General features: G+C 60.7%; 109 protein-coding genes and 4 tRNA genes (2 of these 113 only partly in view). 46 read left to right on the top strand and 67 right to left on the bottom strand.

From position 1 onward, the window contains the following. Positions 1-372, top strand: partial view of a dephospho-CoA kinase gene (gene coaE, locus AC07VV_RS24225; RefSeq protein WP_102621090.1) — the 3' portion only. Its footprint begins 252 nt before the window's first position; 372 of the gene's 624 nt are visible here — the last part of the coding sequence; its start codon lies beyond the left edge, outside the window; it ends in the stop codon at positions 370-372. Next, positions 369-569: a DNA gyrase inhibitor YacG gene (yacG, locus tag AC07VV_RS24220; protein ID WP_096820889.1), complete on the top strand. Its 201-nt coding sequence runs from the start codon at positions 369-371 to the stop codon at positions 567-569. The genes coaE and yacG overlap by 4 nt, the downstream gene beginning before the upstream one ends. 8 nt (positions 570-577) lie before the next feature. Here yacG and AC07VV_RS24215 read toward each other — a convergent pair whose 3' ends face one another. Further along, positions 578-793, bottom strand: coding sequence for a hypothetical protein (locus AC07VV_RS24215; protein ID WP_096820888.1), 216 nt, complete (start codon positions 791-793; stop codon positions 578-580). 65 nt (positions 794-858) lie between these two features. Next, on the bottom strand, positions 859-1,548 hold the full coding sequence (locus AC07VV_RS24210; RefSeq protein ID WP_102621091.1) for an energy-coupling factor ABC transporter permease: 690 nt from the start codon (positions 1,546-1,548) through the stop codon (positions 859-861). A 133-nt stretch (positions 1,549-1,681) separates the two neighbouring features. On the opposite strand from AC07VV_RS24210, the gene AC07VV_RS24205 reads away from it, so the two are divergent. The 5 genes from AC07VV_RS24205 to AC07VV_RS24185 all read left to right on the top strand — a co-directional run bounded on the left by AC07VV_RS24205 (position 1,682) and on the right by AC07VV_RS24185 (position 5,040). After that, positions 1,682-2,308: a DUF1780 domain-containing protein gene (locus tag AC07VV_RS24205; RefSeq protein WP_003228301.1), complete on the top strand. Its 627-nt coding sequence runs from the start codon at positions 1,682-1,684 to the stop codon at positions 2,306-2,308. Beyond that, positions 2,305-2,832, top strand: coding sequence for an MOSC domain-containing protein (locus tag AC07VV_RS24200; RefSeq protein WP_495037671.1), 528 nt, complete (start codon positions 2,305-2,307; stop codon positions 2,830-2,832). Before AC07VV_RS24205 ends, AC07VV_RS24200 begins: the two co-directional genes overlap by 4 nt. 51 nt (positions 2,833-2,883) lie before the next feature. Continuing rightward, complete coding sequence (locus AC07VV_RS24195) at positions 2,884-3,057, top strand: DUF3094 domain-containing protein (RefSeq protein WP_096820886.1); 174 nt, start codon at positions 2,884-2,886, stop codon at positions 3,055-3,057. A gap of 63 nt (positions 3,058-3,120) precedes the next feature. Then, a complete protein-coding gene (locus AC07VV_RS24190; RefSeq protein WP_096820885.1) occupies positions 3,121-4,419 on the top strand; it encodes an NAD(P)/FAD-dependent oxidoreductase in 1,299 nt (432 codons plus the stop codon). Between the two features lie 213 nt (positions 4,420-4,632). Next, on the top strand, positions 4,633-5,040 hold the full coding sequence (locus tag AC07VV_RS24185) for an HvfA family oxazolone/thioamide-modified RiPP metallophore (protein WP_096820884.1): 408 nt from the start codon (positions 4,633-4,635) through the stop codon (positions 5,038-5,040). A 74-nt stretch (positions 5,041-5,114) separates the two neighbouring features. Here the strand turns inward: AC07VV_RS24185 and AC07VV_RS24180 are convergent, their stop codons facing one another. The 8 genes from AC07VV_RS24180 to rluD all read right to left on the bottom strand — a co-directional run bounded on the left by AC07VV_RS24180 (position 5,115) and on the right by rluD (position 11,991). Then, positions 5,115-6,740, bottom strand: coding sequence for a methyl-accepting chemotaxis protein (locus AC07VV_RS24180; protein ID WP_495037670.1), 1,626 nt, complete (start codon positions 6,738-6,740; stop codon positions 5,115-5,117). A 159-nt stretch (positions 6,741-6,899) separates the two neighbouring features. Then, positions 6,900-6,976 (bottom strand) — tRNA-Pro (locus AC07VV_RS24175). Between the two features lie 97 nt (positions 6,977-7,073). Further along, positions 7,074-7,149 (bottom strand) — tRNA-Lys (locus tag AC07VV_RS24170). A gap of 5 nt (positions 7,150-7,154) precedes the next feature. Then, positions 7,155-7,231 (bottom strand) — tRNA-Pro (locus AC07VV_RS24165). 9 nt (positions 7,232-7,240) lie between these two features. After that, positions 7,241-7,316, bottom strand: a tRNA-Asn gene (locus AC07VV_RS24160). A gap of 298 nt (positions 7,317-7,614) precedes the next feature. Then, positions 7,615-10,179, bottom strand: a complete 2,565-nt coding sequence (clpB, locus tag AC07VV_RS24155; RefSeq protein WP_096820882.1) for an ATP-dependent chaperone ClpB — start codon at positions 10,177-10,179, stop codon at positions 7,615-7,617. A gap of 130 nt (positions 10,180-10,309) precedes the next feature. Beyond that, on the bottom strand, positions 10,310-11,032 hold the full coding sequence (pgeF, locus tag AC07VV_RS24150) for a peptidoglycan editing factor PgeF (RefSeq protein WP_495037669.1): 723 nt from the start codon (positions 11,030-11,032) through the stop codon (positions 10,310-10,312). Then, positions 11,029-11,991, bottom strand: a complete 963-nt coding sequence (gene rluD, locus AC07VV_RS24145; protein ID WP_096820880.1) for a 23S rRNA pseudouridine(1911/1915/1917) synthase RluD — start codon at positions 11,989-11,991, stop codon at positions 11,029-11,031. Before rluD ends, pgeF begins: the two co-directional genes overlap by 4 nt. A 152-nt stretch (positions 11,992-12,143) precedes the next feature. On the opposite strand from rluD, the gene AC07VV_RS24140 reads away from it, so the two are divergent. The 4 genes from AC07VV_RS24140 (at position 12,144) to AC07VV_RS24125 (ending at position 16,442) form a co-directional block, all read left to right on the top strand. Then, positions 12,144-13,160 (top strand): outer membrane protein assembly factor BamD, encoded by a 1,017-nt coding sequence (locus AC07VV_RS24140; RefSeq protein WP_495037668.1) that lies wholly within the window; start codon positions 12,144-12,146, stop codon positions 13,158-13,160. A 126-nt stretch (positions 13,161-13,286) separates the two neighbouring features. Continuing rightward, a complete protein-coding gene (locus AC07VV_RS24135) occupies positions 13,287-13,520 on the top strand; it encodes a PP0621 family protein (protein ID WP_096820878.1) in 234 nt (77 codons plus the stop codon). Further along, complete coding sequence (locus AC07VV_RS24130) at positions 13,510-15,099, top strand: sensor histidine kinase (protein WP_495037667.1); 1,590 nt, start codon at positions 13,510-13,512, stop codon at positions 15,097-15,099. Before AC07VV_RS24135 ends, AC07VV_RS24130 begins: the two co-directional genes overlap by 11 nt. After that, positions 15,096-16,442, top strand: coding sequence for a sigma-54-dependent transcriptional regulator (locus AC07VV_RS24125; RefSeq protein WP_273539497.1), 1,347 nt, complete (start codon positions 15,096-15,098; stop codon positions 16,440-16,442). Before AC07VV_RS24130 ends, AC07VV_RS24125 begins: the two co-directional genes overlap by 4 nt. A 47-nt stretch (positions 16,443-16,489) precedes the next feature. Here the strand turns inward: AC07VV_RS24125 and thiO are convergent, their stop codons facing one another. The 7 genes from thiO to AC07VV_RS24090 are packed head-to-tail and all read right to left on the bottom strand — an operon-like array spanning position 16,490 to position 23,262. Beyond that, positions 16,490-17,590 (bottom strand): glycine oxidase ThiO, encoded by a 1,101-nt coding sequence (gene thiO / locus AC07VV_RS24120; RefSeq protein WP_495037666.1) that lies wholly within the window; start codon positions 17,588-17,590, stop codon positions 16,490-16,492. A 57-nt stretch (positions 17,591-17,647) separates the two neighbouring features. After that, positions 17,648-18,049, bottom strand: coding sequence for a type IV pilin protein (locus AC07VV_RS24115; protein ID WP_096820874.1), 402 nt, complete (start codon positions 18,047-18,049; stop codon positions 17,648-17,650). Between the two features lie 14 nt (positions 18,050-18,063). Further along, positions 18,064-21,156 (bottom strand): pilus assembly protein, encoded by a 3,093-nt coding sequence (locus AC07VV_RS24110; protein WP_495037665.1) that lies wholly within the window; start codon positions 21,154-21,156, stop codon positions 18,064-18,066. Next, complete coding sequence (locus AC07VV_RS24105) at positions 21,143-21,622, bottom strand: pilus assembly PilX family protein (protein WP_495037664.1); 480 nt, start codon at positions 21,620-21,622, stop codon at positions 21,143-21,145. Before AC07VV_RS24105 ends, AC07VV_RS24110 begins: the two co-directional genes overlap by 14 nt. A 10-nt stretch (positions 21,623-21,632) precedes the next feature. Beyond that, positions 21,633-22,346 carry a PilW family protein gene (locus AC07VV_RS24100; protein ID WP_096820871.1) on the bottom strand — a complete coding sequence of 238 codons (714 nt, stop codon included), beginning with the start codon at positions 22,344-22,346 and terminating at the stop codon, positions 21,633-21,635. Further along, positions 22,343-22,792 (bottom strand): type IV pilus modification protein PilV, encoded by a 450-nt coding sequence (gene pilV / locus AC07VV_RS24095; RefSeq protein ID WP_192559030.1) that lies wholly within the window; start codon positions 22,790-22,792, stop codon positions 22,343-22,345. Before pilV ends, AC07VV_RS24100 begins: the two co-directional genes overlap by 4 nt. After that, positions 22,789-23,262, bottom strand: a complete 474-nt coding sequence (locus tag AC07VV_RS24090) for a GspH/FimT family pseudopilin (RefSeq protein WP_096820869.1) — start codon at positions 23,260-23,262, stop codon at positions 22,789-22,791. The genes pilV and AC07VV_RS24090 overlap by 4 nt, the downstream gene beginning before the upstream one ends. A 130-nt stretch (positions 23,263-23,392) precedes the next feature. Between AC07VV_RS24090 and AC07VV_RS24085 the strand changes: the two genes are divergently transcribed. Continuing rightward, a complete protein-coding gene (locus AC07VV_RS24085) occupies positions 23,393-23,947 on the top strand; it encodes a GspH/FimT family pseudopilin (protein ID WP_495037663.1) in 555 nt (184 codons plus the stop codon). Here the strand turns inward: AC07VV_RS24085 and ispH are convergent. The 6 genes from ispH to murJ all read right to left on the bottom strand — a co-directional run bounded on the left by ispH (position 23,919) and on the right by murJ (position 31,337). Further along, positions 23,919-24,863 (bottom strand): 4-hydroxy-3-methylbut-2-enyl diphosphate reductase, encoded by a 945-nt coding sequence (gene ispH, locus AC07VV_RS24080; protein WP_096820867.1) that lies wholly within the window; start codon positions 24,861-24,863, stop codon positions 23,919-23,921. The genes AC07VV_RS24085 and ispH overlap by 29 nt on opposite strands. Positions 24,864-24,935: 72 nt before the next feature. Next, entirely contained in the window at positions 24,936-25,373 is a 438-nt protein-coding gene (gene fkpB / locus AC07VV_RS24075; protein ID WP_173861359.1) for an FKBP-type peptidyl-prolyl cis-trans isomerase, read from the bottom strand. A 7-nt stretch (positions 25,374-25,380) separates the two neighbouring features. Next, positions 25,381-25,893: a signal peptidase II gene (gene lspA, locus AC07VV_RS24070; RefSeq protein ID WP_223449009.1), complete on the bottom strand. Its 513-nt coding sequence runs from the start codon at positions 25,891-25,893 to the stop codon at positions 25,381-25,383. Next, positions 25,886-28,717, bottom strand: a complete 2,832-nt coding sequence (gene ileS / locus AC07VV_RS24065; protein WP_495037662.1) for an isoleucine--tRNA ligase — start codon at positions 28,715-28,717, stop codon at positions 25,886-25,888. The genes lspA and ileS overlap by 8 nt, the downstream gene beginning before the upstream one ends. A 13-nt stretch (positions 28,718-28,730) precedes the next feature. Further along, complete coding sequence (gene ribF / locus AC07VV_RS24060) at positions 28,731-29,669, bottom strand: bifunctional riboflavin kinase/FAD synthetase (protein WP_007959537.1); 939 nt, start codon at positions 29,667-29,669, stop codon at positions 28,731-28,733. A 129-nt stretch (positions 29,670-29,798) separates the two neighbouring features. After that, positions 29,799-31,337: a murein biosynthesis integral membrane protein MurJ gene (murJ, locus tag AC07VV_RS24055; protein ID WP_192559034.1), complete on the bottom strand. Its 1,539-nt coding sequence runs from the start codon at positions 31,335-31,337 to the stop codon at positions 29,799-29,801. 252 nt (positions 31,338-31,589) lie between these two features. Between murJ and rpsT the strand changes: the two genes are divergently transcribed. After that, on the top strand, positions 31,590-31,862 hold the full coding sequence (gene rpsT, locus AC07VV_RS24050) for a 30S ribosomal protein S20 (RefSeq protein WP_003228351.1): 273 nt from the start codon (positions 31,590-31,592) through the stop codon (positions 31,860-31,862). Positions 31,863-31,976: 114 nt separating this feature from the next. On the opposite strand, the gene AC07VV_RS24045 is transcribed toward rpsT, so the two are convergent. From AC07VV_RS24045 to rplU, 5 genes are all read right to left on the bottom strand, one after another. Next, positions 31,977-32,441 (bottom strand): CreA family protein, encoded by a 465-nt coding sequence (locus tag AC07VV_RS24045; protein ID WP_102621102.1) that lies wholly within the window; start codon positions 32,439-32,441, stop codon positions 31,977-31,979. 11 nt (positions 32,442-32,452) lie between these two features. After that, positions 32,453-33,571 carry a glutamate 5-kinase gene (gene proB, locus AC07VV_RS24040; RefSeq protein WP_102621103.1) on the bottom strand — a complete coding sequence of 373 codons (1,119 nt, stop codon included), beginning with the start codon at positions 33,569-33,571 and terminating at the stop codon, positions 32,453-32,455. A gap of 137 nt (positions 33,572-33,708) precedes the next feature. Further along, positions 33,709-34,932, bottom strand: coding sequence for an Obg family GTPase CgtA (gene cgtA / locus AC07VV_RS24035; protein WP_495037661.1), 1,224 nt, complete (start codon positions 34,930-34,932; stop codon positions 33,709-33,711). 193 nt (positions 34,933-35,125) lie between these two features. Further along, positions 35,126-35,383: a 50S ribosomal protein L27 gene (rpmA, locus tag AC07VV_RS24030; RefSeq protein ID WP_016773121.1), complete on the bottom strand. Its 258-nt coding sequence runs from the start codon at positions 35,381-35,383 to the stop codon at positions 35,126-35,128. A 34-nt stretch (positions 35,384-35,417) separates the two neighbouring features. Next, complete coding sequence (gene rplU, locus AC07VV_RS24025; protein WP_007950961.1) at positions 35,418-35,732, bottom strand: 50S ribosomal protein L21; 315 nt, start codon at positions 35,730-35,732, stop codon at positions 35,418-35,420. Positions 35,733-35,971: 239 nt separating this feature from the next. Between rplU and AC07VV_RS24020 the strand changes: the two genes are divergently transcribed. From AC07VV_RS24020 to AC07VV_RS24010, 3 genes are all read left to right on the top strand, one after another. After that, entirely contained in the window at positions 35,972-36,940 is a 969-nt protein-coding gene (locus AC07VV_RS24020; RefSeq protein ID WP_102621104.1) for a polyprenyl synthetase family protein, read from the top strand. A 125-nt stretch (positions 36,941-37,065) separates the two neighbouring features. Beyond that, a complete protein-coding gene (locus tag AC07VV_RS24015; protein ID WP_007950963.1) occupies positions 37,066-37,407 on the top strand; it encodes a zinc ribbon domain-containing protein YjdM in 342 nt (113 codons plus the stop codon). A gap of 208 nt (positions 37,408-37,615) precedes the next feature. After that, entirely contained in the window at positions 37,616-37,873 is a 258-nt protein-coding gene (locus AC07VV_RS24010; protein ID WP_039771721.1) for a PA4570 family protein, read from the top strand. A gap of 49 nt (positions 37,874-37,922) precedes the next feature. Here the strand turns inward: AC07VV_RS24010 and bamJ are convergent, their stop codons facing one another. The 3 genes from bamJ to AC07VV_RS23995 all read right to left on the bottom strand — a co-directional run bounded on the left by bamJ (position 37,923) and on the right by AC07VV_RS23995 (position 39,596). Then, positions 37,923-38,540: a BamJ family beta-barrel-assembly machinery protein gene (bamJ, locus tag AC07VV_RS24005; RefSeq protein ID WP_096820860.1), complete on the bottom strand. Its 618-nt coding sequence runs from the start codon at positions 38,538-38,540 to the stop codon at positions 37,923-37,925. A 126-nt stretch (positions 38,541-38,666) separates the two neighbouring features. Continuing rightward, entirely contained in the window at positions 38,667-38,972 is a 306-nt protein-coding gene (locus AC07VV_RS24000) for a DUF6482 family protein (protein ID WP_096820859.1), read from the bottom strand. 135 nt (positions 38,973-39,107) lie between these two features. Next, positions 39,108-39,596: a TIGR00645 family protein gene (locus tag AC07VV_RS23995; protein WP_096820858.1), complete on the bottom strand. Its 489-nt coding sequence runs from the start codon at positions 39,594-39,596 to the stop codon at positions 39,108-39,110. A gap of 162 nt (positions 39,597-39,758) precedes the next feature. Here AC07VV_RS23995 and AC07VV_RS23990 point away from each other — a divergent pair, with 162 nt between their 5' ends. After that, positions 39,759-41,588, top strand: coding sequence for a hypothetical protein (locus tag AC07VV_RS23990; RefSeq protein ID WP_495037660.1), 1,830 nt, complete (start codon positions 39,759-39,761; stop codon positions 41,586-41,588). Between the two features lie 6 nt (positions 41,589-41,594). On the opposite strand, the gene AC07VV_RS23985 is transcribed toward AC07VV_RS23990, so the two are convergent. Together AC07VV_RS23985 and AC07VV_RS23980 are read right to left on the bottom strand one after the other, a co-directional pair. Then, complete coding sequence (locus tag AC07VV_RS23985) at positions 41,595-41,924, bottom strand: PA4575 family protein (RefSeq protein WP_085732860.1); 330 nt, start codon at positions 41,922-41,924, stop codon at positions 41,595-41,597. 243 nt (positions 41,925-42,167) lie between these two features. After that, positions 42,168-44,606 (bottom strand): Lon protease family protein, encoded by a 2,439-nt coding sequence (locus AC07VV_RS23980; protein ID WP_096820856.1) that lies wholly within the window; start codon positions 44,604-44,606, stop codon positions 42,168-42,170. Between the two features lie 321 nt (positions 44,607-44,927). On the opposite strand from AC07VV_RS23980, the gene AC07VV_RS23975 reads away from it, so the two are divergent. The 4 genes from AC07VV_RS23975 to AC07VV_RS23960 all read left to right on the top strand — a co-directional run bounded on the left by AC07VV_RS23975 (position 44,928) and on the right by AC07VV_RS23960 (position 48,371). Then, on the top strand, positions 44,928-45,416 hold the full coding sequence (locus tag AC07VV_RS23975; protein WP_025108775.1) for a DUF3015 domain-containing protein: 489 nt from the start codon (positions 44,928-44,930) through the stop codon (positions 45,414-45,416). 95 nt (positions 45,417-45,511) lie between these two features. Further along, positions 45,512-47,365 (top strand): Lnb N-terminal periplasmic domain-containing protein, encoded by a 1,854-nt coding sequence (locus AC07VV_RS23970; RefSeq protein WP_495037659.1) that lies wholly within the window; start codon positions 45,512-45,514, stop codon positions 47,363-47,365. Positions 47,366-47,449: 84 nt separating this feature from the next. Beyond that, positions 47,450-47,806, top strand: coding sequence for a hypothetical protein (locus AC07VV_RS23965; protein WP_495037658.1), 357 nt, complete (start codon positions 47,450-47,452; stop codon positions 47,804-47,806). Positions 47,807-47,876: 70 nt separating this feature from the next. Further along, positions 47,877-48,371 (top strand): GreA/GreB family elongation factor, encoded by a 495-nt coding sequence (locus AC07VV_RS23960; protein ID WP_495037657.1) that lies wholly within the window; start codon positions 47,877-47,879, stop codon positions 48,369-48,371. Here the strand turns inward: AC07VV_RS23960 and gdhA are convergent. Together gdhA and ettA are read right to left on the bottom strand one after the other, a co-directional pair. Continuing rightward, entirely contained in the window at positions 48,368-49,705 is a 1,338-nt protein-coding gene (gene gdhA / locus AC07VV_RS23955) for an NADP-specific glutamate dehydrogenase (protein WP_495037656.1), read from the bottom strand. The genes AC07VV_RS23960 and gdhA overlap by 4 nt on opposite strands. A gap of 193 nt (positions 49,706-49,898) precedes the next feature. After that, positions 49,899-51,563 (bottom strand): energy-dependent translational throttle protein EttA, encoded by a 1,665-nt coding sequence (gene ettA / locus AC07VV_RS23950; protein WP_096820851.1) that lies wholly within the window; start codon positions 51,561-51,563, stop codon positions 49,899-49,901. A gap of 276 nt (positions 51,564-51,839) precedes the next feature. Here ettA and AC07VV_RS23945 point away from each other — a divergent pair, with 276 nt between their 5' ends. From AC07VV_RS23945 to AC07VV_RS23925, 5 genes are all read left to right on the top strand, one after another. After that, complete coding sequence (locus tag AC07VV_RS23945; RefSeq protein ID WP_495037655.1) at positions 51,840-55,688, top strand: bifunctional diguanylate cyclase/phosphodiesterase; 3,849 nt, start codon at positions 51,840-51,842, stop codon at positions 55,686-55,688. Between the two features lie 240 nt (positions 55,689-55,928). Further along, on the top strand, positions 55,929-57,182 hold the full coding sequence (glyA, locus tag AC07VV_RS23940) for a serine hydroxymethyltransferase (RefSeq protein WP_096820849.1): 1,254 nt from the start codon (positions 55,929-55,931) through the stop codon (positions 57,180-57,182). Positions 57,183-57,458: 276 nt separating this feature from the next. Continuing rightward, a complete protein-coding gene (locus AC07VV_RS23935; RefSeq protein ID WP_085712209.1) occupies positions 57,459-58,772 on the top strand; it encodes a C4-dicarboxylate transporter DctA in 1,314 nt (437 codons plus the stop codon). Between the two features lie 49 nt (positions 58,773-58,821). Then, positions 58,822-59,526, top strand: coding sequence for a FadR/GntR family transcriptional regulator (locus tag AC07VV_RS23930; protein ID WP_096820847.1), 705 nt, complete (start codon positions 58,822-58,824; stop codon positions 59,524-59,526). A gap of 24 nt (positions 59,527-59,550) precedes the next feature. Continuing rightward, entirely contained in the window at positions 59,551-60,246 is a 696-nt protein-coding gene (locus tag AC07VV_RS23925) for a GntR family transcriptional regulator (RefSeq protein ID WP_495037654.1), read from the top strand. 13 nt (positions 60,247-60,259) lie between these two features. Here AC07VV_RS23925 and yjiA read toward each other — a convergent pair whose 3' ends face one another. From yjiA to AC07VV_RS23910, 3 genes are all read right to left on the bottom strand, one after another. After that, positions 60,260-61,231, bottom strand: coding sequence for a GTPase (gene yjiA, locus AC07VV_RS23920; RefSeq protein ID WP_495037653.1), 972 nt, complete (start codon positions 61,229-61,231; stop codon positions 60,260-60,262). Positions 61,232-61,320: 89 nt separating this feature from the next. Continuing rightward, a complete protein-coding gene (locus AC07VV_RS23915) occupies positions 61,321-61,518 on the bottom strand; it encodes a YbdD/YjiX family protein (protein WP_003228401.1) in 198 nt (65 codons plus the stop codon). A gap of 15 nt (positions 61,519-61,533) precedes the next feature. Continuing rightward, positions 61,534-63,600, bottom strand: coding sequence for a carbon starvation CstA family protein (locus AC07VV_RS23910; protein ID WP_096820844.1), 2,067 nt, complete (start codon positions 63,598-63,600; stop codon positions 61,534-61,536). Between the two features lie 159 nt (positions 63,601-63,759). Here AC07VV_RS23910 and AC07VV_RS23905 point away from each other — a divergent pair, with 159 nt between their 5' ends. Further along, on the top strand, positions 63,760-64,128 hold the full coding sequence (locus tag AC07VV_RS23905) for a PilZ domain-containing protein (protein WP_085712214.1): 369 nt from the start codon (positions 63,760-63,762) through the stop codon (positions 64,126-64,128). On the opposite strand, the gene radA is transcribed toward AC07VV_RS23905, so the two are convergent. From radA to katB, 3 genes are read right to left on the bottom strand one after another with little or no spacing between them, the layout of a single operon-like run. Then, positions 64,129-65,496 (bottom strand): DNA repair protein RadA, encoded by a 1,368-nt coding sequence (gene radA / locus AC07VV_RS23900; RefSeq protein WP_495037652.1) that lies wholly within the window; start codon positions 65,494-65,496, stop codon positions 64,129-64,131. Between the two features lie 45 nt (positions 65,497-65,541). Further along, the gene (locus AC07VV_RS23895) at positions 65,542-66,093 is read right to left on the bottom strand and encodes an ankyrin repeat domain-containing protein (RefSeq protein WP_495037651.1); all 552 of its coding nucleotides are present in this window, start codon (positions 66,091-66,093) and stop codon (positions 65,542-65,544) included. Positions 66,094-66,144: 51 nt separating this feature from the next. Beyond that, positions 66,145-67,686, bottom strand: a complete 1,542-nt coding sequence (gene katB, locus AC07VV_RS23890; protein ID WP_495037650.1) for a catalase KatB — start codon at positions 67,684-67,686, stop codon at positions 66,145-66,147. A 284-nt stretch (positions 67,687-67,970) separates the two neighbouring features. Here katB and mscL point away from each other — a divergent pair, with 284 nt between their 5' ends. Continuing rightward, on the top strand, positions 67,971-68,384 hold the full coding sequence (gene mscL / locus AC07VV_RS23885; RefSeq protein ID WP_085712217.1) for a large-conductance mechanosensitive channel protein MscL: 414 nt from the start codon (positions 67,971-67,973) through the stop codon (positions 68,382-68,384). Positions 68,385-68,417: 33 nt separating this feature from the next. Here mscL and AC07VV_RS23880 read toward each other — a convergent pair whose 3' ends face one another. After that, the gene (locus AC07VV_RS23880) at positions 68,418-69,194 is read right to left on the bottom strand and encodes a ferredoxin--NADP reductase (protein ID WP_495037649.1); all 777 of its coding nucleotides are present in this window, start codon (positions 69,192-69,194) and stop codon (positions 68,418-68,420) included. Between the two features lie 346 nt (positions 69,195-69,540). Here AC07VV_RS23880 and AC07VV_RS23875 point away from each other — a divergent pair, with 346 nt between their 5' ends. Together AC07VV_RS23875 and AC07VV_RS23870 are read left to right on the top strand one after the other, a co-directional pair. Further along, complete coding sequence (locus tag AC07VV_RS23875; protein WP_495037648.1) at positions 69,541-70,254, top strand: autoinducer binding domain-containing protein; 714 nt, start codon at positions 69,541-69,543, stop codon at positions 70,252-70,254. Positions 70,255-70,419: 165 nt separating this feature from the next. After that, on the top strand, positions 70,420-71,544 hold the full coding sequence (locus AC07VV_RS23870) for a methyltransferase (protein WP_495037647.1): 1,125 nt from the start codon (positions 70,420-70,422) through the stop codon (positions 71,542-71,544). Between the two features lie 69 nt (positions 71,545-71,613). Here AC07VV_RS23870 and AC07VV_RS23865 read toward each other — a convergent pair whose 3' ends face one another. From AC07VV_RS23865 to AC07VV_RS23855, 3 genes are read right to left on the bottom strand one after another with little or no spacing between them, the layout of a single operon-like run. Then, positions 71,614-71,781 carry a DUF2474 domain-containing protein gene (locus AC07VV_RS23865; RefSeq protein WP_007950992.1) on the bottom strand — a complete coding sequence of 56 codons (168 nt, stop codon included), beginning with the start codon at positions 71,779-71,781 and terminating at the stop codon, positions 71,614-71,616. A gap of 57 nt (positions 71,782-71,838) precedes the next feature. Next, complete coding sequence (gene cydB, locus AC07VV_RS23860) at positions 71,839-72,846, bottom strand: cytochrome d ubiquinol oxidase subunit II (RefSeq protein WP_495037646.1); 1,008 nt, start codon at positions 72,844-72,846, stop codon at positions 71,839-71,841. A 3-nt stretch (positions 72,847-72,849) separates the two neighbouring features. Then, positions 72,850-74,286, bottom strand: a complete 1,437-nt coding sequence (locus AC07VV_RS23855; RefSeq protein ID WP_495037645.1) for a cytochrome ubiquinol oxidase subunit I — start codon at positions 74,284-74,286, stop codon at positions 72,850-72,852. A gap of 399 nt (positions 74,287-74,685) precedes the next feature. Here AC07VV_RS23855 and AC07VV_RS23850 point away from each other — a divergent pair, with 399 nt between their 5' ends. Continuing rightward, complete coding sequence (locus tag AC07VV_RS23850) at positions 74,686-75,924, top strand: MFS transporter (protein ID WP_495037644.1); 1,239 nt, start codon at positions 74,686-74,688, stop codon at positions 75,922-75,924. Between the two features lie 5 nt (positions 75,925-75,929). Here the strand turns inward: AC07VV_RS23850 and AC07VV_RS23845 are convergent, their stop codons facing one another. Further along, complete coding sequence (locus AC07VV_RS23845; protein WP_495037643.1) at positions 75,930-76,481, bottom strand: DJ-1 family glyoxalase III; 552 nt, start codon at positions 76,479-76,481, stop codon at positions 75,930-75,932. A 67-nt stretch (positions 76,482-76,548) separates the two neighbouring features. Next, positions 76,549-76,998: a DUF4879 domain-containing protein gene (locus AC07VV_RS23840; protein WP_495037642.1), complete on the bottom strand. Its 450-nt coding sequence runs from the start codon at positions 76,996-76,998 to the stop codon at positions 76,549-76,551. A 220-nt stretch (positions 76,999-77,218) separates the two neighbouring features. On the opposite strand from AC07VV_RS23840, the gene AC07VV_RS23835 reads away from it, so the two are divergent. Together AC07VV_RS23835 and trmA are read left to right on the top strand one after the other, a co-directional pair. After that, a complete protein-coding gene (locus AC07VV_RS23835; RefSeq protein WP_096820834.1) occupies positions 77,219-78,514 on the top strand; it encodes an NCS2 family permease in 1,296 nt (431 codons plus the stop codon). After that, on the top strand, positions 78,511-79,590 hold the full coding sequence (gene trmA, locus AC07VV_RS23830) for a tRNA (uridine(54)-C5)-methyltransferase TrmA (RefSeq protein WP_085703145.1): 1,080 nt from the start codon (positions 78,511-78,513) through the stop codon (positions 79,588-79,590). The genes AC07VV_RS23835 and trmA overlap by 4 nt, the downstream gene beginning before the upstream one ends. Positions 79,591-79,645: 55 nt before the next feature. Here trmA and AC07VV_RS23825 read toward each other — a convergent pair whose 3' ends face one another. Next, positions 79,646-80,092, bottom strand: coding sequence for a hypothetical protein (locus AC07VV_RS23825; RefSeq protein ID WP_495037641.1), 447 nt, complete (start codon positions 80,090-80,092; stop codon positions 79,646-79,648). Next, complete coding sequence (locus AC07VV_RS23820; RefSeq protein ID WP_273541113.1) at positions 80,089-80,517, bottom strand: DUF4160 domain-containing protein; 429 nt, start codon at positions 80,515-80,517, stop codon at positions 80,089-80,091. The genes AC07VV_RS23825 and AC07VV_RS23820 overlap by 4 nt, the downstream gene beginning before the upstream one ends. A gap of 204 nt (positions 80,518-80,721) precedes the next feature. On the opposite strand from AC07VV_RS23820, the gene AC07VV_RS23815 reads away from it, so the two are divergent. The 3 genes from AC07VV_RS23815 (at position 80,722) to AC07VV_RS23805 (ending at position 83,075) form a co-directional block, all read left to right on the top strand. Continuing rightward, complete coding sequence (locus AC07VV_RS23815; RefSeq protein ID WP_495037640.1) at positions 80,722-81,633, top strand: LysR family transcriptional regulator; 912 nt, start codon at positions 80,722-80,724, stop codon at positions 81,631-81,633. Positions 81,634-81,774: 141 nt separating this feature from the next. Beyond that, on the top strand, positions 81,775-82,215 hold the full coding sequence (aroQ, locus tag AC07VV_RS23810) for a type II 3-dehydroquinate dehydratase (protein WP_011336043.1): 441 nt from the start codon (positions 81,775-81,777) through the stop codon (positions 82,213-82,215). A gap of 5 nt (positions 82,216-82,220) precedes the next feature. Beyond that, entirely contained in the window at positions 82,221-83,075 is an 855-nt protein-coding gene (locus AC07VV_RS23805) for a shikimate dehydrogenase (protein WP_495037639.1), read from the top strand. Positions 83,076-83,108: 33 nt separating this feature from the next. Here the strand turns inward: AC07VV_RS23805 and AC07VV_RS23800 are convergent, their stop codons facing one another. Then, positions 83,109-83,786, bottom strand: coding sequence for a TetR/AcrR family transcriptional regulator (locus AC07VV_RS23800; protein ID WP_495037638.1), 678 nt, complete (start codon positions 83,784-83,786; stop codon positions 83,109-83,111). 102 nt (positions 83,787-83,888) lie between these two features. Next, positions 83,889-85,790, bottom strand: a complete 1,902-nt coding sequence (gene quiC, locus AC07VV_RS23795; protein WP_495037637.1) for a 3-dehydroshikimate dehydratase QuiC — start codon at positions 85,788-85,790, stop codon at positions 83,889-83,891. Positions 85,791-86,063: 273 nt separating this feature from the next. Here quiC and AC07VV_RS23790 point away from each other — a divergent pair, with 273 nt between their 5' ends. Then, entirely contained in the window at positions 86,064-87,401 is a 1,338-nt protein-coding gene (locus AC07VV_RS23790; RefSeq protein ID WP_495037636.1) for an MFS transporter, read from the top strand. 60 nt (positions 87,402-87,461) lie between these two features. Here AC07VV_RS23790 and AC07VV_RS23785 read toward each other — a convergent pair whose 3' ends face one another. Together AC07VV_RS23785 and AC07VV_RS23780 are read right to left on the bottom strand one after the other, a co-directional pair. After that, entirely contained in the window at positions 87,462-88,340 is an 879-nt protein-coding gene (locus AC07VV_RS23785) for a DMT family transporter (RefSeq protein ID WP_273538853.1), read from the bottom strand. A 145-nt stretch (positions 88,341-88,485) separates the two neighbouring features. Beyond that, entirely contained in the window at positions 88,486-89,262 is a 777-nt protein-coding gene (locus tag AC07VV_RS23780; RefSeq protein WP_495037635.1) for an IclR family transcriptional regulator, read from the bottom strand. Positions 89,263-89,439: 177 nt separating this feature from the next. Here AC07VV_RS23780 and AC07VV_RS23775 point away from each other — a divergent pair, with 177 nt between their 5' ends. From AC07VV_RS23775 to AC07VV_RS23765, 3 genes are all read left to right on the top strand, one after another. Continuing rightward, on the top strand, positions 89,440-90,273 hold the full coding sequence (locus AC07VV_RS23775; RefSeq protein WP_495037634.1) for an aldo/keto reductase: 834 nt from the start codon (positions 89,440-89,442) through the stop codon (positions 90,271-90,273). A 201-nt stretch (positions 90,274-90,474) separates the two neighbouring features. After that, the gene (gene ypfJ / locus AC07VV_RS23770; protein WP_495037633.1) at positions 90,475-91,371 is read left to right on the top strand and encodes a KPN_02809 family neutral zinc metallopeptidase; all 897 of its coding nucleotides are present in this window, start codon (positions 90,475-90,477) and stop codon (positions 91,369-91,371) included. Next, positions 91,372-92,325, top strand: coding sequence for a S49 family peptidase domain-containing protein (locus AC07VV_RS23765; protein ID WP_096820822.1), 954 nt, complete (start codon positions 91,372-91,374; stop codon positions 92,323-92,325). Between the two features lie 29 nt (positions 92,326-92,354). Here the strand turns inward: AC07VV_RS23765 and AC07VV_RS23760 are convergent, their stop codons facing one another. From AC07VV_RS23760 to AC07VV_RS23750, 3 genes are all read right to left on the bottom strand, one after another. Beyond that, positions 92,355-92,948, bottom strand: a complete 594-nt coding sequence (locus tag AC07VV_RS23760) for an HAD family hydrolase (protein ID WP_495037632.1) — start codon at positions 92,946-92,948, stop codon at positions 92,355-92,357. Further along, the gene (gene tesB / locus AC07VV_RS23755) at positions 92,945-93,814 is read right to left on the bottom strand and encodes an acyl-CoA thioesterase II (RefSeq protein ID WP_085608733.1); all 870 of its coding nucleotides are present in this window, start codon (positions 93,812-93,814) and stop codon (positions 92,945-92,947) included. The genes AC07VV_RS23760 and tesB overlap by 4 nt, the downstream gene beginning before the upstream one ends. 105 nt (positions 93,815-93,919) lie before the next feature. After that, entirely contained in the window at positions 93,920-94,489 is a 570-nt protein-coding gene (locus tag AC07VV_RS23750) for a GNAT family N-acetyltransferase (protein ID WP_495037631.1), read from the bottom strand. A gap of 83 nt (positions 94,490-94,572) precedes the next feature. Here AC07VV_RS23750 and AC07VV_RS23745 point away from each other — a divergent pair, with 83 nt between their 5' ends. Both AC07VV_RS23745 and AC07VV_RS23740 read left to right on the top strand, forming a co-directional pair. Beyond that, on the top strand, positions 94,573-95,493 hold the full coding sequence (locus AC07VV_RS23745; RefSeq protein WP_102621131.1) for a histone deacetylase family protein: 921 nt from the start codon (positions 94,573-94,575) through the stop codon (positions 95,491-95,493). A gap of 175 nt (positions 95,494-95,668) precedes the next feature. Further along, positions 95,669-96,910, top strand: a complete 1,242-nt coding sequence (locus AC07VV_RS23740; RefSeq protein ID WP_495037630.1) for a TIGR03862 family flavoprotein — start codon at positions 95,669-95,671, stop codon at positions 96,908-96,910. A 38-nt stretch (positions 96,911-96,948) separates the two neighbouring features. On the opposite strand, the gene rhlE1 is transcribed toward AC07VV_RS23740, so the two are convergent. Together rhlE1 and yedA are read right to left on the bottom strand one after the other, a co-directional pair. Beyond that, a complete protein-coding gene (rhlE1, locus tag AC07VV_RS23735; RefSeq protein WP_495037629.1) occupies positions 96,949-98,286 on the bottom strand; it encodes an RNA helicase RhlE1 in 1,338 nt (445 codons plus the stop codon). A gap of 53 nt (positions 98,287-98,339) precedes the next feature. Beyond that, positions 98,340-99,287, bottom strand: coding sequence for a drug/metabolite exporter YedA (gene yedA, locus AC07VV_RS23730; RefSeq protein WP_495037628.1), 948 nt, complete (start codon positions 99,285-99,287; stop codon positions 98,340-98,342). 163 nt (positions 99,288-99,450) lie between these two features. On the opposite strand from yedA, the gene AC07VV_RS23725 reads away from it, so the two are divergent. Then, a complete protein-coding gene (locus AC07VV_RS23725; protein ID WP_064599615.1) occupies positions 99,451-99,906 on the top strand; it encodes an Lrp/AsnC family transcriptional regulator in 456 nt (151 codons plus the stop codon). Positions 99,907-100,068: 162 nt separating this feature from the next. On the opposite strand, the gene AC07VV_RS23720 is transcribed toward AC07VV_RS23725, so the two are convergent. The 3 genes from AC07VV_RS23720 to AC07VV_RS23710 form a co-directional block, all read right to left on the bottom strand. Further along, positions 100,069-100,674 carry a 3'-5' exonuclease gene (locus AC07VV_RS23720; RefSeq protein ID WP_495037627.1) on the bottom strand — a complete coding sequence of 202 codons (606 nt, stop codon included), beginning with the start codon at positions 100,672-100,674 and terminating at the stop codon, positions 100,069-100,071. Between the two features lie 41 nt (positions 100,675-100,715). After that, a complete protein-coding gene (locus tag AC07VV_RS23715) occupies positions 100,716-101,195 on the bottom strand; it encodes a LabA-like NYN domain-containing protein (RefSeq protein ID WP_003228475.1) in 480 nt (159 codons plus the stop codon). A 137-nt stretch (positions 101,196-101,332) separates the two neighbouring features. Beyond that, positions 101,333-102,091 (bottom strand): DUF2076 domain-containing protein, encoded by a 759-nt coding sequence (locus AC07VV_RS23710; protein ID WP_495037626.1) that lies wholly within the window; start codon positions 102,089-102,091, stop codon positions 101,333-101,335. Positions 102,092-102,269: 178 nt separating this feature from the next. Between AC07VV_RS23710 and AC07VV_RS23705 the strand changes: the two genes are divergently transcribed. Then, entirely contained in the window at positions 102,270-102,944 is a 675-nt protein-coding gene (locus AC07VV_RS23705) for a YciC family protein (RefSeq protein ID WP_495037625.1), read from the top strand. 74 nt (positions 102,945-103,018) lie between these two features. Further along, entirely contained in the window at positions 103,019-104,095 is a 1,077-nt protein-coding gene (locus AC07VV_RS23700) for an endonuclease/exonuclease/phosphatase family protein (RefSeq protein ID WP_495037624.1), read from the top strand. A gap of 13 nt (positions 104,096-104,108) precedes the next feature. On the opposite strand, the gene AC07VV_RS23695 is transcribed toward AC07VV_RS23700, so the two are convergent. From AC07VV_RS23695 to AC07VV_RS23675, 5 genes are all read right to left on the bottom strand, one after another. Further along, on the bottom strand, positions 104,109-104,945 hold the full coding sequence (locus AC07VV_RS23695) for an ABC transporter ATP-binding protein (RefSeq protein WP_493088981.1): 837 nt from the start codon (positions 104,943-104,945) through the stop codon (positions 104,109-104,111). Then, positions 104,933-105,736, bottom strand: coding sequence for an ABC transporter permease (locus tag AC07VV_RS23690; RefSeq protein WP_119430100.1), 804 nt, complete (start codon positions 105,734-105,736; stop codon positions 104,933-104,935). Before AC07VV_RS23690 ends, AC07VV_RS23695 begins: the two co-directional genes overlap by 13 nt. 10 nt (positions 105,737-105,746) lie before the next feature. Beyond that, positions 105,747-106,724 carry an ABC transporter substrate-binding protein gene (locus AC07VV_RS23685; protein WP_096820810.1) on the bottom strand — a complete coding sequence of 326 codons (978 nt, stop codon included), beginning with the start codon at positions 106,722-106,724 and terminating at the stop codon, positions 105,747-105,749. A 406-nt stretch (positions 106,725-107,130) separates the two neighbouring features. Beyond that, positions 107,131-108,501 carry an aspartate aminotransferase family protein gene (locus AC07VV_RS23680; RefSeq protein ID WP_495037623.1) on the bottom strand — a complete coding sequence of 457 codons (1,371 nt, stop codon included), beginning with the start codon at positions 108,499-108,501 and terminating at the stop codon, positions 107,131-107,133. 32 nt (positions 108,502-108,533) lie between these two features. Then, complete coding sequence (locus AC07VV_RS23675; RefSeq protein ID WP_495037622.1) at positions 108,534-110,027, bottom strand: aldehyde dehydrogenase; 1,494 nt, start codon at positions 110,025-110,027, stop codon at positions 108,534-108,536. Positions 110,028-110,265: 238 nt separating this feature from the next. Between AC07VV_RS23675 and AC07VV_RS23670 the strand changes: the two genes are divergently transcribed. After that, positions 110,266-111,180 carry a LysR family transcriptional regulator gene (locus AC07VV_RS23670; protein ID WP_085732924.1) on the top strand — a complete coding sequence of 305 codons (915 nt, stop codon included), beginning with the start codon at positions 110,266-110,268 and terminating at the stop codon, positions 111,178-111,180. Between the two features lie 3 nt (positions 111,181-111,183). On the opposite strand, the gene hrpB is transcribed toward AC07VV_RS23670, so the two are convergent. Then, on the bottom strand, positions 111,184-111,986 hold the final stretch of the coding sequence (gene hrpB / locus AC07VV_RS23665; protein WP_495037621.1) for an ATP-dependent helicase HrpB. Its footprint extends 1,717 nt past the window's final position; the window shows 803 of its 2,520 coding nt (coding positions 1,718-2,520); its start codon lies off the right edge, out of view; its stop codon occupies positions 111,184-111,186.

Genomic DNA, 111,986 nt, shown 5'->3' with positions numbered 1-111,986 from the left:
GAGCAGCGTCGCTGGCTCGAAGCGCTGTTGCATCCGCTGATCGCCGAGGAAATCGCCCATCACCTGGCGCTGGCAAAATCGCCTTACGCGATTCTGGTTTCGCCGCTGTTGATCGAGTCCGGACAGTACGCGATGACCCAGCGGATCCTGGTGATCGATGCTCCGCAGCAACTGCAGATCGAACGCACCTTGCAGCGTGACCAGACCAGCGAACAGCAGGTCCAGGCCATCCTCAAGGCTCAATCCAGCCGCGAAGACCGCGTCAGCCGCGCCGACGATGTGGTGGTCAACGACCGCGACCTCGCGTGGCTGCACAGCGAGGTCGAGCGCCTGCATCACTTTTACCTGACTTTATCTGGAGGCCAGTCATGAGCCCGATCCCAACCGTTGAATGCCCGACCTGCGGCGCCCCGGTGGAATTCACCCCCGAGAACAAATTCCGGCCGTTCTGCTCGGACCGCTGCAAGCTGATCGACCTGGGCGCCTGGGCGTCGGAAGAACACAAGATCCCGGTCGCCCCGGATGCCGAGGACGAACTGTTTTCCGGCGACTTCGACCCGCGCCACTGATCCTCTGATCAGGGCCGCATGAAGCCGTAGTCCTGATTGTCGTCGAGGTTTTCCGCCAGAAAGCGCAACTCGTCGGCCAGGTCTTCGGCGTTGCGCACGGCCTTGCTCTGTTGCACTACTGCACTGAGCAAGGCGCGCAGGCTCAATCCAGGATCGAACCCCACTTCCTGCGCCATCTCCAGACTTTGCCGGGTTTCCTGCCTCGCCCACTCGTAAACGCTCATGCCGCTGCTCCTGAAGGAATTTGGCCGAGCATGAAATGCCGCGCGCGGGGTGGATTTGATGTGGATCAAGACTTGGGATCGTCGTCCTTCCAGGGCGCCGAAAGGTAACGGGTGCGGTTGAAGGTCTCGAGCCATTCCGGGCTGAACACCACCAGCGCGCTGATCACCATGCCGTTGATGAACGCTTCCGGAAAAATCAGCAGCCACAGGTAGCCGATGAAATCTTCCAGCCACTCAGGCATGGCGAAGAGGCCGTCGTACCAGAGCAAGGTCAGGCTCAGTACCAGACACGCCAACGCCGACAAGGCCGCCGCGAAGAAGCCGGAGCAGAAGATATACACAAACGGATTACGCGGTTGCGCCCGCTCGACCAGAATCGCCACACCTTCGGTGATCAGCACCGGCAACAGGATCAGCAACGCACCGTTGACCCCGACCGCTGCCAGATCCTGGCGTCCCAGCAGGACCAGCCCGATCTGTGCCACCAGCCCGCCCACAATCGCCAACGGCCAGTCGAGCAGCAACGTCACGGCGGTCATGCCGATGAAGTGATACGACACACCCGTGTCGAAATCCCTGCGCACCATCCACAACAGAAACAACGCGAACACGGTGCCGAACAGCAAGTGCTGACGACGGCTGTCACTGAACAATTCGACCCACGGCGCGCGGCAGATCGCCCAGAGCAGCACGGGCAGGTAAATCAGCCAGCCAAGGGTCAGACTTGTCGATGACAGCAGTTCTGCCCCGATCATGATCCCATCACCTTCATTCGCACCGCAGACTCCTTTGATTGGCGCTCCTGCGATGAAGTCTACACCGCCACCCGGGTGAATCTGCCGATGCAAAGCTTTCTGCTTGTCGCAATTGAACGCTAAGCTTGGGCCTATGGATGACTCAGATTATTTACGCCTGCTGACCATCGCGGCCGAGCAGGCCAACGCGTTCCTGTCCAATGCCCGCAAATGGGAGCGTGAGCGTTGGGTCTGCCAGCGCCTGCTGCAAGGCCTGAATATTCCGTATCGCGCCGACGAATTCGCCCCGGCCGGTGAGCCGCCGGACGTGTTGTTTCGCGATGCCAACTTCGAGGTGTTTTTCGTCCTCGACGAAGGCCGCCGACTCAATGATGAATGGCGCGATGAGCTGCAACGTCGACGCAGTGCATTTTCCCTGAGCCAACTGGTGCGCCGCGAGGCCAAGCCGCGACGGATTCCGGCCAACGAATTTCTGCTCAGGCTGGCGCCGACCTTGCGCAAGAAAGCGCACAACTACAAGGAACGCGGCATGGACCTGGGCGAGCTGGACATCATCGCCTTCGCCAGCCTCAAGCGCGAAGTGCTCGACCTCAACAGCCACTTTCCACCGCCCACCGAATACTTGCGTCAGGGCTGGCGCTCGCTGTCACTGGTCGGGCCGACGTTCGCCAGGGTTCTGTTCGCCCATCCCGACGCACCGGATTTCCTGCGCAGCAACCTGGGCCGCAGCATCGTGTTCGATGTCGGGATCAGCCTGTGACGCCACTTCAACAATTGATTGCCGATGTCCCACAGACCGGGCGTGTGCGCTGGATCGGCGTGCGCCCCGAGTCCCGGGGGGCGATGCTCCCGCTCGATGCGGTTGAGGCGCGGCTTGAAGCCGGGCTCACCGGCGATCACGCCCGGCCCGGGGTGCGCAATGCGCGGCAGGTGACGCTGATTCAGTGGGAACATCTGGCCGTCATCAGCGCACTGATGGGCCGGTCGGCCGAACAACCGGTCACGCCTGAAGATCTGCGGCGCAATCTCGTTATAAGCGGGATCAACCTGTTCAGCCTCAAGGGGCGGCGCTTTCGTATTGGTCAGGCGATTTTCGAAACCACGGGCTGGTGTCAGCCGTGCGCGCGCCTGCAGAACAACCTCGGCCCCGGAACGTTCCAGGCGGTGCGCGGGCATGGCGGAATCACCGCGCGAGTGTTACAAAGCGGGATCATTCGCCTCGAGGACGGTGTGTCTGTCGAACCGGTCCCGGACAGTGGCTATGCTGCATTCAATCCCGGTTGAAAACCGCTGTAGCTTGTTCACTTTCAGTAACGTCTACCTGACGAGGCCTTTATGACCAGCCGCCTGAACCCTGATGACCAGAAGCATGTCGAAGAGTACCTGCAGTTGTCCCAACACCGTGTCGAGCGCCGGCCATTCCGGCCGTGGATGCTCCTGGTGGTGGTGCTGGCAGTGACCATTGGTCTGGGCCTGTTGAGCCGATTTATCAGTTACCTGACGCTATGAGCTGCATCGCGCTCGCTCGGGTAACCGCACCGATTTCCTTTAAAAACCTTGCGAGCTATCCCTATGTCCCATCGTATTGTCATTGTCGGCGGCGGCGCCGGCGGTCTGGAGTTGGCTACCCGTCTGGGTAAGACTCTGGGCAAGCGCGGCACTGCCAGCATCATGCTGGTCGACGCGAACCTCACGCATATCTGGAAACCGCTGTTGCACGAAGTGGCCGCCGGATCGCTGAACTCCTCCGAAGACGAACTCAACTATGTCGCCCAGGCCAAATGGAACCACTTCGAGTTCCAGCTGGGGCGCATGAGCGGGCTCGACCGTGAGCAGAAGAAGATCCAGCTCGCCGCCACCTACGACGAAAACGGTGTGGAACTGGTGCCGGCGCGAGAAGTGCCGTATGACTCGCTGGTGATCTCGGTCGGCAGTACCACCAACGATTTCGGCACCCAGGGCGCCGCGCAGCACTGCCTGTTCCTCGACACCCGCAAACAGGCCGAGCGTTTCCACCAGCAACTGCTCAATCACTATCTGCGTGCTCACGCCGGGCAAACCGATGTGGTCCAGCAGATCAGCGTGGCGATCGTTGGCGCTGGCGCCACGGGCGTTGAACTGGCGGCCGAGCTGCACAACGCCGCTCATGAGCTGGCCGCCTACGGTCTGGACCGGATCAAACCGGAAAACATGCACATCACCCTGATCGAAGCCGGGCCACGGGTGCTGCCAGCCCTGCCGGAGCGTATCAGCGGGCCGGTACACAAGACCCTGGAGAAACTCGGAGTCAATGTGATGACCAACGCGTCGGTCAGCCAGGTCACCGCCGACAGTCTGATCACCGCCGATGGCAACGAGATCAAGGCCAGCCTGAAAGTCTGGGCTGCCGGGATCCGCGCGCCGGGTTTCCTCAAAGACATCGATGGCCTGGAAACCAACCGCATCAACCAGCTGCAAGTGCTGCCGACCTTGCAGACCACCCGCGACGAAAACATTTTCGCCTTCGGTGACTGCGCCGCCTGCCCGCAACCGGGTTCGGATCGCAACGTTCCACCACGGGCCCAGGCTGCGCACCAACAGGCGTCGTTGCTGGCCAAGTCGCTGAAACTGCGGATCGAAGGCAAGACCCTGCCGGAGTACAAGTACACCGACTACGGCTCGCTGATTTCGCTGTCGCGTTTTTCGGCTGTGGGTAACTTGATGGGCAACCTGACCGGCAGCGTGATGCTCGAAGGCTGGCTGGCGCGGATGTTTTACGTGTCGCTGTACCGCATGCACCAGATGGCGCTGTACGGCCCGTTCCGCACCGCCATGCTGATGCTGGGCAGCAAGATCGGACGCGGCACCGAGCCACGCCTGAAGCTGCACTGATGTAAAACGCTGTGGGGGCGGGCCTGCTCGCTCCCACAGCGTTTTGTCTTTTACTGTATCTGCCCCCGCTTTCCTCACCTTCGCTTACAAACGCCCCCGCTCCTCGACACAGACGCGATAGACCGCCACCGCTTAATGGCCACACCCGAGCACACCTGCTCCGGCTGATCGCCCTTAACGTGTGGTTGCGCAGTGCAACCGAAGGAGAATGAAATGACCCGCACTTCGAAAATTGGCAAAACCTCCCTTGGCCTGGTCGGTGCCGTACTGGCTGGCGGCCTGATGCTGTCCGGCTCGGTGTTCGCCGCACAACCGCTGGCCCAGGGCTACATGGTCGCCTCGGCTGAAACCTCGGTGAAAACCCCGGAAGGCAAATGCGGTGAAGGCAAATGCGGCGACGCGTCGATGGCCAAGACCGACACCGATGGCGACGGCAAAGTCTCGCGCGCCGAGTTCCTGAAGGTCGCGCCGAAGTCCGACTTCGACAAGATCGACACCAACCACGATGGCTTCATCGACGAGCAAGAGGCGTACAACAACGTCAAAGCCAACTTCGAAGCCAACGGCAAGAAAATGCCGAAAGGCCTGTTCGAACACCTGAAAGACCAGGACGGTGCCTGATTTTCATTCTGTCCCGACAAAACAAAGCCGCGCTTTCTCTCACGAGAAGCGCGGCTTTTTTACGTCTGCAGAAATTACAGCTGAAAGCGTCGCACCATGCCCTGCAATGCATTGGCGAGTTTCGACAACTCATGGCTGGAAGCGCTGGTCTGATCGGCGCCGGCCGCCGAACGCACCGACAAGTCACGGATGTTCACCAGGTTGCGATCCACTTCCCGCGCGACTTGCGCCTGCTCTTCGGCGGCGCTGGCGATCACCAGATTGCGTTCGTGGATCTCATGCACCGATGCGGTGATGGTTTGCAGCGCCTCACCGGCCCGCTCGGCCAGCACCAACGTGGTGGACGCACGTGAGGCGCTGGCCTGCATCGACTCCAGCGCCAGGCTTGAACCGTTGCGCATGCCTTGCACCATCTGCTCGATTTCCTGGGTCGATTGTTGCGTGCGATAGGCCAGCGCGCGGACCTCGTCAGCAACCACCGCGAACCCGCGTCCGCTCTCCCCGGCCCGCGCTGCTTCGATGGCGGCGTTGAGCGCCAGCAGGTTGGTCTGCTCGGCGATCGCCCGAATCACATCCAACACCTTGCCGATGTCTTGCGACTGATTGGCCAGTGATTGCACCAGCTCGCCGGTATGTTGCACCTCACTGGCCAGTGCATTGATGGCGCTGGCGGTTTCACTGACGCGCTCTTGCCCCAGATGCGCCGATTCACTGGACTGGCGCGTCGCATCAGAAGTCGACACCGCATTGCGTGCGACCTCTTCGACCGCGGTGGTCATCTCGTTGACGGCGGTGGCGGCCTGTTCAATTTCGTTGTTCTGTTGTTGCAGGCCTTGGGTGCTGTCGAGCGTAACGGCGTTGAGCTCGTCGGCGGCGGTCGCCAGTTGCGTGGCAGAACCGTTGATGCCTTGCAGGGTTTCGCGCAGGTTCTGTTGCATGGTCGCCAGCGCCTTGAGCAAGCGGCTGACCTCATCATTGCCATCGGTCTCGATCGGCCGCGTCAGATCGCCTCTGGCGACGTTTTCTGCAGCATCAACTGCCGCGCTCAAGGGGCGAACGATGCTGCGCGTCAGGAGCATCGCCAGGGCCACGGTCGCCAATGCTGCCAGCGCGATGAACAGGCTGACGATGGTGCGTGAGGTTTCGTAGTGCGCGGCGGAGTTGCGGCTTTCGGCGGCGACCTGTTTGGCGAACAGATCCGCCAGGTCATTGAGTTGTTTGCCGGAGCCATCGACCACGGTTTTCATGTCGACCAATAGCAGCTTGGTCAGCTCGTCACGCTTGCCTTGCTCGGCCAGTGCGAACGATTGAGCGATGCCGGCACGGTAGGCCGCGAAAGTTTTCTTGAACTGATCGTACAACTGCTGCCCTTCCGGGGTGGTGACCAGTCGGTCGTACGCGGCGATTTTCTCGCTCAGCTCCTTGTCGCGGGTGTCCATCTGGCTGCGGTAGGTGGCGACGTTGCTCGGATCCTGATCCAGCGCCATGCGCAGGGAGATGGTGCGGATGCGCAGCATGATCTCGCGGATCTCGTCACCACCGCGGATGCTCGGCAGCCACTGATTCTCCACCGCGACCTCGCTCTCGCGGATGCTCGACATCTGCCCAAGGGCAAACACGCCGAGCAACGCCACCAGTACAGCGATCAGGGCAAAGCCCAGGGCGGCACGGGGAGCAATATTCAACTGACGAAGCAACATGACGAACGCCCTTTTTCTTGTATTGGCCGGATTCAAGGGGCGATCGACGGCAGCCCCCTCTCGTTAGCGGGCTATCGGCTAGTTGTACGATGACTTGAATGAAACATTTCTGGAGGGCAAAAAAAATCCCCGTATCTTTCGATACGAGGATTTTTAATATGGTCGGGGTAAGGGGATTCGAACTCCTGACATCCTGCTCCCAAAGCAGGCGCGCTACCGGACTGCGCTATACCCCGGTAAAAAAAAGGCGACCTTTCAAAGATCGCCTTCTTCGATCAGCGCTTTTGGCCTCTGATCTTAAGATTCGATCCCAGCGTTAACTGGTTTCAAAAATGGTGGGTCGTGTGGGATTCGAACCTACGACCAATTGGTTAAAAGCCAACTGCTCTACCAACTGAGCTAACGACCCAAAAATGGTCGGGGTAAGGGGATTCGAACTCCTGACATCCTGCTCCCAAAGCAGGCGCGCTACCGGACTGCGCTATACCCCGGCTTGAAATTGGCTCCGTGACCAGGACTCGAACCTGGGACCCAATGATTAACAGTCATTTGCTCTACCGACTGAGCTATCACGGAACTACATATTTCAATTTACTACGGTGAAACTTGCAGCTTCTCGACACCGTTTTCGCATCGCTGCGTTCGCGTGTCTGAGGCGCGCTATTCTACAACCTAGAACACCTCTGTCAACCCCCTAAATTGCTTTCAAGTTAATGATTTGCAACTTATTTCAGATTTCTGCCCAGTGAGCTGAAACCGTGTTGGTGACTGACTGCGGGGCGCACTTTACAAGCCTTTTCCTTTGAGTTCAACAGCCTAACGAAAAAAAAGGCCTCGCAGTGCGAGGCCTTCCTTACTTCACCACCTTCAGGTGTCAGTTGAACGTGATCTCGTCGTTCTCTACGACACCGGTCGCGGTCTCTCCCGGCAGGAAGCGTCCCGACAGGATCAACTGCGCCAGCGGGTTCTCGATCCAGCGCTGGATCGCCCGTTTCAGCGGCCGCGCGCCATAGACCGGGTCGTAGCCGACGGCAATCAGCTTGTCCATCGCCTCCGGGCTCAGTTCCAGCTTCAGCTCGCGCTCGGCCAGACGACTGCGCAGACGACCCAGCTGGATCTCGGTAATGCCCGCGATCTGATCCCGCGCCAATGGCTCGAAGATCACCACTTCGTCGACCCGGTTGATGAACTCAGGACGGAAGTGGGTGGAAATCGCATCCATCACCGCTGCACGTTGCGCCTCACGGTCACCGACCAGTTCCTGAATCTGCATCGAACCCAGGTTGGAGGTCATGACGATCACGGTATTGCGGAAATCCACCGTACGGCCGTGGCTGTCGGTCAGACGACCATCCTCCAGCACTTGCAGCAGGATGTTGAACACATCCGGGTGCGCCTTCTCGACTTCGTCCAGCAAGATCACCGAGTAAGGCTTGCGCCGTACCGCTTCGGTCAGGTAACCGCCCTCTTCATAACCCACGTAGCCTGGTGGCGCACCGATCAGCCGCGCCACGGAATGTTTCTCCATGAACTCGGACATGTCGATCCGCACCATCGCCTCTTCAGTATCAAAGAGGAATTCGGCCAGCGCCTTGCACAGCTCGGTTTTACCGACACCGGTCGGGCCGAGGAACATGAACGAGCCGCTCGGACGATTCGGGTCGGACAACCCGGCACGGGAACGCCGCACCGCGTTGGCCACTGCGACCACGGCTTCGTCCTGGCCGATCACACGCTGGTGCAACAGGCTTTCCATCTTCATCAGCTTGTCGCGCTCGCCTTCGAGCATTTTCGACACAGGGATGCCGGTCCACTTCGAGACGACTTCGGCAATTTCCTCTTCAGTCACCTTGCTGCGCAGCAACTGGTTCTCGCTCTTGCCGTGCTGGTCGACCATTTGCAGGCTGCGCTCCAGATCCGGGATCACCCCGTACTGCAACTCGGCCATGCGATTCAGGTCACCTTTGCGGCGCGCGGCTTCCAGTTCCTGACGGGACTGTTCGATCTTCTGCTGAATCTGCGCAGAACCCTGGACCTCGGCTTTTTCCGAGTTCCAGATTTCTTCCAGATCCGAATACTCACGCTCGTGGCGAACGATTTCTTCCTGGAGTTTTTCCAGGCGCTTCATAGCTGCCTCGTCGCTTTCTTTCTTCAGCGCCTGGGATTCGACTTTCAGTTGAATCAGGCGACGCTCCAGACGATCCAGCACTTCCGGCTTGGAGTCGATCTCCATGCGGATGCGGCTGGCCGCTTCGTCGATCAGGTCGATCGCCTTGTCCGGCAACTGCCGGTCAGTGATGTAGCGATGGCTGAGCTTGGCCGCCGCGATGATCGCACCGTCGGTGATCGCCACCTTGTGGTGAACCTCGTAACGCTCCTTGAGGCCACGCAGGATCGCGATGGTGTCTTCTTCGCTCGGCTCGTCCACCAGCACTTTCTGGAAGCGCCGCTCGAGGGCTGCGTCCTTCTCTATATATTGGCGGTACTCGTTGAGCGTGGTCGCGCCGACACAGTGCAGCTCGCCACGGGCCAAAGCCGGTTTGAGCATGTTGCCGGCATCCATCGAGCCTTCGCCTTTACCGGCGCCGACCATGGTGTGCAGTTCGTCGATGAACAGAATGATCTGCCCTTCCTGCTTCGACAGCTCATTGAGCAGGGATTTCAGGCGCTCTTCAAACTCACCGCGATACTTGGCACCGGCAATCAGCGCGCCCATATCGAGGGACAGCAGACGCTTGCCCTTGAGGCCATCCGGCACTTCGCCGTTGATGATGCGCTGGGCCAGACCTTCGGCAATCGCGGTTTTACCCACGCCCGGCTCGCCGATCAGCACCGGGTTGTTCTTGGTGCGGCGTTGCAGAACCTGAATGGTGCGACGGATTTCGTCGTCACGGCCGATCACCGGATCGAGCTTGCCGTCTTCGGCGCGCTTGGTCAGGTCGACGGTGTATTTATCCAGTGCCTGACGCGATTCTTCGTGGTTGGCGTCATTGACGGCTTCGCCACCGCGCAGGTTGTTGATTGCGTTTTCCAGCGCCTTTTTGCTCACGCCCTGGCCGAGCAGCAACTTGCCGAGCTTGCTGTTCTCGTCCATCGCGGCAAGCAGTACCAGTTCGCTGGAAATGAACTGATCGCCTTTCTGCTGGGCCAGACGGTCAGCCTGGTTGAGCAGACGCGCCAGATCCTGCGACATGTTCACATCGCCGGTCGGGTTCTGGATTTTCGGTAATTGATCGAGCTCTTTGGTCAGCTCTTTGCGCAGGCTGTTGACGTCGAAGCCCACCTGCATCAACAGGGGTTTGATCGAACCACCCTGCTGTTCAAGCATGGCTTGCATCAAATGCGCCGGCTCGATGGCCGGATGATCGTGGCCGACAGCCAGGGATTGGGCATCGGACAACGCCAACTGTAATTTGCTGGTTAAACGGTCTATACGCATGGGTCACCTTCCTTTTGAGCAGGCCGGACCTAAAAAACCATCCTGAATAAAGAAACCTGCCAGATACCGCTATAGATGCGGTCGATTCTGGAAGATTCAAGCGTGGGACAGTTGATGCAGATCAGACAGTTTAGCGGGTGAGCCAAACCAAGGAGGCGAAGCGACCGGTGCGTGGCGCACGACGGTAGGAAAAGAAGCGCGGATCGGTCACGGTACAGAAACCGCCACCATAAACAGCAGTGACACCCCGAACCGCCAGACGCAGTCGCGCGAGCTTATAGATGTCAGCCATGAACTTGCCGGCATTGTGGCTCGGGACAAAGGCTGTCGCGGCTTCGGGCAATTGATTGATGAAGACTTCCCGGACTTCCGGGCCGACTTCAAAGGCCTGCGGGCCAATGGCCGGACCGAGCCAGACCAGAATGTCTTTCGGATCGACGGCCAGGCTGTCGAGGGTGGCTTCCAACACACCGGCCGCCAGTCCACGCCAACCGGCATGAGCCGCTGCCACACGAGTACCGGCACGGTCGCAAAACAACGCGGGCAGGCAATCGGCGGTCATCGCTGAACAAGCAATACCGGGTGTTGCAGTCCAGCTGGCATCCGCCGTGGCCACCACGGACGGATCAGCATGCGCCACGGCAATCCCGTGCACTTGCTGCAACCAGGCAGGCTTTATAGAGAAGTGATCTGTCAGTCGCCGACGGTTTTCGGCGACTGCCTCAGGGCGATCATCGACATGATCGCCCAGATTGAGGCTGTCGAACGGCGCCTCGCTGACGCCGCCCTCGCGGGTGGTGACACAGGCCTTGACGCTGGCCGGCGCGGGCCAGTCCGGCGTCAGCCAGTTCATCCGACGAATGCCTCGCGATCCTGCTTGAGCAGGGTCAGCAGCCAGACGAAGTCTTCCGGCAACGGCGATTCCCAGCTCATGCGCACACCGGTGGTCGGATGATCCAGCTCCAGGAACCGCGCATGCAGCGCCTGACGCGGGAAGTGCTTGAGCGATTCGACCATCGTCGGGTTCGCCGCTGGCGGAATGCGGAAACGACCGCCGTACGCCGGGTCGCCGACCAACGGGAAGTTGATGTGCGCCATGTGTACGCGGATCTGGTGGGTACGACCGGTTTCCAGCTTCACCCGTACGTGGGTGTGCGAACGGAAACGCTCCAGCACGCGGTAGTGGCTGACGGCAGGCTTGCCACCTTCCATCACCGCCATGCGCTGGCGCTGCTGGCCGTGACGACCGATCGGGGCGTTGATCTTGCCGCCGGCCGTCACCACGCCGATCACGATGCACTCGTAGATCCGGCTGACGCTACGGCTTTGCAGCTGCGCAACCAGTTTGGTCTGTGCCTGAATGGTCTTGGCCACCACCATCAGACCGGTGGTGTCCTTGTCCAGGCGATGCACGATACCGGCGCGCGGGACATTGATGATGTCCGGCACGTGGTGCAGCAAGGCGTTGAGCAAGGTGCCATCGGCGTGGCCGGCAGCCGGGTGCACCACCAGGCCCGCAGGCTTGTTGATCACCAGGATGTCGTCGTCTTCATAGACGATATCGAGCTCGATGTCCTGAGCGACCCATTCACCCTGGGCCTCCTGCTCGGCGGTCAGCTCAAGGATGGCACCGCCATGAACGATGTCGCGCGGGCGGATGACCGCCCCGTCCACAGTCAGGCGACCTTCTTTGATCCAGGCGGAAAGGCGCGAGCGTGAGTGCTCTGCGAAGAGTTGGGCGGCGACTTGATCGAGGCGTTGGCCGCCCAATTCGGACGGCACCTCTGCGCGAAGTTCAATTTTATCGGACATGCTCGGACTGGGCGTCGGCTACAGCCTTTGGTTTCGGCTGCGCGCTTGTGGTTAAATACGGCGTCTTTTGCCCCGGGGCTTTTCAACGGGGCGCTCATCATAACAGGACGGCCCCGCCCAAGACAGCGGCCGTCATAGGGACGCAAGCCGCCATGCAAGTGAAACACCTGCTGCTGATCGCCATCCTCGCATTGACCGCTGCTTGCTCATCGAAGGAAGTCGTAGACGAAAACCTGAGTGAAGCCGAGCTGTACCAGCAGGCTCAACAGGACCTGGACAACAACAGCTATACCAGTGCCACAGCCAAGCTGAAGGCTCTGGAATCGCGCTATCCGTTCGGTCGCTACGCCGATCAGGCGCAGCTGGAACTGATCTACGCCAACTACAAGAACTCGGAGCCGGAAGCTGCAAAGTCCGCCGCCGAGCGCTTTATTCGTCTGCACCCACAGCACCCGAACGTCGATTACGCCTACTACCTCAAGGGCCTGACCTCGTTCGACCAGGACGTCGGCCTGCTGGCGCGCTTCCTGCCGCTGGACATGACCAAGCGTGACCCGGGCGCTGCCCGCGACTCCTACAACGAGTTCGCCCAGCTGACCAGCCGCTACCCGAACAGCCGCTACGCGCCGGACGCCAAGCAGCGCATGATCTACCTGCGCAACCTGCTGGCGGCCTACGAAATCCACGTGGCCGACTACTACCTGACCCGTCAGGCCTACGTCGCTGCCGCCAACCGTGGCCGTTACGTAGTGGAAAACTTCCAGGAAACCCCATCGGTCGGTGACGGCCTCGCGGTGATGACCGAAGCCTACCAGCGTCTGCACCTGGACGAACTGGCAGCCTCGAGCCTGGAAACCCTGAAGCTCAACTACCCGAACCACCCGAGCCTGAAAGACGGTCAGTTCGTACCGTCGGTCGCTGAAGCCGACAACCGTTCGTTCCTGAGCAAGGCCACTCTGGGCCTGATCGAATCCCGTCCGCCGCTGCCGCCGGGAGAAACCCGCGCCAACCAGGACGTGCAGAAGCAGTTCCAGGACGCGAAAGACGCGATCCCGAACGAGCTCAAGCCTAAAGACGAAAACGGCGACGTGATCGAGCCACCACAAGCCGAGTCGAGCGACAGCGATCGCTCCATTTTCAGCTACATGACCTTCGGTCTGTTCGACTGATCACTTCGGTGATGCCAAAAAGGGATATCTTCGGATCTCCCTTTTTTATTGCCGCGTTTTATTGAGCTGTGCGCTTGCCGGGTCCTTGGCTAAACTGCCGGATCATCAGCCAAAAAGCCGCCCATCATGCTTCGTTTACTGTTCTGGATCGCCCTGATCGCCGCCGCCGTCTGGCTATGGCGCAAATTCAAGGCCCCTGCCGCGCCGACACAATCGCCTCGCGAACAGGATGCCGCGCCCATGGTGCGTTGCGCACATTGCGGCGTGCACCTGCCGCGCGACCGCGCGTTGAGCCTTCGTCAACAGTGGTATTGCAGCCAGGCTCACCTCGAGCAAGGCCCCGGTTCCAGTGATCGCTGAGGCCACCAACGCCACTCGCAAACAGGCCCAGCGACTGCTGCGCCTCTATCATCTCTACCGTTTAAGCGTCGGCATCACCCTGGTGTTGCTGATTTCCAGCAACATGGACAACCGCCTGCTGACGTCGGCCGACGACGATCTGCTGCGCAATGGCAGCTGGTTGTACCTGGTGCTGAATATCCTGCTGGTGGTGTTCCTGGAGAACATCCGCCGTCCGGCCCAGTTGTTCGGGCTGGCCCTGGTCGACATCCTGCTGCTGTGCGGCCTGTTTTACGCCGCCGGTGGCGTGGCCAGCCCGATCGGCAATCTGCTGATCGTCTCGGTAGCCATCAGCAACACCCTGCTGCGACGCCGTATCGGTGTGCTGATTGCGGCCATCGGCGCCCTCGGCATTGTAGGTCTCAGCTTCCTGCTGAGCTTCAGCCATCCCTTGAGCGCCAACGAATACCTGCAAGCCGGCACCCTCGGCGCCCTGTGTTTTGCCGGGGCGCTGCTGGTGCAAGGCTTGATCCGCCGGCTCGAAGTCAGCGAGACCCTGGCCGAACAACGGGCCAGCGAAGTGGTCAGCCTCGAAGCCCTCAACGCCTTGATCCTGCAACGCATGCGCACCGGCATTCTGGTTCTCGACGAACAACGCCGGGTGCAACTGGCCAACCACAGCGCACGGACCCTGCTGGCGCAGTCGCCCCTTGAAGGCCATTTGATCGATGACTATTCGACCGCGCTGGTCGAGCGTCTGCACCTGTGGCTGAACAACCCGACACTGCGCCCGCAGAGCCTGAAAATCGCCGCCAACGGCCTGGAACTGCAACCGAGCTTCATCGCCCTGGAACAGAGCCCGAACCGCCAGACCCTGGTGTTTCTCGAAGACCTCGCCCAGATCGCCCAGCAAGCTCAGCAACTGAAGCTCGCCGCACTCGGGCGCCTGACCGCCGGCATCGCCCACGAGATCCGCAACCCGCTGGGCGCCATCAGTCATGCTGCGCAGCTGTTGCAGGAATCCGAGGAACTCGACGGCGCGGATCGGCGTCTGACGCAGATCATCCAGGATCACTCCCAGCGCATGAACCGAGTCATTGAAAACGTCCTGCAAATGTCCCGTCGCCAACAGAGCGCCCCGCAGCGACTCGATCTCGAACCGTGGCTCGCGCAGTTCGTCGAGGAAAGTCGGGAACAGGCCAGCGAGCGCCAGCGGATTCATCTGAACATCGAATCCGGGGATTTCCGCACTCTGATGGACCCGGGCCAACTGACGCAAATTCTCGACAATCTGTTGCGCAACGGCTGGCGTCACAGCGCCCTGTTGCACGATCCGGCGCAGGTCTGGCTGCGGCTGTTCATCGACCCCGAAAGCCAGCTGGCCGTGCTCGAAGTGCAGGACAACGGCCCCGGCGTGGCGCTGGATCAGCAGGCCCACCTGTTCGAACCCTTCTTTACCACCAGCAGCCAGGGCACCGGCCTTGGGCTTTATCTGTCCCGTGAGCTGTGCGAAAGCAACCAGGCCCGCCTAGACTTCAAACCACGCCAAGGCGGCGGCTGCTTTCGCATCACCTTTGCTCACGGACGGAAACAAAGTTGAACACGAGCCCACGGCAAAAAATCCTCATCGTCGACGACGAACCGGATATCCGCGAACTCCTGGAAATCACCCTGGGACGGATGAAACTCGACACTTTCAGCGCACGCAATCTCGGCGAAGCCCAGGCATTGCTGCACCGCGACACCTTCGACCTGTGCCTGACCGACATGCGCCTGCCCGACGGCACCGGGCTGGAGCTGGTGCAGCACATTCAGCAACGCCACCCGCAATTGCCAGTGGCGATGATCACGGCCTATGGCAGCCTGGAAACGGCGATCAACGCGCTGAAGGCCGGGGCTTTCGACTTCCTGACCAAACCGGTGGACCTCACGCGGTTGCGTGAACTGGTCGCCACAGCATTGCGCATGCCCGCGACCGGCGGTGTCTGTACCTCGATTGACCGGCGCCTGCTCGGCGACTCGCAGCCGATGCGCGATCTGCGCAAACAGATCGACAAACTGGCCCGCAGTCAGGCGCCGGTCTACATCAGCGGCGAATCCGGCAGCGGCAAGGAACTGGTCGCCCGCCTGATTCACGAGCAAGGCCCGCGCGCCAGCCAGCCGTTCGTGCCGGTGAACTGCGGGGCCATTCCTTCAGAGTTGATGGAAAGCGAGTTCTTCGGCCATCGCAAAGGCAGTTTCACCGGTGCTGTGGAGGACAAACCGGGCCTGTTCCAGGCGGCCCATGGCGGCACGCTGTTTCTCGATGAAGTGGCGGACTTGCCGTTGTCGATGCAGGTCAAATTGCTGCGGGCGATCCAGGAAAAAGCCGTGCGCAGCGTCGGCGGTCAGCAGGAAACCGTGGTCGATGTGCGCATTCTCTGCGCCACCCACAAGGACCTGGATGCGGAAGTCGCCGCCGAGCGCTTTCGGCAGGATCTGTATTACCGACTGAACGTGATCGAACTGCGCGTACCGTCCCTGCGCGAACGCCGTGATGATATCGAAGCACTGGCCTCCCATATGCTCAAGCGTCTGGCCCATGGTACCGGCCAACCCTCGACCCGCCTGCATCCGCAAGCGCTTGAAGCCTTGAAGAACTACCGCTTCCCGGGAAATGTCCGGGAGCTTGAGAACGTCCTCGAACGCGCGCACACGTTGTGCGAAAACCGCATGATCGAAGCCGACGACCTGCGCCTGAGTGAAGGCAACTGCGCGGCCGAGGGCGGCATCGCCGATCTCACGCAGATCGACAACCTGGAAGACTATCTGGAGAACGTCGAGCGCAAACTGATTCTGCAGGCGCTGGAGGAAACCCGCTGGAACCGCACGGCGGCGGCGCAGCGACTGAATCTATCGTTTCGGTCGATGCGCTATCGGCTGAAGAAACTGGGCCTGGACTGAGTCATTCAAAGATCGCAGCCCATAAGCTGCGATCTTTTGACCCTGCTTCAGAGGCGGCCTTCCGGCGCATACGGCGCTGGATCGATGATCGGCGCCCGGCCCAGCATCACATCGGCAAACAGCTGACAGGATGCGGGCGCCAGCACCAGCCCGTTGCGGTAATGCCCGCAGTTGAGCCACAGGCCATCGAATCCCGGCACCCGGCCAATGTAGGGAATGCCCTCCGGCGAGCCAGGTCGTAGTCCCGCCCAGTGCCCCACCACTTCGGCATCAGCCAGCGCCGGCAGCAATTCCACCGCCGAGGCCTTGAGGCTTTCCAGCGCATTGTCGGTCGGCGTCTTGTCGAAGCCTTCGTGCTCCAGCGTGCTGCCGATCAGGATATGCCCGTCGCGGCGCGGGATTGCATAACGCCCCTTGGCCAGCACCATGCTCGGCAGGAAATCCGCCGCACACTTGTAGAGAATCATCTGGCCTTTGACCGGTTCCACCGGCAGCGAAAGATTCAGAGTCTTGAGCAGTTCACCGCTCCACGCACCGGCAGTCAGCACTACCTGATCGCCGGAGATCACACCGGTTGGGGTCTGTACGCCCACGACGCGCTCACCGTCACGGACAAACCCGCTGACCTCGCGCTGCTCGTGAATCGTCACGTTCGGCAGCGCCTGCAACGCCGCTTTCAATGACTTCACCAGCCGTGGGTTACGCACGTTGGCCACGTCGGCCATGTAGATCGCCCGGAAAAATCCACCGCCGAGTACCGGCACCGCATCATGGGCCGCCGAGATATCCACAGCCCGCAACGGACGGTTTTCCCGCTCGGCCCAGGCCAGCGCTTCGGCTTCGTCATCCAGGTCCAGCCAGTACAGGCCCGTGGTGTGTACTTCAGGATCAACACCGGTATCGGCAAACAGCCGCTCGCCCAGCTGTGGATAAAAATCCTGCGACCAGTGCGCCAGCGCCGTAACGGCCGGGCTATAGCGCCACGGATACAACGGAGAAACGATGCCGCCACCGGCCCAGGACGATTCCTGGCCAACGTTCGAGCGATCCAGCAGCACCACGCTGCCTACCTCGGACGCGAGGTTGTACGCAGTGAGCAGGCCAATCACCCCGCCACCGACAATCACCACTTGCTGTTGCCTGGTCATGTTTGATCCAACCGTAAAAAAGACAGTGGGCGCAAAAGTCACCCGAATAAAAGCGGCTCAGCGGCCCCAACAATCCTTGGAGGTCAGCCCGGTTGTCGCGTTGTTCATGCTGCGCACACCGGTGTTGGTGAGGGTGAAGTCCCCGCACTTGTCGCCGGCCATGGTCGTACCGGCCTTGCGGGTCGCGGTCAGCAGAAAGGTCTGGTCAGCGATGGTCGGGGTGATCGTGTAGAAATCATTGCCCGCGCTGAGACCGGTGATGCCTGTGTAAACGTTGTTTTTGGTGTAGAAGCGCTCGAGCGTCTGCGCCTGCTCCGACAGCAGCGATACCACCTCGGCGCGACGGCCCTTCTTCAAGTATTCGGTATAGCTCGGTGCGGCAATGGTGATGATGATCCCGATAATCGCAATCACGATCATGATTTCGATCAGGGTGAATCCTCGGATGGATCTGCGCATGCCTCAACTCTCGCTTACTGTATTTGTCGCCACATGATACGACGGCTGCCGCCGCCGGATTTTTCCACCAGGGTGGTGATACCGCCACTGGAATCGTTCACGATCTTGCGCGTTGCGCCATTGACGATGGCGTTCAGGGTCGGAATGCCGCCGCTGAACACCACGCCGCTGGAAATCGTGTCGTTGCTGTCGACCACGCCGTCGGCGTTGGTGTCGAGCACCGCATAGTTGAGCATCTTACCGCTGAACGCATCGAGTTCGACCAGTTTGCCGGTACCGAAACTGGAGCACGGGTCAGTGGTATCGACACTGGCCGTGGTGAATACGATGCGCCCGAGCACCAGGCTGGCCTGATTGATCACCCGTTCCCCCGTCAATACGTTGTTGTACACCAGCGGCAGGTACCAGCCCTTCTCCGCCGGATACGTCGTGTCGTTCTGGGTGGTGGTGACGAACTGCCCCGAACTGCCGGAAAACACACCGGTGATGGCCTGCGCCTGCAAACTGCTGACCGTGAGCTGGCCCGAACCGCCGTCGGCATCCCACACCGAGTAGAACGCCTGCAGATCCTTGTTGGTCTTGTCGGCGGTTTCGTTGAACTTGCCGGTGCCGACGAATATCTGTTTGCCGCCCAATGAATTATCCGCCAACAGCGGTTGCGCAGTGATCGGTTGAGTCGCCCCTCCCGCCGTCGTGAACAGCGGCTTGCCGGAGAACGCCACACCCCAGCCGTCGGTGGTGGTCGCGCTCAGGTCGAACTTCCACAGGCGTCCCTTCAAATCGCCGCCATACGCGGCCTGCACCACATTCTGCGAATTGACCTTGAGCTTTACCGAGGACAAGCCATTGGTGGTTTCCGTGCTGTCGATGACGATTTTCTTGATCAACGAACCATCGCGCACATCCAGCACATACAACGCCGCGACTCCCGAATTGCTGCCGTAACCGTTGGCGATGAAGGCCGCCCAGCGACCGTCGGCCAAGCGTGCCACTTCCGGCCGGGCGTAGGCATAACCCAGATCATTGAAAGTGTTGGCCGTGTTGGCAGTCGCCGGAGCGCTGACTTCCCACAGCGCATTGAGAATGTTCCCTGCCGAAGCGTCGAACAGTTGCAGCGCATAGAACGTCTTGCCGCCGGCCCCGGTGCCGCCGATGGCCAGGGTTTTCCAGGCGCTGCCGAACTGCACGTCGTAGACACCGACCTGCCCGTCCACCAGAAACTTGTGGCTGACGCCGTTGATGTAGTTCGGGTCGGCGATCAGGCGCAATGACGGCAACACGCTTGATGGCATGTAGGCATAGCGCCGGGTGCCGTTGGCCGAGTTGATGACGCTGACGAAACCGTCGTTGGCATTCACTACCAGGCTGGCGTTCATGTTCGCGGCTTTGGTGGTCAGGTAACTGGTGTAGGTGGTGTCACCCGACAGGTCGGAAGCAGTCTTGTCCGAGGGCGAGGCCAGCACCAGCGGCGAGTTGATGATATCGCCCAACAGCACGCTGCGTACCTTGAGCCCGGTCTTGTTGGTGCCTTTGCTCCACTCCACCAGATCGCTGCCGCTGATGCCGGAGGGCAGGCTCTGGCTGAGCGAGGTCTGCTGGGTTGCCGAGAAGTTACCGTAGGCCAGGGTGACCGCCGCGTTGTTCGTGGTATTCCACGATTGATAGGTCGGCGCCACAGCACCGGGAACGATGGCGGTGTCGGTTGTCCACAGCACCGTCGAGGTGTTCACCGTCCCGGCCGAAGTGAAACCGAACGACTTGATGGTGCCGCGCCAGTCCCTGGGGTCGTAACTGGTCTGGAAATAACTGCTGCCGCTCGCCAGCGTGGTGCCGCTGGTGACACCGCTACCACCGGAACCCGCCTTGGAGGTGATGTCGCTCAATGCCGCCGACAATGCAGTGTTGAGGCCGGCGCTGTCGGTGGCCTGGTAATACCTGCCCTGCCCGTACGCCGCCGCGTCCGACAGCATATCGTTATCGGCGGTGAAGCCAACGGTGTAGGTGTTCATGTTCTGCTTGGGAAAGTCTGCCGAACTCCAGCTCTTGCCGGCCGCATCGACGCCGGTCGAACGCATGTCGATGTCGAAGGCAAACTTGGCGATGTCGTCCAGGTACAGCGTGTCGCCCTCGTTGTCACCGTTGAGGTTGTTGCCGTCATTGTTGACCCCGTCCCAGTTCGGCAGGCGACTGCCCCCGAGGGGATCGTTGCTGGGGAATGTGCGGTCGTAGGTCGGCAGACCGTCGGTGATCACCACCCCGTAGTTTTTCTGGCAGCGGTACTGGATCGGGCTGGTGTAGGTGTTTGGCGTGTTGTTGTAGTACGGCGCCATGCCGCGCATGTAGCGGGTGATTTCGTAATAGGTTTCCGCCAGTGGCGTGTTGGCCACGGCGCTCAGCCCATTGATCGACGAAATCAGGGCGTTGTAGTTGCTGTCGGCCTGGCCCTGGGTCACGCTGCCGCTGACCGGCGACAGGTCACTGATGGAGCGGGCGATGTACCCACCATTGCCCGGGTTGTTGCTGGTGGCCGGGTTGAACGTCGACAGACCGATGCGCAGGTTGCGGTTGCTGGTCACCAGCGCCGTGGAAACGTTGCGTGCGACGTTGATCCGGTAGTCGTTGGGAATGACCCCGGTGGTGAAATCACGCGTACCGTTATTGATGGCGAGGCCGACCACGTAGGCGATGTAATCCCCGTAATAGCGGGTGTTCCCGCTGCCCACCGGGTCCGGCAGTTTCAGGCACAGCGGCGTCAGGCTGTTGTTGTAGAACGCATAGGCACCGCCGGAGCAGCCGGAGGTCGGCAGGCTCGACAGAAACACCGGATCACCGGTGATCGCCGTCGAAGACAGGCACAAACCAAGCACTGCGTTGCACTGGCGGGCCGGCGTACGAGTCACCGTCGGATCAAAACCGGCGGCATAAATGATGCTGTTCATGCTTCCCGAATCGTCGATCAACAGCATGACATTCGGCGGTACTGCCGCCGCGCTCAACAGTGGCGAGTCGGACGGGGTGAAGGCATACGCAGGCGCCGCCAGATACAGGCCCAATAACAGACCCATGAACCGGGACCACCCGCCAGAGCGTCGCTCAATACTTCGCATAAACGCTCTCCACCACACTGCGTGAGCTGCCGACGATGCCGACAGCCGTGACTCGGTACAACGTCGCCGAGGTATTGCTCGGCACGTTCACCGCCGTCAGGGTGGTGCCGATGTTCTGCACCCCATAGAAGCCGCTGCCCGCAGCGATCCAGGTAACCCCCGACGTGGAGTTGAGCCCCGCCGCGCTGACCACCGACGACTCCGCCGGCGGTGCGCATTGCGTGGTGTTGGCACACACCGCCAGTGCATAGCTGTCCAGTTGCACTGCGCTTTCACCAATGCGCAGCGCCGCCTCGGCGGTCTGGAACGATTGGTTGCGCAGGCTCACGCTACCGGCCATTTTTTCCTGCAGATTGGCGCTCTGCATCGAAGAAAGACCGATCACGGTCAGAAGCAACAGAAACACCAGACTGACCAACAACACCATGCCGCGCTGGTTTCGTCGCTGATGAAGAGAAATGTTCATCGACCGGCCCTCACTGCAAGCGGTTGCGCAGTGCGGCAACCACGTTGAAGGTTTGATTGGCGATCCGGTTGTTCGGATCGGTGAGGGTCAGGCTCAGGCGTACGCTGCGGATGCGTGCCGGATCACTGGGGTTGCTGCTGTAGGTCGAAGCAGCCACATCGGTCGCGGTACTGGCCAGGCCAAACAGGACGGTGAACGCACTGACATTGCTCACCAGCACTTGCTGGGTCGGCGTACCGCTGCCGGTGCCCATCAGGATCTGGTTGTTGCTGAAGCTGTAGACCAGACGCCGGATCGGAAACGCGATTTGCCCGGTCGCCGGTGCTCGCACACCCGTATAGGCCGTTGAACTGTTGCGGCAGTCGGACACCACCGTCCAGGTCGGCGTCCCGCCCGCGCCACCGACGTCGGCGGTAACCAGCGTCAGCTTGAGGTTGGTGTTGTCCCAACTGATCGGCGTGATCTGGGCGGCGTTGAAGTCGCCGCTGCTACTGGAATCGGTAATGGTCCCCAGGCAGCCGAACATCCCGACCATGCGCAACTCCTGAATCATCTTGCTCAACACGAACCGCGCATCTTCCTGCATGGCAGCCGAGGTGTTCTGGCTGACGTAGGTGTTCTTCGCTGCGAGAAAGGTTTGTACGACGCCCAGCACGATGATCAGCCCCAGCGCCAACGCGATGAGCATTTCGATCAGGCCGAAACCCTGGTTATGCCGCTTCATGGCGTGGCCACCGGGTCGACCGCGGCGCGGCTGGTCAGGACAAAACTTCGCGGGGCGCTCGCGGTGTTGGCGGCTCGCGCGTCACTCCAGTTGATGGTGATGGTGTACACGCGCTGATTGAGGGTGATGCTGCCGGTGGCGCTCGGCCCGCCGAAATTGACGATGTTGGTGGTGAAGTCGTAGAGATCCTGATCCCGGGTGACATTCAGGTTGCCCGAGGTCGGCGGCGTGACGGTGTAGTCGGCGCCGGCGTTGGCGCGGATGCGGTCCATCATGTCGTAGGCGATGAAGCTGGCCTGACTGGTCATGCGCGAGCTGTCGGTGTACTTCAGCGCATTGAGCTGAACCGCCGCCGCCCCCAGCAACCCGACCGTCAGAATCAGCAACGCGACCAGGATTTCGATCAGCGACATGCCTTCCTGTGCACCTTTGCTCCCTGCCCTCATCCGCAGCTTCCACCCGATTGAATTCGTCCGTTCAGACACACGTTCAGCGTCCTGCTTTGCGTTCCCAGCGTATAACTGAACACCACCGCCGTGGACGGTGCTGCCAGGCCACCCAGGTTGTTGAAGTCCAGTGCGGTCACTCCTGAGGTTAGCGTCAGAGTCGCGCCACTGCTCATCGCTGGAACAACCCGCAATACATTGGCCGAAGTGCCAGTACTGTCGTAGACCGACAACTCACCAGTCCAGACGCTGCCCCCGGCAGTCGGCCGCAAGCGAATGGTCGTCCCGCGATCGATGGCCTCCAGACGGGCATAGTTGAGCGCCCGTTGCAGGTCGCCGACTTCGGTGTCGGCCTTGCTGCCCTGTATCGAACGAGTAAACGCCGGCACGGCCATCGTGATCAGGATCACAAACAACGCGACCGCCACCAACAGCTCGATCAGCGTGAAACCTTTTGTACGATGATCCATCGATGCCCTCCGTTGCCGTCGGCTATACCTGCTCTACAAACCTAGAACATTCGACCGGGTTACGTCGGTTGATTTGCCCTGCCCGGCGCACGGATCGCGTCGGGCACCCTGCCCCACGGAGGGAATACACATGCCGCAACAGGGTTTCAGCCTGGTCGAACTGCTTATGGGACTGGCGATCGGCGCAATTGTTCTGTCACTGGTCAGCCCGGCGTTTGCAACGCTGACGGAGTCAAACCACCGACAGCAGGCCGCAGAATCGCTGATCAGTGGGATCCGCACTGCCCGGACCCAGGCGATCACGCGCAATCAGAGCGTGGTGATTCACGGCATCGACGGGGACTGGAGCCAGGGCTGGCGGATCATTCTGGATGTCAGTGGCAAGGGTGCGGAGGACAGCAGCAATCCGCTGTTGGTCGAGCACGCCAGTGATGGGCGAATACCCATTGTCGGCAACTGGTTCGTCAGTCGGTACATACGGTTCAGCAGTCTGGGACAACCGCTGATGCCCGGGCGGGCGTTTCAGGCAGGAAAACTACACATCTGTTCAACCCGCGAGTCGATCAGCCAGCTTCAACTGGTGCTGGCGGCAACCGGTCGCGTGCGCCTGGCCAGCGAAAAGGCTGAACAGGCGCTGTGTCGAAAGGATAAAGCGGTCAGATCGAACGTACGCGCAGCTCTTTAGGCATCGAGAACGTGATGTTCTCTTCACGCCCGGCCAGTTCGTCGGCACCGGTAGCGCCCCAGGCCTGCAATTGCTGGATCACGCCACGTACCAGCACTTCCGGTGCGGAGGCCCCGGCGGTGATACCTATGCGCTCGACGCCATCGAACCAGCTCTTTTGCAGGTCTTCGGCACCGTCGATCAGGTACGCCGGCGTGGCCATGCGTTCGGCCAGCTCGCGCAGACGGTTGGAGTTGGAGCTGTTCGGGCTGCCGACCACCAGCACCACGTCGCATTCGTCGGCCAGTTGTTTGACCGCGTCCTGACGGTTCTGCGTGGCGTAGCAGATGTCATCCTTGCGCGGGCCACCGATGGCAGGAAAACGGGAGCGCAACGCGTCGATGACTCGACTGGTGTCGTCCATCGACAAGGTGGTCTGGGTCACGAAGGCCAGTTTTTCCGGGTCATGTACCTGCAGTTCGGCAACATCCTTCTCGTCTTCGACGAGGTAGATCGCACCGCCGTTGCTGGCGTCGTACTGGCCCATGGTGCCTTCGACTTCCGGGTGACCGGCGTGGCCGATCAGGATGCATTCACGGCCGTCGCGGCTGTATTTGGCGACTTCAATGTGCACCTTGGTCACCAGCGGGCAGGTGGCGTCGAACACTTTCAGGCCACGGCCGGCGGCTTCGGTGCGCACGGCTTGCGAGACGCCATGGGCACTGAAGATCACGATGACATCGTCCGGCACCTGATCCAGCTCTTCGACGAAGATCGCGCCACGACTGCGCAGGTCCTCGACGACGAACTTGTTGTGCACCACTTCATGACGCACATAGATCGGCGGCCCGAAGACTTCCAGGGCGCGGTTGACGATTTCGATCGCCCGGTCCACGCCAGCGCAGAAGCCACGGGGGTTGGCGAGTTTGATTTGCATGCTGTGCCTCGTGTCTTGCGCGCGAAAATTCAGATCAATGCAGGAGCCGGTGCGGCCCCTGCAGAACAGCGTTTACAACGCTTTGACGGAGAAGATTTCCACGTCAAAGGTCAGCGTCTTGCCGGCCAGCGGGTGGTTGAAGTCGACGGTCACTTGCGCGTCGTCGAACTCTTTCACCACACCCGGCAGCTCAGTATTGGCCGCATCGTTGAAGATCACCAGCAGACCCGGCGACAGTTCCATGTCCGCAAACTGCGAACGTGGAATGACCTGCACGTTCTGCGGGTTCGGCTGGCCGAACGCGTTTTCCGGCTCGACGGTCAGGGTACGCTTGTCACCCGCCTTGAAGCCGAACAACGCCGCTTCGAAGCCTGGCAGCAGGTTGCCGTCGCCGACCTTGAAGGTCGCCGGGGCCTTGTCGAAAGTGCTGTCGACCGTGTCGCCGTTCTCCAGGCGCAATGCAAAGTGCAAGGTGACTTCCGTGTTCTGGCCGATGCGTTGCTCAGCCAATACCTGTTCAGTCATGAACGGTTTCTCCGGTTTTTTTACTTTTGAACATGTCCAGTGCCAGCATCACTGCGCCAACAGTGATGGCACTGTCGGCGAAGTTGAACGCCGGGAAGTACCAGCGGTTCTGCCAGTGCACCAGAATGAAATCGATCACATGGCCCAGGGCAATGCGGTCATACAGATTGCCCAACGCGCCACCCAGCACCAGCGCCAGTGCGACGGCCAGCCAGGTTTCGTTGCGGCCCAGGCGTTTGAGCCAGACCACCAGCACTGCACTGACCACGACCGCGATCAGGGCAAACAGCCAGCGCTGCCAGCCGGAGCTGTCAGCCAGGAAGCTGAATGCCGCGCCCGTGTTGTAGGCCAGGGTCCAGCTGAAGTAATCGGGAATGATCACGATCTGCTGGTACATCTCGAGCTTGCCTTCGAAGTAAAACTTGCTGGCCTGGTCAATGACCAGAACCAGCAAGCTCAACCAGAGCCAGCTCAGCCGTCCGAAACGGCCAACGGCATTAGGCATAGTGACGAACCTCCCCGGCGCCATCGATGTTGTCCACGCAACGGCCGCAGATTTCCGGATGCTCCGGGTTCACGCCGACGTCTTCACGGCAGTGCCAGCAGCGGGCGCATTTCGGGAAGGCCGATTTGACGATCTTCAGCTTCAGGCCGCTGACTTCAGTAGCCACGGCATCGGCAGGAGCCTGCACGAACGGCGCAACGCTGGCGGTCGAAGTAATCAGAACGAAGCGCAGTTCGTTGCTCAGCTTGGCCAGGTCGGCGGTAAGAGCATCTTCGGCGAACAGCGTCACTTCGGCTTGCAGGTTGCCACCGACGGCCTTGGCCGCGCGCTGGATTTCCATCTCTTTGTTGACCGCCACCTTCACTTCCATGATGCGATCCCAGTACTCGCGACCCAGTTCGAAGCCTTCCGGCAACTCGGTCAGGCCTTCGTACCAGGTGTTGAGCATCACCGATTCGTTGCGCTCGCCCGGCAGGTATTGCCACAGCTCGTCGGCGGTGAAGGCCAGGATCGGCGCGATCCAGCGCACCAGCGCTTCGGAGATGTGGAACAGCGCGGTCTGGCACGAACGACGGGCCTTGCTGTCGGCGCCGGTGGTGTACTGGCGATCCTTGATGATGTCGAGGTAGAAACCACCCAGCTCCTGAACGCAGAAGTTGTGGATCTTCGAGTAGACGTTCCAGAAACGGTATTCGCCGTAATGCTCTTGCAGCTCGCGTTGCAACAGCAGGGTGCGATCCACCGCCCAGCGATCCAGTGCCAGCATCTCTTCGGCTGGCAGCAGGTCGGTGGCCGGGTTGAAACCGGTCAGGTTGGAAAGCAGGAAGCGTGCGGTGTTACGGATACGACGATAGGCATCCGCACTGCGTTGCAGGATCTGCTCGGACACGGCCATTTCGCCGGAGTAGTCGGTCGAAGCGACCCACAGACGCATGATGTCGGCGCCCAGGGTGTCGTTGACTTTCTGCGGCGCGATCACGTTGCCCAGGGACTTGGACATCTTGCGGCCAGACTCGTCCACGGTGAAACCGTGGGTCAGCAGCTCGCGGTACGGCGCATGGTTGTCGATGGCGCAACCGGTCAGCAAGGACGAGTGGAACCAGCCACGGTGCTGGTCCGAACCTTCCAGGTACAGGTCGGCGCGCGGGCCGGTCTCGTGGCCCATCGGGTGCGAACCGCGCAGGACGTGCCAGTGCGTGGTGCCCGAGTCGAACCAGACGTCGAGGGTGTCGCTGATCTTGTCGTACTGCGGCGCTTCATCACCCAGCAGTTCGGCAGCGTCGAGTTTGAACCAGGCTTCGATGCCTTCGACTTCAACGCGCTTGGCGACTTCTTCCATCAGCTCGACGGTACGTGGGTGCAGCTCGCCGCTTTCCTTGTTCAGGAAAAACGGGATCGGCACGCCCCAGTTGCGCTGACGGGAGATGCACCAGTCCGGACGGTTGGCGATCATCGAGTGCAGGCGCGCCTGGCCCCAGGCCGGAACGAACTTGGTTTCTTCGATGGCTTTGAGCGAGCGCACACGCAGGGTGTCGCCGCTGACCGGCTCTTTGTCCATGCCGATGAACCACTGCGCGGTAGCGCGGTAGATCAGCGGGGTCTTGTGACGCCAGCAGTGCATGTAGCTGTGTTCGATGACGGTGGTGTGCAGCAGCGCACCGACTTCGGTCAGTTTGTCGACGATGGCCGGGTTGGCCTTCCAGATGAACTGGCCGCCGAAGAACTCCAGCGACGGCACGTAAACGCCGTTGCTCTGTACCGGGTTGAGAATGTCGTCGTTGACCATGCCGTACTTCTTGCAGGTCACGAAGTCATCCACGCCGTAGGCCGGGGCGGAGTGAACCACACCGGTGCCGGCGCCCAGTTCCACGTAGTCGGCCAGGTACACCGGCGACAGGCGGTCGTAGAACGGATGACGGAAATTGATCAGCTCCAGCGCCGAACCCGGAGCGGTCGCCAATACAGTGCCTTCGACGCCGTAACGGGTCAGGCAGGATTCGACCAGCTCTTCAGCCAGCACCAGCAGCTTGTCGCCGATATCGACCAGGGCGTAGGTGAATTCCGGGTGAACGTTCAGCGCCTGGTTGGCCGGAATGGTCCACGGAGTGGTGGTCCAGATCACGATCGAGGCAGGTTTGCTCAGCGACGGCAGGCCAAACGCGGCGGCCAGTTTGGCCTCATCAGCGATCGGGAACGCGACGTCGATGGTCGAGGACTTCTTGTTCTCGTACTCGACTTCAGCCTCGGCCAGGGCCGAACCGCAGTCGAAGCACCAGTTCACGGGCTTCAGGCCCTTGAACACGAAACCGCCCTTGACGATTTCGGCGAGGGCACGGATTTCACCAGCCTCGTTCTTGAAGTCCATGGTCTTGTACGGGTTGGCGAAGTCGCCCAGCACGCCGAGACGGATGAATTCGGTCTTCTGCCCTTCGATCTGCTCGGTGGCGTAGGCACGGCACAGTTCGCGGGTCTTGTCCGCGCCCAGGTTCTTGCCATGGGTCACTTCAACCTTGTGCTCGATCGGCAGGCCGTGGCAATCCCAGCCCGGGACATACGGCGCGTCGAAGCCCGACAGGGTCTTCGAACGGATGATCATGTCCTTGAGAATCTTGTTCAGAGCGTGACCGATGTGGATCGTGCCGTTGGCGTACGGAGGGCCGTCGTGCAGGACGAACTTCGGACGATCCTTGCCAATCTCGCGCAACTTTCCGTACAGGCCAATACTGTCCCAGCGCTGCAGGATCTGCGGTTCGCGCTGTGGCAGGCCGGCCTTCATTGGGAAGGCGGTGTCCGGAAGGTTTAGCGTGGCTTTATAGTCGGTCATTTAAGGCTCTTCATTAGCGATGGGCGCTAGGTGCGGCTAGTGCACGGGCGGCGGCGACATCCGCGCTGATCGCCGTTTTCAATGCCTCCAGGGAGGCGAAACGCTGCTCTTCACGCAGCTTCTGGTGGAAAACCACCGTCAAACGCCGGTCATACAGATCGCCGGCAAAATCTAAAAGATGGACTTCAAGGTGGGCCTTGCCATCACCTTGCACCGTGGGCCGCACGCCGATATTGGCGACGCCGGGCCAGGTCTTGCCGTCGATGTCGACGTCGACCAGGTAAACCCCGGTGAACGGCACGCGACGGCGCTTGAGTTGAATGTTGGCAGTGGGCGTACCCAGTTGCCGGGCCAGTTTCTGGCCATGCAGCACGCGACCGGCAATCCGGTACGGGCGGCCGAGCAGACGCTCAGCCAAAGCAAAATCGGCGGCGGCCAACGCATTGCGCACCTGAGTGCTGCTGACACGAATGCCGTCCAGCTCGACGGTTTGCGCGGCCTCCACGGTAAACCCGTGAACCTGCCCGGCCTGCAACAGAAAATCGAAATCGCCGAGACGGTCGCAGCCGAAACGGAAATCGTCACCGACTTCCAGATGCTGCACGCCGAGGCCATCAACGAGGATGGTGTCGACGAATTCACTGGCACTGAGCTTGCTCAGGCGCTGGTTGAAGGCCAGGCACAAGACCCGGTCAACACCTTCGGCGGCCAGCAGTTGCAGCTTGTCGCGCAACCGGGCCAGACGCGCCGGAGCGGTCTCCGGAGCAAAGAACTCCCGTGGCTGCGGCTCGAAAATCACCACGCAGCTGGGTACGCCCAACTCGAGCGCACGCTCACGCAGTCGGGCCAGGATGGCCTGGTGACCACGGTGAACACCGTCAAAGTTGCCAATAGTGGCGACGCAGCCCCGATGCTGGGGGCGCAAGTTGTGAAGGCCTCGAACCAGCTGCATAACGCGCTTCTTGCTCATAAAGTGGCCGATTATAACCACACCCGGCGGCAGACGACAGGCAACACCGTAACCCAAAGTGATCGAGCCGACAAAACTGCCGGCTCGCGCCCGTTTATCAAGGATAAAACCTCAGCTCAACGCCTTGCGATTGAAGTCGCGCAGGCGGAAACCGAGCAGCAGCAACATGCCGAAATACGCCACCACGCCGGCAACCACCAAGGCGCCCAGGCGCAGGAAGCGTTCCAGCATGTGGCCCTGATCCCACGCGGGCATGAAATGCATGCCGATCAACAGCACCACCGACATCACCGCCACGGCGACCACCAGCTTGAAACCGAACTTCAGCCAGCCCGGCTGCGGTTGATACATCTGCTGCTTGCGCAGTTGATAGAACAGCAGCCCGGCGTTCAGACAGGCACCGGCACTGATCGCCAACGCCAGCCCGGCGTGCGCCAGCGGGCCGATCAGCACCAGGTTGAACAACTGAGTGACCACCAGGGTGAAGATTGCGATTTTTACCGGCGTACGGATGTTCTGTTGCGCATAGAAGCCTGGCGCCAGCACTTTGATCACGATAATGCCGAGCAGACCGACAGAATAGGCAATCAACGCACGCTGGGTCATGGCTGCGTCAAACCCGCTGAACTGGCCGTACTGGAACAGCGAAACCGTCAACGGCTCGGCCAGAATCCCCAGCGCCAGCGCACATGGCAACACCAGTACGAAGCACAGGCGCAGGCCCCAGTCGAGAATCCGCGAGTACTCGTGACGATCCTTGCTGGCGTAGGTTTTGGCCAATGTCGGCAACAGAATCGTGCCCAGCGCCACGCCCAGCACACCGGACGGCAATTCCATCAGGCGGTCGGCGTAGTACATCCACGACACCGAGCCCGCCACCAGAAACGAGGCGAAGATGGTGTTGATGATCAGGGAAATCTGGCTGACCGAGACACCGATGATCGCCGGCAACATCTGCTTCATCACCCGCCAGACACCGGTATCGCGCAGATTCAGGCGTGGCAGCACCAGCATGCCGATCTTTTTCAGGTGCGGCAGTTGATAGAGCAACTGCGCCAGACCGCCAACCAGCACCGCCCACCCGAGGGCCATGACCGGTGGATCGAAGTACGGCGTCAGGAACAGCGAAAACACGATCATGCTGACGTTGAGCAGGGTCGGCACGAACGCCGGCACCGAGAAACGGTTCCAGGTATTGAGAATCGCACCCGCCAGAGATGACAGGGAGATCAGCAATATATAGGGGAAGGTCACTCGCAGCAGGTCAGAGGTCAGCTGGAACTTTTCCGGTGTGTTGGCAAAACCGGGGGCCGTGGCCCAGATCACCCAGGGCGCGGCAATCATGCCCAGCGCCGTCACCAGCGCCAGAACCAGCGTCAGAAGTCCCGTCACATAGGCAATGAAGGTACGGGTCGCCTCCTCACCCTTCTGACTTTTGTATTCGGCAAGAATCGGCACAAACGCCTGGGAAAATGCACCCTCGGCGAAGATTCGCCGTAGCAGATTGGGCAGTTTGAAGGCGATGAAGAAGGCGTCTGTCGCCATTCCGGCGCCGAATGTACGCGCAATGAGCGTGTCGCGGACAAACCCGAGAATCCGGGAAAGCATCGTGATAGAGCTGACGGCGGCCAACGATTTGAGCAGATTCATTGAAGGAATTTGTGCCTGTCGATAAACAGCAGGCGAACAATGCGCCTACTTGTGCGATACTCCGCGCCGCAACAGCACAGAGCCAAAGCTCGCGAGTTTACAGGTCAAGCGCCGGAAATAAATATCCCGCCTCTTTATACCTACCACTTAGCGGAACGTTTCAAGCGCCCTTGACAAGACTTCAACTCATCGGCATGATTCGCGGCCTATTTTGTTTGCTATTTCCTAAAAAGTCTTTCGAGGAGCTCGACGGTGGCCAACTCACCTTCCGCCAAAAAACGTGCAAAACAGGCTGAGAAGCGTCGCAGCCACAACGCCAGCCTGCGTTCCATGGTTCGTACCTACATCAAGAATGTAGTTAAAGCCATCGACGCAAAAGACGCTGAAAAAGCTCAAGCTGCATACGTTCTGGCTGTGCCAGTTATCGACCGTATGGCCGATAAAGGCATCATCCACAAGAACAAGGCTGCTCGTCATAAGAGCCGTCTGAATGGCCACGTCAAGGCACTGAAAGAAGCTGCCTAAGCGACGTAGTCATTAAAAAACCGACCTCAGGGTCGGTTTTTTATTGCCTGCGATTTGCTGAAACAACACAAAAAAAGAGGAGCCAACCGGCTCCTCTTTTTATTGACGCCCAAATTAATGGACTGGCGCCCACGGCAGAATCGGGATCGCTGTCACCGCATTCTGCGGACTACCCTCGATCAGGCGATCGCTATAGACCAGATACACCAGCGTATTGCGCTTCTTGTCGAGGAAACGCACCACCTGCATGGTCTTGAACACCAGCGAAGTGCGCTCCTTGAACACCTCTTCGCCATCCTTCAGCTCACCCTTGAAGTTGATAGAACCCACCTGACGACAAGCAATGGACGCCTCGGCACGATCCTCGGCCAACCCCAAACCACCCTTCACGCCACCAGTCTTGGCGCGCGACAGATAACAGGTCACACCCTCGACTTTCGGATCATCGAACGCCTCGACCACAATCCGGTCGTTCGGCCCGACAAACTTGAACACCGTCGATACCTGGCCGATTTCCTCGGCCGAGGCCAGCAATGGCAACGCCATCAGCAAGCCCAACAATCCTTTTGCCATGCGCATTGCGCGTTTCCTCAAACAAGAATCAGGTTGTCACGGTGAACCAGTTCCGGCTCAGCCATGTAACCCAGCAAACCGACAATCGCATCTGACGACTGACCGATGATTTTTTGTGCTTCCAGCGCGCTGTAGTTGGCCAGGCCTCGGGCGATTTCACGACCGTCCGGCGCCACGCAAACCACCATTTCGCCGCGACGGAAACTGCCTTGCACCAACTTGACGCCGACCGGCAGCAAGCTTTTGTTGCCCTGGGACAACGCGGACACCGCACCATCATCCAGCACCAGCGTGCCACGGGTTTGAAGATGCCCGGCCAGCCACTGTTTGCGTGCCGCCAGCATCCCGCGCTCAGGCGACAGCAACGTACCGATTCGCTCGCCCGCTTTCAGACGATCGAGCACTCGCTCCAGACGCCCACCGACAATGATGGTATGCGCCCCGGAACGCGCCGCCAGACGCGCCGCGCGCAGCTTGGTCTGCATGCCACCACGACCCAACGCACCACCAGTGCCACCCGCCACCGCATCCAGGCTCGGATCATCGGCGCGCGCTTCGTAAATCAATTGCGCGTCGGGATTGTTGCGCGGATCGGCATCGAACATGCCGTCGCGATCCGTCAGGATCACCAGCAGATCAGCCTCGACCAGGTTGGCCACCAGCGCGGCAAGCGTGTCGTTGTCGCCGAAACGGATTTCGTCAGTGACCACAGTGTCGTTTTCGTTGATCACCGGGATGACTTTCAGCTCGACCAGCGCACGCAAGGTGCTGCGGGCGTTCAGGTAGCGCTTGCGATCGGACAGGTCGTCGTGGGTCAGGAGAATCTGCGCGGTGTGCCGGCCATGCTCGGCAAAACTCGATTCCCAGGCCTGCACCAAGCCCATCTGACCGATTGCAGCAGCGGCCTGGAGCTCGTGCATCGCACTGGGTCGCGTGGTCCAGCCCAAACGGCTCATGCCGGCCGCCACCGCCCCGGAGGACACCAGCACCAACTCGACGCCAGCCTCATGCAAGGCCACCATCTGCTCGACCCAGACACCCATTGCCGCACGATCGAGCCCTTTGCCATCCGCTGTCAGCAAAGCGCTGCCGATCTTCACGACCCAACGCTGCGCACCCGTCACCTTGCTCCGCATCATCTTCAACCTTAGCTTGAGGGCAGCGCGACCTGGCACTGCCCATGACATTATTCGTGGTTATTCGTGACCAACGATCGATTTCCAGATACTAAAACGCCGCTCGATTGAGCGGCGCTTAAGTTTACTTCAACGAATCAGTCACGCACGTAAATGATTTCCGGACCGCCTTCGTCATCCACATCCTCTTCGTCCCAGTCATCGTCGCCGATGTCATGGACCGACTTCACGCCGCTGCGACGCAGGGCACGCTTGTCATCCAGCGCCTGCAACTGAGCACGGGCTTCATCTTCGATGCGCTGATCGAGATCGGCCAGCTCTTCCTTGTAGGCCGGGTCATTGGCCAGGCGATCGGCACGATCTTCCATGTAACGCATGATGTCGTGGCAAAGACGCTCGGTACCCAGCTTGGAGATGGCCGAGATCACGTAGACCGGACCGGTCCACTCCAGACGATCGACGATTTCCTTGACGCGAGCATCGTGCTCTTCTTCAAGGATCTGGTCGCACTTGTTCAGCACCAGCCAGCGATCACGCTCAGCCAGCGACGGGCTGAACTTGATCAGCTCGTTGACGATCACTTCAGCGGCATCCGGTGCACTGGCGTCATCCAGCGGCGCCATGTCCACGAGGTGCAGCAGCAGACGGGTACGCGCCAAGTGCTTGAGGAAACGGATACCGAGACCGGCACCGTCGGAAGCACCTTCGATCAGACCCGGAATGTCGGCAATGACGAAGCTTTTCCAGCGATCGACGCTGACCACACCCAGGTTTGGCACCAGCGTGGTGAACGGGTAATCGGCGACTTTCGGCTTGGCAGCCGACACCGAACGTATAAAGGTACTTTTACCGGCGTTCGGCAGGCCCAGCAGACCGACGTCGGCCAGAACCTTCATTTCCAGTTTCAGGTCACGCTGCTCGCCCGGCTTGCCCGGCGTGGTCTGACGCGGCGCTCGGTTGGTACTGGATTTGAAACGGGTGTTGCCCAGACCGTGCCAGCCGCCCTGAACCACCATCAGTTTCTGACCGGCCTTGGTCAGGTCGCCGATGACTTCCTGAGTGGCGGAGTCGATCACCGTGGTGCCGACCGGCACGCGCAGGATCAGGTCTTCACCCTTCTTGCCAGTGCAGTCGGTGCTGCCGCCGTTGGAACCACGCTCAGCGTCGAAATGCCGGGTGTAGCGGTAGTCCACCAGGGTGTTCAGGTTTTCGTCGGCCATCATGAAGATGGAACCGCCGTCACCGCCGTCACCGCCGTTCGGGCCACCGTTTTCAATGAATTTTTCCCGACGGAAACTCATGGCGCCATTGCCACCGTCGCCAGCTTTTACGCGAATCGATACTTCATCAACAAACTTCATAACCAACGCCTCTCGCCGTACGGACGAGCCGAAAAACAATCAAGACATAAGACTCTTGCAAAAATGAGCGCAGCGACCCCAATCCACGACCTGCATCGCACGCCGGCAGCCCATACAAACAGCTTTGCAAGAGACTCACCCCACAAACGAAAAAGCCCCGTCGCAAGACAGGGCTTCTCCAGCACTCTCGCAGTTAGGCTGCGATTACGCTCACGTAACGACGACCGAAGGCGCCTTTTACTTCAAACTTGATCACGCCTTCGATTTTCGCGAAGAGGGTGTGATCTTTACCCATGCCAACGCCGTAGCCAGCGTGGAATTGGGTGCCGCGCTGACGCACGATGATGTTGCCGGCCTTGATGACCTGGCCGCCATACATCTTCACGCCAAGGCGTTTGGCTTCTGAGTCGCGACCGTTACGGGTACTACCACCAGCTTTTTTGTGTGCCATGAGTCAATTCTCCTAGTGAGGAATTAGGCTGAAATTAAGCCTGAATACCGGTGATTTTGATCTCGGTGTACCACTGGCGGTGGCCCATACGCTTCATGTGGTGCTTACGACGACGGAACTTGATGATGCGAACTTTATCGTGACGACCTTGGGAGATCACTTCAGCCACAACGGTAGCGCCAGCAACAACTGGAGCGCCGATATTCACGTCGTCGCCATTGGCAACCAACAGAACGCGATCAAAAGTTACGGATTCGCCAGTAGCGACTTCCAGTTTTTCGATCTTCAGGTATTCACCTGGTGCAACTTTGTACTGCTTGCCACCAGTAACGATTACTGCATAAGACATGGTATTTCTCCGATAATCCTGCTCACCCAGCTCTTTATAAGAAGAGGTATTGGCTGGCATGGCTGCATTGGGCTGGAGGCCCGATTGCAATTGCGTAAGGCAGGTGCTGCCCAGGAAGTTCAGGGTGCGCGATTGTACGCAAGCTACAAGAGTCATGCAAGTGGCCGTCCATCGCGCCTTGACAGGCCCGGACGTGGGTCCTAGCATGCCGCGCAACCCTTCTGGAGCACCTGTCGCTGATGCAACCCCAAGCTTTCTACCGCGCGGTGGCGGACGATTTTAGCGCCGTCGACGGCATCATCAAGAAGCAGCTGACTTCCCGAGTGCCGCTGGTATCGAAAATCGGCGATTACATCACGTCGGCCGGCGGAAAACGCCTGCGTCCTTTATTGGTGCTGCTGTGTGGCAAGGCCCTGGGTCGCGAAGGCGACGACATGCGCCTGCTGGCCGCCACCATCGAATTCCTGCACACCGCCACCCTGCTGCATGACGACGTGGTCGACATGTCCGGCATGCGCCGTGGCCGTTCGACCGCCAACGCCATGTGGGGCAACGCCCCGAGCGTGCTGGTCGGCGATTTCCTGTACTCGCGCTCGTTCGAAATGATGGTCGAACTGGGTTCGATGCCGGTGATGAAGATCCTGTCCCAGGCCACGCGCATCATCGCCGAAGGCGAAGTGCTGCAGCTGTCCAAGGTTCGCGACGCCAGCACCACCGAAGAAACCTATATGGAAGTCATCCGCGGCAAGACCGCGATGCTTTTCGAGGCCTCGACCCACAGCGCCGCGGCACTGGCCGGTGCGACCGCCGAGCAGAGCGAAGCCCTGCGCACCTTCGGTGATCACCTGGGCGTGGCGTTCCAACTGGTCGACGACCTGCTCGACTACAAGGGCGACGCCGAAACCCTGGGCAAGAACGTCGGTGACGATCTGGCCGAAGGCAAGCCGACCCTGCCGCTGATCTACACCATGCGCGAAGGCACGCCGGAGCAAGCCGCACTGGTACGCCAGGCGATCCAGAAAGGCGGGATCGAAGACCTGGAAAGCATCCGCATCGCCGTGGAAGCATCCGGTTCGCTGGAATACACCGCGCAACTGGCCCGTGACTATGTGGCCCGTGCGATCAAGTGCCTCGAAACGCTGCCGGCCAGCGAATACCGCGATGCACTGGTTGAGCTGAGCGAGTTCGCGGTCGCCCGCACGCACTGATCAACGCCGCATCATCAAAAAACCGCAGCCTCCGTCGGAGCCTGCGGTTTTTTGTTGCCTGCCATCTGCAGCTAAAACCTTATATAATGTGCGACTTTTAACGACCCCCTCTCCAAGGAGCCTTAGTGAGCACGTTGCCACCCTGCCCGAAATGCAATTCCGAATACACCTACGAAGACGGCACCCAACTGGTGTGCCCGGAGTGCGCCCACGAGTGGTCTGCCGGCGGCGAAGCCGAAGTGGCGTCCGATGATGCCGTGAAGAAAGACTCGGTCGGCAACGTCCTGCAGGACGGCGACACCATCACCGTGATCAAGGACCTGAAGGTCAAGGGCACCTCGCTGGTGGTCAAGGTCGGCACCAAGGTCAAGAACATCCGCCTGTGTGACGGCGACCACGACATCGACTGCAAGATCGACGGTATCGGCCCGATGAAACTCAAATCCGAGTTCGTCAGAAAAGTCTGAATATGCTGTCTTCCATCCCGCGCCCGTCGCGGGATGGAGCTTCGCCCTCCCCTCCGCCTCGCCAGCAAATCCACGCAGTAGCCAAACGCCAGTCGTTTTGACCTTACGCAATCTTTACCCGCAAAAAATCACAAACCGCCAATAGACGCTTGCTATTTGACGAATAAGAATTATTCTCATTGAAACCCTTTCAATGGAGATGAGAACCATGACTTATTTGATCGATGCCTGGCTGGATCGCCCACACCCTTACCTCAGGATCCTGCATCGGGAAACCGGTGAAGTCTGCGCGGTACTGGAAGAAGAAGCCCTGCACGAGTTGCAGGATCAAGGGGATCTGGACGTCAGCGGCCTGAGTTCCAGTGAACCGCTGGTGCTCAAGGAGCTGGTGCGCAATCTGTTCCTGTTCTGCTATGCCCGGGCGTTGCGCCCGACCAGTGAGCTGCATCACAAGATCGAAGTATGAGAACGGCGGAGAAACCCTGCACAAGCCACGCTTGTGCAGGGTAACGGAATTACAGAACGTCGAGCAGCTCGACGTCGAACACCAGAACGCTGTGCGGCGGGATGCTGCCAACGCCTTGAGCGCCGTAAGCCAGTTCGCTCGGCACGTACAGACGCCATTTGCTACCGGCATTCATCAGTTGCAGGGCTTCGGTCCAGCCAGCGATCACGCCGCCAACCGGGAATTCTGCAGGCTGGCCACGCTCGTAGGAGCTGTCGAACACAGTGCCGTCGATCAGCGTGCCGTGGTAGTGAGTACGCACGGTGTCTTCACGGGATGGCTTGGCGCCTTCGCCCTGAGTCAGCACTTCGAATTGCAGACCGGAAGCCAGGGTGGTGATGCCGTCTTTCTTGGCGTTTTCAGCCAGGAACGCACGACCTTCGCCGGCAGCGGCTTCAGCCTTGGCAGCGGCTTCAGCTTGCATGATTTCGCGGATCACTTTGAAGCTGGCGGACAATTCGTCCTGACCCACACGGCTTGGCTTGCCGGCGAATGCGTCGGTCAGACCGGCCAGGATGGCGTCCAGGCTGACACCCGGTGGCGGGTTGTCGCGCAGCTGGTCACCCAGCTGACGGCCGATACCGTAGCTGACGCGGGTTTCGTCGGTGGACAGATTTACTTCGGACATGACACTGCTCCGCTGTGCGGACGGCCTCAGGACATGCCGTGCGTGCACAGCGCGTCCCGGCGCGCCCGGAACCAAAAGGGCGAGCAGACTAGCACAGTTGTTCCGGCATTGATCAGACCCTCGGGCCTACAGTGCCGAGCGCCAGGCCAGCGGGACTTTCAGGCTTTCTTCACCGCTGGCACCCAGACCGCACATTTCATCGTGCACCGAGGTGTGCACAAGGTTGAACGGCAGCACCGGAAAGCTGTGCAGCACATCCCGCGCATGCTCCACCGAGCGCAACATCAGCATCTTGCCCTGTGGATCACTCAGCGGGTACGCCGCGCCATGCATGCGCGCCTCCAGCAGATAAATGCCGCCCTCCATGGAGATCAGGTTCAACTCATCGACCTTCTTGGCGATGGCAAACGCATTCAATTCTTGCAGGTTCATGAACGCACCTCACGCAGTGGCGAGCCGGGACGCCTACAGGGATATGCTTCGGCGCTACAAAGCACAAGCCATAAACGACACCGCCCGTCTGTTTCGCAACAGACGGGCGGTTTTGTTACAGCGAACGACAACTCATCAGTGCTTGGTGAGCTTGTCCAGATAACCCATGGCAAACGCCGAGATCACGAAGGTCATGTGGATGATCACGTACCACATCAGATGCTCGGGATCGACGTTCTTGGCATCCATGAAGATCCGCAGCAGATGGATCGAGGAAATCGCCACGATCGACGCCGCCACTTTCATTTTCAGCGACGAGGAGTCCATGGTGCCCAGCCAGCTGAGCTTCTCTTTGCCTTCGTCGATGTTCAGCTCGGACACGAAATTCTCGTAGCCGGAAATCATCACCATCACCAGCAAACCGCCCACCAGTGCCATGTCGATCAGCGACAGCAGCACCAGAATCAGCTCGGACTCGGCCATGGAGAACACGTTGGGAATGACATGAAACACTTCCTGGAAGAATTTCAATGCCAGCGCCAGCAGCCCGAGGGACAGCCCGATATAGATCGGCGCCAGCAGCCAGCGCGAGGCGTACATTGCATTTTCGATAAAGCGTTCCATTGACTCTCACACAAGGGGGGTTGTAATCGGCGGCGAGTATACCAGTCCCCCATGACAGCCAGAAACCGCCCGGAAATCCGCTACCTGCGTGTGTGTGACAAAGTTTTTCTGCTAGTGTCCAAACCATTGACAGCCCAGCGACAGTGGACAGGACGACTGGAAATGGATGTGCGATTGCCGTTAACGACTGCCGGAATTTGCTTCGCCCTGATGATCGGCGGCTGCTCGCCCGGTGAGGAAAAACACCCGCTCAGCCTTGAAGAAAAGACTGCACAGTTCGAACAGTCGCTGGACGCCATTACCGACCCGAAACTCAAGGATGCCGTGACCGAACTTGGCGGCTCGTTACTGCTGCTGGAGCGCGCGCAGCAACGACTCGACAACAAACCGCCCAGAACCGAATACGGCGAAGACGCCCTCGGTGTACTCAAGCATTACCCGACACCTCAGGCGCTGGTCGACACCTTCATCAACGGTCTGTTCGTGCTGCACAAGGACGCCAGCTCCGACTACCTCACCGACCTGCAACCGGTATTCCCCTTCAACCTCAACATTCCCGGCGGGTTCCTGTTCCCCCATGGCGTTGAATGGCAATCGGTGACCTTGAGTAACAAACGGGTGATTGCCTACCAACCAGAGTGGTCGGAAACCGATCCGGGCATTCAGTTGAGCCCGTCCAGTTCCAACGTCACCAATCCGGACGATCTGACCGTGACCTACCCGTTCATCGAAGGCCTGGATGTCGACAAGAAAACCCGGCCGCGCCCCGCGAGCCTGCAAGGCCAGGTGGAAGTCATCGCGCCGAAACGCCTGCACAGCTTCGACCTGGGCAAAAAGGATATCGGCCAGACCCGAACCGACGCCAACCTCAGCGTGACCCTGCTGAAGCTGGAAAAGAACTACGCCGAAGTCGAGTTCAGCAACAGCCTGCCGCTCGCCCCGGAAGTCGCCAACACCCCGCTCAATCCGCTGATCGTCCAGGCCCGCGACACGACCGGCCAGTACCTGGTGCGCGCCGGCGCCATCAACGAGAGCTCCGAGCAAGTCGGTTTTTACCAGAAGCAACTGGCGCACCTGCAACAGCAAAAGGCCTGGAGCGAGGAGCTGGAAAAACAGCTGAACGACGATCAGCATGCCTTCGAACAACAGCATCCGCGCCGCTACAACAAGGTGTACTTCAACGGCCCGATCGATACCCTCGAAGTCAGCGTGCTGGATTTTTCCGAAGCGACTGTCACCCGCAGGCCACTGGACCTGCCGGTCCGCGAGTTCGACTCGCACACCACGGCGAAAACCGTACAACCGCTGGATCTGGCGATCACCGTCTACGACGACCAGGCGCCCAACTGGCTGAAAGGTGCGGCGCTGACCGAGGACGAGCTGAAAAAAAGCATTCATATCCGCCAGTCAGTGGAAGAGCCCAGCGCCGCGCGCATCGAGTTCGATCACCGCAAGACCTTCAATGACGAATTGATCGGCGACGACCTGGCTCCCGGCGAAAGCCCGGTGACGTTCTTCACCGAAAAAACCAGCGGCAAACTCAACGAACCGATCGAACTGCCGGCCGAGGCCTATCAGGTGGACCCGCTGCAGGCGACCATCACCTATGACTTGAACCTGTTCCCGGAAACCCCGGCGATTGCCGTCGGCTCGATGCCGCTGTTTCTAGCCACGGTGGCGAAGCAAGCCTTCGAAGCCAAGGCGTTGCCCAAAGGCCTGGAAATCAGGAACAACGCACTGGTGGTGGATCTGAAACTGTTCCCGGCCAACGAATGGCGATTCTTCGTCAAGGACGACAGTGGCAACTACCTGAAACAGATTCTTTCAGTCAGCCACGACACGAGCGCAGAAGGCCCGGCGCTGTTCGGCGTGCATTATTTCTACGGCCGCCCGACGCACGTGGAAACCTATCAACGAACCGACCTCGCCACCGTGCAATACGGCTTTGAGGTCAAACTCGACAAGGCCCACACACAAGGTGCTGCGCCATGATCGGCGCTAGTGGTCAAAAACGCCGATGCTGCGCCCTCGTCCACCGTTGATCTGCCGTAGCTGGGCTTGCAGGTGCAAAGACCAGATCTGTGGATCATTGGCCAGCTCGTAGCCGTGCATCGTCAGACTTTCAACGATGGTATCGAGGATCGATTCGGCGGCGATCGGCCCATGAAACGGGCCCTGGGCCTTGATGGCGGAAGGTTGTTCACCGGCCATGCCGGCGGCGAAGAGCAATGTCCACATGCCGTTATCGCCGGCCAACGGCTTGATGGCGCATTCGATACGGGTCACAAGACCCAGGCACTGGCGGGTGAGGCAAAGGTTGCGCGACATGGCGGCGACCCTCGGTAAAGCCGGTGTTCAACCCTTGCTGAAGGGCTGTTTCGATCCCGTGATACTGTCGATGTCCTTGAGCAGAGAATAGAAGAAAAGTCCGCCGCGCAAGCCACACAGAACCAGAAGGCGCCGAATGGTCATTGTGTGAATATTGACGTCAGAGTGATGGCACTTTTGCCGACGTTCGCGACAAAACAAAATGGGAGCACAAGGCTCCCATTTTTTTGACTGCAGCCTGGCTTACGCCGGTTTGGCTTCTGCCAGCGCCTCCTGCGCCAGTTCCTTCTCGGCTTCTTTCAGGTCTTCTTCGCTGATCATCTCGGCAATCACCCGCAGACGCTCCACCACCCGGGCGTTGACGCTGCCTTCCGGGAATTCGCCCTCCTCGTTCGGCTCACCGGCCGGCTCGCCCACCAACAGGCTCAACGCTTCGTCGGCCTGACGCACCGCGTAAACGTGGAACTGTCCGGCACGCACCGCCGCCAACACCTTTTCATCAAGCATCAGCGTGGCCACGTTGGCTTGCGGAATGATCGCGCCCTGCTCGCCCGTCAGCCCGCGTGCTTCGCAGAGTCGGAAGAAGCCTTCGATCTTCTCGTTGACCCCGCCCACCGCCTGCACTTCGCCGAACTGGTTGATCGAACCGGTGATCGCGAAGCACTGCTTGAGCGGGGTTTTCGACAAGGCCGAAATCAGCGTGCATGCCTCGCCCAGCGACGCACTGTCGCCATCGACGTAGCCGTAGGATTGCTCCAGCGCGATGCTCGCGGAAATCGCCAGCGGGAATTCCTGGGCGTAACGGCTGCCCAGATACCCGGTGAGGATCATCACGCCCTTGGAGTGGATCGGCTGACCGAGGTTGACCTCACGCTCGATGTCGACGATACCGCTGCCGCCCGGGTACACCGTGGCGGAAATCCGCGCTGGCACACCGAACGCCGAGTCGCCGACTTCGAGCACGGTCAGGCCGTTGCACTTGCCGACCGCCGCACCGTCGGTGTCGATCAGGATGATCCCCGCCAGCATGTCGTCGAGAATTCGCGCCGACACACGTCCGGTGCGAGTGGCCTTGGCCTTCAGGGCGCGCTCGATGTGGCCGGCGTCGGTCATTTCATCGTTGGCCAGATGCCGAATGAAATCCGCCTCACTGACCAACTGGAACAGATCGCCGATCCGCGCCGACAAACGCCCCTGATGCTCAGCCAGACGCGCACTGTAGGTCGCCAGACGCGCCACCGCGTCGGCAGTCAGCGGCGCCATGCCTTCTTCCGAAGTACGGGTTTTCAGCAACTGGGCGAACTGCTCCAGGCTTTCGTCGACCATCGGGATGTCTTCGTCGAAGTCCACCAGGACACGGAACATCTCCTGGAAGTCCGGATCGAGGTCCTGCAGCGTGTAATACAGCGACCGCGCACCGATGATGATGACTTTGACATTCAACGGAATGAACTGCGGATTGAGCGTCACGGTGGCGAAACGGCCCATCTCGCCCAGTGGCGATTCCATTTTCAGTTTGCGCGATTGCAGGGCGCGCTTGAGCGCATCCCACACGAACGGCTCGCCGAGCATTTTTTCCGCTTCAAGGATCAGGAAACCACCGTTGGCGCGGTGCAGCGCACCAGGACGCAACTGGCGATACGTGGTGTAGAGCGCGCCCTGATCGGTGGTGTATTCGATACGACCGAACAGGTTTTCATACGTCGGATGCGGCTCGAACACCACCGGCGCACCGCCGCTGCTCGGATGCCCGACCACCAGGCTCGGCGCGTATTGTTCTTCCAGCAGCTTGCGTGCGACCGCATCGGTCTTGCTGTCGTCCACCAGTTGCTCGACCACGGTTTTCAGCAGATAAACCTGCACGGCTTGCAGGTAACCGCAGACCGCCGCGTTTTCCGCGTACTTTTCCGACAACGGCGAAAGCAATGGTTGCAGGGCCAACGTGATGGTTTCTTCGTTGAGCTGACGCAACTGATTGCTCGACTCTCGCTTCCATTGCGGCAGGCTGGCGAGTTCTTCGTTCAACCGTTCTTCGAGGCCGGAAATGTCCTCGTGGAAACGCTCGCGCTCGGCTTCCGGCAACTGGGCGAATTCGGCCTCGTCCAGCGCCTTGCCTTCGAGCATCGGCGTGAACGCGATATTGCTGCTGTCGCGGTACAGGGCGACGTCTTTTTCCAGGGCCAGACGCTCGATGATGTCCAGCGCCTTGTCGTAGCGCTGGTTGAAGGCGCGGTCGATGGCACTTTTCTTCTGCTGGTAGGACGGGTGTTCGAACACGGCGGGAAAAGTCGACAGCAAGTTGTCGATCAAGCCGTTGATGTCACCGATGAACGCAGCGGCAGTGCCCGACGGCAACTCCAGGGCGCGAGGTTCGCGCGGTTCATCGAAATTGTTGACGTAGACCCAGTCCGCCGGGGTCTGCAGGCGCTTGCCTTCGGCCTTCAGGTAGCGTTTGACGAACGAGAAACGGCCGGTGCCGGGCTCGCCCATGACGAATACGTTGTAACCGGGGCGTGGCATGGCCACACCGAACTGCAAGGCTTCGACCGCACGTTCCTGGCCAAGCACACCGCGAAAGGGCTCCAGATCATTGGTGGTAGTGAAGCTGAACTGTTCAGCGGAAAACGGACGGGTCAGCGCTTCGGGCGCTAGACGCAAGCTGGCAGCAACAGGATCAGGCATCGGGCTTCCTTAACAATCAGGCGGGGCAGATAGCGGCATTCTGGCGCTGCCCGTGCCCCACTGGCAAGGCGCGCCACAAGGCAAAGCATAGACAACCGGCCTGTCCACTGTCCGGCCCCGTAAAACCGGGGTTTATTCCAAATGTTGTGCAAAAAATCACGGAACCACGGGAACGTGCCTAAACTCCAAACTGCGCGGCTGGAACTAATACCGGCCCACTGGCGCCACAAGGTCTGTACAAAAACTCGCCAAGCGGCGTTTTTAGGTAGAGAGCGGGGCCAGAACCCTGTCCATTGGTATGCACACAAAGAGAACAAAGCTATGAAACGGATTCTTCTCGGTACTCTCTTCACCGTTGTATCACTCAACGCCATGGCTCAGGCGCCAGGCGGTCCGGATTGCGGTTGGGGCAACATGCTGTTCGAAGGTCAGCGTGGCACCCCGGCTCACTTCCTGGCATCCACCACCAACGGCACTTCCGGCAACGCGACGTTCGGCATGACGTCCGGTACCAACGGTTGCTCCACCAACGCGTCGCTGACCTATGGCGGCAAATCCTGGTTTGCCATGAATGGCATGATGAACGAGCTGTCCGAAGACATGGCAAAAGGCAACGGCGAAGCGCTGACGACCTATGCCGTGGTACTGGGCGTGGCGCCGGAAGACCGTGCGCACTTCGCCGCCGTCACTCACGAGCACTTCCAGCAGATCTTCAGCAAGGCTGACGTGACCGCCGAAGACGTGCATACCAACACCCTGGCCGTTCTGAAAGCAGACCCTCGTCTGGCCAAGTACGCGACTCAGGCTTAAGCTCGACCCACCCGCTTCTTTCGGGAAGCGGGTTTTGTTTTTTTCGGCCCGCCCCTCTTTGGGTCTTTTGTTTCTTTCGACTTAAGTTGCCACCTATGCTCAAACGCCTTGCCTGGCTGGCGCTGTGTGCCTGCGCCCCGCTGTCCGCCGCGCCCCACATCGACCCTCAACGTTTGCAGCAACTGGCCAACGATCGTTTCTGGATTTCCCTCGGCCATTACGAAACCGCCAAACTGGGCGGCTGGCGCAGTTACGTCAGCGACAAGAAGTTCTTCCTCGCCGCCGACGGCAACGAGCACCCCGACCACGAACTGGCCGCCACCGTCCAGGCGCTATACGCCCCGGCCAGCGCCGGTGAGCAGCACGCTCAGTGCGTCTACCCGGCGCGCACGCGCTGGCTGAAAGATCAACTCAACCTGAGCGACCTGCCAGCGCCGGACTGCGCCGACTTCAAAAAATGGTTCAAGGACGTCTCGCCTCACAGCGCGGTGATGATTTTCCCGGCGGCCTACCTCAACAGCCCGTCGTCAATGTTCGGCCACACCCTGCTGCGTATCGACCAGGCTGACGTGCAAAGCGACAAGACCTCGCTGCTCAGTTACGCGATCAACTTCGGCGCCTACATCGAAGGTTCGGACAACAGCATCCTGTATGCCTGGAAAGGCCTGATGGGCGGTTATCCGGGACTGTTCGCGCTGGTGCCGTATCAGGAAAAACTCTCGGAATACCGCAGCCTGGAAAACCGCGACCTTTGGGAATACCGGCTCAACCTGACGCAAGCAGAAACTGCACGGATGGTCGAGCATGTGTGGGAGCTGAAGCAGATCCAGTTCGACTACTTCTTCTTCGATGAAAACTGCTCCTATCGCCTGCTCGAACTGTTACAGGTCGCGCGCCCGAGCCTGCGCCTGACCGAGCAATTCCCGCTGACAGCGATCCCCACCGACACGGTCAAAGCGGTGAAGGAGTCCGGGCTGGTGGAGAGCATCGAATACCGCCCATCCCGCGAGCGTGAATTGCTCAGCCGTGCCGAGCCACTGACCGGCGAAGAACAGGACTGGGTACTGAAAGTCAGCGCCGACCAGCAGCAATTGCAGGACCCGGCCTTCAAAGCCCTGCCCCACGACCGGCAAGCGCTGATCATCGACGCCGCGTATCGGCTGGAACGCTACCGCGCCAACGGCCAGGAACGTGATCCACAGCGAGCGCAACGCAGTTTCGAATTGTTGCGGGCGATCAACAAGAACCCGGCGCCGGAGCTGCAAATCCCGCAGCCGGGTCTGCCCGAAGACGGCCACGAATCCCGCACCTGGCAGGCCGGTGTCGGCACCCGCGGTGACCGCGCGTTCGGCGAGTACGGCTTGCGTATGGCCTATCACGACCTCAACGACAACGCCGAGAGTTTCCCCCTCGGCGCGCAGATCGAAATCCTGCAAATGAAGCTGCGCCAGTACGAAGGCAATCACTGGCAATTCCAACAGCTGGATCTGGCGACCATCCGTTCACTGACCCCACGCAATGCGCTGTTGCAGCCACTGTCATGGCAAGTCACCGGTGGTCTGGAGCGGGTGCCCGGCAAACATGACGACGAAACCCTGGTCAGCCACGTCAATGGCGGCGGTGGCGGAACCTGGGCGCTGGGTGATGATGTACTGGGGTTTGCGCTCGGCACCGTGCGTGTTGAACACAACAATGATTTCGCCGGGTTCGTTTCCCCCGCAGGCGGTTTCAATACCGGTGTGCTGTGGAAAAACCCGTTGGGCAATCTGAGTGTGGAAGCCAAAGGCGATTACTTCTTCAATGGCGAAGTGCGCCGCAGCCTGAGCCTGAACCAGCAATGGGAGTTATCCCGCAACCTCGGCCTGCGCCTCAGCGCCCAGCGTGAGTTCAGCCATCTGGCAACGCCGGAGACCGAAGTGATGCTTGAGGTGAAGTGGTATCACTACTGAGGTTTTGATCTTTCTTTCACGCCTCATCGACGAATCCGCTTCTAGACTTTCCCTATCAGCCGGATAACGGCGCGGGAGAGTGTGATGTGGCGGTTTGCGGTTTTTGCGGGCGTGTTGCTGTTGCTGGGTGGCTGTCAAAGCACCCACGAAGATCTGATTGCCAAGGGTTACCCACCGGCGTTCGCCGACGGTTTCGATGACGGTTGCATCAGCGGTCGTCAGGCGGCTGGTTCGATCAGCGGTGAGTTTCGCAAGAACGTGCCGCGCTATCTCAAGGACAAGCAATATGCCGAGGGCTGGAGCGACGGTTTCCGCCAATGTCAGGCGATGCTGGAAAACCGTGACCGCGAAGACTATCGCAACGAACATTGGGACGAGCGCGAACGGGCCTGGCAGCAACAGAAGGATCAGGGCGCCGCGCGGGCTTATCGCTCGCAGTAGGTCGTTTCCAGACATCCAGTGAAACTCATTGCCTGCGACCATGGCCCAACGGTTGTCACAGGAGGTCACCATGAGCCGTGCTTTCGTCAACGAAGACAATGCCGCCGCGCAGGCTGATCAGCCGGTCGAACGGCAGGTCAGCAACCAGCCCAATTACGTCACGCCACTAGGACTCGCCCAGTTGCAGGCGAAAGTCGCCGAGCTGCAAACCCTGCATGCTGAACAGGCGGCCATGGGCGAGCAGGCCGACAAACAGCGCCTGGCCGATCTCGAAAGGGATTTGCGTTATTTCAATCAGCGGGTCGGCAGCGCCCAGGTCGCACTCGCCCCGACCTCGACCGACAAGGTGCAGATCGGCAGCTGGGTGACATACGCCGATGAACACGCCACCGAGCGCCGTGTGCAACTGGTCGGTGAAGATCAGGCCGATGCGGCCAACGGCCTGATCAACTGGGCCTCACCACTGGGCCGCGCGCTGCTTGGCGCCCGGCTCAACGACGAAGTGCTGTGGCAGCGCCCGGCCGGCAATCAGCTGATCGAAGTGATCCGCATCGATCTGCCTTAAACCACGCCTTGCGCCAGCATCGCGTCGGCGACTTTGACGAAACCTGCGATGTTCGCGCCTTTGACGTAGTTGATCCGCCCGTTTTCCTCACCGTAATGCACGCAAGCGTGGTGGATCGACTGCATGATCGCGTGCAGCTTGCTGTCCACCTCGCCCGCCGTCCACAGCAGGCGCATGGCGTTCTGCGACATCTCCAGACCGCTGACCGCCACGCCGCCGGCATTCGAGGCCTTGCCCGGCGCGAACAGGATGCCGGCCTCGATAAAGATATCCACAGCCTCAAGGGTGGTCGGCATGTTCGCGCCCTCGGCCACGCACACGCAGCCATTGCGCAGCAGGGTGCGGGCGGCTTCGGCGTCGAGTTCGTTCTGGGTCGCGCATGGCAGTGCGATATCGCACGGCAACGACCATGGCAGCTGACCGGCGCGGAACTCCAGGCCGAATGCCGCCGCCAATTCGCTGATCCGCCCGCGCTTGACGTTCTTCAGTTCCAGCAGCGCCAGCCACTGTTCTTCGCTCAGGCCTGCCTCGCAGTACAACGTGCCTTCGGAGTCGGACAGGGAAATCACCTTGCCGCCCAGATCCATCACTTTGCGGGCCGCATATTGCGCGACGTTACCGGAACCGGAGATCGCCACGCGCTTGCCTTCGACGGTCTGCTCGCGGCGCTTGAGCATTTCTTCGGCGAAATACACGCAACCGAAACCGGTGGCTTCCGGGCGAATCAGGCTGCCACCGTAGGTCATGCCCTTACCGGTCAGCACGCTGGTGAACTGGTTGCTCAGGCGTTTGTACTGGCCGAACAGGAAACCGATCTCCCGTGCGCCGACACCGATATCACCGGCCGGCACGTCCACGTCGGCACCGATGTGGCGGTACAGCTCACTCATGAATGCCTGGCAGAAACGCATGACTTCGGCGTCACTCTTGCCCTTCGGATCGAAGTCCGAACCGCCCTTGCCACCGCCCATGGGCAACGAGGTCAGGGAGTTCTTGAAGGTCTGTTCGAAGGCGAGGAATTTCAGCACGCCCATATTCACCGAAGGATGGAAGCGCAAACCGCCCTTGTACGGGCCGATGGCGCTGTTCATCTGGATGCGGAAGCCGCGATTGACCTGCACCTTGCCCTGATCGTCGACCCACGACACCCGGAACACCACCGCCCGCTCCGGCTCGCAGATGCGCTCCAGAATTCCCGTGGTCAGATAGTGCGGATTGGCTTCTAGAAACGGCCACAGGCTGCGCAGGACTTCTTCGACGGCCTGGTGGAATTCGGGTTGATCCGGATCGCGTTTTTTCAGACGGGCGAGGAAGGATTCGACGGATTCGATCATGGGAAAAGTCTCGGCAAATTTGTTGTCGTTGGAAGAGATTGAGCCGGACTGTAACAAACGACATGTACACAGCAACAGACAAAAATGTCGCATTTATGAAAACAAATAGTACACACGCTATAAAACAGTCTGCATTGCAGGCAAAAAAAAGCGGAACCCGAAGGCTCCGCTTTTTCATGCAACCAACCTGTGATCAGGCCAGTTTCTTGTGGCGTACCCGGTGTGGCTGGGCCGCTGCTTCGCCGAGACGCTTTTTGCGATCGGCTTCGTACTCGGTGTAGTTGCCTTCGAAGAACACCGCTTGCGAGTCGTCTTCGTACGCCAGGATGTGCGTCGCGACGCGGTCAAGGAACCACCGATCGTGAGAGATCACAATGGCAGCGCCCGGGAAGTCCAGCAGGGCTTCTTCCAGGGAACGCAGGGTTTCAACGTCGAGGTCGTTGGACGGTTCGTCGAGCAGCAGGACGTTGCCGCCCTCCTTCAGGGTCAGCGCCAGGTGCAGACGACCGCGCTCACCACCGGACAGGTCCTTGACGAACTTCTGCTGATCGCCGCCCTTGAAGTTGAAGCGACCGACGTAGGTACGCGACGGGATCTCGTAGTTGCCGATGCGGATCTGGTCGGAACCGTCGGAGATCTGCTGGAACACGGTCTTGCTGCCGTCGAGGTCTTCGCGGCTCTGGTCCACACAGGCCAGTTGCACGGTTTCGCCGACTTCGATGGTGCCGGAATCCGGGGTTTCCTTGCCCATCAGCATGCGGAACAGGGTCGATTTACCGGCACCGTTACCGCCGATCACGCCGACGATGGCGCCTTTCGGCATGGAGAACGACAGGTTGTCGATCAACACGCGATCGCCGTAGCCCTTGGTGACGTTCTTGAACTCGATGACCTTGTCGCCCAGGCGCGGACCGGCCGGGATGTAGATCTCGTTGGTTTCCGAACGCTTCTGGAATTCCTGCGACTGCATTTCTTCGAAGCGTTGCAGACGAGCCTTGGATTTCGACTGGCGGGCCTTGGCGCCTTTGCGCACCCACTCCAGTTCTTCCTTCATGGCTTTTTCGTGAGCCGATTGCTGCTTGGATTCGGCCGCCAGACGATCGGACTTGGCTTCCAGCCAACCCGAGTAGTTGCCTTCGTACGGAATGCCCGCGCCGCGGTCGAGTTCCAGAATCCAGCCGGCAACGTTGTCCAGGAAGTAACGGTCGTGCGTGATCGCTACCACAGTGCCCGGGAAGTCGTGCAGGAAGTGTTCGAGCCACGCAACGGAGTCGGCGTCCAGGTGGTTGGTCGGTTCGTCGAGCAGCAGCATGTCGGGGGCGGAAAGCAGCAGACGGCACAGGGCCACACGACGTTTTTCACCACCGGACAAGTGTTCCACTTTCGCGTCCCAGGCCGGCAGACGCAGCGCATCGGCGGCAACTTCCAGCTGGCGCTCCAGGTTGTGACCATCGCTGGCCTGCAGGATCGCTTCGAGCTTGGCCTGTTCGGCGGCCAGCTTGTCGAAGTCGGCGTCCGGATCAGCGTAGGCCGCGTAGACCTCGTCCAGGCGGGCCTGGGCGTCCTTGATCACGCTGACCGCTTCCTCGACCACTTCACGCACGGTCTTGGTCGGATCCAGTTGCGGCTCTTGCGGCAGGTAACCGATGTTCAGTTCCGGCATCGGGCGCGCTTCGCCTTCGAATTCGGTGTCGACGCCGGCCATGATTTTCAGCAGCGTGGACTTGCCCGAACCGTTGAGGCCGAGTACGCCGATCTTGGCGCCCGGGAAGAAGGACAGAGAAATGTTTTTCAGGATTTCCCGCTTCGGCGGAACAACTTTGCCCAGCCGATGCATGGTGAAGACGTATTGAGCCATGGAGAACCTTGGGTCAGTGACTGATGAATGATTGGGACACAGGCAATGCCCGGCCAGACCGTGCGCGTCGTTCACTGGAGGATATCAATGCGTGCGCGCGGAAAGTCTAGGAGCTGGAACGCTCCCGCGTAACCGGCAAAGCTACCTGAATGACCGGTGGCAGTCCAGCCGAGCGGGGCTGGCACTTCGCCACAACTCAAGGCATGCTAGCCGCCCTTTGGGCGTCCGGCTTATAGTGCACGTCGCGCCAGTCCAGCCAAACCGCAGGATTACAGCTTGTCCAATGTCACTCCGCCTACTTCTGTGAGCAGCACCCCACCGGCGCCCGGCTCGTCCCTGCGTGGGACATTGAAAGGCGCGCTGGCGACTTTGGTGCTGTTGCTGCTGGCGTTGCTGTTCTGGCAACTGCTCGATCAACTGCGTGAAACCCAGAAAAACCAGCGCCAGTACACCATCGACTACACCGCCGATCTCGCCTCGCAAGTCAGCATCAACATGTCGCTGAACGCGCAGATCGCGCTCAATCTGCTACCGATCGTCGAACAGCCGCAGTCCACCGACGAACAGCAGGCGCTGCTGCGCAAGCTGCAGCAATCGCTGCCGGATCTGCGCAGCCTGGCCTTGCTCAGCCCCTCCGGAAAAATCCTCAGCGACAGCGCCACCGACAGCCAGGACGCCGACTACCTCAGCGATCTGGTCCGCCGCAGCCACGCCCAGGCCCATTATTTCAGCAACGCCGACGACGGCTCGGTAGTGCATCTGCTGCTGCATCAGGCCAGCGGCAGCACCCGTGGCTATTGGGCACTGCGCCTCACCCCGACTTTCTTTGCCTCGTTGACCAAACAGGGTGACAGCGGCATCCGCCCTTTGTGGCTGGTGGAAAACCGCATCAACCATCAGATCATCAGCCGCGACGAAGCCCTGCCAACCACCAAGACCAGCACCCTGACGCCCGACGATCTGGCCAACAGCGTGCTGACCGTTCCACTGAGCAGCAGCGACTGGCAATTGCGCGGACTGTTCGACCGGCAACATGTGCTGGAAGAGTTGCTGCCGGCGTTCATCGGCAAATGCCTGCTGGGTCTGGCGTTCTCGCTGTTGCCATTTATCGCGTTGCTCAACATGCGCCGCCGCCAGCGTCAGGTGCATGAGGGACGTCGTCGTTATCAGGATATTTTCGAAGGCACTGGCGTGGCGCTGTGCGTGCTGGATCTTTCGGGGCTCAAGCAGGTTTTCGAGAAAGCCCAGATCCAGACCAGCGACCAGCTCAAAGCCTGGCTCGACCAACCGCAACAGCGCCAGCAATTGCTTCAGGAACTGCGGGTCACCGAGGTCAATCAGGTGGCGCTGCAACTGCTTAACGTCAATTCCTGCGACCACGCCTGGCAACTGCTGATCGACGGTCATCCGCACAGCCAGTGCGCGATCGGCAATCAAGTGCTCGATGCCGTGCTCCAGCAGCAAAAGCAGCTGGAACTGGAAATCAAACTGCCGGACATCAACGGCCGCGATCAGCACCTGTGGCTGGTGCTGCGCCTGCCGCAGGAACAACACGACTACAAGGCCGTGATCCTGAGCATCAACGACATCACCAGCCGCAAGCTGATCGAGCTGTCGCTGCTGGAGCGCGAAGGCTTCTGGTCGGACGTGGTGCGTACCGTGCCGGATCACCTGTACGTGCAGGATGTGATCAGCCAGCGGATGATTTTCAGCAACCACCACCTCGGCCAGACCCTCGGTTACAACCGCACCGAACTGCATCAGATGGGCGAGTACTTCTGGGAAATCCTCCTGCACCCGGAAGACGCCGACTACTACCACCGCTCGCGGCAGATGCAGCGTCACGCCGGTTACAGCCAGTTGCTGCAATGCCAGTTGCGCTTCCGTCACCGCGACGGCAAGTGGCGGCGCTTCGATATCCGCGAACAGGCGCTGGCTCGGGACAAGCACGATCAGGTCACGCGGATCATCGGCGTGGCCAAGGACATCACCGAGCAGATCGAGGCCAGCGAATCCCTGCGCGACAGCGAGCAGCGCTACCGGATGCTCGCCGAAAGCATCAGCGACGTGATCTTCTCCACCGACAGCAAGCTGTCGCTCAACTACGTCAGCCCGTCGGTGCAAGCGGTGCTCGGCTACGACGCCGAGTGGATTTTCCAGAACGGCTGGCAGTCGACCATCGCCAACCCGCAGCAACTGAGCGGCATCTATCACTTGATGGACCGGGTCAGCAAAGCCCTGGACAAGCCCGAGCAACTGGCCATCCTGCGCAGTCAGGTGCAAACGCAACTGTTCCTGTTCGACTGCCTGCGTGCCGATGGCCGCAAGATCCCGATCGAACTGCGCCTGGTGCTGGTGTGGGACGAGCACGGCGCCTTCGAAGGCGTGCTCGGGGTCGGTCGCGACATCAGCCAGCAGCGCCGTGCCGAAAAAGACCTGCGCATGGCGGCCACGGTATTCGAGCATTCGACGTCGGCAATCCTGATCACCGACCCGGCCGGTTACATCGTCCAGGCCAACGAGGCTTTCAGCCGGGTCAGCGGCTACGCGGTGAGCGAAGTGCTCGACCAGTTGCCGAACATGCTCACCGTCGACGAACAACAGGACGCGCACCTGCGTTACGTGCTCAAACAATTGCATCAGCACAGCACCTGGGAAGGTGAAGTCTGGCTCAAGCGCCGCAACGGCGAGCACTACCCGGCGTGGGTCGGCATCACTGCGGTGCTCGACGATGAAGGCGACCTCGCCAGCTATGTGTGCTTCTTCAGCGACATCAGCGAGCGCAAGGCCAGCGAACAACGGATTCACCGCCTCGCCTACTACGACGCCCTGACCCACTTGCCGAACCGCACGCTGTTCCAGGATCGCCTGCACACCGCGCTGCAATCGGCCGACCGGCAGAAGTCGTGGGTGGTGCTGATGTTCCTCGACCTCGACCGTTTCAAACCGATCAACGACTCCCTCGGCCACGCCGCCGGCGACCGCATGCTCAAGGACATGGCCACCCGGCTGCTGGCCTGCGTCGACGATGACGACACCGTGGCGCGGATGGGCGGCGACGAATTCACTTTGCTGCTGCAACACCGCTCCAGCCGCGAAATGGCACTGAACCGTGCGATCCATGTGGCCGAGCAGATTCTTGGCAGCCTGGTGCGACCGTTCGTGCTGGAGGGTCGCGAGTTCTTCGTCACGGCCAGTATCGGCATCGCCCTGAGCCCGCAGGACGGCAACGAACTCAGTCAGCTGATGAAGAACGCCGACACCGCGATGTACCACGCCAAGGAGCGCGGCAAGAACAACTTCCAGTTCTATCAGGCCGACATGAACGCCAGTGCGCTGGAACGTCTGGAACTGGAAAGCGACCTGCGCCACGCCCTCGAACAGAACGAATTCGTGCTGTATTACCAGCCGCAGTTCAGCGGCGACGGCAAACGCCTGACCGGCGCCGAAGCCCTGCTGCGCTGGCGTCATCCGCGTCGCGGGCTGGTGCCGCCGGGGGATTTCATTCCGGTGCTCGAAGAACTCGGTCTGATGGTGGACGTCGGCGACTGGGTGATCAGCGAGGCCTGCCGTCAGCTCAAGACCTGGCATCAGAGCCGCGTGCGCGTGCCGAAGGTCTCGGTGAACATTTCCGCCCGGCAGTTCTCCGACGGCCAGCTCGGCACGCGGATCGCCACCATTCTCAAGGAAACCGGTCTGCCGCCGGCGTGCCTTGAGCTGGAACTGACCGAAAGTATCCTGATGCGCGAAGTCAGCGAGGCGATGCAGATCCTTGCCGGCCTGAAGAACCTCGGTCTGAGCATCGCGGTCGACGACTTCGGCACCGGTTACTCATCGCTGAACTACCTCAAGCAATTCCCGATCGATGTGCTGAAGATCGACCGCACCTTCGTCGACGGCCTGCCGTCCGGCGAGCAGGATGCGCAGATCGCCCGGGCGATCATCGCCATGGCCCACAGCCTCAATCTGGCGGTGATCGCCGAGGGTGTGGAAACCCACGAACAACTGGACTTCCTGCGCGAGCATGGTTGCGACGAGGTTCAGGGTTATCTGTTCGGGCGGCCGATGCCGGCCACCCGGTTCGAGGCGCAGTTCAGCAATGATGCGCTGTTCATGTTCGACTGAAGAACTACGGCGCGGCCTTCGCGAGCGGACTCGCTTCCACAGGGATTGATGTCGATCACAGAATCGCGGGCTGGCCTCGGTTATTGTGCGAACCGGCTGGTCAGCGAAAAGGCCGGCACGGACGCCACATATCTGGTCATGAACGCCACTTGTCTGCGACATGATGTCGTTTCATATGCCATCCAAAACCCGATGGGTTAGAATGCCCCCCTTTTCTGCCCCCGATCCTTGAGGACCGCCATGTTCAGCCGTGATTTGACTATTGCCAAGTACGACGCCGATCTTTTTGCCGCCATGGAGCAAGAAGCCCAGCGCCAGGAAGAACACATCGAGCTGATCGCTTCGGAGAACTACACCAGCCCAGCGGTGATGGAAGCTCAAGGCTCGGTTCTGACCAACAAGTACGCCGAAGGCTACCCGGGCAAGCGCTACTACGGTGGTTGCGAGTACGTCGACGTTGTTGAGCAGCTGGCCATCGACCGCGCCAAGGAACTGTTCGGCGCCGACTACGCCAACGTTCAGCCACACGCTGGCTCGCAAGCCAACGCCGCTGTCTACCTGGCCCTGCTGTCGGCCGGTGACACCATCCTGGGCATGAGCCTGGCTCACGGCGGTCACCTGACCCACGGCGCCAGCGTTTCCTCCTCCGGCAAGCTGTACAACGCCATCCAGTACGGCATCGACGCCAACGGCCTGATCGACTACGACGAAGTCGAGCGTCTGGCTGTTGAGCACAAGCCGAAAATGATCGTGGCCGGTTTCTCTGCCTACTCGCAGATTCTGGACTTCCCGCGCTTCCGCGAAATCGCCGACAAGGTTGGCGCCTACCTGTTCGTCGACATGGCTCACGTGGCCGGTCTGGTCGCCGCTGGCGTCTACCCGAACCCGGTTCCGTTCGCTGACGTCGTGACCACCACCACCCACAAGACCCTGCGCGGTCCACGTGGTGGCCTGATCCTGGCTCGCGCCAACGCCGACATCGAGAAGAAGCTGAACTCCGCCGTATTCCCGGGCGCCCAGGGTGGCCCGCTGGAGCACGTGATCGCCGCCAAAGCGATCTGCTTCAAGGAAGCACTGCAGCCTGAGTTCAAGGCTTACCAGCAACAAGTGGTGAAAAACGCCCAGGCCATGGCCGGCGTGTTCATCGAGCGCGGTTTCGACGTGGTTTCCGGCGGTACTGAAAACCACCTGTTCCTGCTGTCGCTGATCAAGCAGGAAATCTCCGGTAAAGACGCCGACGCCGCTCTGGGCAAAGCGTTCATCACCGTGAACAAGAACTCCGTGCCAAACGACCCACGCTCCCCGTTCGTCACCTCCGGCCTGCGCTTCGGTACTCCGGCTGTGACCACTCGCGGCTTCAAGGAAGCAGAGTGCAAAGAACTGGCTGGCTGGATCTGCGACATCCTGGCTGACCTGAATAACGAAGCGGTGATCGACGCCGTTCGTGAGAAAGTCAAAGCCATCTGCAAGAAACTGCCGGTATACGGCGCTTAATTGCGACGTTAAAACCGCAGCATGAAAAACCGGCCAGTGATGGCCGGTTTTTTTTCGTCCGCAAAAAAGTTTCGAACGGCAAATGGCTCAAGGTCGGGGCATTGCGCCCAACTGGTCAGACCGGTCATGCCAATTCGTCATTTTTCACTTGCGATCGACAAAAAACAGCGCCTAGACTGCACCCGCACTGGACATACCGGTAAGACCACAATAATTAAGTCCTGAATCTGATACGCCCCGCGTACGGCAGCCAGGACACCGACCAGGATTCCTCCCATGCTCAGATGGTGCTCGCGTTCAATCTTCCTCCAAGTGGTTCTCGGACTGATGCTCGGCATCGTCTGCGGGCTGACCCTTCCTGAATACTCGGCCCAGCTCAAACCGCTCGGCGACGGTTTCATCAAACTGATCAAGATGCTCATCGGCCTGATCGTGTTCTGCGTGGTGGTCAGCGGCATCAGCGGCGCGGGCGACCTGAAGAAGGTCGGGCGCATCGGCCTCAAGTCGGTGATCTACTTCGAAGTGCTGACCACCATCGCGCTGGTGATCGGTCTGGTGTTTGCGTTCAGCACCGGGATCGGCAGCGGCGCCAACATCCATCTGGAGCAACTGTCCGCCGCCGACATGGGCGACATCGCCGAACGCGGTCAGCACATGCACACCACCACTCAGTTCCTGATGGACCTGATTCCGACTTCGGTACTCGGCGCCTTTGCCGACAACAACATCCTCCAGGTGCTGCTGTTCTCGGTGCTGTTCGGCAGCGCATTGAATCTGGTGGGCGAAGCCGCTTCCGGGATCTCGCGACTGATCAACGAATTGAGCCATGTGATCTTCCGCATCATGGGCATGATCGTACGTCTGGCACCGATCGGCGTGTTCGGCGCCATCGCCTTTACCACCAGCAAATATGGCCTCGATTCCCTGCAACACCTGGGCAGTCTGGTCGGCCTGTTTTATCTGACGTGCATCGCGTTCGTCAGCGTGATTCTCGGTCTGGTGATGCGTGCCTCCGGCCTGCGTATGTGGCCATTGCTCAAGTACCTGCGCGAAGAACTGCTGATCGTCATGGGCACCGCCTCCTCCGACGCCGTGCTGCCGCAGATCATGCGCAAGCTGGAACATCTGGGCATCGGCAGCTCGACCGTCGGGCTGGTGATTCCCACCGGTTACTCGTTCAACCTCGATGGTTTTTCGATCTACCTGACTCTGGCCATTGTGTTCATCGCCAACGCCACCGGCACACCGCTGGCCATGACCGATCTGCTGACGATTTTGCTGGTGTCGCTGATTACCTCCAAAGGTGCCCACGGCATTCCCGGTTCGGCGCTGGTGATTCTCGCGGCCACGCTGACGGCCATCCCGGCGATTCCGGTAGTCGGTCTGGTGCTGGTGCTGGCGGTGGACTGGTTCATGGGCATCGGCCGGGCGCTGACCAACCTGATCGGCAACTGCGTCGCCACCGTGGCCATCGCCCGCTGGGAAAAGGACATCGATGTGCAACGGGCGAACAAGGTGCTCAACGGCGAGCAGGGCTATAACTTTCAGCCGAGAAAAACGGCCGCTCAAGCGGCGGCCAAAGAATTCTGAATGACCGCCGTGCCTGCGCACATGCAGGCACGGCTCATGGAGCGAACACGTGATTACTACATCAACCGTCGTCAACTCAGTGGTAGAAAAACTCCGGGCCGCCCTCGCCCGTGGCCAGTGGCGCTCCGGCGAGATGCTGCCGGGCCAGCGCGAACTGGCCGAGCAACTGGGCATCAGCCGCCCGAGCCTGCGCGAAGCGGTGATCGTGCTGGAAACCCTCGGTCTGGTGCGCTCGATGCCGGGCAAAGGCGTGGTGGTGCTCGACGCCCAGGCCAGTGACAGCCAAAGCCACGACAGCGCTGTGGCCGGCGCCAGCCTCGAGGACGTGCTGCAACTGCGCTACACCCTCGAACCGTTCATCGTCGGTCTGGTGGCGCAGTCGATCAGCAGCAAGGAAGTCGGGCAGTTGCGCCTGACCCTGATGGACATGCGCGAAGCCCTCGAAGCAGGTGACAGCGAGGCCGGCGTCAGCGCTTACATCGCGTTTCACGAAGAGCTGTTCACCCTGACCTCGAACCCGATTTTCCAGAGCGTGGTGCAACAGACCAGCAACGCCCTCAAGCAGAGCGCCGAAGTGCTGCGCAATTCGCCGGAGCACCTGGCCGAACGCCTTGAGGAAAACGAGGCCGTGGTGCGCGCGATCCGCAGCAAGAACAGCGCTCAGGCCAGTGCCGAAATGCGCCGGCACATCCTGCGTGAAGGCCAGCGCATGGGTATCGAGCTGAATATTCCGGATGACAATCTGAGTAACTGAAACGCCTCACACTGGAGACCGGCCATGAACAGTCTTGCCACGCCGTCGCACCCTCGCCAGACCTCGGCGGCCCTGCCCTTCTCCCGCCTGCAGACGCCGGTGGACGAGCTGTATCCGCGACTGTTCGACGCGATCCTCGAACAACGCCTCGATGCCGCCAGCCGCTTCACCGAAGAGAGTCTCAAGCACATGTTCGGTGTCAGCCGCGCCGATGTGCGTCGGGTGCTGACCCAACTGTCCCACGAACAGATCATCGTGCTGCGGGCCAATCATCGACCGCGCGTTGCCGCGCCGGACGCCGAGCAGACGCGTCAGGCCCTGCACGCCCGACGCCTGGCCGAGAACACGCTGGTACGACTGGCTTGCCAGCACGCGCAGGCTGAAGACTTGAAACGCCTGCGCACCTTGATCGAACGCGAGCGCCAGGCTGTGGATAAAGACCGACGCGGCGCGGCGATTCGCCTGTCCGGGGAGTTTCATTTGCAGTTGGCGAAAATGGCCGGGAATGTACCGTTGGCGCACTTTCTCGGCACGCTGGTGCCGCTGACCTCACTGGCGATTGCGCGTTGCATTGAAAGCACGCACAGCTGTTGCGGGTGGCAGGACCACGCTCAGATCGTTGATGCGATCGAGCGTGATGACGCCAACATAGCCGTGTCACTGATGAATCGACATCTGGATCATCTGGAACAGACGATTCTCAGCGGCTCCACGCACTGAGACAGCGGCGGACTCAGTTCGCCGCCACCTTGGCAAACCCCGTCCGGATCTTCTCTTCCGGCAGATCATCGGCGATAAACACGATCACGCTCTCCCGCGCCTCGCCCTCGGCCCACTCGGTGTCCCAGTCGAAGCCGTAGAGTTTCAGCACGCCCTGAAACACCAGCCGACGATCTTCGCCCGCAATGTTCAGCACGCCCTTGTAGCGCAGCAATTGCTTGCCGTGTTCTTCCAGCAATTCGTTCATGAACTCGCTGAGCTGATCGATATCCAGCGGATGATCGGTACGCAGCACCAGACTGGAAATCCGGTCGATGGACGGCGCCTTGCTGACCGGGCGCAGACTCACCCCGCCGCCGAGATCGGCATTCAGGTTGAAACCGCGCACATCGAGCAATTCGGCCAGATCAATGTTGCCGTGTTCGACCACGCGAATCGGCGCACGGCGGTTGATGCGGGTCAGGCGTTCGCTGAGCGCGGTGAACGCGGCCTCGTCCACCAGATCGGTCTTGCTCACCAGCAAGCGGTCGGCAAAACCGATCTGTGCCTGGGCGATGGTCTGGGTCAGGTGCAGCTCGGCATGGGCCGCGTCGACGAGAGTGATGATGCCGTCGAGTAGATAGCGCTCACGCAGTTCTTCGTCGATGAAAAACGTCTGCGCCACCGGGGCCGGATCGGCCAGGCCGGTGCACTCGATCACCAGACGATCGAAAGCGATTTCGCCGCTGTCCAGGCGCTCGAGCAACAGGTACAGGGCTTTGGTCAGGTCGGTGTGAATGGTGCAGCAGACGCAGCCGTTGGCCAGGGTCATGACTTGCACCGGCTCGTCGCCCAGCAATTGGGTGTCGATGCCGGCGTCGCTGAATTCGTTTTCGATCACGGCGATTTTCAGGCCGTGCTCGGCTTTCAACAGATGGCGCAACAAGGTGGTCTTGCCGGCGCCGAGAAAACCGCTGAGCACCGTGACCGGGATGGGAGAAGACAAACTCGATCTCCTTCAATTGCACAAATAAAAATGGGAGCAGGCCGAAAGACCTGCTCCCACCTCACCTCTGATGAACCGCGATCAGCGGCTCAACAGCACTTCGGCCCACCCTTGCCACCGTAACGGGCTTCCTGACGTTCGCGAAAGAACATCTCGTAGCTCATCACCGGTTTGTCCGGGTGTTTGGTTTGCATATGCTCGACGTACGTGTCGTAGTCGGGCATGCCGACCATCAGGCGCGCGGCCTGACCGAGGTATTTACCGAGGCGACTCAGGTCATTGAACATGGTGCAATCCTCTGGTTACGCGTCCGGCAGGGCCTGGAACGGCGATTCTTTATCCGTACGCTCTTTTTTGCCCCAGGCGGCGATGCCGACCTTGAGCGCATAGAACAGGATGCTGAATACCACGAACAGGAACAGCGCGGTCAGCGTTGCGTTGGTATAAGCGTTGAAGATCACGTGCTGCATCTGCTCGACGCTCTTGGCCGGTGCGATCACTTGCCCTGCGGCCAGTGCATCGCTGTACTTCTTGGCCAGCGACAGGAAGCCGACGGCCGGGTTGGCGTCGAACAGCTTGATGAAGCCTGCGGTCGTGGTGCAGATCAGCAGCCAGGCGGCCGGCAGCAGGGTGACCCAGATGTAGCGCTGGCGCTTCATCTTGATCAGGACCACGGTGCCGAGCATCAGCGCGATACCGGCCAGCATCTGGTTGGAGATACCGAACAGCGGCCACAAGGTGTTGATGCCACCCAGCGGATCGATCACGCCCTGATACAGCAACCAGCCCCACATCGCCACACAACCGGCAGTGGCGATCAGGTTGGCGGTCCAGGATTCGGTACGCTTCAGCGCCGGCACGAAGGAGCCGAGCAGATCCTGCAGCATGAAGCGACCGGCACGGGTGCCGGCGTCCACAGCGGTCAGGATGAACAGCGCTTCGAACAGGATCGCGAAGTGGTACCAGAACGCCATGGTGTTTTCACCCGGCAGGACACTGTGCAGGATCTGCGCAATACCGACCGCCAGGGTCGGTGCACCACCGGCACGGGCCAGGATGGTGGTTTCGCCGATATCATGCGCCACCGCTTGCAGCGCTTCCGGGGTAATTGCAAAGCCCCAGTTGCTGACAGCGGTCGCAACAGCCACCACATCACCACCCACCACGGCGGCCGGGCTGTTCATGGCGAAGTACACGCCCGGCTCGATCACCGAAGCGGCAACCATGGCCATGATGGCCACGAACGATTCCATCAGCATGCCGCCGTAACCGATGTAGCGGGCGTTGGTTTCGTTATCCAGCAGTTTCGGCGTGGTGCCGGACGAGATCAGTGCGTGGAAACCCGATACCGCACCGCAAGCGATGGTGATGAACAGGAACGGGAACAGACCGCCCTTCCACACCGGGCCGGTGCCGTCGACGAACTGGGTCAGGGCCGGCATTTTCAGCTCGGGCATGGTGACCAGAATACCGATCGCCAGGGCGATGATGGTACCGATCTTGAGGAACGTGGACAGATAGTCACGTGGCGCGAGGATCAGCCAGACCGGCAACACAGCGGCAACGAAGCCGTAACCGATCAGCATCCAGGTGATTTGCACGCCAGTGAAGCTGAAGGCCTTGGCCCACACCGGGTCAGCGGCAATCTGCCCGCCCAGCCAGATCGAACCGAGCAGCAGCACGACACCGATCACCGAGATCTCGCCAATGCGGCCCGGACGGATGTAGCGCATGTAGATGCCCATGAACATCGCGATCGGGATGGTCGCCATCACAGTGAAGATGCCCCAAGGGCTCTCGGCCAGGGCTTTGACGACGATCAGCGCCAGCACCGCGAGGATGATGATCATGATCAGGAAGCAGCCGAACAGCGCGATGGTGCCGGGGATACGGCCCATTTCTTCACGCACCATGTCGCCCAGGGAGCGGCCGTTGCGACGGGTGGACATGAACAGGACCATGAAGTCCTGCACCGCGCCCGCCAGCACCACGCCGGCAATCAGCCACAGCGTGCCGGGCAGGTAGCCCATCTGCGCAGCCAATACCGGACCGACCAGAGGCCCCGCGCCAGCGATGGCCGCGAAGTGGTGTCCGAAGAGAATGTGTTTGTTGGTCGGAACGTAGTCCAGACCGTCATTGTTGAGCACGGCGGGGGTGGCCCGGCGTGGATCGAGTTGCATCACATTGTTAGCGATGAACAGACTGTAGTAACGGTACGCAACCAGATAAATGGCCACAGCGGCGACCACGATCCACAAGGCGTTGATCGCCTCGCCTCGGCGCAATGCCACTACGCCCAGGGCGCACGCTCCTACGATTGCCAGCACTAGCCAGGGTAAGTGGCGCAGCAGGCTATTATTATTTTTCATTTTATTATTCCAGCCAGGGTGGACAAGAAAGACAGCCACCCCGAGTTTAGCGCTACTGGCGGCAAAGGCCATACCCCGACATTGGTCGGACGCCCTGCCTGACTGGCAACACTCGACGTGGCGGGTCTATAGTCAGCGAACCGTCCAGAGGATTGCGCCATGAGCGAGCACCCGTCCGAGCGTCGCCGCTTCAAACGTATCGCGTTCGATGCCAGAACCGAATTGAGCCAGGGTGAATACATCTGGCCAGTGAAGCTGATCGACCTGTCGCTCAAAGGATTGTTGATCGAGCGGCCGGAGCCGTGGCTGGGGGATGAAACGCAGGACTTCAACGTCGACATTCACCTGAGCGACGACACCGACATCCAGATGGATGTGCAACTGGCACACGACGATCATGGGCAATTGGGTTTCCAGTGCCGGCACATCAGCCTGGAATCGATCCAGCGCCTGCGCCGCCTGATCGAGCTCAACCTCGGGGATGAGGCCGAGCTCGAACGGGAGCTTGGCGCGTTGATGGAGCTCTGATTACTCGAAGAGTGAATCCAGCGCCTGCTCCAGACGCGTCACCGCAATGATCTGCAAGCCCGGAGGCGCTTCCTTCGGCGCGTTGCCCCTGGGCACGATCGCGCGCTTGAAGCCGTGCTTGGCCGCTTCCTTCAAACGCTCCTGACCGCTCGGCACCGGGCGCACTTCACCAGACAAACCGACTTCACCGAACACCAGCAGATCATGAGGCAACGGCCGGTTGCGCAGGCTCGACATGACGGCGGCCATCAACGCCAGGTCAGACGCGGTTTCCAGCACCTTCACCCCGCCGACTACGTTGAGGAACACGTCCTGATCGTGGGTCGGAATGCCGCCATGACGGTGCAACACCGCCAACAGCATCGCCAGACGATTCTGATCCAGGCCAAGGGTGACACGACGCGGGTTCGCCAGATGACTGTCATCCACCAGCGCCTGGACTTCCACCAGCATCGGCCGGGTGCCTTCCCACGTTGCCATCACCACACTGCCCGGGACTTCTTCCTGAGCGCGTGTGAGAAAAATCGCCGAAGGGTTGGAGACTTCTTTCAGCCCCTTGTCGGTCATGCCGAACACACCCAACTCGTTGACGGCGCCGAAACGGTTTTTCACCGCCCGCAGCAGGCGCAACCGGCCATCGGACTCGCCTTCGAAATACAGCACGGTGTCGACCATGTGCTCCAGAACACGCGGGCCGGCCAATGCGCCTTCTTTGGTCACGTGGCCGACCAGAAAAATCGCCGTGCCGCTTTGCTTGGCGTAACGCACAAGCAACGCCGCACTTTCGCGCACCTGGGACACGCCGCCCGGTGCCGATTGCAGTTGTTCGGTGAAAATCGTCTGGATCGAGTCGATCACCATCACCTTGGGTTTTTCCTGGCGGGCGGTGGCGATGATGGTTTCGATGCAGGTTTCGGTCATGACCCGCAGTTGATCCTGCGGCAGCCCAAGGCGACGTGCGCGCATCGCCACTTGTTGCTGGGATTCCTCACCGGTGACGTACAGCGCCGGCATGGTCTTGGCGAGGTTGCACAGGGTCTGCAACAGAATCGTCGACTTGCCGATACCCGGATCACCGCCGATCAGCACCACCGAGCCGTCCACCAGACCGCCGCCGAGCACTCGGTCCAGCTCGCCGGAGGCTGTGGAAAAACGCGGAATCTCCTCAATGCTGACTTCGGCCAGGGTCTTGATCTGCGCCTGTTGCCCGGCCCAGCCGGTGCGCCCGCTCGGGGCGGCGGCACCACCGCTCTCGACCATGGTTTCGGTCAGGGTGTTCCACGCGCCGCATTCGCCGCACTGCCCGGCCCACTTGGGAAAGGTTGCGCCGCACTCGGTGCAGCCGTACATGCGCTTGGCCTTGGCCATCTGAACCCCCGGCAAAAACCGCGATGATAACGCAGCCGTCGCCGATCAGCGCGGCGCGGCGGTACGGATTTCCCCGCTGGCCAGACGCGCGGCGCTGTTGCCCAACGGATCTTGCGCGTTCAGATCGGCGCCCCGGGCCTTGAGGGCGTCGAGCAATGCCTCACGCTTGAACAGCCCTGCGTACATCGCAGCGGTCTGACCCGCCCCGTTGCGTTGGTCCGGGTTGCAGTCGGTAGCCATCAATCGGCGGGCGATCTGCAATTCCCCTTTGAATATGGCCCCCATCAGGGCCGTGTTTCCGCGCTGATCCTGAGCACAGGCATTCGCCCCGGCAGCCAGCAACTTGTCCACTGCGTCACCTTCGCCGTGGTAAGCCGCGAGCATCAGCGCGGTGTAACCCTTGGCATCCCGGGTATCCAGGGAATAGCCCGCCTCGATGAAGGTGTCGAGTACGGCGATATCGCCCTCACGGGCGGCATTGAAGTAGTAGTCCTGCAATTGCGCCTTGAGCGCATCAGGGTCCTGATTGGCCGGTGCTGCCATGGTCACGAACGACAGACAGCCCAGCAACAGCAACAGCAAAAGACAGACACGCATGAGTCGTCTCCTTGAAGGGAAACGGAGCCCTTTCGGGCCCCGCGATCGTTCTTAGTCGACCAGTTTGGCCGCCAGTGCCTTGACCCGATCCAGGTCACCCTTGGCCACCTTGGTCACGCCGGCGCCGTACTCCGGATCAGCCTTATAGAGGAAGGACAGGACGATGTGCTTGCTCTCGTCATCGGTGCTCGCCAGCGAACCGCCAAAGCTCTCGATCAGGTCCTGACGTTCCTTCTTGCTGAAGGATCGATACAGATCACCGGCTTGCTTGAAGTTCTGCTCGCGCTGGATTTTCGCCTGCTGAGTGCTGCCTTGCAGGGACGTCTGGCTGTACCGGGCGCCTTGCGGCTCCTCACGCGGGTGCAGGCGACTTGGCTGGTAGTTCACGCCTGTATTGCTGGCGCCGAAGTTCATCGCGCCATCCTGATTACCATTGTTCACCGCAACTTTTGGAGCGTTGATGGGTAGTTGCAGGGCATTGGCACCCAGGCGATACATTTGAGTATCGGCATAAGAGAACACTCGACCTTGTAACAAGCGATCTTCCGAAGGTTCGATACCGGGAACAATATTGGCCGGCGCCATGGCCACCTGTTCAGTTTCCTGGAAGACATTTGCCGGATTGCGGTTCAAAACCATTTGTCCAACTTTCCGCTCAGGAACATTGGGCCAGATCTTGGTTGCGTCCAATGGATCGAATTCAAACTTGGACAAATCTTGCGGATTCAGGACCTGAATGTACAAGTCCCACTTCGGAAAATTGCCCTTGTTGATATTAGTTACCAAATCATTGGTCATGTGACTGTAGTCACGACCCTGAACTTTTGCGACTTGTTCAGGATCAAGGTTCTTGATCCCCTGCAAACTTTTCCAGTGAAACTTCACGTAGTGCACTTCACCCTTGTCGTTGACCAACTTATAGGCGTGCACACCGTTGCCATCCATCTCCCGATAACTGGCGGGGGTCCCTGAGTTGGAATACAGCTCGGTCAATGTACGAGTGGCTTCCGGTACATGAGAGAAGAAGTCGAAACGGCGCGAGTCGTCGTCCAGGTTAGTGCGCGGATCAGGCTTGAAAGCATGCACCATGTCCGGGAACTTGATCGCGTCGCGGATGAAAAACGTCGGGAAGTTGTTACCGACCAGATCCCAGTTACCGTCAGCGGTGTAGAACTTGGTCGCGAAGCCCCGCGGGTCGCGCAACGTTTCCGGGGAATGATTGCCATGAACCACAGCGGAGAAACGCACGAACACCGGGGTGACCTGGCCGGCGGCGAATACCTTGGCCTTGCTCAGATCACTGAGATCGTTGGTGACGGTGAACGTGCCATGCGCCCCAGTGCCACGGGCATGCACGACGCGCTCGGGAATACGCTCGCGGTCGAAGCGCTGCAGTTTCTGGATCAGTTGCACGTCCTGCAACAGCACCGGACCGTTGGCGCCGGCGGTCTGCGAGTTCTGGTTATCACCTACCGCCGCACCGTTATCCCGGGTCAGGGGCGCGGCGTTCACGGAAAAGGTCAGCAGGCTGGCGGCCAATACGCCGACGGTACGGCGAAGGGGTAATACCCCTGAACCAAGTGTGGAATACATTTCAGGTTCCTCTGTTGTTTGAGGCGCATCCAGGTGCGCCAAACAGAGGCTAGAGAGTCACGACGGCGAACATAAATAGAAAATCCACACTCCGTCGATTGAGAAAAATAGCTTCTCGATCAGAGCCTTGCGGAGTAATTCGCGCGCGATTAGTGGCACTTTGCAAACTAATCGCGAATTGATGTGTCGATAAAAACGGGCATTGTAAGAAGGTGTTTCGCGCAGGACGCGTTTTGCTGATTTACACTGCGTACACCAAACTCATCTGTAACAAGGAAATAACTATGGGCGTGCTCAGCGAGTTCAAGGCCTTCGCGGTCAAAGGCAATGTGGTCGACATGGCCGTCGGTATCATCATCGGTGCGGCCTTCGGCAAAATCGTTTCGTCGTTTGTCGGGGACGTCATCATGCCGCCAATCGGCCTGCTGATCGGTGGGGTGGACTTCAGTGACCTGGCGATAACCCTGAAAGCCGCCGAGGGCAGCGCCCCTGCGGTCGTGATGGCCTACGGCAAGTTCATCCAGAGCATTCTGGACTTCATCATCGTCGCCTTCGCGATTTTCATGGGCGTCAAAGCCATCAACCGCCTGAAACGCGAAGAAGCCGTTGCTCCGACCCTGCCGCCGGTGCCAACCAAGGAAGAAGAACTGCTGGGTGAGATCCGCGATCTGCTCAAGGCCCAGAACAATCGGCCCTGAACCCCATGAACGGCGCCTGAAGGCGCCGTTTCTTCACCAGTAGTTTTCCACCGCCACCTGCCCTGGCCGCCGCGTCAGGCTGAGGCTCATGCCCCGCTGCTTGAGCAGGGCCCGGGTGTCGTCGATCATCTGCGGATTACCGCAGAGCATGACCCGCGAATGGGCCGGATCAAGTTCAACACCTGCCGTCTGCTCCAGCTCCCCGTTTTCGATGAGCGTGGTAATGCGCCCGTTGAGGGCCCCCAAACAGGGCTCACGCGTCACCACAGGAATGAACTGGAACTTGTGAGCGTACTCGGCCAGATAGTCACGCTGCGTCAACTCGGCAATCAGCTGTTGATAAGCCAGCTCCCGCGCCTCACGCACGCTGTAGACAAGGATGATTCGCTCGAATTTCTCCCACACTTCAAAGTCCTGCAGGATCGACAGAAACGGCGCCACCCCGGTACCTGTGGATAACAGCCAGAGATCCCGGCCATCGACAAAACGATCCAGCGTCAGATACCCGAAGGCCTGGCGATCCACCAGCAAGGTATCGCCTGCTTTCAGACGGCTCAGCTCACTGGTGAATTCGCCCCCGGGTACCACGATGGAAAAGAACTCAAGAAACTCATCGAACGGTGAAGACACCATAGAGTAGGCCCGCCACACCGTACTGCCATCGGCCTTGGTCACCCCGAGGCGAGCAAATTGCCCGGCACGAAAGCGAAAGCCTGCGTCACGGGTCGTACGCAATGTGAACAGGTTTGGCGTCAAAGGCTGTACGTCAAGCAGCGTCTGGCGGCTGAATTTTTCTGCGCTGGCGGTCATGCGGCGCTCCCTCGACAAAGAGCTTCAGTGTCACTCAATTAGAGGTTTTGAAACACCGACGGTTTGTAGTGGCATTTAGCGCCATCATCCTTAAAGAAAAACAGAAGCGTTAACAACTGTCAAACAGCCATCAACTCTTAACTTTGAATGATGCCTTAAATACAATTAAAGCCCACTCCAACACATGAACTTTAATTCCTCTTGAAATCCGATATTCCTATCCTGTGCAGCCACTAAGAACAAAAAAATCCAAACATCCATACAAGAAGCGTCCTACACTCGTTTCCGTGCCTGACTCTTGGATCCAAGATCGCACCCCAGCGAAACACTCTCGGAGAATCTTCAAATGGAACTTTGGAAGGAGCGGCAGATACAGCAGGTGACATTCGCAACAAGAATTGAAACCGCCTACCCGATTTTGCTGACATTTGCCAAAAACATAGGCTTCAAGTTTTGTGGGATTTCAGTCACATCGACTGAGCGAGAGATACTACCCAAAGCCTTGAATATCAATAACTACCCTGAAGCATGGAACAAACAATATGAAGAAGGATGCTACTGCAAAGATGATCCGGTAGTAGCACACTGCAATCAGTCAATGCTGCCAATCACATGGAACAAGGAGCTCTTCTCAAAAACTCCAGAGTTGTGGGAGGCGTTACAGGAACAGGGACTGCAATACGGATGGTCACAATCATTTCATCACGAAGAAAGCGGCCTGTGCAGCATTCTCAGTCTGGCCCGGCCTCACTGTCCGATCAGTGCAATCGAGTTATATGAGCACTTTGGCTACATGTTTTACGTCACCAGCCATCTGGCCGAGTTGTTCGCGCACGCGCTTCCCACACGACCGGCCAAGGCCCGACCACCTCGCCTGTCTGCTCGGGAGGTCGAGGTGCTGAAGCTATGTGCATCCGGTAAAACCGCCTATGAAACCGCCAGAATCCTGAGTCTCAGTGAACGCACCGTTAACTATCATGTGCAAAACGTGATTCTGAAATTGAATGTCTGCAACAAGATTTCCGCAGTCATCGCTGCCGCGAAGGCAGGGATCATCTAGTCGGCGCCCCAAAAAACAGGCAAGTAATACAGTCGAAAAAAAAGTAACATTTGCGACCTTCCTGAGTGATGCCGCGAAACTTCGCGCCGCTGTCCACTCGGACGGTTCCGCCGCACAACACCCTGGGCCGCGGGACACCCGTCGATTACCCAGAGTCCCCGCCCCATGCCTTTGCTCGATACGCCCTTCGCCCAGCTTGATCTGATCCGCCAGCCCGAACAGCAGAACGAACCGCTGCAAGCCTTCGATGCAGCCGACGAGTACCTGCTCAATCATCTGGCCGAACAGAATCTGCCGGCGGAGACCCGAGTGTTGGTGCTCAACGACAGTTTCGGCGCGCTGGCCATCAGCCTCTCGGGCAAGGTGCAGGTCAGCATCAGCGGTGATTCGTTCCTGGCGTTTCAGGGCCTGGAAAAGAACCTGCTGCGTAACGGTCAGGCATTCGATGCGCTGCGCGGTATCCCCGCCAGCGAGCCGTTGGTCGGGCCGTTCGACCGGGTGCTGATCCGTGTCCCGAAAACCCTGGCGCTGCTGGAAGAGCAACTGATTCGCCTGCAAGGCCAATTGGCACCCGGCGCTCAGGTGGTAGCAGCGGCGATGGTCAAGCATTTGCCCCGTGCTGCCAGTGATCTGCTGGAACGCTACATTGGTCCGGTTCAGGCTTCACTGGCCGTGAAGAAGGCGCGCTTGCTGATTGCCACGCCCGAGGCCAAGGCACCCGCCATTTCGCCCTATCCGACCCGCTATCGCCTCGACGAACCGGCCATCGAACTGCTCAACCACGCCAACGTGTTCTGCCGTGAAGGGCTGGACATCGGCACTCGCGCCTTCCTTCCGCACCTGCCGAAAAACCTCGGCTCTGCGCGGGTCGCGGATCTTGGCTGCGGCAACGGCGTACTGGCCATCGCCAGCGCCCTGCAAAACCCCGACGCGCATTACACGCTGGTGGACGAATCGTTCATGGCCGTGCAATCGGCGGCCGAAAACTGGCGCGCGGCACTGGGCGAACGTGAAGTGATCGTGCGCGCCGGCGACGGTCTGGCCGGCCAGGAAGCGCAGTCGCTGGACGTGGTGCTGTGCAACCCGCCGTTCCACCAGCAACAGGTGGTCGGCGACTTCCTCGCCTGGCGCATGTTCCAGCAGGCCCGCGAAGCGCTGGTGGTTGGCGGTGCGCTGTACATCGTCGGCAACCGTCATCTGGGTTATCACAGCAAACTGGCCCGGCTGTTCCGGGGTGTCGAGCAAGTCGCAGCGACGCCGAAGTTCGTCATCCTCAAGGCCCGTAAATAATCCGGGCAAAAAAAACCCTCCGGTCGGAGGGTCAAAAATCCGTGCCGCAAGGCGACGGGATGGGAAGTTTCAGTGTGTAGTCAGGCCTGCGGCGTTCATGAACATGCGCATCAGGCTGGCGACGATGAACAATGCACCGACGCTGCCGACCCAGATCATGGCCAACCAGCCGAGCCGCTGCCACAGCGGCTTTTTTTCGGCTTCTTCAATGTCGTGCAGGGAATGTTTGCCGGTCATGCCTTCATCCTCCGGTTGAGGGAGATGGCGCCGCTGTCGGCGCCATCGTGATCACCACTAGTGATAACCGTCTTCGTGGGTGACCTTGCCGCGGAACACGTAGTAGCTCCAGAAGGTGTAACCCAGGATGAACGGGATGATGAACAGCGTGCCGACCAGCATGAAGCCCTGGCTTTGCGGCGGTGCGGCGGCGTCCCAGATCGAGATCGACGGCGGCACGATGTTCGGCCACAGGCTGATGCCCAGACCGCTGTAGCCGAGGAAGATCAGCACCAGGGTCAGCAGGAACGGCATGTAGTTGGCATTGCGCGCCACCGCGCGGATCAGTGCATACAGCGTCACCAACACCAGAATCGGCACCGGCAGGAACCAGAACAGGTTCGGCAAGGTGAACCAGCGCTCGGCGATTTCCGGATGGGCCAGCGGCGTCCACAGACTGACGATGCCGATCACCGCCAGCAGCACGAAGGCCAGAGGGCGCGCCAGATCATGCATCTGCTCCTGAAGCTTGCCTTCGGTCTTCATGATCAGCCAGGTGCAACCGAGCAAGGCATAAGCCACCACCAGTGCAGCGCCGCAGAACAGCGTGAATGGCGTCAGCCAGTCCAGTGAACCGCCGGCATATTGCCGGTTGACCACGGGCAAGCCGTCGATGAACGCGCCAAGCGCCACGCCCTGGAAGAACGTCGCCGCCACCGAACCACCGATGAACGCCTTGTCCCACAGGTGACGCTTGTCGTCCTTGGCCTTGAAGCGGAACTCGAACGCCACGCCGCGAAAGATCAGCCCGATCAGCATGAAGATCAGCGGCAGGTACAGCGCCGACAGCACCACCGAATAGGCCAGCGGGAACGCGCCGAACAACGCCGCGCCCCCCAGTACCAGCCACGTTTCGTTGCCGTCCCATACCGGGGCGACAGTGTTCATCATCACGTCACGGTCGGTCTTGCCGGGGATGAACGGGAAGAGAATCCCGATCCCCAGGTCGAAACCATCCATGACCACGTACATCATGATGCCGAAGATGATGATCACGGCCCAGATCAGCGGAAGATCAATACCCATGATTCAAATCTCCTTGGTCAGGCTGCGGTCGTGTTCGACGCCATCGTCGTCGGCAGCGGACAGCGGACGGGCCGGTGTGCGTTTCTGGCCAGGACCACCGTCGTTGGTTTCCTTGCCTTCGTCGGTCTTCGGCCCTTTGCGCACCAGGCGCATCATGTAGCCCAGACCCGCACCGAACAGCGCGAAATACACCACCACGAACATGATCAGCGTGATGCTCATCTGCATGAAGCTGTGGTTGGAAGACGCATCCGCCGTGCGCATGAGCCCGTAGACCACCCACGGCTGGCGACCGATTTCAGTGGTGAACCAGCCCGCAAGGATCGCGATCAGACCAGATGGCCCCATCCACAACGCCAGGTACAGGAACGGCCGCGAGGTGTAGAGCGTGTCGCGTTTGCGCAGCCACAGGCTCCAGAGACCGGTGAAAATCATCAGGAAACCGAGGCCGACCATGATCCGGAACGACCAGAACACGATGGTCGAATTCGGCCGGTCTTCAGGCGGAAACTCCTTGAGCGCCGGAACTTGCTTGTCCAGCGAGTGCGTCAGGATCAGGCTGCCGAGATACGGGATCTCCACGGCGTACTTGGTTTTCTCTTCCTTCATGTCCGGCCAGCCGAACAGGATCAGCGGCGTCGCTTCGTCACCATGGTTTTCCCAGTGACCTTCGATCGCGGCAATTTTCGCCGGCTGATGCTTGAGAGTGTTGAGACCGTGGAAATCACCGATGACCGCCTGGATCGGTGCAACGATCAGCGCCATCCACATCGCCATCGACAGCATGGTGCGAATCGCCGGGTTGTCCTTGCCGCGCAACAGGTGCCACGCCGCCGACGAGCCGACGAAAAATGCAGTCGCCACGAACGCCGCCGTCGCCATGTGCATCAGGCGGTATGGGAACGACGGGTTGAAAATGATCGCAAACCAGTCAGTCGGAATCACCTGACCGTTGACGATCTCGAAGCCCTGCGGCGTCTGCATCCAGCTGTTGGAAGCCAGAATCCAGAACGTCGAAATCAACGTGCCGATGGCCACCATGACCGTGGCGAAGAAGTGCAGCTTGCGTCCGACCTTGTTCCAGCCGAACAGCATGACGCCCAGGAAACCGGCTTCGAGGAAGAAGGCCGTGAGCACTTCATACGTGAGCAAAGGCCCGGTGACGGAACCGGCGAAGTCCGAGAAGCGGCTCCAGTTGGTGCCGAACTGATAGGCCATGACCAGGCCCGAGACCACCCCCATGCCGAAGTTGACGGCAAAGATCTTCGACCAGAAATGGTAGAGATCACGGTAGGTGTCGTTGCCGGTTTTCAGCCACAGGCCTTCCAGCACCGCGAGATAACTCGCAAGACCGATGGTGATCGCCGGGAACAGGATATGGAACGAGATGGTGAACGCGAACTGAATTCGGGCGAGATCTAGTGCCTCTAAACCGAACATAAGCTTTCCTCTATCAGATAACGGTTCCAGGCTGGCGGCCTTGAACCACTGCCCCCACGGGTATGGAGTGCGGCGAACTCGGATTCGTTCTTCTTTTTACAGGCATCGCGACGCAGGGAGTCTGCCGACGGGTCCCGGATCAGTTCCGCGAAGGGTCTTGATCTGGATCAATCAACGTTGAAAGAGTAGTCCCATTTCCGACGGGGAACCGCGTGGTCTTTTGCCGCGTGACAAGTTGCCTCACAGTCCTGGCAACGCCCTGAAATACATCCTTGCCCGGGTTCGGTGTCCGGGTGCCGAAAAATCGATGTCTGGCTAACTAAATTTTTTGTCATAGCAACTTCCTGTTACAGACTGGTGATAATCTCGCGGTTCCCCTCGATCAAGACCGGCCCGCAGATGCCCAGCCAAGAGCCCTTGCTGTTACGTCACCACCGCCCCTTTCTTGCGTTCTGGTTTGCCCGGATCTTCACCGCCAGCGGTTTCCAGATGCTCACCGTGGCGATCGGCTGGAACCTCTATCAACTGACCGGCAACGTGCTCGATCTTGGCTTGGTCGGTTTGGTGGAATTCGCCCCTCGCGTGTTGTTCATGCTGCACACCGGCCACGTTGCCGATCGCTACGACCGGCGCAAGGTCGCGGCGATCTGCCAGTCGTTGCAGGCCTTGATCGCCCTGGCACTGGCGATCGGCAGCGCTACCGACCATGTCACCCGGGAAATGATCTTTATCCTCGCGTTCCTGCTCGGTGCCGCACGCTCCTTCGAGATGCCGACCACTCAGGCCCTGTTGCCGAGCATCGTGCCCAGCGCGCTGTTCCCGCGGGCCGTCGCTGCCGCGCAGTCGGCGCAGCAATCGGCCACCATCGTCGCCCCGGCGATGGGCGGTCTGCTCTACGCCTTCGGCAGCGTCTGGGTGTATGGCCCGACCGTCGTTCTGTACGTCATTGCCTGCACGTTGATGCTCAACCTGCCTGCACGGCAGACCCCGCTCAACAAGGGCAAGGCGACTCTGGATTCACTGTTGGCGGGGATTCGTTTCATTCGCAGCCGCCCGGACATCCTCGGGGCGATCTCGCTGGACCTGTTTGCCGTGTTGCTGGGTGGTGCCACAGCGTTGCTGCCGGTGTTCGCCAAGGACATCCTGCTGACCGGGCCGTGGGGGCTGGGGTTGCTGCGTTCGGCGCCGGCTGTAGGGGCGTTGATGATGTCGCTGTTCCTGGCGCGGTTTGCCGTCGAGCGCAACGTAGGCCGGGTGATGTTCACCGCTGTGGGCATATTTGGCGTGGCCACTATCGCCTTCGGTCTCTCGACGTCTTTCTGGTTCTCGCTGGCGGTGCTGGTGGTGCTGGGCGCGGCGGACATGATCAGCATGGTGATCCGCGCCTCGTTCGTGCAACTGGAAACACCCGACGAAATGCGCGGCCGGGTCAGCGCGGTAAACGGCCTGTTCATCGGCGCCTCGAACCAGTTGGGTGAATTCGAATCCGGCCTCACCGCCCACTGGTTCGGCACCGTACCGGCAGTGGTAATGGGCGGGATCGGTACGCTGGTGGTGACCGGGACGTGGATCAAACTGTTCCCGACCCTGGCCAATCGCGACCGGATGCATGTGCCGGTGGAAGAGGTGAAGGCCTGATGCTCTCAGGCCAGCAAATCCCCCGCTACCTTCGCTCTGGCGGCTTTGCCCGCCAGTTGCTCGACCAGTGTCAGGGCGAACTCCAGTGCCGCGCCGGAACCCTGGGCGGTGATGCAATTGCCGTCGACCACCACCGGTTGATCGACAAACGTGCAACCGGAGAGGTTGGGGCTGGTGGCGGGCAAACAGGTCATGCGTCTTTGGCGCAAAACGCCAAAGCTTTGCAGGGCGACCGACGGGGCTTCGGCGATGGCGGCGAACAGGCGTCCGGCGCTGGCCTGGTCCTTGAGCAGTTGTTGCAAGGGCTGATGCGCGGCCAGGTGTTGTGCTCCGATCGCTCCGCCGGGCAGGACGATCAGGTCGAAGGTCTGGGCCAGCACATCAATGAGCATGCCGTCGGCGGTCAGTCGCGTGCCTCGGGCGCAGGTCAGCATGCGCCGGCCTTCGATGCTGGCCGCCACCACTTCAATGCCGGCTCGGCGCAGCACGTCGATCAGGGTCACGCATTGCAGATCATCGATGCCCTCGGCGAGGGTAATCAGGGCTCTAAAGGTCATGGGCGCAATCCGCTGAGTGGTTCATTAAGCTTAGTCAGCTTTGTCCCGAACCGTTCAGCCTGCGCCGTTACTTGATGTAAAGCTGAGTCGACATCGTGTTGCGCGGGGAGTTGATCGATGTGTTGCTGAACGTGAAAGTGCCCTCCTGCCGACCTGCCAGATCGAAGGTATAGAGAGAACCAACGGTTTTACTGCCGGGCGTGCACTCGGTCAGATTGCCGTTATCAAAGGCACACACCGGGCTTCGCGTGCCGTTCACTTCAAAACCATCCAGTGCAGCCTGGGGCTGGCTCTGGCCATAGCCGATTTCCAGCACATAGACCTTGATGCCCGGCGCGCTGTGATCGCAACGGGTCTGCACCTGACCGTCGGTAATGTCTTCGAGCCCACAGGACGCCGACTGAACCTTGATGACTTTCACCTCGCTCAGCGGCGCCGCCGAGGCCGCGAGCGCTGCGGGTGTTCCGGCCAGCAACAGTACGATCAATCCGCAGGCCTTCATCCAATGCTTGTTCATTTGATCCATTCCCGAAAAATCAGCGCGCAGTATGGCCGGTTTGGCCGCGACACAAAACTTCGCCGACGATCGAAACCAACATCCGCCATATTCCTCACGCTGCTGGTATGATGCGCGGCTTTTTCCGGCCCACCACAATTTTCCAGGCGCTTGCGACGGTCTGTGCTTTGCTGTTGAGGTCGATACATTCACGGCGCCACGCGCGCCACGGGGAGCAGACATGCTGGAAAGGCTGTTTCAACTCAAGGCACACAACACCAACGTGCGGACCGAGATTCTGGCGGGCGTCACGACCTTCCTGGCCATGGCCTACATTCTGTTCGTCAACCCGAGCATCCTCGGCGAGACCGGCATGGACAAAGGCGCGGTGTTCGTCGCCACGTGTCTGGCAGCCGCCATCGGCTCCACGGTCATGGGCCTGATCGCCAACTACCCGATCGCCCTTGCGCCGGGCATGGGTCTGAACGCCTTCTTTACTTACACCGTCGTGTTGCACATGGGCCACACCTGGCAAGTGGCGCTGGGTGCGGTGTTCATTTCGGCCGTGTGCTTCTTCCTGCTGTCGATCTTCCGCATCCGTGAATGGATCATCAACAGCATCCCGCTGCCGCTGCGTTCGGCGATTGCCGCCGGTATCGGCCTGTTCCTGGCGCTGATCGCCCTGCACAACGCCGGTATCGTGGTCAGCAACCAGGCGACCATGGTCGGCCTCGGTGACCTGAAGCAACCGGCACCGATCCTCGCCACCCTCGGTTTCGCCCTGATCGTCGCCCTTGAAGCCCTGAAAGTGCGCGGCGCGGTGCTGATCGGCATTCTCGCAGTGACCATCGTCTCGATCGTGATGGGCTTCACCCCGTTCGGCGGCGTGACTTCGATGCCACCTTCGCTGGCCCCGACCTTCCTGCAACTGGATATCAAGGGCGCACTGGACATCGGTCTGGTCAGCGTGATCTTCGCCTTCCTGTTCGTCGACCTGTTCGACAACTCCGGCACCCTGATCGGTGTCGCCAAGCGCGCCGGCCTGATGGGCAAGGATGGCCACATGCCGAAAATGGGCCGTGCACTGATCGCCGACAGTACGGCGGCAATGGCCGGTTCGCTGCTGGGCACCTCGACCACCACCAGCTACATCGAATCCGCTGCGGGCGTGAGTGCCGGGGGCCGCACCGGCCTGACCGCCATCGTCGTCGCGATCCTGTTCCTGCTGGCGCTGTTCTTCTCGCCACTGGCCGCCAGCGTACCGGCGTTCGCCACCGCGCCAGCGCTGCTGTTCGTCGCCGTGCTGATGACTTCGGGCCTGGCGGAAATAGACTGGGACGACATCACCGTCGCCGCACCGGTCGTGGTCACCGCCCTGGCGATGCCATTCACCTATTCCATCGCCAACGGCATCGCCTTCGGCTTCATCGCCTGGACTGCGATCAAACTGCTGTCCGGCCGCGCCCGTGAGCTGAACCCGGCGCTGGTGATCCTGTCGATTCTGTTCGTGATCAAGTTGGGTTGGTTCAACGCATGACTTTTGATTCCCAGGCCTACGCCGCACAACTCGAAGACAAGGTCACGCGCCTGCGTGACCTGCTGGCCCCGTTCGATGCACCGGAGCCAGCGGTGTTCGACTCGCCGCTGCAGAACTTCCGCCTGCGCGCCGAATTCCGCCTGTGGCGCGAGGGCGGTGAGCGGCATTACGCGATGTTTTCCCAGGACGACAAGCGCACGCCGATCCTGATCGAGGAATTCCCGATCGCCAGCCTGCGCATCAACCAGTTGATGCCGCAATTGAAAGCGGCATGGCAGGCCAGCGCGGCGCTGAGCCACAAGCTGTTTCAGGTGGAGTTTCTGACCACCCTGGCCGGCGACGCGATGATCACCCTGTGCTATCACCGTCCGCTGGACGAGCACTGGCATGCGGCGGCCACCAAACTGTCGGCGGACCTGGGCGTCAGCATCATCGGTCGCTCCAAGGGCAAACGCGAAGTGCTCGGCCTCGATTACGTGGTCGAGAAACTCGACGTCGGCGGCCGCACGTTCAGCTATCGCCAGCCGGAAGGCGCGTTCACCCAGCCCAACGGCACCGTGAACCAGAAGATGCTCAACTGGGCATACGAAGCACTGGGCGATCGCAGCGACGATCTGCTGGAGCTCTACTGCGGCAACGGCAACTTCACCCTGCCGCTGGCGACTCGCGTGCGCAAAGTGCTGGCCACGGAAATCAGCAAGACGTCGGTTAACGCGGCGTTGAGCAACCTGGCTGAAAACGCTGTGGATAACGTCACCCTGGTGCGCCTGTCCGCCGAAGAGCTGACCGAAGCCCTGAACGAAGTTCGCCCGTTCCGTCGCCTGCACGGCATCGACCTGAAGAGCTACGAGTTCGGCAGCGTGTTCGTCGACCCGCCACGGGCCGGCATGGACCCGGACACCTGCGAGCTGACCCGGCGCTTCGACAACATCCTGTACATCTCCTGCAACCCGGAGACGCTGGCGGCCAACATCGCCCAACTGCACGACACGCACCGCATCACCCGCTGCGCGCTGTTCGACCAGTTCCCGTGGACCCACCACATGGAATCCGGCGTGCTGTTGACCCGGCGTTGATCGCAGGTGCCAGAAACAAGAAAGCCGTCCTGACCGACGGCTTTTTTGTGCCTGTTCATAAAACGGGATCGATCTTGCGCGGACGTCCACCCTTCCTGCCGTTGGCCCGTGCAGCTTCAGCTTTCGCGGTGCTGCTCTGGCGACCGTTGCGCGAGGCAATCACCGAAGCCGCCATCGCCATCAATGGCTGACTGGCCGAGATCATGCCGGCGATGGAAACCTGCAAATCCTTGCCTTCGTGGCAAAGGGCGGTGCCGGCAAAACCGACATTCAGCCCAGTGAAGTCTTCCGGTTCGAAATCATCGAATTCCCGGTAGAGATTCACTGGCAGCAGTACGCCGCTGTCGTCTTCAAAGTGAATCACCAGGCACGGCTTCTGAAAGGCCACCGACACGGCTTGCAGGCTGCTGCGTCGGCGCAGCCCCCCGCGATCGACAGCTTCATCGAGGCGCTTTTCCGTTACCGGTCGATCAGCATGCAAACCGGCCTTTACTGTTTTCATAGTTCGATCTCCACACCTTCCTGAGCACCGACCAGGGCCAGCAAGGTTTTGTTTTCTTCTGGCTCGTAATACGCCGATCCGATTCTGAAGGTTGCATTGGTGACTTCGCGCATGACGGCCACTTCGTTCGAGTCCCCGTCCCACCATTGATTATCGAGACACGCCGTCTGCAAACGAGTCCACCAGATTCGGCGAGCCCGCCGCAGATGAACGGTTTCACGGAGCGATTGGCGCAGCCCCTCAAGCACTGCAATCGGTGGCCGACGCGACAGCGGCACCACATCCCATAACTCCACGCCGTTGTGCCAGAAGCTGAATTTGAAGCGGGCACTCCATGCACCTGAATCTACGTGCGCATGGGGCGGACAATGTTCGTCTCGCAGCATGATCACCACCGACAATCCCTTGTAACTGCACACTTTCATGCTAACCCATCCGTTAGGTTAAAGAGTTTCGAAAACTGCCATTCCCTGACAATTCCGACCATCGGCATGGTTGCCTTCAATGGTCATTACGTTTTCGAGCCTAGTGCGGGATTCAGGAAAGCCCCGCGCAAAATGGTAAGCAGTTCTTTCGCAGCGGCCGCGCATTTGCTACATACGAAGACTCATTCCCCGGTGTAATCAATCATGCAGCGACACTTCGACGATCTTCAGCTGGGCAGCATCGAGTTGTTTTGCCTGGCCGCCGAGTGCGGCAGTTTCACCGGGGCGGCGCAGGCGGCTTCGGTGACGCCGGCGGCGGTGAGCCGCTCGGTGTCACGCATGGAAGAACGCCTGGGCGTACGCCTGTTTGCACGCACCACCCGCAGTGTGAAACTGACCGACAGCGGCCGGCGCTACTACGAAGAATGCCGTCAGGCACTGGCGCAACTGGTCGAGGCGCAACGGGAAGTCATGGGCCAGCAGCAGGAACCGTCCGGCACCCTGCGTATCAGTATTCCTACGACTTACGCCCATCACCGGATCCTGCCGCTCCTGCCGGCCTTTCGTGCGCGCTTCCCGCAGGTGAAGGTCGACATGCACATCAGCAACCGCAACATCGACTTCGTCGGCGAGGGCTACGACATGGCGATTCGCGTGCGGGCGATTCCCGATTCCGGCCTGATCGCCCGCCATCTGGAAGACGCAGCACTGGTGATGGTCGCCAGCCCCGATTATCTGAAACGCGCCGGCACGCCACAGACTCTCGAAGACCTGGAGCAGCACGAATGCATCCAGTACGAGTTGCCCAGCAGTGGGCGGCGGATCACCTGGCTGTTTTACGACGAGGACACGCCACGGGAAATTCTCGCCGAGGGCAATTTCTGCTGCTCCGATGACGTGCTCGGTGGAGTGACTCTGGCCAGACACGGTGCCGGGCTGTTCCAGACTTATCGCTTCATTGTGGAAAAGGAACTGGCCGACGGCTCGCTGGTGGAAGTGCTCAAACCCTACAGCGGACGCTCGCGGCCGTTCACCTTGCTGTACCCGCAGAATCGCCACATGCCGCTGCGCGTCAGGGCTTTCATCGATTTTCTGGTGGAGCAATTGCCGCACTGACTCTCGCCAGTGTGCGATCACCGCACAGAAATCACGGCTGTCGATGCAGAGCAATTGCTTAAAGTAACCAGCTAGTACAATTTAACTCCACAGGTCGAAACCCTCGACCCAAGCCAAAAACAATAAGTGGAGTTTGCCCCCATGCCCCCTATCGTTCTGGTGCTCAACGGCCCGAACCTGAACCTGCTCGGTACCCGTGAACCGGCGACCTACGGTCACGAAACCCTGGCCGACATCTCTGCCCTGTGCGGGCGCGCCGCCGAAGAATTCGGCCTGGCCGTGGAGTTTCGCCAGACCAACCACGAAGGCGAACTGCTCGACTGGATTCACGGCGCCCGCCAGCGCTGCGCCGGCATCGTGATCAACCCGGCCGCCTGGACTCACACTTCGGTAGCGATCCGCGATGCCTTGGTCGCCAGCGAATTGCCGGTGATCGAAGTCCACCTGTCCAACGTCCACGCGCGCGAGCCGTTCCGTCATCACTCGTTCGTCTCGGCCATCGCCACAGCCGTGATGTGCGGCTTCGGCAGCCACGGTTATCGCCTGGCCCTGGAACATTTCAGCCAGCGTCTGAAGGGGTGAACCGCATGATCCGCAACAACGTGATACTGGCCGGGCTGATCGGCGCCGGCATTCAGGCCTCCCGCACCCCGGCGCTGCACGAACATGAAGGCGACGAACAGGGCCTGCGTTACCTGTACCGGTTGATCGATCTCGATCAACTGCAACTGGACAGCAACGCCCTGCCCGACCTGCTGCTGGCAGCCGAGCGAATGAACTACACCGGGCTGAACATCACTTTCCCGTGCAAGCAGACAATCATTCCTCTGCTCGATGAATTATCCCCGGAAGCCCGAGGCATCGGCGCCGTGAACACGGTCGTGCTGAAGGACGGCAAACGCGTCGGCCACAACACTGACTGCCTGGGTTTCGCCGAAGGATTTTGTCGCGGCCTGCCAGACGTCGCCCGCGAGCGCGTAGTCCAGATGGGCGCCGGTGGCGCCGGTGCGGCGGTGGCCCACGCCTTGTTGAGCGAAGGCGTACAACAACTGAGCATTTTTGATGTGGACGTCGAGCGCGCCGAAAGCCTGGCCAACAACCTCAATCAGCATTTTGGCGCGGGCCGCGCCGTAGCCGGACACGATCTGCCGAGCGCGTTGAGTCACGCTGACGGGCTGGTGAACACCACGCCGATGGGCATGGCCAAATTACCGGGCATGCCCGTGCCAGTGGCGCTGCTGCGACCCGAGTTGTGGGTGGCGGAGATCGTGTATTTCCCGCTGGAAACCGAACTGCTGCGCAGCGCCCGCGCCCTGGGTTGCCGAACCCTGGATGGCGGCAACATGGCGGTGTTTCAGGCAGTGAAGGCGTTTGAACTGTTCAGCGGCGTGGTGCCGAATGCGCAGCGAATGCTGGCGCATTTTCAAAGCATGAAGGGATAAAACCGTGAGGGGGCGACGCCCCCTCGATACCGGTCAGGCCTGCAGGTAACGCAGCACCGATTCGCAAATCATTTCGCGATGACGCTGCTTGATGCTTTCGTCCGGCAGGTCGATCTGAAAGATCTCACCAAACGTGTGGCGGTTCGACACGCGATAGAAGCAGAACGAACTGATCAGCAGATGCACGTCCAACGCGTCGAGCCCGGCGCGGAACACACCTTCAGCGGCACCGCGCGCCAGGATCTCGCCCAGCGAATCGAGGATCGTGTTGTTCATCGCCTTGATCGCATCGGAACGCTTCACATACTCGGCGTTGTGGATGTTTTCGATGCAGACGATGCGCACGAAATCGACGTTGCGGTCGTGGTGATCGAAGGTGAATTCCACCAGGCGCCGGATCGCTTCCACCGGCGGCAGCTCGGCCAGGTGCAGACGGTTTTCAGTGCTGCGGATATCGCCGTAGAGCTTCTCCAGCACCTCGACGTACAACTGCTCCTTGCTGCCGAAGTAGTAATAGATCATGCGCTTGGAGGTGTGGATGCGCTCGGCGATCGCGTCCACGCGAGCACCCGACAGGCCCTGCTGGACGAACTCGACGATCGCTTCCTGGAGGATGTTTTCGCGGGTTTTTTCCGGGTTGTTCTTGCGACTCTTGCGCGGCTCTACCGCTGGTAAAACGGGGGCTGCGGAAAGTTCTGAAGTCATTGTCATTGCGGGCTCACGGCCATCACTGCACAGGCTGGCGATTATGGGCCGCGCGCCCCGGTGAAGGAAGCCGCGCGACCCTTGTTTAATCCCGCGTTTACGAATTTCCTACAACTTCGCCTGGCGAACAGCGCCACTGCGTGCTTTGGCCATCGCCGCCAACCGCACCGCGACGTTGGCCGCGCCATAACCGGCATAACCGTTCTTGCGCTGGATGATCTCGAAGAAGAAGCGCCCCTCGAACGGTTCTGTGTAGACGTGGAACAACTCGCCACCTTGCGCATCGCGGTCGTATAGCACGTTGTAATACGCCAGCTCGCTGAGAAACTCGTCATCGAAATCAAAGCGTGCCGCGAGGTCATCGTAGTAGTTGAGCGGAATATCCAGCAGCGGCACGCCCGTCTCTTTCGCCCGGCTGACTTCGGCGAAGATATTGTCGCAATCGAAGGCAATGTGATGCACCCCGGAACCGCGATAACTCGACAGTGCGTGTGAGATCGCGGTGTTGCGGTTCTCGGAAATGTTCAGCGGCAAGCGGATCGAACTGTCGCGACTGCGCAGCGCGCGACTCTTCACCAGACCGTACGGATCCGGCAGCACCACTTCGTCGTCGGCCTCGAAATCCAGCAGGCTCTTGTAGAACAGCACCCAACTGTCGAGGCTGTCTGCCGGCAACGCCATGGCCATGTGATCGATGCGTTTGAGGCCGCCGCGAGTCATCGCATCCGGCAGCAAATTGAAGTCGGTGCCGTAGACATCTGCCTCTTCATCCACCAGATAAATCAGGCTGCCATCCGGCGCACGCACCGCTGCCAATTCCAGCTCGTTGGGGCCGACCAGTCCGCGATACGGCTGTCCTTTATAAGCAACGGCGCGGGCCAGCGCACTGGTGCTGTCCTTGACCCGCACGGCGGTAGCGCAGAGCGACGGGCCGTGGGACTCGAAGAAACTGTGGGCGAACGAGTAAGGTTCGGAGTTGAGGATCAGGTTGATATCGCCCTGGCGCAACAGGCTGACGCTCTTGGAGCGATGCTGTCCGGCCTTGACGAACCCCAGCCGCTCAAGCCAATTCGACAGCTTGGCGCCGAGGGCTTCGTCGACGGCAAACTCAAGAAACTCGATGCCGTTGTAGGCGCTGGCCTTCGGCGTCTCGAAGAGGATTTCGCGGTTATCCACAGGGCGGATTTCCTGCTCCAGACGCTGGCGGGTTTTCTCCTCCAGGTACAGCAGCGAACGCAGACCGTCAGCCGCATTGGCCCGAGGCGGCGCGGCACGGAAACCGTCGTTGAAGATTTCCAGCGACAGCGGCCCGGTGTAGCCGCTCTGAATGATCGGCGCGAGGAAGCCCGGCAGATCGAACTCGCCCTGTCCCGGGAAGCAGCGGAAATGCCGGCTCCACTCCAGCACGTCCATCGCCAGAATCGGCGCGTCGGCCATTTGCACGAAGAAAATCTTGTCGCCAGGAATCTCGGCAATCGCCCGTGGATCGCCCTTCAGCGACAACGTGTGAAAGCTGTCGAGCAACACGCCGAGGCTTGGGTGATCGGCTTGGCGGACGATGTCCCAGACCTGTTGATAAGTATTGACGTGACGGCCCCAGGCCAGCGCCTCGTAACCGATGCGCAAGCCACGAGCGCCAGCGTGCTCGGCCAGCAGGCGCAGGTCATCGATGAGGATCTGTTGATCGCCGATGCTGTCGGGGGAGGCGTTGCTGCACACCAGGACCAGATCGGTGCCCAGTTCCTGCATCAGGTCGAACTTGCGTTCGGCCCGCTCCAGATTGCGGTCCAGACGATCACGGCGGCAGCCTTCGAAATCGCGAAACGGCTGGAACAGCGTGATGGCGATTCCGAGGTCGGCGCACATCTGCCGGATTTCCCGGGGGCTGCCGTCGTAGTACAGAAGATCGTTCTCGAAAATCTCCACCCCGTCGAACCCGGCGGCGGCAATAGCCTCGAGTTTTTCCGGCAGGGTTCCGCTCAAGGAGACGGTGGCAATGGATCGCTGCATGTTTCAACTCCCGGTGGAGACTTCGGCTACGAGGATTGCGCCGCTTTTATAAGGTGAGCGAATTATTGGTCCCGGTTTTTCATTGAGCAATTTAAACTGTACTACCCGGTTAGTTTTGCGTGCGATTATCGAACACAATGCCGGTTTGGCGAATTGACGATTTTTCGCTCACTGCCCAACATCCCTTTCACCTTGAGTCCGGAACTGAACCACCGGTCGCAGCGTGCACAAAAAAAGCACACCAAATAACAAATCCAAAAACGGGTGGAACACATGATTCCTTCACAGACTTCCCGCATGGCCCCGGCCATGAGCACTGCCACGGGTGGCATCGGCGACAAGATCCGCGGCGCCATGGCCGTCGGCAAGACCCGTTGGGGCATGCTGGCGCTGGTGTTTTTCGCCACCACCCTGAACTACATCGACCGCGCCGCCCTCGGCGTCATGCAGCCGATCCTCGCCAAGGAAATGAGCTGGACGGCGATGGACTACGCCAACATCAACTTCTGGTTTCAGGTCGGCTACGCCATCGGTTTCGTGCTGCAAGGGCGGCTGATCGACCGGGTCGGCGTCAAGCGCGTGTTCTTCTGCGCGGTGCTGCTCTGGAGCCTGGCCACCGGCGCCCATGGTCTGGCGACCTCGGCGGTGGGCTTCATGGTCTGCCGGTTCATCCTCGGCCTGACCGAAGCGGCCAACTACCCGGCCTGCGTGAAAACCACGCGCCTCTGGTTCCCGGCCGGCGAGCGCGCCGTGGCCACCGGCATCTTCAACGCCGGCACCAACGTCGGTGCGATGTTCACCCCGATGCTGTTGCCACTGATCCTTCACGTGTGGGGCTGGCAGGCCGCGTTTCTGTGCATGTCGGCACTGGGCGGGATCTGGTTGCTGTTCTGGGGCCTGAAGTACTTCAACCCGGAAGATCACCCGAGCGTCAAACAGTCGGAGCTGGAATACATCCAGAAAGAAGTCGAACCGGAACAGGCCCGCGTACCGTTTTCGCGAATCCTGCGCATGCGCGGCACCTGGGCCTTCGCCCTCGCCTACTCGCTGACTGCGCCGGTGTTCTGGTTCTACCTGTACTGGCTGCCGCCGTTTCTCAATCAGCAATACAACCTGGGCATCAACGTCACCCAGATGGGCATTCCACTGATCATCATCTACGTCACCGCCGACTTCGGCAGCGTGGGCGGCGGGATCCTGTCTTCGTTCCTGATCGGTCGCGGCATGAACTCGATCAAGGCGCGGCTGCTGTCGATGTTCCTGTTCGCCTGCTGCATCATCGGCGTGGTCATGGCGGCCGGTTCCGCCAACCTGTGGGTCGCGGTGGCTGCGATCTCTCTGGCCATCGGCGCGCACCAGGCCTGGACCGCGAACATCTGGAGTCTGGTGATGGACTACACACCCAAGCACATGATGAGCACGGTGTTCGGTTTCGGCGGCATGTGCGCGGCGATTGGCGGGATGTTCATGACCCAGATCGTCGGCCACATCCTCACCGTCACCAACAACAACTACACCGTGCTGTTCACCCTGATTCCGGCGATGTACTTCATCGCGCTGACCTGGATGTACTTCATGGCACCGCGCAAAATTCCTACCATTACCGAATAACCTTTCAGTACTGAGTAGCCATCCTGCACCGACCGGCCTGATTTCAGGCCGGTTTTCCTTTCAGCGCCGGCTCTGCTGCCACGCTGCCGCCAGTCCGCTGCAACAGATCACCGCGATCCCGATCACCGTCATCAGGGTCGGCGTGTGCGCGAACAGCAACCACCCCAACAGCCCCGCAAACACGATCTGGCAATAGCCGAACGGCGCCAGCAACGCCGGCGCGGCATGGCGAAACGCTTGGGTCAGAAACAGGTGCGCCGTCATCCCGCACGTGCCCAGCGCCAGCATCAAGAAAGCGTGCCCGAGGCTCGGCACTTGCCAGAAGAACGGCACCAGCGCACTCATCACCAGCGTGTTGCACAACCCGGCGAAAAAGTTGCTGGTGGTCGGGCTGTCGATCTCGCTGAGCTTGCGGGTGAGCAGTTGATAGAAGCAGAAAAACAGCGCCGAGCAGAACGGCAACAGAATCGCCGGGGTGAACAATTCACCACCGGGGTGGACGATGATCAGCACCCCGATAAACCCGCAGATCACCGCGATCCACTGGCCCCGCGTCACCCGTTCCTTGAGCAACGGCACCGACAGCGCCGTCACCAGCACCGGCGCGAGAAAGTTGACCGAAGTGGCTTCGGCCAGCGGGATGTACAGCAGCGCCGTAGTGAAGAACAGACTGGTGCCCAGCAGGCACAACGCCCGCGCCAACTGCCATAACGGGCGTTTGGTGCGCAGCACGCGCAACCCGGATTGCGGCAGGAAGATCCCCGCCATCAGCAGCGTGTGCACCAGATACCGCGCCCACACCACCATGATGATCGGATAAAAACCCGAGAGGTATTTCGACAGCGCGTCGTGGCTGGAGAACAGAAACGTCGCCACGACAATCAGCAAGATCCCCTTGAAGGGTTGGTTGACGCCGGAAAGCGGGGTGCTGACGGTCATTGGCTATCTCTAGAAATAAAAATGAGGAAAAAGCCTCCAGCGATAATTTAGAACCAGGTTCCAAATTCTCACACCCTTCAAGCCAAATTCTGTGCGATCAACGCACAGTTTTACAGACAACCCGATCCCATCTTCCGTTGCGCGGCTAGACGAACAGCTCCGAAGCCAGGCTCGCCGCCGACAACTCCTCGGTAAACCTCAACAACAGCGGCGCCAGTTCATGCAACCTCGCCCCCGGCATCCGCGCACTCGGTCCGGCAATGCTCAATACCCCGATCACTCGGCCATCTGCCGGATGCCGCACGACGGCGGCAATGGCCGATGTGCCCACCGCCGAACTCTCTTCGACACAGGCGTAACCCTGTTCCCGCGCCACGCGCAGATGCTCGAGCAATTCAATGTTGGTTCGCGGTGCATTCGGCCCGATATCCGCCGGCATTTCGGCAGCCTGACGCTCAACCAGCGACAAGGCCTCGGCATCACTCATGCTCGCCAGCCACGCATGACCGGAGGCGGTGTAGAACAGCGGCGCATCGCGACCCATGTCCGGGTCGTAACGCAAACCGTTGCGCGCGCCCTGTGACTTGGCGATCCAGGTCTGGCGCTCGCCGTCGGTGACGCCCAGCCGCACCAGTTCGCCGGTTTCCTGCGCCAGTCGATCGAGCACCGGTTGCACGATGTCGGCACCGCTGCTCGACAGGTAACGAAAGCCCATCGCCACCAATTTGGTCGACAAGTGATAACGCGACGTTTCCGGGTTCTGCCGGACATAGCCCAGCCGGGACAATTCAGCGAGCAAACGATGCGTCGCACTTTTCGGAATGTCGATTTGTTCCGCGAGGGTTTGCAGCGGCAGTCCGCGCGGCTCGTGGGTGAGGCTCTCCAGCACGCTGAAAACCCGTTCGATCTGACTGCCGGCCATGGTGCGATCCCAGTAAAATTTTGCCGATTCTAAAATACATATCAGAGATTGCGAAATCTGGAACCAACCGCTCGATAATCGCCCTCTTTCTCGGCTGACGAGTTGCCCCTACTGGCTGGCGTTGTTTAGTTTTCGCAATCCCATTCTGAAACCCCATCAATGCAGGAAGCGCCGACCATGCAGCACATCGTCAACAGACAAGGACTGAACCTGCCCAAACTCGGCCTCGGCACCTGGCCGATGCTCGGCGACGAATGCACCCGCGCCGTGGAGCAAGCGCTGGAACTCGGTTACCGACATATCGACACGGCGGCGGCCTACAACAATGAAGACGCGGTCGGACAGGCACTGGCGAATACGCCGACACCCCGCGAGCAGATCCACGTCACCACCAAGGTCTGGTGGGACCAGTTGCAACCGGATGCCATGCGTCACTCGCTGGATCGCAGCCTAAAGGCGTTGCGCAGTGAGTACGTCGACCTGTTCATGATCCATTGGCCGACTACTGACTGGGACTTGCCGCGCACTCTTGAAACCCTCGCATCGTTCAAGGAGCAAGGTCTGGCTCGCAACATCGGTGTGGCGAATTTTCCGCTGCCGTTGCTGCGCAAAGTCGTCGAGGACTATGGCATTCCTCTGTCAGCCATTCAGGTCGAGTACCACGTCCTGCTCGGACAAAACGCTTTGCTCGACTACGCCCGTCAACACGATCTGGCGCTGACGGCCTACACGCCGCTGGCGCGCAACAAGGTCTCGGAGGTTGCGCAGATTCAGCAGATCGCCGAAAAACACGGTGTGCTGCCGACTCAGGTCGCGCTGAAGTGGTTGCTGGATCAGGACAATGTCGCGGCGATTCCCAAGGCCAGCAGCCGGGCCAATCAACTGGCCAACCTGGCGTCACTGAAGGTCGAACTGGACGATGACGATCGTGCGCTGATCGCCGCGTTGTCCAAACGCGAACGTCAGGTCAGCCCGGACTTCGCGCCGGTGTGGGACGCCTTTGACCGCTGACACCTGACCCGGCGAAAGAAATCTGCCGATGGATTGAATTCCCGGCGCCCATGCTCGTCAATAACAGGCCCGACCTCGTCACGCGAGGTCGGGCCTGTTTGTCTGTGTGCGAATGGACGGACGACCGGACTGGCGCCACACTCACACACCAGCAACACTCATCACCACACACTTTCCACCTGAACAGACGAGGATTCCCACATGCTATGGAGAAAAGGTCGACGCAGTGACAACGTCGTCGATGCCCGTGGCGATGACATGGGCGGTGGCGGTGGCGGTGGAGGCATGCGCTTCGGTGGCGGCAAAGGCCTGAGCCTCGGGGCGATCCTGTTGATCGTCGGCATCGGCTGGATCACCGGGCAGGATCCGCTGCAGATTCTCGGCCAGCTCACCGGCCAAGGCACCCAGCAAGCCGCACCGTCTTCGCAGACCCGTCAGGCGCCGCCGGCCAACGATGAACAGGCCGAATTTGTGCGTTCGATCCTCGGCGACACCGAAGACACCTGGGGCGCGATCTTCCAGCAGGCCGGCCGCCAATATAAAGACCCGACCCTGGTGCTGTTCAGCAACCGGGTCAATTCGGCCTGCGGCATGGCCACCTCGGCCACCGGCCCGTTCTATTGCCCGGCGGACCAGAAGGTCTATCTGGACATGGCGTTCTTCCAGGAAATGTCGCAACGCTTCAAGGCGGCCGGCGACTTTGCCCAAGCCTACGTGATCGCTCACGAAGTCGGACACCATGTGCAGACGCTGCTGGGCGTCTCGGCGAAAATCCAGGCCGCTCGCCGGCAAGGTCGGCAGATGGAAGGTGACGGCGGTCTGTTGGTACGCCAGGAACTGCAAGCCGATTGTCTGGCCGGGGTCTGGGCCTACAACGCGCAGAAGCGTCTGAACTGGCTGGAACCGGGCGACATCGAAGAAGCCTTGAACGCGGCGAACGCCATCGGTGATGATCGCCTGCAACAACAGGGTCAGGGCCGTGTGGTGCCGGACTCGTTTACTCACGGTACGTCGGCGCAAAGGGTGCGCTGGTTCAAAACCGGATTCGCCCAGGGCCAGGTCGGCCAGTGCGATACCTTTGCGGCGAAAAACCTGTAAATGCATAAATGGCTGTTGGCTTTACTGTTCATCGGCGGCACCGCACAAGCGGCCGGCGTCGACGCGATCAGCCCCGGACGCCTGCAATTGCAGGCCGGCGAGATGGCGGTGGGCATCGGCCCGGCGCCGGCGAAAATCGAGCGGGTGCTGATCGTCATTCATGGCAAGTTGCGCAACGCCGAGACCTATCGCAAAAGTGGCGAGAGCGCCGCCGAACTGGCCGGGCAAACCGCCAACACCCTGGTGATTGCCCCGCAGTTTCTCAACGAAAGCGATGTCGCCCTCTATTCGTTGCCCGCCAGCGTGCTGCGCTGGAAAGGCAATGAGTGGATGGGCGGCGGGTTATCCACAGGGCCGAACGCGCTCAGTTCCTATGCCGCCCTCGACGAAATCATTGGGAGACTCAGCGACCGCAAGCAGTTTCCGGACGTGAAGCAGATCGTGATCTTCGGCCACTCCGGCGGTGGTCAGGTGGTGCAGCGCTATGCCCTGCTGGCCCGCGAACAGCCGGCGCTCAAGGCCGAAGGCATTCGCTTGCGTTATGTGGTGGCCAACCCGTCGTCCTACGCCTACTTCAATGAGCAACGACCAGTGGCGTTCGATCACGCGCAGTGCCCGGGTTTCAATCGCTGGAAGTACGGTCTGGTGGATCCGCCGATCTACTCGGGTGGGCAAACGCCCGCGCAGCTTGAAGGCAGTTACGTCAAACGCGAGGTGATTTATCTGCTCGGCCAGCAGGACACCGACCCGCAACACCCGGCGCTGGACAAGAGTTGCGCCGCTGAAGCGCAAGGCGCCTATCGCCTGATGCGCGGAAAAATGTTCTTCAGCTATCTGCTGCGTCGGCATCCGGAAGGGGTGAATCAGCGGCTGGTGGAAGTGCCCGGTGTCGGTCATAACGGCGACGGCATGCTGACATCGCCGGAAGGTCAGAAAGCGATATTCGACCAATGAAAACGGGGGCCGAAGCCCCCGTTTTTTTTTCAAGCGAACAACATTCGCCGCAACTCGACACAATCCTTCGCATGCCAGTCGGTCAGCTCCGGCCAAGGATTATCCGGCAGGTTCACCAGCACCGTGTGGGTGCCCGCCGCCCGACCGCAGTCGAGGTCGAAGCGGTAATCGCCGACCATCACCATCTCGCTCGCCGGCACTTGCCAGGCCTCCGCCAGTTTCAGCAGGCCACCCGGGTGCGGTTTCGGCGGCGCTTCATCGCGGCCCAGCACATCCTCCACCGCAAAGCAGTCGGCCAGGCCGATGGCCTCCAGCGTCACATGGGCCAGCTCCCGCGCATTGCGGGTCAGGATGCCGAGACGATAGCCCCGCGCGTGCAGATCACGCACCAGCTCCACCGCACCGACCGCCGGGGTCGAGCCGAGCGCCAGATCGCGCTCATGCTCCAGCAGCCACGCGTGTTTCGCCGCCGCTTCTTCGGCAGGCAATGCTGCGAGATGGGTGAGGATGTCATCCTCCGGCGGGATCGCCAGCGCCACGCGAATTGCCGCGAAGTCGTGCACGGCGACGGTCAGGGTGCCGTCCATGTCGAACACCCAGTGCCGCACATCCGCCAGACTCATGCCCAGTCCTTGCGATGACGAATCAGGCCTTCCTGAGTCACCGACGCCACCAGTTGCCCGGCACGGTTGAACACACTGCCACGGGAGAAGCCACGGGAATTGCCGGCCCACGGACTGTCCATGGCGTAGAGCAACCAGTCATCGGCGCGCAAGTCATTGTGGAACCACAAGGCGTGGTCGAGGCTGGCGACCTGCATGTCTTTCTGCCAGACCGATTTGCCGTGCGGCAGCATCGACGTGGTCAGCAGACCGAAGTCCGAAGCGTAGGCCAGCAGGTATTTGTGCAGCGCCGGAATGTCGGCCAACGCACCGTCGGCGCGGAACCACACATATTTGACCGGATCCGCCGGCTGCGGGTTGTACGGGTCTTTTTCAGTGACCGGGCGCACTTCAATCGGCTTCGGGCACAGCAGCTTTTCGCGCATGTGTTCCGGGATCAGGTGCGCGCGTTGCTGGGTCAGTTCCAGCTCCGACGGCAGGTTTTCCGGGCCGACAACTTGCGGCATCTGGCTCTGGTGTTCGAAGCCTTCTTCGTCGTACTGGAACGAAGCGCTGCAAGTGAAAATCGGGTGGCCCTTCTGGATCGCGGTCACGCGGCGGGTGCTGAAACTGCCGCCGTCGCGCACGCGGTCAACCGAGTAGACCACCGGCAACTTGGCATCACCCGGACGCAGGAAATAACCGTGCATCGAATGCACATGACGCGTCTCTTCAACGGTCTGACTGGCTGCCGACAGCGACTGGCCGAGCACCTGGCCGCCGAACAACTGGCGAAAGCCCAGATCCTGACTGCGACCACGGAACAGGTTTTCCTCGATCGGTTCGAGGGTCAGCAGATCCACCAGATCTTCCAACACTTGGCTCATTCAGACTCTCCTCACACAACGCTATGCCGCGCAGTCTCGGCTGCGGCGGCCAATTCAGGTTCTGGCGCGAGCCATGATCGCGCCATTGTAAACGTCCGTGTCGGCTTAGCCATGCAGGGTCTGCAGCCATTGCTCCCTGGTGATGCGGTACAACAGATGTCGACGCAACGGGTGATCGACAGCCAGTTTCGGGTGATCGAAATCATGGGCCGGATCGTGATGCATGCCGATGGCCTGCATGACTTTTTCCGACGGCAGATTGCTCTGCGCGGTGAACGCCACAATTTCCTTCAGGGCCAAACGGTCAAAGCCACAGCGCAGCGCGGTCCACGCCGCTTCGCTGGCATATCCCAGGCCCCAGTGCTCTTTCGCCAGACGCCAGCCGATTTCCACCGCCGGAGTAAACGGCGCATCGAAACCGACCACACCGAGCCCGGTAAAACCGATGAATTCGCCGGTGTCCTTGCGTTCCAGCGCCCACAAGCCAAAGCCGTGTTCGGCGAAATGACCGCGTACACGGCCGATCAGCGCGGCGCTTTCCAGCCGGCTCAAGGGAGCGGGAAAGTAGCGCATCACCTGCGGATCGACGCACATCGCCGCAAATGCCGGCAAATCCGCGTCCTGCCACTGACGCATCAGCAGTCGCGCGCTTTCCAGCTCAAGTATCGGCTCCATCGTGCCCCTCCGTTTCCATGCCGCAAGTCTACATCGCTGGTAGGCTTTGCACTCTTTCCTACAGCCTTTATGAATAGTCCGCCATGCCATTGCCGTTGATCTACCACGAAGACTACAGCCCCGAGTTTCCGGCGGATCACCGCTTTCCCATGGACAAGTTCCGCCTGCTGCGCGATCACCTGGTGGACAGCGGCCTGACCCGCGATGAAGACCTGCTGCGCCCTGAACTGTGCCCTGCCGACATCCTCGCACTCGCCCATGACCGCGGTTATATCGAACGCTACATGAGCGGCGAGTTGTCCCGCGAGGACCAGCGGCGCCTCGGTCTGCCGTGGAACGAAGCGCTGGCCCGGCGCACGGTGCGGGCCGTCGGCGGTTCGATTCTGGCGGCAGAGAAAGCGCTGGAGCATGGCCTGGCCTGTCACCTCGCCGGCGGCACCCATCACGCCCACTACGATTACCCCGCCGGGTTCTGCATCTTCAACGACCTGGCGATCATCAGTCACTATCTGTTGCAAAGCGGCCGGGTGAACCGGGTGCTGATCTTCGATTGCGACGTGCATCAGGGCGATGGGACTGCACGTATTCTGCACAACACCCCGGAAGCGATCACCGTTTCCCTGCACTGCGAAAAGAACTTTCCTGCACGCAAGGCCGAGAGCGACTGGGACATTCCGCTGCCCAACGGCATGGGCGATACCGATTACCTGAAAGTGGTCGACGATGCGCTCAACTATCTGCTGCCGCTGTATCAGCCGGATCTGGTGCTGTACGACGCCGGTGTCGACGTGCACAAGGACGACGCCCTCGGTTATCTGCAACTGACTGACGAAGGCGTCGCCGCCCGCGACGAAAGCGTGATGCGCCACTGCCTGGGCCGCGACATCCCGGTGGTCGGGGTGATCGGCGGCGGTTACAGCAAGGATCGCCAGGCCTTGGCCCGCCGTCACGGCATCCTTCATCACAGTGCGCAACGCGTCTGGCAGTCATCGGGTTGTCATTGAGTTGTGCTGCGTTACCCACAATGGCTGTGGAACGGCCTGTGGATAACCTGAGCGAAACGGACTACAGCCCACGCTGAACATGGCCTGCAGCAAGCTGGTTGTTTTTTGATCAGGCCTGACAATGGCCGCTGCTGCTAGAATGCGCGGCTTATTCCGCCACGCTATTGCCGCTGCCATGACTCAGACTTCCGCCGCCCCTTCCGCTCACGTCGCCATCATCGGCGGTGGCCCCGCCGGCCTGATGGCTGCCGAAGTGCTGAGCCAGGCCGGAGTCCGCGTCGACCTGTACGACGGCATGCCCTCGGTGGGCCGCAAGTTCCTGCTGGCCGGGGTCGGCGGCATGAACATCACCCATTCCGAAGCCTACCCGGCCTTCCTCTCGCGCTACGCCGAACGCGCCCCGAACATCGCCCCGCTGCTGCGCGCGTTCGACGCCGACGCACTGTGCCGCTGGATTCACGAACTGGGGATCGAAACCTTCATCGGCAGCTCCGGCCGGGTATTCCCTACCGACATGAAAGCCGCGCCGTTGCTGCGTGCCTGGCTCAAGCGCCTGCGCGACAGCGGCGTGGTTATCCACACTCGCCACCGCTGGCTCGGCTGGGATGAAAACGGCGCGCTGCGCATCGACAGCCCGGAAGGCGAAAAAACCCTCAACCCCGACGCCACCCTGCTCGCCCTCGGCGGCGGCAGCTGGTCGCGGCTGGGCTCCGACGGTGCGTGGATGCTGCCGCTGGAGCAACGCGGCGTAGGACTGGCGCCGTTGCAGCCGAGCAATTGCGGCTTCGAGGTGCAGGCCTGGAGCGAAGTGCTGGTCAGCAAATTCGCCGGCGCGCCGCTGAAAAATATCGCCATCGGTTTGAACGACGATGTTCCGCGTCTGGGTGAATGCGTGATCACCGCGACCGGGATCGAGGGCAGCCTGATCTATGCGCTGTCGGCGCCGATTCGTGAGGCGATCAATGTGCACGGTGCAGCGACTATTCACATCGACCTGCTGCCCGGCCGACCTGTGGATAAATTGCAGGCGGCATTGAGCAAACCACGGGGTTCGCGCTCGATGGCCAAGCATCTGCACAGTCAGGTCGGGATTGACGGGGTGAAAGCGGCGCTGTTGCGTGAACTCACTGATGCCGCAACCTTTGCCGATCCGGCGCTGCTGGCCCGGGCGATCAAGGCCTTGCCGCTGACGCTGGTGAAAACCCGACCGCTGGATGAAGCGATCAGCAGTGCTGGCGGCGTGACGTTCGAGGCGATGGATGAGCGGCTGATGCTCAAGGCGTTGCCGGGGGTGTTCTGTGCGGGGGAGATGCTGGATTGGGAAGCGCCGACTGGCGGGTATCTGCTGACGGCGTGTTTTGCCAGTGGCCGGGCGGCCGGAGCTGGAATGCTGGACTGGTTGAAACAGCGCAGCTGATCGTTCCCGCATTGCGCGGGAACGACCCAAGCTAACGCTTAAGGCTTACGCTTGCGCGGCCCGGTATTGAACACCGGCACCTTGCGCACAGGCTTGATCGCCACCTCCGGCGCCGGGGTATCCCCGCTGTCCACCCACTTGCCCAGATTGCGCTTGCCGCCACCACCGGAAGCTTTCGGCTTTTTCGGTTTCTTCGGCTTCTTGATCACCTGGCCACTGGCATCGGTGTCCGGCACACGGTGCTCCGGCACGAAGTCCGGTTCAACCTCACGCTTCAACGTGCTACGAGTCAGCATTTCAATCGCCGACAACATGTTCACTTCATCCGCACACACCAGCGAAATCGCCTCACCGGTCGCGCCCGCGCGGCCAGTCCGGCCGATACGGTGGATGTAATCCTCGGCAACAATCGGCAGATCGAAGTTGACCACCAGCGGCAGGTCTTCGATATCCAGACCTCGAGCAGCAACATCGGTCGCCACCAGAATCTGTACTTCACTGGCCTTGAACCGATCCAGCGCCCGCTGCCGGGTCGCTTGCGGCTTATCACCGTGGATACCGTCGGCATTCACGCCCAGGCCCTGAAGCTTCTCGACCAGCGCGTCCACACCATTACGGGTCTTGGCGAACACCAGCACCTGCTTCCACTTGTTCTTGCGCATCAGGTGCACGAACAGTTCCGGTTTGCGCTTCTTGTCCACCGTCACTACCCATTGCTTGACGGTGTTGGCGGCAACGTTGCGCGGGCTGACTTCGATACTCAGCGGATCGTTGAGCATCTGCCCGGCCAGCAGGCGGATGTCATCGGAGAAGGTCGCGGAGAACAGCAGCGTCTGACGTTTCTTCGGCAGCGCGCGGTAAATGTTCGCCAGCTCTTCGGAAAAACCCAGATCGAGCATGCGGTCGGCTTCGTCGAGCACCAGGGTTTGCAGCTGATTGAATTTCAGCGCCTTCTGGCGGAACAGGTCGAGCAAGCGGCCCGGGGTCGCCACCAGCAGATCGACGCCGCCGCGCAGCTTCATCATTTGCGGGTTGATACTGACGCCGCCGTACACCGCGTAAGTGCGCAATGGCAGGTTTTCGGCGTACTGGCGCACGGCTTCGTGGACTTGCTCGGCCAGTTCGCGGGTCGGTACCAGGATCAATGCACGGACCGAGTTGGCAGCGACTTTCGGCCCTTCCATGCTCAGCAGCTGCAACAGCGGCAAGGCGAAACCGGCGGTCTTGCCGGTGCCGGTCTGGGCCGCGGCCATCAGGTCGCGACCGGCCAGCACGGCCGGAATGGCTTGCGCCTGCACCGGCGTCGGGGTCTGGTAGCCGAGCTTCTCGAGGGAGCGCAGCAAGGGTTCGATCAGGCCAAGGGTGGCGAAAGTCATGGGAGTACCGTAGGAATAAATCAGAGCAAGTGTGCGATGGCGCGCAGTTTACCCTAATTCGCACGCTGCTCCGTCGCAATGGCCTTCGCTGCTGCTGGCTCGGTAACCACTGAAGGCTGCGCCGGGCGGCGCCACTGCGGCAGACCGATCAGTACCACCGCGCCAATGATCACCAGCATCGCCAGCGCCTCTTCGATCCCGATGGTCTCGCCGACAAACACGATCCCCAGCAATACCGCCACCGCCGGGTTCACGTAGGCATAACTGGTGGCCGCTGCCGGGCGAACGTTTTTCAACAGATACATGTAAGCGTTGAAGGCGATGATCGAGCCGAAGAAAATCAGGTATGCCAGCGCCAGCCAGCCTTCCAGTGGCGGCATGGCCTGCAGGTGTTCACCACTGGCCGCGCTGCCGATCAGCAGCACCACGCCGCCCACCAGCATTTCCACGGCACTGGCCATCGCGCCCTGGGGCAACGGCAGGTGCTTGCTCCACACCGAACCGAACGCCCAGCTCGCCGCCGCGAAAATCAGCAACGCCGCGCCCAGCGGGCTCGATTGCAGGTTGGAGCCCATGTTGAGCATCGCGATGCCGACAATCCCCATCGCCACCCCGGCCCATTCCAGACGGGTATTGCGCGCCCCCCAGAAATAACCGCAGAGCAAAGTGAACAGCGGCACCGTCGCCACCGCCAGCGCCGCGACACCCGAGGCCACGCCGCTGTGCTCGGCCAGCGTCACCGCGCCGTTGCCGAAACTAAGCAACAGAATCCCGATCATCCCCGCCGCTTTCCACTGCGCCCAGGTCGGCGCCGGCGCCCCGCGCCAGCGCAGGAACGCGTACATCAGGCTGCCGGCGATCACGAAGCGCACACCGCCGAGCATCAGCGGCGGCCAGTATTCGACGCCGATGCGGATCACCAGATAGGTCGATCCCCAAATCACGTACAACGCAAAAAACGCGGCGATCAGCGGCAAGGAAAAACGGCGCACGGCAGACATGAGACCACTCGACATCAAGGCAGGGAGACTGGTTATTCTAGAAAGGCCAACCGCTAAAAATAAGTTACAAAACCTGTTTATAGCGCCGGTACACTTTTGAAAACACGGAGATCGACGGCCTAAACCGCGATTTCGAAAGTCTGGCATTTTCAGGAGTCCGACCTTGGACAAATACGACCGCATGCTGCTCAGCGCCCTGCTCGAAAACGGTCGCGCGTCCTACGCCGACCTCGCCCGCAAAGTGAACCTCTCCGCCCCCGCCGTCGCCGAGCGCGTGGCCAAACTCGAGGCGGCCGGAGTAATCACCGGGTATCAGGCGAACATCGACCTGTCGAAAATCGGCTTGCCGATCCAGTGCGTGATCGAATTGCGCCTCCACCAGAACGGCAGTCAAAAGGTCTACGACGAACTGGTGAAAATTCCGCAACTGACCGAGTGCTTTCGAGTGACGGGCGATCCGTGCGTGATCATGAAGGCTGCGGTGGGTTCGATGCCGGAGCTGGAGGATTTGATCAACCGGGTGGCGAAATTCGGGTTCAGCAAGACGTCGATCGTGTTGTCGAGTGCGATAGAGAAGCGGGTGCCGTTGGGGCATATCGAAGGGAACGGCAAACCCTGAGGCGATAACACCTACTGCCGCTCGTTCCCACGCTCTGCGTGGGAATGCAGCCCGGGACGCTCTGCGTCCCATTCGAGAGTTGGAACGCGGAGCGTCCCTTGAGGCATTCCCACGCGGACGGTTCGACGCCTCGACGTGGGAACGATCAACCAGGGGTGGACTTCAGCGATAGCGCTGGAGGTGTTCGCCGACTTTAGCGGCCGGGACTTTCTGCAGTTTGCACAGCAGGTCGTGCGATAGCTCCCGCACCCCATGCTTGCGCCGCAATTCATCCGCCAGATGCGCCAGCAAATTCGCCGCCATCTCCGCATCCGCCATCGCCCGGTGGGCCTGGCCGGTATGTGGCAATTGGGCAAACGTGGTGAGCGTGCCGAGCTTGTGGTTCGGTGCCGCCGGCATCAGGCGGCGGGCCAGCAGCAGCGAGCAGGCGAAGTTCTGCAAGCGGGTGCGTTTGATCCGGCCCAGTTCGAAGTCCCAGAACTTCTGGTCGAAAGCGGCGTTGTGCGCCAGCAGCGGCGTGCAGCCGACGAATTCGTTGACTTCGTTCATCACCTGTTCGGCCGGGGGCGCGGTGCGCAGCATGGCGTTGCTGATGCCGGTGAGTTGTTCGATGAAGGCCGGGACGCGGACGCCGGCGTTCATCAGGCTCTGGTAACGCTCGACGATGCGGCCGTTTTCCAGCATGACCACGGCAATTTCCGTGGCCCGGCAGCTGCTGCTCGGCGAGATGCCGGTGGTTTCAAAGTCGATGACTGCAATGCGTTCCAAACCGGGTTGTACTCCGTCCAAATCAATGCTTGAGCTTGTGCTCAATTTTTCAACAGCAACGCGCCTTCGATCGGCACGTAACGGCTGGCGGCGCGGATCAGCGAGTTGGCGGTCAGGCCGGGAACGCCGTAGGCCACCGCTTGCACGCCGTGTTTGTTGATGATGCGTTCGAGCAGCATGTCGAAGTCGCCATCACCGGAGGCCAGGACGATTTCGTCGACGTGGTCGGCGGCGTCCATGATGTCGAGGGTGATGCCCACGTCCCAGTCGCCCTTGGCCGAGCCGTCGCTGCGCTGGATGTAGGGTTTGAGTTTCACGGTGAAACCGAGGTTGCGCAGGATCTGCTGGAACTGCTGCTGTTTGCTGTCGCCCCGGTCGATCGCGTAGGCGTAGGCCTCGACGATCTGCCCGTCCTTGCTGATGTCCGCCCACAGCGCCGCGTAGTTGAAGTGGCAACCATAGGCCTGACGCACGGTGTAGTAGAGGTTCTGCACATCGGCGAACACTGCGATTTTTTTCACCGGAGTTCCTGTGAGCGCTGACGCGCATGAGCCGGATCAGGCACCAGGCCCGAAAAAGGCGCTCAGTATGCCAGCCCGAAGGAAGGTTCCGCGAATAATCGGCCCGGGGCGCTCAGGCGCCCCGGACGAATGGTGAATCAGACGAAGGAATCGTCGTCATCGAAGAACGATGAGTTGTCATCGCTGTAGTCGGTGTCGGTGAAGCCACCCTGGTTGTTGCCGAAGGAATCGTTGTTGGCCGTGCGCTGGTCATCGCCCCAACCGTTGTTACCTTGGTCGGCCACTTGCGCAGGCTCTTCCTTGATCACTTCGACGATTTCTTCCGGCTGCTGGTTGTGATGGAACAGGCTGCTGATGCCTTGTGCCAGCATCACGCCACCCGCCACACCGGCCGCGGTTTTCAGGGCGCCGCCGAGGAAGCTGCCGCCCGCTGCCGGAGCCGCTTGTTGCTGGCCATAACCCGGTGGTGGCGCGCCGAAGTTCTGTTGTGGCGCGGGTGCACCGAAGTTCTGTTGCGGAGCCGGCTCACGCCAGCCGCCAGTGGACGCCGGGGCGCTTTGGGTCGGCGCCGGGCGCGGGCTGCTGCCACCGAAGATGCTCGACAGGAAACCACCGCCGCTCGGCGCCGGGGCAGCACTTTGCGCCTTGGCCGATTGCAGTTCGGCCTGCAGTTGCTGAATCTGTTGAGTCAGTTGTTTGTTCTGTTCGTCGAGGCTCTTGATCGCGGCCTCCTGCACCAGAATCGCCTGGGTCATGAAATAGCCTGCGGCCGGCTGGCGCGTCAGGTGTTCCTTGATCCGCGCTTCAGCCAGTGCGTCGCGCGGGGCTGCCTCCGTTTCGGCCTGTTGCAGCCGGGAAAACAGTCCATCGATCAGGGTTTGCTCTTCGCTGTTCATGGCGACCTCGTAGATTGCCGGAGATAACGTTGCCCTCCTCCACAGTGGAGGAGGCGCACCTCTGTAATGGAGGCTGTGACAGAATGTTTCAATGGTCTTTACCGAACGTTTACGTTTGCGCCCGGCAGCACATCATCGGTTAAAGTGAGCCACTGTTTTTGACCTGCGATACCGACTGATGAATGCCTTCGATGTGCTGCGTGACTCGCTGTATTTCTTTAAACGCAATCTGGTGCGGATCGTCCAGCTGTGCCTGCCGCTGGTGATCTTCGAAGCCGCGCTGCAACAAGTGGTTGATCGCGCCAGCGACCCGGACGGTTATTCGGCCATCAGCGTGATCGTCGGCCTGCTGGTCTATCCGCTCTACACCGCCGCGCTGATCCTGTTTCTCGACGCCCGCACCCGTGGCGAATCCCCGCAAACCCTCGATCTGCTGGCGATGTCGGCGCGCCTGTGGCCGCGTTTCGCCGTGCTCACTGCGCTCAACACGCTGTTGATCCTGCTCGGCCTGTCCCTGTATTTCCTGCCAGGCCTGTGGCTGATGGTCACCCTGGCCTTCGGTGAATACCTGCTGGTGCTGCGCGGTTACGGCCCGTTGCAGGCCATGAAGGAAAGCCTGCGCCTGAGCCGTGGGCATTTCCTGCGGATTCTGGTGTGCATCCTCTGTGTGATGGGGCCGTTGTGGCTGCTCAAGGGCCTGACCTTGCAGGTCTATCCCGACCCGCAGAATCCATTGATCGCCGTGCTGATCGACAGTGGCCATAGTTTCCTGCAACTGTTCACCAGCGTGGTGCTGTTCCGCCTGTTCATGTTGATCAGCGAATTGCCCGACAAACGTGACGGAATAGTCTGACCGCACCGCGCTTGGGCTGAACGACGGGTCTCGGGTATGCTCGGGACCACTTCCGTATCGCTATAAGCCGAGCCATGACCCGTCTACTGCGCTACATCCTGCTCACTGTGCTGCTGGCCGTCGCCCTGATCGGCGTGATGATTTTCAGCCTGACCTGGCGCCCCGACGCCCGGGAGACCCTGCCGGTCAGTTGCACCGGGCAACCGCCGACGCTGGTGCCCGGCCAGGCGCTGAAGGTCATGACCTGGAACGTGCAATACCTGGCCGGCAAGCGTTACGTGTTCTGGAATGACCTGGCGCAAGGCGACGACGAAGCCCCCACCCCGGAAGACATGGCGTTCAGCCTCGATGAAGTGGCGCGGGTGATCCGCGACGAACAGCCCGACATGGTGCTGTTGCAGGAACTGGATGACGGCGCCAAGGCCAGCGACTATCAGAACCAGCTCAAGCTGTTGCAGGAACGCCTCGCCGACCTCTACCCGTGCAGTGCCCATGCCTTCGACTGGAAGGCCGATTTCGTCCCGGATCCGCATGTCTTCGGCAGTGTCGGCCGGCAACTCGCAACGCTCAGTCGCTTGCGCATCGAACACGCCGAACGCCTGCAATTGCCGGTGCAGCCGCTGAATATCATCAGCCGCCAGTTCCAGCCGAAAAACGCCCTGCTCGCCACCACCCTGCCGTTCAGCGATGGCGGGCAACTGGTGGTGTTCAACACGTATCTGGATCGCGCCATGCAGCCGGACGAAACCTTGCAGGCGCAAGTGACGGCGGTGGCCAAGGTTCTCGACAAACACGAAAGCCACGGCACGCCGTGGCTGATCGGGGGTGACTTCAACCTCTTGCCGCTCGGCCAGTACCGGCGCCTGCCCACCGAACAGCGCACGCCCTACTCCGTGGACAGTGCGCTGCATCTGCTGTGGGACAAGTACCCGATGATCCCGACCAACAACGAAGCCAGCGGCATCGACCGCGCCAAGTGGCTGACCCATTACCCCAACGACCCCGGCCTCAACGGCCCGGATCGCACGGTCGATTACCTGTTCTACAGCCCGAAGATCAAACGGGTCGAGGCCACGGTGCGTCAGGACGATACCTTGCGCATTTCCGATCATCTGCCGGTGATTGCGAAGTTCCTGCTGCCACCCAACTGACTGCCGCCGTAACTCAATGGGCCTCTTCGAGATCGTCGTGCAACAGCCCAAAGATCTGTCGCTTCATGTCGATGAACGAGCGCTCCATGACCATGTCCAGCGTGCGCGGGCGTTCGATCGGCACATCCAGGATCTGCTTGATCCGCCCCGGCCGCGCGCCCATCACATACACCCGGTCGCCGAGCAGGATCGCTTCGTCGATGTCGTGGGTGACGAACAGCACGGTTTTCTTGCTGTTGCCCCACACCCGCAATAACAGCTGCTGCATTTGCAGACGGGTCTGACTGTCGAGGGCGCCGAAGGGTTCGTCCATCAGCAGGATCTGCGGGTCGTTGGCCAGCGCCCGGGCAATCGCCACCCGCTGCATCATGCCGCCGGACAACTGCTTGGCGTAGTTGTCGGCAAATCCTGACAAGCCAACTTCATGGACGTAGTGATCGACGATTTCCTTGCGCCGCGCCGCCGGCATGCCCCGGCGCTTGAGGCCGAACTCGACGTTCTGCCGCACCGTCAGCCACGGGAACAGCGTGTAGCTCTGGAACACCATCCCGCGATCCGCGCCGGGGCCCTGCACTTGCTGGCCGCCGACGTAGATCTCGCCGGATGTCGGCTCGGCGAGGCCGGCGGTGAGGTACAGCAGGCTCGACTTGCCGCAGCCCGACGGCCCGACCAGCACCGCGAACTGCTGATCCGGCACTTCGAACGACACTTCTTCCAGCGCGGTGAATGTACCGCCGCCGGGCTTGGTGTAACGCAGGCTGACCTTGTCCACCTGCAACCTTGGCGCGGCTTGTGCCGGTGCGGCGACCGGCTCGATGAAACGACGGTTGGCAGCGGTTACTGAGCCCATGCGGCAATCCTCAAACGCAAGAAGCGGAACAGTTGATCGGTGACCAGGCCGAGCAGGCCGATGATCGCGATGGCGAGAAAAATCACGTCGACCTGAAAGCCGCGCATGGCCTTGAGGCTCAAGTAACCGAGGCCGCTGGAAGCGGCGACCAGTTCGGCGACCACCAGATAGGTCCAGGCCCAACCCATGGTCACCCGCAAGGTATCTAGCACACCGGGCAACGACGCCGGGGCGATCACATGGAGCACCGCGTCACGCCGGTTGGAGCCGAGGGTGTAAGAGGCGTTGATCAAATCCTTGGAAATGCCTTTGGACACGTCCGCGACCATCACCAGTTGCTGGAAGAACACGCCGAAAATGATCACCGACACCCGTTGCTCCAGACCGATGCCGATCCACAGGATGAACAGCGGCACGAACGAGGTCACCGGCAGGTAGCGGATGAAGTTGACCATCGGCTCAAGGAACGCCTGGACGATGCGGAAGCTGCCCATCAGCAAACCCAGCGGCACCGCCACCAGCGACGACACGATAAAACCGACCATCACCACTTCGACACTGGCCCAGACATGCTGGCCAAGGGTGCCGTCGCGGCTCAGGCGCACCGCCGCTTCAACCACCGCACCGGGCGTCGGCAGGAACATCCCCGGCACGATGCCGCCGTAGGACAACCCGGCCCACAGGCCGACCAGCAACACCCAGGCCAGACCGCTGGCGCTCCACACTACCGGCACCGGCAATCCGGTCTTCGGCGTGATGCAGCGGCTCAGCCATGAATTGCGCTTGAACATGACCAATCTCCTAGAGCGGGCTGACGAAACGGTTATCCACCAGATCGTCGTTGCTGACGTTGTAGGGCTTGCCCTGCAATTCGCTGGCGGTTTCGTTGGCCAGTTTGATCAGCGGTGCGCTGTCACCCGGCGCGCCGGGTTTACCCAGCAGCTTCTCGCTCATGGCCTGATCGTAGAAGCGCACGCCTTGCGCGGCGGCGGCCAGTTCCTTCGGATCGGACAGGTAACCGCCGACGCCCTTGGCCATGATTTCGTAGGCTTTCTGTGGATGGTCCTTGGTGTACTGCACCGCTTTGTAGAGACCGGCGACCAGCGCCTTGACGTCTTCCGGCTGCTTCTCGATCACCGTGCAATTGAGCGCCACTACATCGACGATCACGCCCGGCGTACTGCTGCTGTCGATCAGCACTTTGCCCTGTTGCTTGTCGCGCACCATCGACAGATGCGGCTCCCAGGTCACGGCGGCCGGCACACGACCGGCGATGAACGCGGTGGCGGCATCGTCGGCGGTCATGTTCTGCACGGTGATGTCACTCATGCTCATGCCGTTCTTTTTCAGCAGGTACGACAGCCAGAACTGCGAGGTCGAACCCTCGTTGACGGCCACGGCCTGGCCCTTGAGTTCTTGCAGACTCTTGACGTTCTTGCCGACCAGCACGCCGTCGCCGCCATGGCTGTCATCCAGCGCGGCCACGGCCTTGAAGCAGAACTGCGGGCGGTACTTGAGCACTTCGTCGATGGTCGAGGCCGAGCCGGACAATTGCCCGGACGCCTGGGCGGCCATGTACATCGACGCTTCTTCGACCACCGGCAATTCGACGGTCAGGCCGTTTTCCTTGAAGTAGCCCAGATCCTGGGCCAGGTACAGGGTGCCGTAACCGACCCACGTGGTGTGGCCGATCGACAAGGTGCCGGCCTGGGCGCCGGTGACTGAAAGGGCGGAAATCGCCAGAGGACATGCAAGACGGGTAAACAAGGACTTGTTCATGGAGCACTCCCAACGCTGTTGATTTAGTTGTCATGGGCAGTACGGCCAGCCGTGGTGTCGCGATTGCACGCTGCGGTCTCTGCTGGACTCTGGCGGGCAATGCCTTGGCTGGCGAAATCGATGTTGACCCAGGCTTGGCGTCAGGAAAACGAGGAAATAGTTAGACGCGAACGATGAAAAAACTGGGTAGTGCGCACCGCGAAAGGGCGCGTCGCGCGGGGGTGCCCGAGGTGGGTGCAGATTGGGAAAAGTCTGGCGGAGATCGTTCCCACGCTCCGCGTGGGAATGCAGCCCGGGACGCTCTGCGTCCCATTCGAGAGCTGGAACGCGGAGCGTCCCTTGAGGCATTCCCACGCAGACGGTTCGACGCCTCGACGTGGGAACGCTCATCAGTGATGGGAAGGGATCAGAGCCGACCGTATTCCTGCGCCGTACGATCCAGCGCTTTCAACGTCTTGCCCACCAGCTCATCTATCTCTTCACGGCTGGCAATCAACGCCGGCGCCATGATCATCCGCCCCAGCGTCGAGCGAATGATCACCCCCTCTTCAAAACCGATCGTGCGGCAGCGCCAGGCGATGTCGTTCTCATTGGCAAATCGCTTGCGGGTGGCCTTGTCTTCGGCCAGTTGCAACGCCGCGACCATGCCCGTGCCCTGGATATCGCCCACCAACGGGTGATTGCCGAACACCTCGCGCAGGCACTGTTGCAGGTAAGGGCCGATGTCATCCTTGACCCGCGTCACCACGCCTTCATCGCGCAATGCCTTGAGGTTGGCAATCGCCACCGCCGCCGCCACCGGGTGCCCGGAATAGGTCAGGCCGTGGGCGAATACACCGCCCTGCTCCACCAGCACGTCGGCCATTTTCTTCGACAGGATCAAGCCACCCATCGGGATATAACCGGAGGTCAGCCCCTTGGCGATGGACAGGGTGTCCGGCTCGAAACCGAAGTATTCGTGGGCGAACCATTCACCGGTGCGACCAAAGCCGCCGATCACTTCATCGGCACACAACAGCACGTCGTACTTGCGGCAGATACGCTGGATTTCCGGCCAGTAGCTTTCCGGCGGGAAGATCATCCCGCCCGCGCCCTGGAACGGTTCGGCGATGAACCCGGCGACCTTGTCCGCGCCCAGTTCGAGGATCTTCGCTTCCAGTTGCTGCGCCGCCCGCAGGCCGAATTCCGCCGGGGTCAGATTGCCTTCGTGGGCGAAGAAGTACGGCTCGTCGATGTGCACGATGTCGGGAATCATCCCGCCCATTTCGTGCATGAACTTCATGCCGCCGAGGGCCGTCGCCGCGAGGGTCGAACCGTGGTAGCCGTTCCAGCGGCCGATCATGATTTTCTTCTCGGGCTTGCCCAGCACCTGCCAGTAACGGCGCACGGTTCGGATCAGCACCTCGTTGGCCTCGGAGCCGGAGTTGGTGTAGATCGCGTGGCTGTAGTGCCCCGGCAGCAGGCTGAACAGCAGCTCGGAGAGCTCGATCACCTGCGGGTGAGTAGTGTGGAAAAACATGTTGTAGTACGGCAACTGCTCCAGTTGCCGGCTCGCCGCCGCGTTCAGGTCCTTGCGCCCGTAGCCGAGGTTGGTGCACCACAGCCCGGACATGCCGTCGAGGTAACGCCGACCGTCGTTGTCCCACAGGTGCAGGCGGTCGCCACGTACCATCACCCGTGGGCCTTCGTCGTTGAGGGCCTTCTGGTCGACGAACGCATGAATGTGGTGCGCTGCATCGGCGGCCTGGTAGTCGCGGGTTTCACGTGAGGTGGTCATCGCCGGATCTCCTTTTTTGTTGTGAGCGGCTGTCATGAGCGCAGTTGAAACCAGGTGGTTTTCAACTGGGTGTATTTGTCGAACGAGTGCAGCGACAGATCGCGGCCGAAGCCGGATTGCTTGCCACCGCCGAACGGCACGGTCACGTCCAGCGCATCGACGCTGTTGACCGACACCGTACCGGCTCGCAATTGCCGCGCCACACGGTGCGCGCGGTGCAGATCGTCAGTCCACAGTGACGCCGCCAGACCGTAGACGCTGTCGTTGGCCAGTTGCAAGGCATGGGCCTCGTCATCGAACGGAATCACCGCCAGCACCGGGCCGAACACTTCTTCGCGAAACAGGGTCATGTGCGGCTGCACGCCGGTAAAAATCGTCGGCTGAACGAAGTTTTCCGAACCGTTGAAACTCAGTTGCCGCCCGCCGCAGACGAGGGTCGCGCCTTCGCGTTCGGCCTGGTGGATAAAGCGCAGAATGCTTTCGGTCTGACGAGTCTCGACAATCGCCCCGGCGGCGCTTGCCGGGTCCAGCGGATCGCCCGGCTGCCAGCGCTCGGCCTGAGCCTTCAGTCGCTCGACGAACTCATCATGAATCGAGCGCTCCACCAGCAATCGCGAGTTGGCCGAGCAGACTTCGCCCTGATTGAAGAAGATCCCGAACGCGGCTTTCTGCGCCGCCAGATCCAGATCCTTGCAGTCGGCGAACACCAGATTGGCGCTCTTGCCGCCGCACTCCAGCCACACCTGCTTGAGGTTCGACTGCGCGGAGTACTGCATGAAATATTTGCCGACCTGAGTCGATCCGGTGAACACCAGACAATCGACATCCGGGTGCAGGCCCAGGGCTTTGCCGGTTTGTTCGCCGAGCCCCGGCAGCACGTTCAACACACCGGCGGGCAATCCGGCTTCCAACGCCAGCTCGGCCAGACGCAATGCGGAGAACGGTGATTGCTCGGCGGGTTTGAGAATCACCGAGTTGCCCGCCGCCAGCGCCGGGGCGAGTTTCCACGCGGCCATGTCCAGCGGGAAGTTCCAAGGCACCACGGCAGCGACCACGCCCAGCGCTTCGCGGGTGATGGTCGCCAGCACATTCGAAGCGCTCGGCGCGACTTGATCGTAGAGTTTGTCGAGGCTTTCGGCATACCAGCGAAACACCCCGGCGGCGCCCGGCACGTCGATGTTGTAAGCGTCCGTCACCGGTTTGCCCATGTTCAGCGAATCGAGCAGCGCCAACTCTTCGCGATGGGCCAGAATCAGATCCGCCAGACGCAGCAAGACTTGCTTGCGCTCGGTCGGTGAACGCCCGGCCCAGATGCCGGCCTCGAACACCTGCCGCGCATTCTGCACCGCCGCATCGACATCCTCTTTACCGCACGCGGCGACGTTGGCCAGCAGCTGGCCGGTGGCCGGGTTGATCGCGGCAAAGGTCTGCCCCGACTGCGCCGCACGCAGTTTGCCGTCGATCACGGCCTGGTACGGATAGCTCAATTCAGCGGCCTTGCGCTGCCAGTCTGCAAGCTCGAACACGGTGGTTGCTCCTTGGACTTTTATTCTTTTGAGAACAGTGCGCAGTGATAGTCGCTCAGGCCCGTGCGAGCTAAAACCAGTAAAAATGTCTTCGCAGACAATAAAAAAGGTAACCAGCCGATGACCCCTTCGCGCACGTATGGGGCTATTGTTCAGGGACAAAAAAACCGCCAACAGAACGGAGGCCGGCGGCGTACAAATTGCTTGGATGTGGAATCCGTTCGCTTTGAGGTTCACCGTGGCCGCTTACAACCTGCGTCAGTTGAAATACTTCATCACCACCGTCGAATGCGGCAGCGTCGCCGAGGCTTCGCGCAAGCTGTACATCGCGCAACCGGCGATATCCACGGCAATCAAGGGGCTGGAAGACAGCTTCGGCGTGCAACTGTTGATCCGCCATCACGCTCAGGGCGTGTCACTGACGCCGAGCGGCGCGCGGTTCTTCCGCAAGGCTCAGGAACTGCTGCGCATGGCCAAGGAGTTCGAACAGAACGCCCTCGCCGACAACGACGTGGTGGCCGGGCAGATCGATATCGGCTGTTTCGAAACCGTCGCGCCGCTGTACTTGCCGCAACTGATTGCCGGGTTCTCGGCGCTGTATCCGGGGGTGAAGATCCGCATCCGCGACGGCGAACAACAGGAACTGGTGCAAGGCCTGACCTCGGGTACCTTCGACCTGGCGATCCTGTACAAGCACGACCTCGACGCCACCATCGAAACCGAACCGCTGATGCCGGCCCAACGGCCTTACGCCCTGCTCCCGGCAGATCACCGCTTCGCCCAGCTCAAGCAGGTTTCGCTGCGGGACTTGTGCCTGGAACCGATGATCCTGCTCGACGTACAACCGAGCCGCACCTACTTCGTCAGCCTGTTCGAAGAACTCGGGTTGTCGCCGCGCATCGAGTTCAGCTCGCCGTCGATCGAAATGGTGCGCGGCATGGTCGGCCAGGGTTTCGGCTTCTCGATCCTGGTCACCCGCCCGCACTCGGAATGCACCTACGACGGCAAGAAAGTCGTGTGCGTGGACATCGTCGAAGACGTCACCGGCTCAGGCCTGGTGGCCGCGTGGCTCAAGCGCGGACAACTGACCAAACCGGCGCAGTTGTTTGCCGATTATTGCCGGGAGCAGTTGACGGCCAAGGCCAGCCACTGACCCTCACGTACCGCGCGGCTTGGCCCGAGCGGTAGCCTCGGCCACCAGCGGATCATCCGGCCAATAGTGCTTCGGATACCGCCCCTTCAGATCCTTCTTCACTTCCGCATAGGTGCTGCGCCAGAAGTTGGCCAGATCCTGCGTCACCTGCACCGGACGCCGTGCGGGCGACAGCAGGTGCAGCTTGACCACTTGCCGGCCGCCGGCGATGCGCGGTGTGTCGGCGAGGCCGAACAACTCCTGCAAACGCACGGCGAGAATCGGTGGCTGCTCGCTGTAGTCGAGGCGAATCGACGAGCCCGACGGCACGCTCAGGTGATGCGGTGCCTGTTCATCAAGCTGTTGCGGCAGTGGCCATGGCAGCAGATTGCGCACGATGCTCGACAGGTCGAGGTTGGCGAAATGGCTGAGGCGCGAGACTTTGCCCAGGTACGGCATCAGCCAGTCTTCGAGGGTTTTCAACAGCGTGGCGTCGCTGACATCCGGCCATTGGCTGTCGCCCTTGGCGTCCAGATCGAGCTGGCGCAGCAACGCGACTCGCGCCTGCCACTGGCGCAGCTCCGGGGTCCACGGCAGTAGCTCCAGACCTTTGCGCCGCACCAGATTGACCAGCGCCTGGCTGCGGGCGTTTTCGTCGAGGCCGGTCAGTGGTTCGCGGCTGAGGATCAGTTCGCCAACCTTGCGCTGACGCTCGGCGCGCAGCACGCCTTCGCGTTCGTCCCAGTCCAGTTGATCGACGTTGTGCACCTGTTCGGCCAGCACTGAGTCGAACAGCGCTGGATCGAAATCCGCCGCCAGATAAATCC

This window comes from Pseudomonas sp. GW821-FHT02C04, assembly GCF_059421845.1.
Note: the sequence above shows the minus strand (reverse complement) of the source record. Positions and strands in the feature narration are given on the sequence as shown.

What these genes read in the sequence shown, in the direction of transcription:
- AC07VV_RS23835 (WP_096820834.1), top strand. Translation starts at nt 77,219, where the DNA reads ATGCTGGAAAGGCTGTTTCAACTCAAGGCACACAACACCAACGTGCGG.
- AC07VV_RS23980 (WP_096820856.1), bottom strand. Translation starts at nt 44,606, where the DNA reads ATGCCTGATCCTGTTGCTGCCAGCTTGCGTCTAGCGCCCGAAGCGCTG.
- pilV (WP_192559030.1), bottom strand. Translation starts at nt 22,792, where the DNA reads ATGAGGGCAGGGAGCAAAGGTGCACAGGAAGGCATGTCGCTGATCGAA.
- ispH (WP_096820867.1), bottom strand. Translation starts at nt 24,863, where the DNA reads ATGCAAATCAAACTCGCCAACCCCCGTGGCTTCTGCGCTGGCGTGGAC.
- AC07VV_RS24190 (WP_096820885.1), top strand. Translation starts at nt 3,121, where the DNA reads ATGTCCCATCGTATTGTCATTGTCGGCGGCGGCGCCGGCGGTCTGGAG.
- AC07VV_RS23990 (WP_495037660.1), top strand. Translation starts at nt 39,759, where the DNA reads ATGGATGTGCGATTGCCGTTAACGACTGCCGGAATTTGCTTCGCCCTG.
- ribF (WP_007959537.1), bottom strand. Translation starts at nt 29,669, where the DNA reads ATGCAGCTGGTTCGAGGCCTTCACAACTTGCGCCCCCAGCATCGGGGC.
- AC07VV_RS23845 (WP_495037643.1), bottom strand. Translation starts at nt 76,481, where the DNA reads ATGACCTTTAGAGCCCTGATTACCCTCGCCGAGGGCATCGATGATCTG.
- AC07VV_RS23855 (WP_495037645.1), bottom strand. Translation starts at nt 74,286, where the DNA reads ATGTTCGGTTTAGAGGCACTAGATCTCGCCCGAATTCAGTTCGCGTTC.
- ypfJ (WP_495037633.1), top strand. Translation starts at nt 90,475, where the DNA reads ATGCTATGGAGAAAAGGTCGACGCAGTGACAACGTCGTCGATGCCCGT.
- AC07VV_RS24000 (WP_096820859.1), bottom strand. Translation starts at nt 38,972, where the DNA reads ATGAACCTGCAAGAATTGAATGCGTTTGCCATCGCCAAGAAGGTCGAT.
- AC07VV_RS23700 (WP_495037624.1), top strand. Translation starts at nt 103,019, where the DNA reads ATGACCCGTCTACTGCGCTACATCCTGCTCACTGTGCTGCTGGCCGTC.
- AC07VV_RS23970 (WP_495037659.1), top strand. Translation starts at nt 45,512, where the DNA reads ATGCTCAAACGCCTTGCCTGGCTGGCGCTGTGTGCCTGCGCCCCGCTG.
- AC07VV_RS23765 (WP_096820822.1), top strand. Translation starts at nt 91,372, where the DNA reads ATGCATAAATGGCTGTTGGCTTTACTGTTCATCGGCGGCACCGCACAA.
- thiO (WP_495037666.1), bottom strand. Translation starts at nt 17,590, where the DNA reads ATGACCAGGCAACAGCAAGTGGTGATTGTCGGTGGCGGGGTGATTGGC.
- glyA (WP_096820849.1), top strand. Translation starts at nt 55,929, where the DNA reads ATGTTCAGCCGTGATTTGACTATTGCCAAGTACGACGCCGATCTTTTT.
- bamJ (WP_096820860.1), bottom strand. Translation starts at nt 38,540, where the DNA reads ATGTCCGAAGTAAATCTGTCCACCGACGAAACCCGCGTCAGCTACGGT.
- AC07VV_RS23935 (WP_085712209.1), top strand. Translation starts at nt 57,459, where the DNA reads ATGCTCAGATGGTGCTCGCGTTCAATCTTCCTCCAAGTGGTTCTCGGA.
- AC07VV_RS23850 (WP_495037644.1), top strand. Translation starts at nt 74,686, where the DNA reads ATGCCCAGCCAAGAGCCCTTGCTGTTACGTCACCACCGCCCCTTTCTT.
- AC07VV_RS23975 (WP_025108775.1), top strand. Translation starts at nt 44,928, where the DNA reads ATGAAACGGATTCTTCTCGGTACTCTCTTCACCGTTGTATCACTCAAC.
- AC07VV_RS24185 (WP_096820884.1), top strand. Translation starts at nt 4,633, where the DNA reads ATGACCCGCACTTCGAAAATTGGCAAAACCTCCCTTGGCCTGGTCGGT.
- AC07VV_RS23760 (WP_495037632.1), bottom strand. Translation starts at nt 92,948, where the DNA reads ATGAGTCTGGCGGATGTGCGGCACTGGGTGTTCGACATGGACGGCACC.
- AC07VV_RS24140 (WP_495037668.1), top strand. Translation starts at nt 12,144, where the DNA reads ATGCAAGTGAAACACCTGCTGCTGATCGCCATCCTCGCATTGACCGCT.
- AC07VV_RS23690 (WP_119430100.1), bottom strand. Translation starts at nt 105,736, where the DNA reads ATGTTCAAGCGCAATTCATGGCTGAGCCGCTGCATCACGCCGAAGACC.
- AC07VV_RS24045 (WP_102621102.1), bottom strand. Translation starts at nt 32,441, where the DNA reads ATGCGCATGGCAAAAGGATTGTTGGGCTTGCTGATGGCGTTGCCATTG.
- AC07VV_RS23880 (WP_495037649.1), bottom strand. Translation starts at nt 69,194, where the DNA reads ATGACCGCCAGCGCAGAAAAATTCAGCCGCCAGACGCTGCTTGACGTA.
- proB (WP_102621103.1), bottom strand. Translation starts at nt 33,571, where the DNA reads ATGCGGAGCAAGGTGACGGGTGCGCAGCGTTGGGTCGTGAAGATCGGC.
- AC07VV_RS23905 (WP_085712214.1), top strand. Translation starts at nt 63,760, where the DNA reads ATGAGCGAGCACCCGTCCGAGCGTCGCCGCTTCAAACGTATCGCGTTC.
- AC07VV_RS23775 (WP_495037634.1), top strand. Translation starts at nt 89,440, where the DNA reads ATGCAGCACATCGTCAACAGACAAGGACTGAACCTGCCCAAACTCGGC.
- AC07VV_RS24180 (WP_495037670.1), bottom strand. Translation starts at nt 6,740, where the DNA reads ATGTTGCTTCGTCAGTTGAATATTGCTCCCCGTGCCGCCCTGGGCTTT.
- AC07VV_RS23825 (WP_495037641.1), bottom strand. Translation starts at nt 80,092, where the DNA reads ATGAAAACAGTAAAGGCCGGTTTGCATGCTGATCGACCGGTAACGGAA.
- gdhA (WP_495037656.1), bottom strand. Translation starts at nt 49,705, where the DNA reads ATGATCGAATCCGTCGAATCCTTCCTCGCCCGTCTGAAAAAACGCGAT.
- AC07VV_RS24105 (WP_495037664.1), bottom strand. Translation starts at nt 21,622, where the DNA reads ATGAACATTTCTCTTCATCAGCGACGAAACCAGCGCGGCATGGTGTTG.
- AC07VV_RS24090 (WP_096820869.1), bottom strand. Translation starts at nt 23,262, where the DNA reads ATGGATCATCGTACAAAAGGTTTCACGCTGATCGAGCTGTTGGTGGCG.
- AC07VV_RS23865 (WP_007950992.1), bottom strand. Translation starts at nt 71,781, where the DNA reads ATGACCGGCAAACATTCCCTGCACGACATTGAAGAAGCCGAAAAAAAG.
- AC07VV_RS23705 (WP_495037625.1), top strand. Translation starts at nt 102,270, where the DNA reads ATGAATGCCTTCGATGTGCTGCGTGACTCGCTGTATTTCTTTAAACGC.
- AC07VV_RS23915 (WP_003228401.1), bottom strand. Translation starts at nt 61,518, where the DNA reads ATGTTCAATGACCTGAGTCGCCTCGGTAAATACCTCGGTCAGGCCGCG.
- cydB (WP_495037646.1), bottom strand. Translation starts at nt 72,846, where the DNA reads ATGGGTATTGATCTTCCGCTGATCTGGGCCGTGATCATCATCTTCGGC.
- AC07VV_RS23695 (WP_493088981.1), bottom strand. Translation starts at nt 104,945, where the DNA reads ATGGGCTCAGTAACCGCTGCCAACCGTCGTTTCATCGAGCCGGTCGCC.
- AC07VV_RS24195 (WP_096820886.1), top strand. Translation starts at nt 2,884, where the DNA reads ATGACCAGCCGCCTGAACCCTGATGACCAGAAGCATGTCGAAGAGTAC.
- katB (WP_495037650.1), bottom strand. Translation starts at nt 67,686, where the DNA reads ATGTATTCCACACTTGGTTCAGGGGTATTACCCCTTCGCCGTACCGTC.
- murJ (WP_192559034.1), bottom strand. Translation starts at nt 31,337, where the DNA reads ATGAATCTGCTCAAATCGTTGGCCGCCGTCAGCTCTATCACGATGCTT.
- AC07VV_RS23895 (WP_495037651.1), bottom strand. Translation starts at nt 66,093, where the DNA reads ATGCGTGTCTGTCTTTTGCTGTTGCTGTTGCTGGGCTGTCTGTCGTTC.
- rluD (WP_096820880.1), bottom strand. Translation starts at nt 11,991, where the DNA reads ATGTCCGATAAAATTGAACTTCGCGCAGAGGTGCCGTCCGAATTGGGC.
- AC07VV_RS24020 (WP_102621104.1), top strand. Translation starts at nt 35,972, where the DNA reads ATGCAACCCCAAGCTTTCTACCGCGCGGTGGCGGACGATTTTAGCGCC.
- quiC (WP_495037637.1), bottom strand. Translation starts at nt 85,790, where the DNA reads ATGCAGCGATCCATTGCCACCGTCTCCTTGAGCGGAACCCTGCCGGAA.
- AC07VV_RS23750 (WP_495037631.1), bottom strand. Translation starts at nt 94,489, where the DNA reads ATGGAGCCGATACTTGAGCTGGAAAGCGCGCGACTGCTGATGCGTCAG.
- AC07VV_RS23840 (WP_495037642.1), bottom strand. Translation starts at nt 76,998, where the DNA reads ATGAACAAGCATTGGATGAAGGCCTGCGGATTGATCGTACTGTTGCTG.
- AC07VV_RS23960 (WP_495037657.1), top strand. Translation starts at nt 47,877, where the DNA reads ATGAGCCGTGCTTTCGTCAACGAAGACAATGCCGCCGCGCAGGCTGAT.
- AC07VV_RS24135 (WP_096820878.1), top strand. Translation starts at nt 13,287, where the DNA reads ATGCTTCGTTTACTGTTCTGGATCGCCCTGATCGCCGCCGCCGTCTGG.
- AC07VV_RS23910 (WP_096820844.1), bottom strand. Translation starts at nt 63,600, where the DNA reads ATGAAAAATAATAATAGCCTGCTGCGCCACTTACCCTGGCTAGTGCTG.
- AC07VV_RS24205 (WP_003228301.1), top strand. Translation starts at nt 1,682, where the DNA reads ATGGATGACTCAGATTATTTACGCCTGCTGACCATCGCGGCCGAGCAG.
- AC07VV_RS24010 (WP_039771721.1), top strand. Translation starts at nt 37,616, where the DNA reads ATGACTTATTTGATCGATGCCTGGCTGGATCGCCCACACCCTTACCTC.
- AC07VV_RS23680 (WP_495037623.1), bottom strand. Translation starts at nt 108,501, where the DNA reads ATGACCACCTCACGTGAAACCCGCGACTACCAGGCCGCCGATGCAGCG.
- ettA (WP_096820851.1), bottom strand. Translation starts at nt 51,563, where the DNA reads ATGGCTCAATACGTCTTCACCATGCATCGGCTGGGCAAAGTTGTTCCG.
- rpmA (WP_016773121.1), bottom strand. Translation starts at nt 35,383, where the DNA reads ATGGCACACAAAAAAGCTGGTGGTAGTACCCGTAACGGTCGCGACTCA.
- AC07VV_RS24115 (WP_096820874.1), bottom strand. Translation starts at nt 18,049, where the DNA reads ATGCGCAGATCCATCCGAGGATTCACCCTGATCGAAATCATGATCGTG.
- AC07VV_RS23985 (WP_085732860.1), bottom strand. Translation starts at nt 41,924, where the DNA reads ATGTCGCGCAACCTTTGCCTCACCCGCCAGTGCCTGGGTCTTGTGACC.
- AC07VV_RS23965 (WP_495037658.1), top strand. Translation starts at nt 47,450, where the DNA reads ATGTGGCGGTTTGCGGTTTTTGCGGGCGTGTTGCTGTTGCTGGGTGGC.
- trmA (WP_085703145.1), top strand. Translation starts at nt 78,511, where the DNA reads ATGACTTTTGATTCCCAGGCCTACGCCGCACAACTCGAAGACAAGGTC.
- aroQ (WP_011336043.1), top strand. Translation starts at nt 81,775, where the DNA reads ATGCCCCCTATCGTTCTGGTGCTCAACGGCCCGAACCTGAACCTGCTC.
- rhlE1 (WP_495037629.1), bottom strand. Translation starts at nt 98,286, where the DNA reads ATGACTTTCGCCACCCTTGGCCTGATCGAACCCTTGCTGCGCTCCCTC.
- clpB (WP_096820882.1), bottom strand. Translation starts at nt 10,179, where the DNA reads ATGCGTATAGACCGTTTAACCAGCAAATTACAGTTGGCGTTGTCCGAT.
- cgtA (WP_495037661.1), bottom strand. Translation starts at nt 34,932, where the DNA reads ATGAAGTTTGTTGATGAAGTATCGATTCGCGTAAAAGCTGGCGACGGT.
- AC07VV_RS23995 (WP_096820858.1), bottom strand. Translation starts at nt 39,596, where the DNA reads ATGGAACGCTTTATCGAAAATGCAATGTACGCCTCGCGCTGGCTGCTG.
- AC07VV_RS24100 (WP_096820871.1), bottom strand. Translation starts at nt 22,346, where the DNA reads ATGAAGCGGCATAACCAGGGTTTCGGCCTGATCGAAATGCTCATCGCG.
- yedA (WP_495037628.1), bottom strand. Translation starts at nt 99,287, where the DNA reads ATGTCTGCCGTGCGCCGTTTTTCCTTGCCGCTGATCGCCGCGTTTTTT.
- tesB (WP_085608733.1), bottom strand. Translation starts at nt 93,814, where the DNA reads ATGAGCCAAGTGTTGGAAGATCTGGTGGATCTGCTGACCCTCGAACCG.
- AC07VV_RS23785 (WP_273538853.1), bottom strand. Translation starts at nt 88,340, where the DNA reads ATGACCGTCAGCACCCCGCTTTCCGGCGTCAACCAACCCTTCAAGGGG.
- AC07VV_RS23820 (WP_273541113.1), bottom strand. Translation starts at nt 80,517, where the DNA reads ATGAAAGTGTGCAGTTACAAGGGATTGTCGGTGGTGATCATGCTGCGA.
- mscL (WP_085712217.1), top strand. Translation starts at nt 67,971, where the DNA reads ATGGGCGTGCTCAGCGAGTTCAAGGCCTTCGCGGTCAAAGGCAATGTG.
- AC07VV_RS23805 (WP_495037639.1), top strand. Translation starts at nt 82,221, where the DNA reads ATGATCCGCAACAACGTGATACTGGCCGGGCTGATCGGCGCCGGCATT.
- AC07VV_RS23875 (WP_495037648.1), top strand. Translation starts at nt 69,541, where the DNA reads ATGGAACTTTGGAAGGAGCGGCAGATACAGCAGGTGACATTCGCAACA.
- AC07VV_RS23745 (WP_102621131.1), top strand. Translation starts at nt 94,573, where the DNA reads ATGCCATTGCCGTTGATCTACCACGAAGACTACAGCCCCGAGTTTCCG.
- lspA (WP_223449009.1), bottom strand. Translation starts at nt 25,893, where the DNA reads ATGCCTAATGCCGTTGGCCGTTTCGGACGGCTGAGCTGGCTCTGGTTG.
- AC07VV_RS23800 (WP_495037638.1), bottom strand. Translation starts at nt 83,786, where the DNA reads ATGACAATGACTTCAGAACTTTCCGCAGCCCCCGTTTTACCAGCGGTA.
- AC07VV_RS24210 (WP_102621091.1), bottom strand. Translation starts at nt 1,548, where the DNA reads ATGATCGGGGCAGAACTGCTGTCATCGACAAGTCTGACCCTTGGCTGG.
- AC07VV_RS23685 (WP_096820810.1), bottom strand. Translation starts at nt 106,724, where the DNA reads ATGAACAAGTCCTTGTTTACCCGTCTTGCATGTCCTCTGGCGATTTCC.
- AC07VV_RS24215 (WP_096820888.1), bottom strand. Translation starts at nt 793, where the DNA reads ATGAGCGTTTACGAGTGGGCGAGGCAGGAAACCCGGCAAAGTCTGGAG.
- ileS (WP_495037662.1), bottom strand. Translation starts at nt 28,717, where the DNA reads ATGACCGACTATAAAGCCACGCTAAACCTTCCGGACACCGCCTTCCCA.
- AC07VV_RS23925 (WP_495037654.1), top strand. Translation starts at nt 59,551, where the DNA reads ATGAACAGTCTTGCCACGCCGTCGCACCCTCGCCAGACCTCGGCGGCC.
- AC07VV_RS23815 (WP_495037640.1), top strand. Translation starts at nt 80,722, where the DNA reads ATGCAGCGACACTTCGACGATCTTCAGCTGGGCAGCATCGAGTTGTTT.
- pgeF (WP_495037669.1), bottom strand. Translation starts at nt 11,032, where the DNA reads ATGAACTGGCTGACGCCGGACTGGCCCGCGCCGGCCAGCGTCAAGGCC.
- AC07VV_RS23740 (WP_495037630.1), top strand. Translation starts at nt 95,669, where the DNA reads ATGACTCAGACTTCCGCCGCCCCTTCCGCTCACGTCGCCATCATCGGC.
- AC07VV_RS23790 (WP_495037636.1), top strand. Translation starts at nt 86,064, where the DNA reads ATGATTCCTTCACAGACTTCCCGCATGGCCCCGGCCATGAGCACTGCC.
- AC07VV_RS23780 (WP_495037635.1), bottom strand. Translation starts at nt 89,262, where the DNA reads ATGGCCGGCAGTCAGATCGAACGGGTTTTCAGCGTGCTGGAGAGCCTC.
- AC07VV_RS24110 (WP_495037665.1), bottom strand. Translation starts at nt 21,156, where the DNA reads ATGCGAAGTATTGAGCGACGCTCTGGCGGGTGGTCCCGGTTCATGGGT.
- rplU (WP_007950961.1), bottom strand. Translation starts at nt 35,732, where the DNA reads ATGTCTTATGCAGTAATCGTTACTGGTGGCAAGCAGTACAAAGTTGCA.
- radA (WP_495037652.1), bottom strand. Translation starts at nt 65,496, where the DNA reads ATGGCCAAGGCCAAGCGCATGTACGGCTGCACCGAGTGCGGCGCAACC.
- AC07VV_RS24085 (WP_495037663.1), top strand. Translation starts at nt 23,393, where the DNA reads ATGCCGCAACAGGGTTTCAGCCTGGTCGAACTGCTTATGGGACTGGCG.
- AC07VV_RS23710 (WP_495037626.1), bottom strand. Translation starts at nt 102,091, where the DNA reads ATGAACAGCGAAGAGCAAACCCTGATCGATGGACTGTTTTCCCGGCTG.
- yacG (WP_096820889.1), top strand. Translation starts at nt 369, where the DNA reads ATGAGCCCGATCCCAACCGTTGAATGCCCGACCTGCGGCGCCCCGGTG.
- AC07VV_RS23870 (WP_495037647.1), top strand. Translation starts at nt 70,420, where the DNA reads ATGCCTTTGCTCGATACGCCCTTCGCCCAGCTTGATCTGATCCGCCAG.